Annotated in this window: 109 protein-coding genes, 1 tRNA gene and 2 pseudogenes (2 of these 112 cut by a window edge); 32 read left to right on the top strand and 80 right to left on the bottom strand. The window is 71.3% G+C overall.

From position 1 onward, the window contains the following. From ACNKF0_RS06485 to ACNKF0_RS06465, 5 genes are all read right to left on the bottom strand, one after another. Positions 1-444 carry the 5' end (the start) of a 2Fe-2S iron-sulfur cluster-binding protein gene (locus ACNKF0_RS06485; RefSeq protein ID WP_416956757.1) on the bottom strand. It extends 687 nt beyond the left edge of the window, so only the first 444 of its 1,131 coding nucleotides appear in the window; it begins with the start codon at positions 442-444; its stop codon lies beyond the left edge, outside the window. 74 nt (positions 445-518) lie between these two features. Further along, positions 519-1,379 carry an FAD binding domain-containing protein gene (locus ACNKF0_RS06480; RefSeq protein ID WP_416956756.1) on the bottom strand — a complete coding sequence of 287 codons (861 nt, stop codon included), beginning with the start codon at positions 1,377-1,379 and terminating at the stop codon, positions 519-521. Between the two features lie 63 nt (positions 1,380-1,442). Further along, complete coding sequence (locus tag ACNKF0_RS06475; RefSeq protein ID WP_416956754.1) at positions 1,443-2,222, bottom strand: enoyl-CoA hydratase/isomerase family protein; 780 nt, start codon at positions 2,220-2,222, stop codon at positions 1,443-1,445. A 4-nt stretch (positions 2,223-2,226) separates the two neighbouring features. Further along, positions 2,227-4,632: a xanthine dehydrogenase family protein molybdopterin-binding subunit gene (locus ACNKF0_RS06470; protein WP_416956752.1), complete on the bottom strand. Its 2,406-nt coding sequence runs from the start codon at positions 4,630-4,632 to the stop codon at positions 2,227-2,229. Next, a complete protein-coding gene (locus tag ACNKF0_RS06465; RefSeq protein ID WP_416956750.1) occupies positions 4,629-6,161 on the bottom strand; it encodes a class I adenylate-forming enzyme family protein in 1,533 nt (510 codons plus the stop codon). Before ACNKF0_RS06465 ends, ACNKF0_RS06470 begins: the two co-directional genes overlap by 4 nt. An 82-nt stretch (positions 6,162-6,243) precedes the next feature. Here ACNKF0_RS06465 and ACNKF0_RS06460 point away from each other — a divergent pair, with 82 nt between their 5' ends. Next, positions 6,244-6,792 (top strand): PadR family transcriptional regulator, encoded by a 549-nt coding sequence (locus ACNKF0_RS06460; protein ID WP_416956748.1) that lies wholly within the window; start codon positions 6,244-6,246, stop codon positions 6,790-6,792. 368 nt (positions 6,793-7,160) lie between these two features. On the opposite strand, the gene ACNKF0_RS06455 is transcribed toward ACNKF0_RS06460, so the two are convergent. The 5 genes from ACNKF0_RS06455 to ACNKF0_RS06435 are packed head-to-tail and all read right to left on the bottom strand — an operon-like array spanning position 7,161 to position 11,528. Continuing rightward, a complete protein-coding gene (locus tag ACNKF0_RS06455; RefSeq protein ID WP_416956746.1) occupies positions 7,161-7,964 on the bottom strand; it encodes a DUF6602 domain-containing protein in 804 nt (267 codons plus the stop codon). Further along, positions 7,961-8,533 carry a Mov34/MPN/PAD-1 family protein gene (locus ACNKF0_RS06450; RefSeq protein ID WP_416956744.1) on the bottom strand — a complete coding sequence of 191 codons (573 nt, stop codon included), beginning with the start codon at positions 8,531-8,533 and terminating at the stop codon, positions 7,961-7,963. Before ACNKF0_RS06450 ends, ACNKF0_RS06455 begins: the two co-directional genes overlap by 4 nt. A 45-nt stretch (positions 8,534-8,578) precedes the next feature. Continuing rightward, complete coding sequence (locus tag ACNKF0_RS06445; protein ID WP_416956742.1) at positions 8,579-9,886, bottom strand: HesA/MoeB/ThiF family protein; 1,308 nt, start codon at positions 9,884-9,886, stop codon at positions 8,579-8,581. Then, the gene (locus tag ACNKF0_RS06440) at positions 9,883-10,500 is read right to left on the bottom strand and encodes a hypothetical protein (RefSeq protein ID WP_416958437.1); all 618 of its coding nucleotides are present in this window, start codon (positions 10,498-10,500) and stop codon (positions 9,883-9,885) included. The genes ACNKF0_RS06445 and ACNKF0_RS06440 overlap by 4 nt, the downstream gene beginning before the upstream one ends. 5 nt (positions 10,501-10,505) lie before the next feature. Beyond that, on the bottom strand, positions 10,506-11,528 hold the full coding sequence (locus ACNKF0_RS06435) for a nucleotidyltransferase (protein ID WP_416956740.1): 1,023 nt from the start codon (positions 11,526-11,528) through the stop codon (positions 10,506-10,508). 628 nt (positions 11,529-12,156) lie between these two features. On the opposite strand from ACNKF0_RS06435, the gene ACNKF0_RS06430 reads away from it, so the two are divergent. The 3 genes from ACNKF0_RS06430 (at position 12,157) to ACNKF0_RS06420 (ending at position 13,286) form a co-directional block, all read left to right on the top strand. Next, on the top strand, positions 12,157-12,387 hold the full coding sequence (locus ACNKF0_RS06430; RefSeq protein ID WP_416956738.1) for a hypothetical protein: 231 nt from the start codon (positions 12,157-12,159) through the stop codon (positions 12,385-12,387). 73 nt (positions 12,388-12,460) lie between these two features. Then, positions 12,461-12,739, top strand: a complete 279-nt coding sequence (locus ACNKF0_RS06425; RefSeq protein WP_416956736.1) for a hypothetical protein — start codon at positions 12,461-12,463, stop codon at positions 12,737-12,739. Positions 12,740-12,809: 70 nt separating this feature from the next. Further along, positions 12,810-13,286, top strand: a complete 477-nt coding sequence (locus tag ACNKF0_RS06420; protein ID WP_416956734.1) for a hypothetical protein — start codon at positions 12,810-12,812, stop codon at positions 13,284-13,286. A gap of 63 nt (positions 13,287-13,349) precedes the next feature. Here the strand turns inward: ACNKF0_RS06420 and ACNKF0_RS06415 are convergent, their stop codons facing one another. Beyond that, on the bottom strand, positions 13,350-14,651 hold the full coding sequence (locus tag ACNKF0_RS06415) for a hypothetical protein (RefSeq protein WP_416956732.1): 1,302 nt from the start codon (positions 14,649-14,651) through the stop codon (positions 13,350-13,352). After that, the gene (locus tag ACNKF0_RS06410; RefSeq protein WP_416956730.1) at positions 14,648-15,010 is read right to left on the bottom strand and encodes a hypothetical protein; all 363 of its coding nucleotides are present in this window, start codon (positions 15,008-15,010) and stop codon (positions 14,648-14,650) included. The genes ACNKF0_RS06415 and ACNKF0_RS06410 overlap by 4 nt, the downstream gene beginning before the upstream one ends. A gap of 238 nt (positions 15,011-15,248) precedes the next feature. On the opposite strand from ACNKF0_RS06410, the gene ACNKF0_RS06405 reads away from it, so the two are divergent. From ACNKF0_RS06405 to ACNKF0_RS06395, 3 genes are all read left to right on the top strand, one after another. Further along, the gene (locus ACNKF0_RS06405; RefSeq protein ID WP_108343946.1) at positions 15,249-15,437 is read left to right on the top strand and encodes a ribbon-helix-helix domain-containing protein; all 189 of its coding nucleotides are present in this window, start codon (positions 15,249-15,251) and stop codon (positions 15,435-15,437) included. Further along, the gene (locus ACNKF0_RS06400) at positions 15,434-16,741 is read left to right on the top strand and encodes a DUF3987 domain-containing protein (RefSeq protein WP_416956728.1); all 1,308 of its coding nucleotides are present in this window, start codon (positions 15,434-15,436) and stop codon (positions 16,739-16,741) included. The genes ACNKF0_RS06405 and ACNKF0_RS06400 overlap by 4 nt, the downstream gene beginning before the upstream one ends. A 132-nt stretch (positions 16,742-16,873) precedes the next feature. Beyond that, positions 16,874-17,320 carry a DUF488 family protein gene (locus ACNKF0_RS06395; protein WP_172258575.1) on the top strand — a complete coding sequence of 149 codons (447 nt, stop codon included), beginning with the start codon at positions 16,874-16,876 and terminating at the stop codon, positions 17,318-17,320. Between the two features lie 30 nt (positions 17,321-17,350). On the opposite strand, the gene ACNKF0_RS06390 is transcribed toward ACNKF0_RS06395, so the two are convergent. Further along, a complete protein-coding gene (locus tag ACNKF0_RS06390; protein ID WP_416956726.1) occupies positions 17,351-18,187 on the bottom strand; it encodes a hypothetical protein in 837 nt (278 codons plus the stop codon). 429 nt (positions 18,188-18,616) lie between these two features. Here ACNKF0_RS06390 and ACNKF0_RS06385 point away from each other — a divergent pair, with 429 nt between their 5' ends. Together ACNKF0_RS06385 and ACNKF0_RS06380 are read left to right on the top strand one after the other, a co-directional pair. After that, positions 18,617-19,042 carry a hypothetical protein gene (locus ACNKF0_RS06385; protein WP_416956724.1) on the top strand — a complete coding sequence of 142 codons (426 nt, stop codon included), beginning with the start codon at positions 18,617-18,619 and terminating at the stop codon, positions 19,040-19,042. A gap of 142 nt (positions 19,043-19,184) precedes the next feature. Continuing rightward, a complete protein-coding gene (locus ACNKF0_RS06380; RefSeq protein ID WP_416956722.1) occupies positions 19,185-22,196 on the top strand; it encodes a hypothetical protein in 3,012 nt (1,003 codons plus the stop codon). Positions 22,197-22,245: 49 nt separating this feature from the next. On the opposite strand, the gene ACNKF0_RS06375 is transcribed toward ACNKF0_RS06380, so the two are convergent. The 3 genes from ACNKF0_RS06375 to merA all read right to left on the bottom strand — a co-directional run bounded on the left by ACNKF0_RS06375 (position 22,246) and on the right by merA (position 25,614). Then, on the bottom strand, positions 22,246-22,581 hold the full coding sequence (locus ACNKF0_RS06375) for a hypothetical protein (RefSeq protein ID WP_172258571.1): 336 nt from the start codon (positions 22,579-22,581) through the stop codon (positions 22,246-22,248). A gap of 871 nt (positions 22,582-23,452) precedes the next feature. Next, the gene (gene merB / locus ACNKF0_RS06370; protein WP_224745682.1) at positions 23,453-24,127 is read right to left on the bottom strand and encodes an organomercurial lyase MerB; all 675 of its coding nucleotides are present in this window, start codon (positions 24,125-24,127) and stop codon (positions 23,453-23,455) included. Between the two features lie 62 nt (positions 24,128-24,189). Next, positions 24,190-25,614 (bottom strand): mercury(II) reductase, encoded by a 1,425-nt coding sequence (merA, locus tag ACNKF0_RS06365; protein WP_129457154.1) that lies wholly within the window; start codon positions 25,612-25,614, stop codon positions 24,190-24,192. A gap of 103 nt (positions 25,615-25,717) precedes the next feature. Here merA and ACNKF0_RS06360 point away from each other — a divergent pair, with 103 nt between their 5' ends. Beyond that, positions 25,718-26,107, top strand: a complete 390-nt coding sequence (locus tag ACNKF0_RS06360) for a heavy metal-responsive transcriptional regulator (RefSeq protein WP_129457156.1) — start codon at positions 25,718-25,720, stop codon at positions 26,105-26,107. Between the two features lie 32 nt (positions 26,108-26,139). Here ACNKF0_RS06360 and ACNKF0_RS06355 read toward each other — a convergent pair whose 3' ends face one another. After that, positions 26,140-26,673, bottom strand: coding sequence for a DinB family protein (locus ACNKF0_RS06355; RefSeq protein ID WP_129457153.1), 534 nt, complete (start codon positions 26,671-26,673; stop codon positions 26,140-26,142). 146 nt (positions 26,674-26,819) lie between these two features. Here ACNKF0_RS06355 and ACNKF0_RS06350 point away from each other — a divergent pair, with 146 nt between their 5' ends. Then, entirely contained in the window at positions 26,820-27,119 is a 300-nt protein-coding gene (locus ACNKF0_RS06350) for a thioredoxin family protein (protein WP_129457152.1), read from the top strand. Between the two features lie 503 nt (positions 27,120-27,622). On the opposite strand, the gene ACNKF0_RS06345 is transcribed toward ACNKF0_RS06350, so the two are convergent. The 4 genes from ACNKF0_RS06345 to ACNKF0_RS06330 form a co-directional block, all read right to left on the bottom strand. Beyond that, the gene (locus ACNKF0_RS06345) at positions 27,623-27,958 is read right to left on the bottom strand and encodes a YnfA family protein (protein WP_129457151.1); all 336 of its coding nucleotides are present in this window, start codon (positions 27,956-27,958) and stop codon (positions 27,623-27,625) included. 90 nt (positions 27,959-28,048) lie between these two features. Further along, positions 28,049-28,363, bottom strand: coding sequence for a hypothetical protein (locus ACNKF0_RS06340; protein ID WP_172258219.1), 315 nt, complete (start codon positions 28,361-28,363; stop codon positions 28,049-28,051). A gap of 5 nt (positions 28,364-28,368) precedes the next feature. Further along, entirely contained in the window at positions 28,369-28,884 is a 516-nt protein-coding gene (locus ACNKF0_RS06335; RefSeq protein ID WP_224745681.1) for a MerR family transcriptional regulator, read from the bottom strand. After that, entirely contained in the window at positions 28,881-29,027 is a 147-nt protein-coding gene (locus ACNKF0_RS06330) for a hypothetical protein (protein WP_416956717.1), read from the bottom strand. Before ACNKF0_RS06330 ends, ACNKF0_RS06335 begins: the two co-directional genes overlap by 4 nt. Positions 29,028-29,427: 400 nt before the next feature. On the opposite strand from ACNKF0_RS06330, the gene ACNKF0_RS06325 reads away from it, so the two are divergent. Continuing rightward, positions 29,428-29,721, top strand: a complete 294-nt coding sequence (locus ACNKF0_RS06325; RefSeq protein WP_207206903.1) for an SHOCT domain-containing protein — start codon at positions 29,428-29,430, stop codon at positions 29,719-29,721. Between the two features lie 271 nt (positions 29,722-29,992). Here the strand turns inward: ACNKF0_RS06325 and ACNKF0_RS06320 are convergent, their stop codons facing one another. From ACNKF0_RS06320 to ACNKF0_RS06230, 19 genes are all read right to left on the bottom strand, one after another. Then, positions 29,993-30,805, bottom strand: coding sequence for a cation diffusion facilitator family transporter (locus ACNKF0_RS06320; protein WP_129456449.1), 813 nt, complete (start codon positions 30,803-30,805; stop codon positions 29,993-29,995). Continuing rightward, entirely contained in the window at positions 30,802-31,191 is a 390-nt protein-coding gene (locus tag ACNKF0_RS06315; protein ID WP_165356171.1) for an ArsR/SmtB family transcription factor, read from the bottom strand. Before ACNKF0_RS06315 ends, ACNKF0_RS06320 begins: the two co-directional genes overlap by 4 nt. A gap of 70 nt (positions 31,192-31,261) precedes the next feature. Further along, entirely contained in the window at positions 31,262-32,614 is a 1,353-nt protein-coding gene (locus ACNKF0_RS06310; protein WP_416956714.1) for an ABC transporter permease, read from the bottom strand. A 249-nt stretch (positions 32,615-32,863) separates the two neighbouring features. Next, positions 32,864-33,511 (bottom strand): ATP-binding cassette domain-containing protein, encoded by a 648-nt coding sequence (locus ACNKF0_RS06305; RefSeq protein ID WP_416956712.1) that lies wholly within the window; start codon positions 33,509-33,511, stop codon positions 32,864-32,866. 73 nt (positions 33,512-33,584) lie between these two features. Continuing rightward, positions 33,585-33,833, bottom strand: coding sequence for a DUF2933 domain-containing protein (locus ACNKF0_RS06300; RefSeq protein WP_207206902.1), 249 nt, complete (start codon positions 33,831-33,833; stop codon positions 33,585-33,587). Between the two features lie 62 nt (positions 33,834-33,895). Beyond that, on the bottom strand, positions 33,896-34,282 hold the full coding sequence (locus ACNKF0_RS06295; RefSeq protein WP_129456445.1) for a metal-sensitive transcriptional regulator: 387 nt from the start codon (positions 34,280-34,282) through the stop codon (positions 33,896-33,898). A gap of 149 nt (positions 34,283-34,431) precedes the next feature. Then, on the bottom strand, positions 34,432-35,208 hold the full coding sequence (locus ACNKF0_RS06290; protein ID WP_416956709.1) for a sulfite exporter TauE/SafE family protein: 777 nt from the start codon (positions 35,206-35,208) through the stop codon (positions 34,432-34,434). Between the two features lie 129 nt (positions 35,209-35,337). Beyond that, positions 35,338-35,925: a hypothetical protein gene (locus ACNKF0_RS06285; RefSeq protein WP_129456444.1), complete on the bottom strand. Its 588-nt coding sequence runs from the start codon at positions 35,923-35,925 to the stop codon at positions 35,338-35,340. A gap of 115 nt (positions 35,926-36,040) precedes the next feature. Further along, positions 36,041-36,679 (bottom strand): DUF305 domain-containing protein, encoded by a 639-nt coding sequence (locus ACNKF0_RS06280; RefSeq protein WP_129456443.1) that lies wholly within the window; start codon positions 36,677-36,679, stop codon positions 36,041-36,043. Positions 36,680-36,814: 135 nt separating this feature from the next. After that, positions 36,815-37,360 (bottom strand): hypothetical protein, encoded by a 546-nt coding sequence (locus ACNKF0_RS06275; protein WP_129456442.1) that lies wholly within the window; start codon positions 37,358-37,360, stop codon positions 36,815-36,817. Positions 37,361-37,388: 28 nt separating this feature from the next. Then, the gene (locus ACNKF0_RS06270; protein WP_416956706.1) at positions 37,389-39,833 is read right to left on the bottom strand and encodes a heavy metal translocating P-type ATPase; all 2,445 of its coding nucleotides are present in this window, start codon (positions 39,831-39,833) and stop codon (positions 37,389-37,391) included. A gap of 177 nt (positions 39,834-40,010) precedes the next feature. Beyond that, on the bottom strand, positions 40,011-42,371 hold the full coding sequence (locus ACNKF0_RS06265; RefSeq protein WP_129456440.1) for a hypothetical protein: 2,361 nt from the start codon (positions 42,369-42,371) through the stop codon (positions 40,011-40,013). Next, entirely contained in the window at positions 42,368-42,772 is a 405-nt protein-coding gene (locus tag ACNKF0_RS06260; RefSeq protein WP_416956704.1) for a hypothetical protein, read from the bottom strand. The genes ACNKF0_RS06265 and ACNKF0_RS06260 overlap by 4 nt, the downstream gene beginning before the upstream one ends. A 314-nt stretch (positions 42,773-43,086) precedes the next feature. Beyond that, positions 43,087-43,160: transfer RNA gene (locus tag ACNKF0_RS06255), tRNA-Met, on the bottom strand. A 167-nt stretch (positions 43,161-43,327) separates the two neighbouring features. After that, on the bottom strand, positions 43,328-46,336 hold the full coding sequence (locus ACNKF0_RS06250) for a UPF0182 family protein (RefSeq protein WP_416956702.1): 3,009 nt from the start codon (positions 46,334-46,336) through the stop codon (positions 43,328-43,330). Positions 46,337-46,340: 4 nt separating this feature from the next. After that, positions 46,341-46,988, bottom strand: a complete 648-nt coding sequence (locus ACNKF0_RS06245) for a PPA1309 family protein (RefSeq protein ID WP_416956700.1) — start codon at positions 46,986-46,988, stop codon at positions 46,341-46,343. Further along, positions 46,985-48,037, bottom strand: coding sequence for a PDZ domain-containing protein (locus ACNKF0_RS06240; protein ID WP_416956698.1), 1,053 nt, complete (start codon positions 48,035-48,037; stop codon positions 46,985-46,987). Before ACNKF0_RS06240 ends, ACNKF0_RS06245 begins: the two co-directional genes overlap by 4 nt. A 49-nt stretch (positions 48,038-48,086) precedes the next feature. Beyond that, entirely contained in the window at positions 48,087-48,347 is a 261-nt protein-coding gene (locus tag ACNKF0_RS06235) for a hypothetical protein (RefSeq protein WP_416956696.1), read from the bottom strand. Between the two features lie 42 nt (positions 48,348-48,389). Beyond that, the gene (locus ACNKF0_RS06230; RefSeq protein ID WP_299921866.1) at positions 48,390-48,827 is read right to left on the bottom strand and encodes a molybdenum cofactor biosynthesis protein MoaE; all 438 of its coding nucleotides are present in this window, start codon (positions 48,825-48,827) and stop codon (positions 48,390-48,392) included. A 52-nt stretch (positions 48,828-48,879) separates the two neighbouring features. On the opposite strand from ACNKF0_RS06230, the gene ACNKF0_RS06225 reads away from it, so the two are divergent. Further along, the gene (locus tag ACNKF0_RS06225) at positions 48,880-50,229 is read left to right on the top strand and encodes a zinc-dependent metalloprotease (RefSeq protein WP_416956694.1); all 1,350 of its coding nucleotides are present in this window, start codon (positions 48,880-48,882) and stop codon (positions 50,227-50,229) included. Continuing rightward, complete coding sequence (locus ACNKF0_RS06220; protein ID WP_416956693.1) at positions 50,226-50,876, top strand: NUDIX hydrolase; 651 nt, start codon at positions 50,226-50,228, stop codon at positions 50,874-50,876. The genes ACNKF0_RS06225 and ACNKF0_RS06220 overlap by 4 nt, the downstream gene beginning before the upstream one ends. Here ACNKF0_RS06220 and ACNKF0_RS06215 read toward each other — a convergent pair. The 3 genes from ACNKF0_RS06215 to ACNKF0_RS06205 all read right to left on the bottom strand — a co-directional run bounded on the left by ACNKF0_RS06215 (position 50,825) and on the right by ACNKF0_RS06205 (position 53,592). Beyond that, positions 50,825-51,364 (bottom strand): M48 family metallopeptidase, encoded by a 540-nt coding sequence (locus ACNKF0_RS06215; RefSeq protein ID WP_299921873.1) that lies wholly within the window; start codon positions 51,362-51,364, stop codon positions 50,825-50,827. The genes ACNKF0_RS06220 and ACNKF0_RS06215 overlap by 52 nt on opposite strands. A gap of 61 nt (positions 51,365-51,425) precedes the next feature. Beyond that, a complete protein-coding gene (locus ACNKF0_RS06210) occupies positions 51,426-52,475 on the bottom strand; it encodes a PHP domain-containing protein (protein ID WP_416956690.1) in 1,050 nt (349 codons plus the stop codon). Between the two features lie 310 nt (positions 52,476-52,785). Continuing rightward, entirely contained in the window at positions 52,786-53,592 is an 807-nt protein-coding gene (locus tag ACNKF0_RS06205) for an enoyl-CoA hydratase/isomerase family protein (protein ID WP_416956688.1), read from the bottom strand. A 192-nt stretch (positions 53,593-53,784) separates the two neighbouring features. Here ACNKF0_RS06205 and ACNKF0_RS06200 point away from each other — a divergent pair, with 192 nt between their 5' ends. Beyond that, complete coding sequence (locus ACNKF0_RS06200; protein ID WP_090969683.1) at positions 53,785-53,943, top strand: DUF5679 domain-containing protein; 159 nt, start codon at positions 53,785-53,787, stop codon at positions 53,941-53,943. Between the two features lie 137 nt (positions 53,944-54,080). After that, positions 54,081-54,608: a hypothetical protein gene (locus ACNKF0_RS06195; RefSeq protein ID WP_416956686.1), complete on the top strand. Its 528-nt coding sequence runs from the start codon at positions 54,081-54,083 to the stop codon at positions 54,606-54,608. A gap of 13 nt (positions 54,609-54,621) precedes the next feature. On the opposite strand, the gene ACNKF0_RS06190 is transcribed toward ACNKF0_RS06195, so the two are convergent. From ACNKF0_RS06190 to ACNKF0_RS06175, 4 genes are all read right to left on the bottom strand, one after another. Then, positions 54,622-54,789 carry a hypothetical protein gene (locus ACNKF0_RS06190; protein WP_268110325.1) on the bottom strand — a complete coding sequence of 56 codons (168 nt, stop codon included), beginning with the start codon at positions 54,787-54,789 and terminating at the stop codon, positions 54,622-54,624. A 152-nt stretch (positions 54,790-54,941) separates the two neighbouring features. Then, positions 54,942-55,136 carry a hypothetical protein gene (locus ACNKF0_RS06185; RefSeq protein WP_299921885.1) on the bottom strand — a complete coding sequence of 65 codons (195 nt, stop codon included), beginning with the start codon at positions 55,134-55,136 and terminating at the stop codon, positions 54,942-54,944. 47 nt (positions 55,137-55,183) lie between these two features. Further along, complete coding sequence (locus tag ACNKF0_RS06180; RefSeq protein ID WP_416956683.1) at positions 55,184-55,564, bottom strand: WhiB family transcriptional regulator; 381 nt, start codon at positions 55,562-55,564, stop codon at positions 55,184-55,186. Between the two features lie 491 nt (positions 55,565-56,055). Then, positions 56,056-58,095 (bottom strand): ATP-dependent DNA helicase UvrD2, encoded by a 2,040-nt coding sequence (locus ACNKF0_RS06175; RefSeq protein ID WP_416956681.1) that lies wholly within the window; start codon positions 58,093-58,095, stop codon positions 56,056-56,058. 95 nt (positions 58,096-58,190) lie between these two features. On the opposite strand from ACNKF0_RS06175, the gene ACNKF0_RS06170 reads away from it, so the two are divergent. Together ACNKF0_RS06170 and ACNKF0_RS06165 are read left to right on the top strand one after the other, a co-directional pair. Next, positions 58,191-58,433: a mycoredoxin gene (locus ACNKF0_RS06170; protein WP_416956679.1), complete on the top strand. Its 243-nt coding sequence runs from the start codon at positions 58,191-58,193 to the stop codon at positions 58,431-58,433. Positions 58,434-58,476: 43 nt separating this feature from the next. Next, positions 58,477-58,929: a hypothetical protein gene (locus tag ACNKF0_RS06165; protein ID WP_416956677.1), complete on the top strand. Its 453-nt coding sequence runs from the start codon at positions 58,477-58,479 to the stop codon at positions 58,927-58,929. Positions 58,930-58,941: 12 nt separating this feature from the next. On the opposite strand, the gene nudC is transcribed toward ACNKF0_RS06165, so the two are convergent. Then, on the bottom strand, positions 58,942-59,865 hold the full coding sequence (gene nudC / locus ACNKF0_RS06160) for an NAD(+) diphosphatase (RefSeq protein WP_416956675.1): 924 nt from the start codon (positions 59,863-59,865) through the stop codon (positions 58,942-58,944). 62 nt (positions 59,866-59,927) lie between these two features. Here nudC and aztD point away from each other — a divergent pair, with 62 nt between their 5' ends. Both aztD and deoD read left to right on the top strand, forming a co-directional pair. After that, on the top strand, positions 59,928-61,187 hold the full coding sequence (gene aztD / locus ACNKF0_RS06155; RefSeq protein ID WP_416956674.1) for a zinc metallochaperone AztD: 1,260 nt from the start codon (positions 59,928-59,930) through the stop codon (positions 61,185-61,187). Positions 61,188-61,216: 29 nt separating this feature from the next. Next, positions 61,217-61,927 (top strand): purine-nucleoside phosphorylase, encoded by a 711-nt coding sequence (gene deoD / locus ACNKF0_RS06150; protein ID WP_416956672.1) that lies wholly within the window; start codon positions 61,217-61,219, stop codon positions 61,925-61,927. A gap of 425 nt (positions 61,928-62,352) precedes the next feature. On the opposite strand, the pseudogene ACNKF0_RS06145 reads toward deoD, so the two are convergent. From ACNKF0_RS06145 to ACNKF0_RS06110, 8 genes and pseudogenes are all read right to left on the bottom strand, one after another. Beyond that, positions 62,353-65,424, bottom strand: a pseudogene (locus tag ACNKF0_RS06145) (UvrD-helicase domain-containing protein); the annotation flags it as partial. Between the two features lie 134 nt (positions 65,425-65,558). After that, the gene (locus ACNKF0_RS06140) at positions 65,559-66,329 is read right to left on the bottom strand and encodes a PD-(D/E)XK nuclease family protein (RefSeq protein WP_416958435.1); all 771 of its coding nucleotides are present in this window, start codon (positions 66,327-66,329) and stop codon (positions 65,559-65,561) included. Positions 66,330-66,714: 385 nt separating this feature from the next. Next, positions 66,715-68,679 (bottom strand): annotated as a pseudogene (locus tag ACNKF0_RS06135) (ATP-dependent helicase); the annotation flags it as partial. Positions 68,680-68,857: 178 nt separating this feature from the next. Further along, the gene (locus ACNKF0_RS06130) at positions 68,858-69,964 is read right to left on the bottom strand and encodes a ring-opening amidohydrolase (protein WP_416956670.1); all 1,107 of its coding nucleotides are present in this window, start codon (positions 69,962-69,964) and stop codon (positions 68,858-68,860) included. 22 nt (positions 69,965-69,986) lie between these two features. Continuing rightward, positions 69,987-70,922: a carbamate kinase gene (locus ACNKF0_RS06125; protein WP_416956668.1), complete on the bottom strand. Its 936-nt coding sequence runs from the start codon at positions 70,920-70,922 to the stop codon at positions 69,987-69,989. A gap of 94 nt (positions 70,923-71,016) precedes the next feature. Further along, positions 71,017-72,309, bottom strand: coding sequence for an ArsB/NhaD family transporter (locus ACNKF0_RS06120; RefSeq protein ID WP_416956666.1), 1,293 nt, complete (start codon positions 72,307-72,309; stop codon positions 71,017-71,019). Next, entirely contained in the window at positions 72,306-72,734 is a 429-nt protein-coding gene (locus ACNKF0_RS06115; protein WP_416956664.1) for a TrkA C-terminal domain-containing protein, read from the bottom strand. Before ACNKF0_RS06115 ends, ACNKF0_RS06120 begins: the two co-directional genes overlap by 4 nt. Continuing rightward, entirely contained in the window at positions 72,731-73,279 is a 549-nt protein-coding gene (locus ACNKF0_RS06110) for an SPFH domain-containing protein (protein WP_416956662.1), read from the bottom strand. The genes ACNKF0_RS06115 and ACNKF0_RS06110 overlap by 4 nt, the downstream gene beginning before the upstream one ends. 86 nt (positions 73,280-73,365) lie before the next feature. On the opposite strand from ACNKF0_RS06110, the gene ACNKF0_RS06105 reads away from it, so the two are divergent. Both ACNKF0_RS06105 and ACNKF0_RS06100 read left to right on the top strand, forming a co-directional pair. After that, positions 73,366-74,343 (top strand): sensor histidine kinase, encoded by a 978-nt coding sequence (locus ACNKF0_RS06105; protein ID WP_416956660.1) that lies wholly within the window; start codon positions 73,366-73,368, stop codon positions 74,341-74,343. Beyond that, positions 74,340-74,984: a response regulator gene (locus ACNKF0_RS06100; RefSeq protein WP_416956658.1), complete on the top strand. Its 645-nt coding sequence runs from the start codon at positions 74,340-74,342 to the stop codon at positions 74,982-74,984. The genes ACNKF0_RS06105 and ACNKF0_RS06100 overlap by 4 nt, the downstream gene beginning before the upstream one ends. Before the next feature lie 6 nt (positions 74,985-74,990). Here the strand turns inward: ACNKF0_RS06100 and ACNKF0_RS06095 are convergent, their stop codons facing one another. Genes ACNKF0_RS06095 through ACNKF0_RS06080 form a run of 4 tightly spaced genes read right to left on the bottom strand, consistent with a single transcriptional unit; the run spans position 74,991 to position 81,126 of the window. Beyond that, entirely contained in the window at positions 74,991-76,328 is a 1,338-nt protein-coding gene (locus ACNKF0_RS06095; RefSeq protein WP_416956656.1) for a lanthionine synthetase LanC family protein, read from the bottom strand. Between the two features lie 25 nt (positions 76,329-76,353). Beyond that, entirely contained in the window at positions 76,354-77,025 is a 672-nt protein-coding gene (locus tag ACNKF0_RS06090) for an SDR family oxidoreductase (protein ID WP_416956654.1), read from the bottom strand. Positions 77,026-77,038: 13 nt separating this feature from the next. After that, complete coding sequence (locus ACNKF0_RS06085; protein ID WP_416956652.1) at positions 77,039-79,039, bottom strand: hydantoinase B/oxoprolinase family protein; 2,001 nt, start codon at positions 79,037-79,039, stop codon at positions 77,039-77,041. Next, on the bottom strand, positions 79,036-81,126 hold the full coding sequence (locus ACNKF0_RS06080) for a hydantoinase/oxoprolinase family protein (protein ID WP_416956651.1): 2,091 nt from the start codon (positions 81,124-81,126) through the stop codon (positions 79,036-79,038). The genes ACNKF0_RS06085 and ACNKF0_RS06080 overlap by 4 nt, the downstream gene beginning before the upstream one ends. Before the next feature lie 437 nt (positions 81,127-81,563). On the opposite strand from ACNKF0_RS06080, the gene ACNKF0_RS06075 reads away from it, so the two are divergent. Next, the gene (locus ACNKF0_RS06075; protein ID WP_416956648.1) at positions 81,564-82,202 is read left to right on the top strand and encodes a TolB family protein; all 639 of its coding nucleotides are present in this window, start codon (positions 81,564-81,566) and stop codon (positions 82,200-82,202) included. A 5-nt stretch (positions 82,203-82,207) separates the two neighbouring features. Next, complete coding sequence (locus ACNKF0_RS06070; protein WP_416956647.1) at positions 82,208-83,509, top strand: hypothetical protein; 1,302 nt, start codon at positions 82,208-82,210, stop codon at positions 83,507-83,509. Between the two features lie 14 nt (positions 83,510-83,523). Here the strand turns inward: ACNKF0_RS06070 and ACNKF0_RS06065 are convergent, their stop codons facing one another. The 5 genes from ACNKF0_RS06065 to ACNKF0_RS06045 all read right to left on the bottom strand — a co-directional run bounded on the left by ACNKF0_RS06065 (position 83,524) and on the right by ACNKF0_RS06045 (position 89,954). Beyond that, positions 83,524-86,307 (bottom strand): ATP-binding protein, encoded by a 2,784-nt coding sequence (locus ACNKF0_RS06065; protein WP_416956646.1) that lies wholly within the window; start codon positions 86,305-86,307, stop codon positions 83,524-83,526. 93 nt (positions 86,308-86,400) lie between these two features. Continuing rightward, positions 86,401-87,567, bottom strand: a complete 1,167-nt coding sequence (locus ACNKF0_RS06060) for an NAD(P)/FAD-dependent oxidoreductase (RefSeq protein ID WP_416956645.1) — start codon at positions 87,565-87,567, stop codon at positions 86,401-86,403. Beyond that, positions 87,564-88,874, bottom strand: a complete 1,311-nt coding sequence (locus ACNKF0_RS06055; RefSeq protein WP_416956643.1) for a flavin-containing monooxygenase — start codon at positions 88,872-88,874, stop codon at positions 87,564-87,566. The genes ACNKF0_RS06060 and ACNKF0_RS06055 overlap by 4 nt, the downstream gene beginning before the upstream one ends. Before the next feature lie 64 nt (positions 88,875-88,938). Further along, positions 88,939-89,511, bottom strand: a complete 573-nt coding sequence (locus ACNKF0_RS06050) for an OsmC family protein (protein ID WP_416956641.1) — start codon at positions 89,509-89,511, stop codon at positions 88,939-88,941. Continuing rightward, positions 89,508-89,954 (bottom strand): MaoC family dehydratase, encoded by a 447-nt coding sequence (locus ACNKF0_RS06045; protein ID WP_416956639.1) that lies wholly within the window; start codon positions 89,952-89,954, stop codon positions 89,508-89,510. Before ACNKF0_RS06045 ends, ACNKF0_RS06050 begins: the two co-directional genes overlap by 4 nt. A 137-nt stretch (positions 89,955-90,091) precedes the next feature. Between ACNKF0_RS06045 and ACNKF0_RS06040 the strand changes: the two genes are divergently transcribed. Next, complete coding sequence (locus ACNKF0_RS06040) at positions 90,092-90,253, top strand: hypothetical protein (protein ID WP_416956637.1); 162 nt, start codon at positions 90,092-90,094, stop codon at positions 90,251-90,253. A gap of 12 nt (positions 90,254-90,265) precedes the next feature. Beyond that, entirely contained in the window at positions 90,266-90,925 is a 660-nt protein-coding gene (locus tag ACNKF0_RS06035) for a GNAT family N-acetyltransferase (RefSeq protein ID WP_416956635.1), read from the top strand. Here ACNKF0_RS06035 and ACNKF0_RS06030 read toward each other — a convergent pair. From ACNKF0_RS06030 to ACNKF0_RS06005, 6 genes are read right to left on the bottom strand one after another with little or no spacing between them, the layout of a single operon-like run. Next, the gene (locus tag ACNKF0_RS06030; protein ID WP_416956633.1) at positions 90,877-92,271 is read right to left on the bottom strand and encodes an amidase; all 1,395 of its coding nucleotides are present in this window, start codon (positions 92,269-92,271) and stop codon (positions 90,877-90,879) included. The two genes, ACNKF0_RS06035 and ACNKF0_RS06030, sit on opposite strands and share 49 nt — an antisense overlap. Then, positions 92,268-92,906 (bottom strand): SRPBCC family protein, encoded by a 639-nt coding sequence (locus tag ACNKF0_RS06025; RefSeq protein ID WP_299921924.1) that lies wholly within the window; start codon positions 92,904-92,906, stop codon positions 92,268-92,270. The genes ACNKF0_RS06030 and ACNKF0_RS06025 overlap by 4 nt, the downstream gene beginning before the upstream one ends. Further along, entirely contained in the window at positions 92,903-95,314 is a 2,412-nt protein-coding gene (cutA, locus tag ACNKF0_RS06020) for an aerobic carbon-monoxide dehydrogenase large subunit (protein WP_416956631.1), read from the bottom strand. Before cutA ends, ACNKF0_RS06025 begins: the two co-directional genes overlap by 4 nt. After that, positions 95,311-95,820 carry a (2Fe-2S)-binding protein gene (locus tag ACNKF0_RS06015; RefSeq protein WP_416956629.1) on the bottom strand — a complete coding sequence of 170 codons (510 nt, stop codon included), beginning with the start codon at positions 95,818-95,820 and terminating at the stop codon, positions 95,311-95,313. The genes cutA and ACNKF0_RS06015 overlap by 4 nt, the downstream gene beginning before the upstream one ends. Continuing rightward, complete coding sequence (locus ACNKF0_RS06010; protein ID WP_416956627.1) at positions 95,817-96,671, bottom strand: FAD binding domain-containing protein; 855 nt, start codon at positions 96,669-96,671, stop codon at positions 95,817-95,819. Before ACNKF0_RS06010 ends, ACNKF0_RS06015 begins: the two co-directional genes overlap by 4 nt. After that, entirely contained in the window at positions 96,668-98,092 is a 1,425-nt protein-coding gene (locus tag ACNKF0_RS06005) for a uracil-xanthine permease family protein (protein ID WP_416956625.1), read from the bottom strand. The genes ACNKF0_RS06010 and ACNKF0_RS06005 overlap by 4 nt, the downstream gene beginning before the upstream one ends. Positions 98,093-98,244: 152 nt before the next feature. On the opposite strand from ACNKF0_RS06005, the gene ACNKF0_RS06000 reads away from it, so the two are divergent. The 3 genes from ACNKF0_RS06000 to ACNKF0_RS05990 all read left to right on the top strand — a co-directional run bounded on the left by ACNKF0_RS06000 (position 98,245) and on the right by ACNKF0_RS05990 (position 99,651). After that, a complete protein-coding gene (locus tag ACNKF0_RS06000) occupies positions 98,245-98,814 on the top strand; it encodes a GNAT family N-acetyltransferase (protein ID WP_416956623.1) in 570 nt (189 codons plus the stop codon). A gap of 85 nt (positions 98,815-98,899) precedes the next feature. Then, positions 98,900-99,196 carry a hypothetical protein gene (locus ACNKF0_RS05995; RefSeq protein ID WP_416956621.1) on the top strand — a complete coding sequence of 99 codons (297 nt, stop codon included), beginning with the start codon at positions 98,900-98,902 and terminating at the stop codon, positions 99,194-99,196. A 29-nt stretch (positions 99,197-99,225) separates the two neighbouring features. Further along, positions 99,226-99,651, top strand: a complete 426-nt coding sequence (locus tag ACNKF0_RS05990) for a GNAT family N-acetyltransferase (RefSeq protein WP_416956619.1) — start codon at positions 99,226-99,228, stop codon at positions 99,649-99,651. A 177-nt stretch (positions 99,652-99,828) separates the two neighbouring features. On the opposite strand, the gene ACNKF0_RS05985 is transcribed toward ACNKF0_RS05990, so the two are convergent. Continuing rightward, positions 99,829-101,088, bottom strand: coding sequence for a PucR family transcriptional regulator (locus tag ACNKF0_RS05985; RefSeq protein ID WP_416956616.1), 1,260 nt, complete (start codon positions 101,086-101,088; stop codon positions 99,829-99,831). Positions 101,089-101,169: 81 nt separating this feature from the next. Here ACNKF0_RS05985 and ACNKF0_RS05980 point away from each other — a divergent pair, with 81 nt between their 5' ends. From ACNKF0_RS05980 to ACNKF0_RS05970, 3 genes are read left to right on the top strand one after another with little or no spacing between them, the layout of a single operon-like run. Beyond that, entirely contained in the window at positions 101,170-101,904 is a 735-nt protein-coding gene (locus tag ACNKF0_RS05980) for a DUF2877 domain-containing protein (protein ID WP_416956614.1), read from the top strand. Beyond that, complete coding sequence (locus tag ACNKF0_RS05975; protein ID WP_416956612.1) at positions 101,901-103,385, top strand: FdrA family protein; 1,485 nt, start codon at positions 101,901-101,903, stop codon at positions 103,383-103,385. The genes ACNKF0_RS05980 and ACNKF0_RS05975 overlap by 4 nt, the downstream gene beginning before the upstream one ends. Then, positions 103,382-104,788 carry a DUF1116 domain-containing protein gene (locus ACNKF0_RS05970; protein WP_416956610.1) on the top strand — a complete coding sequence of 469 codons (1,407 nt, stop codon included), beginning with the start codon at positions 103,382-103,384 and terminating at the stop codon, positions 104,786-104,788. The genes ACNKF0_RS05975 and ACNKF0_RS05970 overlap by 4 nt, the downstream gene beginning before the upstream one ends. 150 nt (positions 104,789-104,938) lie before the next feature. Here the strand turns inward: ACNKF0_RS05970 and ACNKF0_RS05965 are convergent, their stop codons facing one another. The 8 genes from ACNKF0_RS05965 to moeZ all read right to left on the bottom strand — a co-directional run. Next, positions 104,939-105,613: a lysophospholipid acyltransferase family protein gene (locus ACNKF0_RS05965; protein ID WP_416956608.1), complete on the bottom strand. Its 675-nt coding sequence runs from the start codon at positions 105,611-105,613 to the stop codon at positions 104,939-104,941. A 5-nt stretch (positions 105,614-105,618) separates the two neighbouring features. Continuing rightward, positions 105,619-105,951: an MGMT family protein gene (locus ACNKF0_RS05960; protein ID WP_416956606.1), complete on the bottom strand. Its 333-nt coding sequence runs from the start codon at positions 105,949-105,951 to the stop codon at positions 105,619-105,621. After that, positions 105,948-106,454 (bottom strand): hypothetical protein, encoded by a 507-nt coding sequence (locus tag ACNKF0_RS05955; protein ID WP_416956604.1) that lies wholly within the window; start codon positions 106,452-106,454, stop codon positions 105,948-105,950. Before ACNKF0_RS05955 ends, ACNKF0_RS05960 begins: the two co-directional genes overlap by 4 nt. Next, positions 106,454-107,734 carry a DUF58 domain-containing protein gene (locus ACNKF0_RS05950; RefSeq protein ID WP_416956602.1) on the bottom strand — a complete coding sequence of 427 codons (1,281 nt, stop codon included), beginning with the start codon at positions 107,732-107,734 and terminating at the stop codon, positions 106,454-106,456. Before ACNKF0_RS05950 ends, ACNKF0_RS05955 begins: the two co-directional genes overlap by 1 nt. Continuing rightward, positions 107,731-108,714, bottom strand: a complete 984-nt coding sequence (locus ACNKF0_RS05945) for an AAA family ATPase (protein ID WP_416956600.1) — start codon at positions 108,712-108,714, stop codon at positions 107,731-107,733. The genes ACNKF0_RS05950 and ACNKF0_RS05945 overlap by 4 nt, the downstream gene beginning before the upstream one ends. After that, on the bottom strand, positions 108,701-109,138 hold the full coding sequence (locus ACNKF0_RS05940; protein ID WP_416956598.1) for a hypothetical protein: 438 nt from the start codon (positions 109,136-109,138) through the stop codon (positions 108,701-108,703). Before ACNKF0_RS05940 ends, ACNKF0_RS05945 begins: the two co-directional genes overlap by 14 nt. Beyond that, entirely contained in the window at positions 109,135-109,926 is a 792-nt protein-coding gene (locus tag ACNKF0_RS05935) for a DUF4129 domain-containing protein (RefSeq protein ID WP_416956596.1), read from the bottom strand. The genes ACNKF0_RS05940 and ACNKF0_RS05935 overlap by 4 nt, the downstream gene beginning before the upstream one ends. A gap of 66 nt (positions 109,927-109,992) precedes the next feature. Further along, positions 109,993-110,473 carry the 3' portion of an adenylyltransferase/sulfurtransferase MoeZ gene (moeZ, locus tag ACNKF0_RS05930; RefSeq protein ID WP_416956594.1) on the bottom strand. It continues 770 nt past the right edge of the window, so only the last 481 of its 1,251 coding nucleotides appear in the window; the start codon falls outside the window, past its right edge; its stop codon occupies positions 109,993-109,995.

Raw genomic sequence — 110,473 nt, 5'->3', positions numbered from 1 at the left:
CGGCTGCGGCAGACCGTCGCGGTGACTGGTGGCCACGTCGTCGACGGCGTCGATGATATTGCGGTAGCCCGTGCACCTGCAGATCACGCCCGACAGTTCCTCAGGAAGGTCCTTGCGGTCGACGTTCGGCTCGTGGCTGAGCAGGTCGTAGGAACTCATGAGGAAACCTGGCGTGCAGAAGCCGCACTGCAGGCCGTGGTGCCGGCCAAAGGACTCCTGCAGCGGGTGCAGGTCGTCGGGCCGGCCGAGTCCTTCGACAGTCGTGAGGTGCGAGCCGTCGATCTGGACGGCGAACAGCAGGCAGGCTCGAGCGGCGTCGCCGTCCACGAGAATCGTGCACATGCCGCAGACGCCGTGCTCGCATCCGAGGTGCGTGCCAGTGAGGCCGAGTCTTTCGCGCAGGGCGTCGGCGAGAGTCATCCGAGCCGGCACGTGCAGCGACACGGGGGTGCCGTTGACAGTGAACGTGACCGGGATCTCGCCCTCGGCCGGGGTGTGCTCGACTGTGCGCAACGTGCTCATGCGGGCCCCTCTACGGTGTTGGGAGCGGTCGCCCGGATGTAGGCACGCGCGATCTCACGACCGGTCAGCGCGGCGATGAGCTGGCGGCGATAGGCGGTGCTGCCGTGCGCGTCGCCGCCGGTGTCGACGACGTCTTCAGCGAGCGCTGCGGCACCGTCGACGAGCGCGGCGCGGAGAGCGGCCTCCGGCGTCTGTGAGCCATCAGTAGCGACGGCCTCGCGCAGCAGGGTGGAGACGTCGCGCACGATGGGTCTGTCGGAGATGCCAAAGGCAGTCACCCGGGCGGTCGGGCGGGCGGGGTCACCGGCGCCGACTCGGACCGCGACGCCCGCGAGGGCGAAGTCGCCGTGCCGGCGGCCGATCTCGGCGAAGCCGAAGCCCTCGTGTGGCTTCGCATGCGGGAAATGCACCGAGGTGACGAGCTCCTCGGGCTGGGTCGCCGTCGTCATGGCGGCGGTGAAGAAGTCCGAGGCAGCCACGGTCCGTTCGCCGTCGCGGTGGCGGATGGTGAGGGTGGCGTCAAGGCACGCGGCGACGGCGGGCAGTTCTGCGGCGGGGTCGGCGTGGGCCAGGCTGCCACACACTGTGCCGCGGCTACGCAGCTCGCGGTGTCCGACCCAGGGCAGCGCGAGCCGCAGCAGGGGGACGGCGGCCCCTTTCGCGTCGCGCTGGATTGTGCGCTGTCGGACGCAGGCGCCGACGCGGAGTGTGTCACCGTCGGTGTCAAGGACGTAGAGCTCGTCGATGGCATTGATGTCGACCAGGGTGGTGGGCCGGGCGAGTCGCATGGCCAGGACGGGCACCAGTGACTGGCCACCGGCGATGACCTTGGCGCCGTCGCGGCCCAGCTCGGTCAACGCGTCGTCGACCGTGCCGGGGCGCACGTAGGCGAAGGGAGCTGCCTTCATGGATCTGCTACCTCAACGTCCGGTGAACTTGGGAGCTCGCTTCTCGCCGAACGCGGCGACACCCTCGGCGAAGTCGGAGCTGGCGCGCAGCATCGAGTACGCCTTGCGCTCGAGCTCAATGCCGGAGTAGAGGGGCGCGTCGATGCCCTTGTCGAGAACCTCCTTGGCTGTGCGCATCGCCAGCGGGGAGTAGCCGAGCATCTTGTCAACTAGCGCCAGCGTCTCCTGCTCCAGTGCCTCCCCGTCGGGGGCAAGCACCGAGACCATGCCCCAGTCGAGGGCCTGGTCGCCGGTGATCCGCTCGCCGGTGAGCACGTGGTACTTCGCCCGGGAAAGGCCGATCAGGCGGGCGAGGCGCTGGGTGCCGCCGCTGCCGGGGATCATCCCCAGCTTCATCTCCGGCAGGGCGAAGCGGCTGCGCGGCGTGGCGAGCCGGATGTCAGTAGCGAGCACGAGCTCGAGGCCTACCCCGAAGCAGTAGCCGTCGATGGCCGCGATGACCGGCTTGGGACTGCGGGCCGCAGCTGTGACGTTGTGGCCGAGGTCGGTCAGGTCGATCGGATCGACCTCCATGAAGCCGGCGATGTCGCCGCCGGAGGAGAAGTGCTCGCCCTCCGCGCGGATGACGACGAGCTTGACGTCGGGGTCCCGGTCGATCTCGGCGAACCGGTCGGCCATCACCTGGCGGGTCTCCCACGTGATGATGTTGTACCGCCCGTGATTGAGCGTGAGGTTCGCGACGCGGCCGTCGTGGCTGCGCTCCAGGCGGATCTCGCCTCCGGTCAGTGCCATTGGGTTAGTTCCTTTCGGTGGGGTTGCTCGCGGCGAGCAGCTTGTGGAGAACATTGGGATGGAGAGGCAGCGAGGCGATTCGTACTCCGTGCGGCGACAGCGCGTCGGCGACGGCGTTGGCGATGGCGACCGGGAAGCTCATCGAGCTGCCCTCGCCACATCCCTTGGCCCCGAGCGTGGTCAGCGGAGAAGGCGTCTCGAGGTGGTTGCTGGTCAAGGGGAACGATGACTCTGCCGATGTGGGGCAGAGGTAGTCCATGAACGTGGTCGCTGTGGGCTGGCCCGAGTCGGAATAGGCGATCTCCTCGTACAGGGCGCCTCCGAGGGACTGCACCATCGCCCCGTGGATCTGGCCGTCCATCAAGGTCTGGTTGAGGATTGTGCCCGCGTCGTGGACGGTCGAGATCGTCTCGAAACTGATCTGCAGCGTCTCAGGGTCAATTCGGCAAGCGACCACATCGGCTACGAAGCCGTAGCAGAGGCTGGAGTTGACCTGGTCTGTCTTCGACGGTGCCTTTGATTGGGGAGGCGTGAAGGCCGCCTCCTCGTAGGTACGCGCCTCGACGCCGTCGGGCAGCGAGCCCGGGTCCCAGTGCAGCAGGCCGGCCGCGTGCCGAAAGGCCACGGCGCGCTCGGGCTCGCCGGCAACACGGACCTGCCCGTCGGCCAGCTCCAACTCGTCGGGGTCAGCCTGCAGCAGCACCGAGGCGGCGGTGCGGACGGTGGCGGCGATCCGGTCGGCGGCCTCGATCAGCGCGCTGGTGAGCAGAGGGGCGAACCGGGAGGAGTAGCTGCCGGAGCTGATCGTCCACGGCGTCGATGTCGTGTCCATCTCGACCCGGGGCCGGACCTGCTCCAGCGGTAGGCCCAGTCGCTGGGCGACCAGCTGGCGTGCGACCGTGGCGTGGCCCTGCCCCTGAGGGACGGTGCCGAGCAGGACGGTCACGATGCCCTGTGGGTCGATGCTCACGCGTACGTGCTCGGTCGACCCCGACTTGCCGCGCCCGCGGTTGTGGACGGGGGTGGCCAGGCCGACGTAACCGATGTTGGTGGCCGACGGGTCGACGATTGTTGCGAGGCCGATGCCAAACAGCTCGCCGCGCTCACGTGCTGTGCGCTGCTCTTCCCGCAGCTTGTCGTAGCCGGCGGCGTCGAGCGCCAACTCGAAGGCCTTCTCGTAGTCCCCGGAGTCGTAGATGCCCCCGCTTGGGGTTGCATACGGGAACGAGTCGCTGCGGATCAGGTTGCGTCGGCGCACGTCGGCAGGGTCGAGGCCACGCGCCGCGGCGATGTCGTCCACAAGCCGCTCAAGACCGAAGTAGAGCTGCTGACCGCCGAAGCCACGATTGAGGCCGGTGGGCGCCTTGTTCGTCACCACCGCACGGGCGCGGATCTGCACGTGCTCGACCTGGTAGGCGCCGGTGATGTTGCCGAAGCAGCGGTACAGCGTGCTGGGCTCGGGCGGACGGAGATAGGCGCCGACGTTGTCGATCAGGTCGACCTTGAGCGCGGAGATCACGCCGTCGTCGTCGACGGCTGCCTCGAACGTCATCTCGCGGTCTGAGCCCGACGAGCTCGCGAGCATGTGCTCGAGCCGGTCCTCGGTCCATCGCACCGGTGTGCCGGCGTACTTGCTGGCCAGCGCCATCAGCGCCACGTACGGGTAGACGGCAGCCTTGATGCCGAAGCTGCCGCCGATGTCGGCGGGCACGATCAAGCGCACCCGCGAGGTGGGGAGGCCCAGAGCGCCAGCCAGCACCTGCACCATTGAGAAGGGGCCGTGGAAGTTGGCCCACGTGGTCACCTCGGGACCGTCGTCGGTGTCCCGCCAGTCCGCGATGACGCTGAAGCACTCCATCGGTGTGGAGGAGTAGCGAGGGAAGGAGTATCGGCCGGTGATCGTATGCGGAGCGGCGGCGAACGCCCCGTCGACCTCACCGAACGTGAACGTCCGGTCAGTGGCGACGTTGTGGTCCGCGGTGTCGTGGACACGGGGAGCCTCGGGCTCGAGGGCAGCGTACGTCCCGACGACCGCGTCAAGCGGTTCATAGTCGATGTCGACCAGGTCGGCGGCGTCCTCGGCGGCGTAACGGTCACTGGCCACGACCACGGCGACGGGCTCGCCGACGAAACGCACCTTGTCGGTCCCAGTGGGGTAGTAGGGCATCGGCGTCTTCACCGAGAGCGGGAACGGTTTGAGGGTTGCCAGCACCTCCTCGGGGCCGATGACGGCGGCCACGCCGGGGTGCCGGCGCGCCCTTTCAAGGTCCACCCCGCGGATACGAGCATGCGGGTGAGGGCTGCGCACGACGGCAGCAACGAGCGTGCCGGGAAGCGGGTCCATGTCGTCAAGGAAGCGGCCCTGCCCGGTCAGCAGTGCGGAGTCCTCGATGCGAGCCAAGCCGGTCATCGGGTCATCGCCTCGGTGTCGGCAAGGACCTCGTAGTCGCCTTCGACGAGCCGCCGCCGCAAGATCTTGCCGACTGCGGACGTGGGGATCTTGTCGACGACGACCACCCGCTTCGGCCGCTTGAGCGAGGGCAGGCCGGACTCGGCTCGGATCCAGTTGTGGATGTCGTCGAGTGCGCGCCGAGGGTCGTGACCCGGCCGCGCCACCACGAAAGCGGTGACGGCGGAGCCCCACTTGTCGTGCGGGGTCCCGGCCACGATGACCTGGTCCAGGTGCGGACAGCGCGCGAGGGCGTTCTCGATCTCCTCGGGGTAGAGGTTCTCTCCGCCGGAGTTGATCATGTCGTCGACCCGGCCGGAGATCCACAGGTCTCCGTCCTCGTCCGCGGTGGCAAGGTCGCCGGGGAAGTACCAGCCGTCGCGGATCGACTTGGCGTCGGCGTCAGGGCGGTTCCAGTAGCCGGCGAAGGCTTCGGGACTCTCCAAGCTGGCCGCGATCTGACCCTGCTCGCCCGGTTCGACGATGTCATCGGGCGAGGCTTGCGGGTCCGGGTCGACGAGCCGGATCCGGGTGAAGACGCCGGCCCGCCCGGCGCAGCCGGGCTTGCGTGCGCCGTCGGGGCCGATCGTGAAGGTGTAGATCTCGGTGCTGCCGAAGTGGTTGACAAACTGATCCGGCTGAACCGCGGCGACCAACTGTTCGGCGAGCGTAGGCGTCATCGGCGCACCCGCGTAGGCAAGGCGTCGCACCGACCGCGCCTGGTCGAGCCGGCCGGTCTGCAGCAGCGACCAGAAGATGGTCGGGACCAAGTACAGCGTGTCGATGTGGTTGTCGAGGATCAGCTCCATCGATTCGTCTGCGTTGAACTTCGCCTGCGGTACCCAGGTGCCGGCACACACGATGCTGGCCAGCAGGCTACGGATGCCCATCGTGTGGAAGAGCGGCATCGCGCCGAGACTGACCGCGCCCGTGGCTTGACCGGTCTGGATCAAGTGGGCGACTGCGGCGCTGTGCTCGGCTCGGTGACTGCGCGGGACGCCCTTGGGGGTACCGGTCGTGCCGGAGGTGTAGAGCATGAGCCCGATGTCGTCCTCCTTCGGGGCCCTCGGCAACCACCCCATGGGGTCGTCTCCTCCGACGAGGTCGTCGACGTGGACGACAGGCGGGGCCCCCGGGGCTGTCGCCACGGCGTCCGAGACGCCGGTCGCCGTGGTGTCGTCGACGACCACCAGAGCGGGCGAGCAGTCGGCAATGCAATACGCGAGCTCCTCTGGGCCGAACCGGGTCGACAGCGGGACAGAAGTCACGGCGGCCTTCTGCGCGGCCAGGTGCAGCGACGCGAGCGGCTCGCCGCCCTGCAGCATCAGCACGACGCGTGAACCCGGCGTGGCACCGCGGGCGATGAGTGCCCGGGCCAAGGCATCGGTCTGGAAGTCCCACTCTGCATAGGTGAGCGGGGCGGAACCACCCACGGCTCGACGGTCCGGATAGCGCTCCGCGGTCCACCTCATGGCAGTGGCGATGTCCATTCGAACCTCCAGTAGCGTGCGGGACAGACCGTACGGAACGGACTATTGATTGCGACGCTACGGTACGCTTCGGACCATGTCAATGGCTGCCAAACTGACACCGACGTCGTACGTGGTGCTCGGAATGGTCGCGATGCGGGGCGCTACGACCTCCTACGACCTCAAGCGCGCGATCGGTCACTCGGTCGGCTATTTCTGGCCGTTTCCCCATGCGCAGCTGTACTCCGAGCCCAAACGGCTCGTCGAGCTGGGGCTGCTGAGCGTCTCGTCGGAACAGGACGGCCGGCGACGGCAGACCTACACAGTCACCGACGTAGGTATGAAGGAGCTCAGGAGCTGGCTCGCCGAGCCGACCAACGAACAGATGCAGGTCCGCGACGTCGCGGAAATGAAGCTGTTCTTCGGTGAGTTCGCCGAGCCGGACGACCTGCTCGCGCTCGCGCGTGCACAGATCGGTCAGCACCGAGAAAGGATCGCAACCTACGAGGACATTCAGCAGCGCTTCGCTGACCGCGAGGACGTCGCGGTCCGAATGGTGCCGCTGCGGCTCGGGCTTGAGATGGAGCTTGCGGCCCTGCGGTTCTGGGAGGAGTACGAACGTGAGCAAACGGACACTCGGTCCCGACACTGAGGAGTCGATCCACCGTCGACCTGCGAGTAGGGAGTCCTCCTGGACCCACCCCGCGAGACGCGTCTGCGACTGAAGATGCACGCTTCGGCCGCAGGGGCCGAGATGGATGCGGACATGCGAGAGGCCCTCACAGTCAGACTGTGAGGGCCTCTCGGATTTGTAGCGGGGGCATTGTTTGATCCCGCGCACCCTGGCTTCTTAGGTCTGGTCATCCACGCTCACTTCCCTGGTTGCGCACCTGGTCGTCCACCTGGTCCTGGGTTCAGCTTCGGTCGCCTCTACATAATCGATCAGCACAATCAGCGTGCCGCGGGTTCACAGCGAGACAATGGCCTCGCTGTTGCTGGCCCGCCGCAGCGTGCCCGCCGTCACTGTCTCTGACCCAACGCGCGCTCGTACTCCCGCATGTCGAGCGCGAGTACGGTGCCGAGTCGCTGGAGCTGGTCGAACAATCGGATGGCGAAGTGGATGAGCTGGCGTTCATGGTCGCTGAAAGTCAGCATTGTCTCTGGTTCGTCCGTCTGTCCATCGACGGGGGCCGGCGTGTAGTCGAACGCAATCTGGTCAAGGGCAACGCCGATGTCGAGGGAGTCTTCCTCCCCCGGCGCGGGGAGATGCTCGGCGAGCTTCGCCATTGCGCCTTCGTGCGAGGTCCACGAGGAGTGAGCCGCCAAGATCCCTCCGATGATGTGCTTCTCGCTCGGGTCGGTCGCGCGGTAGGTCCCGCCCGCGTGCTTGATCGCAGCTGAGCTTCGGTGCAGGCTGCGGACGGAGGCGACCTTCTCTCGTGCGTAGGTGAGGTAGGTCGAGTTCATCGTGGGCTTGGCCTCGAAGACGGCGTAGACGCTCTCCACCGGCACGAACTTCGTTCCGCCGCTGGCACCGAACCACATCGGTGAGTACTGCTTGTCGTAGATGGCGACGTCGATCTGCTGGCTGGAGGCGCCCAGCGAGTCGACGGCGAAGATCGGCCCGACCGAGTAGCGAGCTGGCAGGAAGTCGTTCAACATCGTGACCCAGTCGGCCTCAGACTGTTCTCCGAGGGTGCCCGGGTGACCGGTGACGGTCCGGATGCCTGCGTGAGTGAGCAGCAGACGGTCCTGGAGGTGCTGGAACGCTTCGTCGAGCTTGAACACTGACTTCGTCTCGTCGGACGATCCGGGCAAGGTCATGGCAAGGCTCCTAGTCGGAGGGGTACGGCGGTTGCGGATTGACCTTTGATGATCCACGTCACGAGGGTGGGCGGATGGTCGCGTACGTGCGGGAGATCGCGTGAGGTCGAGGGGTCATCTGTGTCCAGGCGAGCTGGCGGGTCAGAGACTCCGACAGGCCCGATGATGATGCTGATGAACCGGTCGAACCCGAGATCGGCGTCGTCGAGATGTCGGAGGTAGGACGACAGATCGGTCTCGCTAGGCACCGGAGGAACGTCTACATGCGTGTGCCACTCCCCCAGCCAAACGGCCCGTTGCTGCTGCCATGCCTCCTCAGCGAGTTCTTCGGCATGGTCGAGGTCCCTGTTGAAGGACGTCGGCGTGCGCACGGCCCGAGGGCCAGGGCCCCCTGCGACTGATACATGAGGGCCCGTGGGCGTCTCGTGTCCGAGGAGGATGCCGCCGGTTTCCAACTCGACACCTCCAGCCCGTACGTGCTGCTCGATCGAAGCGAGGGCTTCCTTGGTGATCAGGACGTTGGTCGTCCCCCGACCTAACGTCTGCCTCACTGCCGACTCATCGGCCATCGGGATCCCGTGTGCGATGGGCTCGTGGCGCTGACCCGGGCGGGGTCAGCGGGGGTCGCATGTTGGGCAGCCTTCTCTGGGTGGTGGGAGCTCCGACCAGCGGACATCCATGGTCGTCGTGACGTCGAAAGGCGCGTGGAGCGTGTCGGCTGACGGTCGGAGGCCGACGACGGCGTGTTCACCTGGAAGGCGGTGCGCCAGGTCGCCGTACTGCTGCTCGAGGACTGTGGCGACCGCGGCCTTGGCAGCGAGGTGGCCGATGAACCACAGGTCCGGTCCGACCGCAGTCATCGGACGGTGCGGGTCACCCGTGCCGTAGCCGACCTCCTGATGTGCCTCGAGGTCCAATCCGCCGCCAGCCATTAGTGCGGCGCGCTGGCAGAGCAAGCACCCGTAGCGGCCGCCGGGGCGAAGGCGGATGACCTCACCGACGGCGCCGTCGTCAAGCACGCACGCAAGCACTGCAGGGACCTGCGCTCGTCGAGCGAGGTGACTTACAACTCGCCTCGCCGCGATGCCGTCCGCCGCGCACACGACAACGTCGTAGCGCGGGAACAGGGCGCGCATGTGGTGGGCGGAGCTCACGACGTTGACCGGGTACGGGCGCACCTGTGTATCCGGCCACGTGTGGGTGATCCGGTCGGCAAGTGCGTCAACCTTGAGCAGCCCGACGGACTCAGGGCCGAGGACGTGGCGGACCTGGTTGTGCCACAGGAAGCGGTCTGGGTCGATGAGGTCCATGGTGCCGACGCCGTACGCGGCCAAGGCGTCTGCGACAACCCCGCCAATGCTCCCCACCCCGACGACACCCACGTGCATTTGCTGCAGCGCAGCGACGGGCCACTGTGGGTCGAGCTGGCCGATTCCGACCTCGTCGGGCTCGAACGCCACGGAGAGAGGGGTGACCTCATCCTCCGAGAGGTGCCAGCCCGCGTACTCGGGCACGCCGGCGTCTCGCCAGTCCTCCGGCATGTCGCGCTCGTGAGTGATGAGCAACAGCGCGCGCCCACGCGGAGCGCGCACGTTCGGCACCATGGCGGTGAAGCCGTCGTAGGTGATCGCTGTTCCGGGCCGGTGCATCAGCTGCCAGTGCGACAGGTGGGTGCCGGCCGGGACGTTGGTCAGCCACTGACCGGCGACCTCGCCGACTGCGACGTCTGAAAGGGCTCGGTAGTCCCGCGAGAGTCGCGGTCGTGCTCGGTAGTTGGCGGCGGTCTCCATCATCGTGACTACCAGCAGGTCGTCGTCCTTGTTGGAGAACTGCGCGGCGAGCTCCCCACCGGCGAAGTTCGTGTGGTCGATGTACTCCCGCACGGCCGCGGGGACGAGGATCTGGGTCACTTGCGCGCTCACGGGCGCACCTCGCCGTCTTGTAGTTGCCCTTGCTGGTCGGACCAGGTCGCCGGTGTGGCGGGGGCTGCAACTCGGCCCTTAGCGCGGCCGATCAGTCCATCGAGCGAGGCGTCCGACACGATGCCGGACAGGGTCATGGTCTCGATGGCCCCCGCCTTCATGAGCGCGTACTCGATCCGCCACGCGCACGCCTTCTCGAGCAGCTCGACGACGCTGGTCGCCGGATCCCAGTCGCCCACCGTCTGCATGAGGCACAGGCTCCCGTCCGGAGCGACGTGCCACGTGTGCTGGCTGCGCTCGATGATCCCTGGTTCCGGAGCGATCGGGTAGACGCGCGGTGGCACCATAGGATGCGCGGCCGCGTAGTAGATCTCGCAGGTGAGGCCCTCGTCGACCAAGTCAGTCAGTCCGGGCGGCTCGGGGCGGTCGAACGGCCAGATCGGGAGCCGTCCGGACCACATGCCGTGGTGGACATCGTCGGGTGTCGCGCCTGGCCCTGCCGTGAAGGCCAAGTCGGGCGCGAACTTGGCGACATCCGCGAGGTCTCGTTCCAGACGGCCCGGTTCGGCGTCGTGCCAGTAGATCGGAGGTCCCAGCTCGTCGTGCCTCGTCATGCCGCTCACCCCTGCGGGGTGTCCTTGACCGGCCGGCGCTGCGGCTCGGTCGTCGGAGTGGGGTCGGCACCGGGCACGAGAGGCACGACTGCTGGCGACGGGTTGGGCGTGCCCGACTTCGACGGCGGGGGCGGCGGAGGCGGCGGGAACCCTTCGCCGAAGATCTCGTGCCACTTGGTGAGGGCCTTGTGGATGTCGTTGTTCGCCTGCGCCGTGATGGCCTCACTCGCGAGGATCGCCGAGCTCCGCAGACGCTCGCCGAGACCGATCATGTCCAGGTCGGCCTGAATCGCGCCGCACACCCCAGCGGGGTCCTCGATCGCGGTCAGGGACTCCACCCGGTAGGCGGCCTTGACGAAGAACTCCTTGAGGGCGGTCGGTCGGTTGTTGCCGGAGGGCATGTGATCGAGAGCGAGGATCTCCATGACCAGCGACTTGATGTCGAGGTCCTGCTTGTGGGCCCAGTCCTTGAGCATGCGAACCAGGCCGGCGAAGCGGTTCCACTCGGCGTGTTTCTTGGCGACCTGCTCGATGAGCTCCTCGGGATCGGTGTAGATCCACTTCTCGCTGAGCTTCTCGGGGACGAGGAACATCCCCTCGCGCCGCAGAGCGGGCATGGCGTCGACGGTGAAGGGGGCGTCAGCGTCGGGGTCGTCGAGGAAGCACTTCACTGCATGGTTGCGCGGACTGGCGAGCCGCACCTCCTGGGCGAACGTGCCGTTGGTCGCACCGAGCAGCTTGTTGACGAGGGCACGGGTGTGGTCGAGCGCCTCGCCAGCCGACTCGCCGGGCGTTCCCCATGTCGGGTGCTCGGCGCCGTCGAACACGATGATCGTGTCGACGTCGTGGATGGGATCGCGGTGCGTACCGCGACGCAGCGAGCCCGAGGACACCACCTCATCCACGTCGTCACACCCTCCGAGCGAGTCGGTGAACAGGTCGCGACGGCGCCTTGCCTCAACGACCTGGGGGTCATCGGCGTTGACGTGCTTCTGGTAGTCGTCGAACGCGTCGTTGATGCCGCTCATCGCGAGACCTCCAGCGAGGTAGCGCGCGTGCAAGCGCTGATGACGGGTGCAGGTGGCTGACCGGCCATCAGCCGGGTGGAATAAGGGGTCATCGGTCGGTTTCTCCTGTCGAAGAGGTTCGACGGAGGTCTGACCCGCGTGAGATCTGTCTCTCAAATTCCCGTGCCCGGGATCTACCCCGATGGGGGGCAGGTGTGTCTACACTGCAAGCGACCAAGCAAAACGGTGTAGGCCTTGAGATCAGACGCACGTCGACTCAAGGCCTACGTCCATTTGAGGTGTGAAGTTGTCGTGCCGGATACACGATACGTGGCGCTTTCAGCAATTCGCGACGTTGTGAGCGTCGAGAACTACAGCGCTGTAGTTATCCACAGGGTACGAGCTAGGGACCCCTTTGGCTACTACATGTTGTGGTCGGCGAACAGCAGGTCGCTAAATGGGTCGTTCGCCACCAGGTGCGCGAGCGGCTCCTGTGGACAACGCAAGGCCGTCCGAATCCCATCTGTCTCGTGAGCCACACCAGCCCCAGTTCCGCGCCTTCGTCCGTTATCAAATCGTTATTCACGACGGGCTATCCGTCCAGAACTTCGGTGCGCCCTGGCTCTTGCCGGTTGGTTAGATCGCGCTCATGAGCGCGCCGCTCACGACCTACGACATCGAGCTCTCTCCGGTAGCGCGTCAGCTCGGGGTGGCCTACCTGCACGACGTCGACCTCGTCGCCGGCCATGAACCTGCAGTGGGCGACCGGTTGGTCCTCCGCGACGAGGGCATGGCCGTCTGGGATGCCGAGGTCGTCGCGATCGAAGCGGTCCGGTTGGGACACAAGTACCGACTCCACATCAGCCCGCGCTTCGGGTAGCGGCGGCGGGAACGAGTCCACAGCCCGTCAGTGGATGCGCGCGGCTGTCGTATCGACCCGCGACCCTGACGGCATGAGCACCCCTGAACAGCGCGCCCACTGGCGCCGACGTGCGACCTGGCTGACGCAGCTGGGCCTGGCGTCCGACGAGCCCGCCCCAGCCGAGACGGTCGAGGAGGTCGGGCATGCGTTGCTCGACCTCCTGAGTGAGATCGAGCGCCTCGAGGCCCAGCTGCGCGAGTCGCGCCGGATCGGTGTCTGGCTGTACGACCACCTCACCCCGGGGACCCGCATCCTCCTCGGCGACGTGTCCGAGTGGCCGTGGCTCGTGACCAACCCCGAGGAGCGATGACCGCAGTGCCGCGATCCGTACGGCTCGAGGGGGCACTGTGCAGCCCCACCTTCGGGGCACGGTGGCGCACATGACCGACTTCTACGACCACGACCATCGGGCCGAGGCGGCGTTCCTCGACTACGTCGCTGCCCCAACGCCGGACAACGCTCACGCAGCCGAGCTAGCCCTTGCCCTCCTGCAACGCCGCTACGACGGACTCCTTCGACGGCTGGGCAGCGACGCAGCACCGCCCCTGACGCCCGCACACACCCACAACGCCTGGGACCTGCCGGAGGCCTGCCTCGAAGGCAGCCTGACAGACCTCGCGGAGGGGGCGCTGGAAAATCGGCCGGCCACCCTCGCCCATGGCCTCGAGGCCCTGCGCGCACTGGTACACGACGTCGACGAGGCGAGGCGCTACGCGCGGCTGCTGTACCAGCAGGTGACGTTCGGCATGATCGACTACGGCGCCCTCGGGGTGCCGATGGACCCGGATGAGTGGCCCGCTTGGCTGACCCACTACGACGGTGATGACCCTGCGCGGCAGGACCGCTCGCCGATGTAAAGGCCACGGCAGGGACGACGCAGAGTGAGGAGGAGCGCATGGATGCGCTCCTCCTCACTGGTTCTACGGGTGCATGAGGGCGATGCCCTCGGTCAGGCTGTCCCTAACCTTGATCTGCGTGTCTCGGCCGAGCACGATCAGCCTCTCGATCGAGGTCTTGGCGCTGTTGGCCAGGCGTCCGACCTCGTCGAACTGCTCGATGCTGGCGAGGGCGATGTTGAGCCGGGTCTCGATCTGGTCGAGGTCGATCTCGGAGCCGTCGTCGTGCCTGACCTTCAGCATCGCCACGTGCTCGCGGAGAAGCAGGTAGATCAGCTCGACGGTCTCGGCACGCTCGGTACTGACGACGTACGCGCAGGTGTCCACGCGGGCGAACGATCCACCCCCGGGCACCTCTTCGTTCTTCGGTACGAGCACCAGACCGCCGGCCGCGTCTCGGACGCGACACGCGTTGGCGACTTCGTCGCGGTGTTGCTTGGCCGACAAGGGCCTGGTTCTCGATTTCGCCTCCACGACGAGCCGGACCTGCCGGCCGTGGCCGGTGATGGCCTGGGACAACGTCACCACACCATCGCCCGAGCGACGCGTGCCCCCTGCGCCCGGCTGGCTGCCGGTGCGCTCGAAGAGGTCACCGGCGGCTGTGACGACGTCGTGGCAGAGCGCCATGGCGTCGTCCTCGTTGGCGGCTCCGATCGCGCGGCTGTTCTTGGCGCCAGCGGTCTTGGCCACCTGAGCGGCCTCGACCAGGCCCTTCACCAGAGCCAGCTGCTCGCCGAGCTCACGTCGCGTGCCGCCCAGCTCCTCGAGGAGGTCCTGCCGCAGCATGCGGACGGGTCCCTCCCGATCGAGGCTGAGTGCGTCACGCACCGACTCGGAGTGGCGCGCGAGCGCCGTGGTGATCTCCTGGACTCCGGCATCCTGGACGGCTCGAGCTGCCTCCATGACGCTGGCCCGGACGTTGCCGGCCTGGCCGGCCAGAGCGGCCTCGACCTGGGCTGGCAGCTTGTCGAGGACGGCACCTGCCGCTCGGGCCACAGCCTCCTCGCCCCCGCGGAGCCGGGTCAGCGTCTGGTCAAGGCTGGCCAGCGCCGCTCCGGACTTCTCGTCCACCCGCTCGGCGAACGCGTCGAGGGTGCGGGTGAGGCTGCCGGTGTCGATGCCGGCAGTGCCGAGCGAGAGCGCGACCAGACCGACGGGGATTGCCCGCCGGACAAGGTCCGCAGCCGCTTCGGGACCGTGCTCGGACATGTGGGACCGGACGAGCGCCGCCGCCTCACCGTGGGTGACCGAGAGGTCGTGGATGACGACCGTGTCGGTGTTCACGGCGACCGGAGCTGCTCCCTGTGGGATGTGGGCGACGGTCATCGGGCACCTCCCAGACCAGCCGGCAACGGCAGGTCAGCCGGGAGGCCGAGCCGTGCCTTGCGGCAGATCAGGCAGTCCTCGGGCGGGGTCTCCGCCGCGTGGAGCAGTGCTGCTTCCCAGCTCCAGAGCTCGTCGAGCAGCGGGTACGGGTCGTCCAGCCGATCGTTGAGGGCGTCCTCGACCTGCAGCTGCAGGTCCCGGAGCGGCGTCTCGTCGGGGCTGTGGTGCGCCGCCGCGGAGGCGGTGCGGTAGGCGAGCTGCACCCAGAGGTCGAGGAGACGCCGGGTCTCCCGGTCACGGGGTGGAGCAGGGGTGGCGGCCAGCGCGAGCGCGGGCTGCGGCTGGTTCGTTGGTGTCACGTGGACCCTCCAGCGGGTATCGACCGCAGCAGAGGGGGCCGGATGCCCCCCACCGTCTGCGGGGGCTCTGTTGTGTGGCCCACTGCCACAGGTCTGCGCGGAGGCGCCCGACACAAGCAAGTGGTCCAGATCACACAAGAAGGGGGGTGAGCCTGATTGCGGAGTGATCGACGACGGCGACTTTCAGTAGTCGTCGCGACAGCGGCAACCCATCTGCCCGATCACACCAAGGACCCACATGCCCACCTCCACGCAGTCCCCCATCACCGTCTCCCCCGCGCCCGCCAACGACGTCGCGATCGTCGTCCGCCTCCCTCAGGACCTCCGTGAGGCCCTCAAGGCACGCGCCGCAGCCGAGGACAGGTCCGTGGCCTCGGTCATGCGCCTGGCGGCACGGCAGTACGTTGAGAGCGAGGTGACCCTGTGACCGCCCAGACGCTGCAGCCGGCGGTCACCGACGGCACTGCGGCCCCCGACGCGTCGTACGAGCTCTTGGGCCGCCTGCGCCTGGCGAGCCGACTCGACAGCCGAAGCACGCCTCCTGAGCTCGGCCCGGACGCACTGCACGGGATCTCCGGACGGATCGTCCAGGCCCTCGCCCCCCTCACCGAGGCCTCGCCCCCGGCGATGCTCCTGACCCTGCTCGTCTCCTTCGCCGCCATGGTGGGCCGAAGCGCCTACGTCAGCGTCGGACACCAGAAGCACTACCCGATCCTCTTCGGCGTGGTGGTCGGATCATCAGCCCGCGCACGGAAGGGCACGTCGCCCGCCGCGGTACGGCCCGTCCTGGACGCCGCCGACGGAGACTTCATGGCCACGCGCCACCTGCGAGGTGGAATCCAGTCCGGAGAAGCCCTCATCCAGGCACTCGTGACGCTGTCAGAGGGTCCCGAGGGTCACGGGGATCAGCGCCTCCTCCTGGTCGAAGAGGAGTACGGGCGTCTGCTCACCGTCGCAGGACGTCAGGGCTCCATCATCTCCCACATCCTGCGGTCGGCATGGGACGGCGACGCGCTCAGCGCCCGGACGAGGGCGGCGACGCTCGTGGCCGAGCACCCCCACCTGTCCGTGCTCGGCCATGTGACGATCAACGAGCTCAAGGCGGTCCTGAAGCCGGTCGACATCGCCAACGGGTACGCGAACCGGTTCATCCACGTCCTGAGCCACCGTGGGGTGCTCCTTCCGGAGCCCGGGCGTCTGGCCCCGGCCGAGGTCGATGCGTTCGGGACGGAACTGCGCGCTGCGGTCACCTTCGCTCGCAGTGCCGGCGAGGTCGCCCGCAGCGAGGCGTTCAGCCAGCGGTGGGACTCGCTGTACAACATCGTCGAGTCACAGCCGTCCGGCGGCGACGTCTACGACTCGCTCACCGTCCGGGCGAGCCCCCAGATGCTGCGCCTCGCCACGATCTACGCGCTGCTCGACCAGTCGACGACGATGGAGCCGGTCCACCTCAGCGCCGCGGCGGCGCTCTGGGAGTACTCCGAGGCGTCCGTCGCCCACATCTGGGGAGCCACCCTCGGCAACCCCGACCTGGATCGCCTCTACTCCGCAGTGTCCGCGGCCGGCGCCGCGGGCCTCAACCGGACCCAGGTCAGCGAGGTCTTCTCCAAGAACAAGGCCAGGTACGACCTCGACGCGCTCGTCCTGAAGCTCGTCGACCTGGGCATGGCGACAGTGTCGGCCCGAGCGTCCGGAGGGAGGCCCAGCTCCATCCTGACGGCCGTGCGCTGACGAAACAGACGAAAGAACGAAGAAGTCTCTCGAGGCTCCTTCGTTCTTTCGTCTGTTTCGTCATCTGGGACCTGCCGATGTCGCGTCGACGAAACGCCGGCCACGGGGCCACGGTCTGGCACAGTACGCAGCATGTCTTCCCCGCGGCTGGTCTCCATCGGATACGAGGGTCGCACGGCCGAAGACCTGGTTGATGAGCTGACCGAGCAGGGCGTCCGCGTCCTCGTCGATGTACGCCTGACACCGCTGTCACGCAAGCCGGGGTTGTCGAAGCGCCGTCTTGCAGAACGTCTCGCTGCAGCTGGCATCGACTACCTGCACCTGAAGGCGCTGGGGAACCCGAAGGAGAACCGTCAGCCGTTCTGGGACGGCCGGGTCAAGGACGGCTGCGAGGCCTTCAACGACCTGCTCGACTCCGACGAGCCGCAGGCAGCCTTGCAAGCCATCGCAGACCTGACGGCCACTTCTACGGTCGCCATCTTGTGCTTCGAGCGCGATCACGACCGGTGCCACCGACAGGTCGTCACGGAACGTGTCGCGGACCGCATTCCCGCCGGACGCAGCGTGGTCTACGCGTGACGTCGCACCAGCGCCGCGGCTCTGGTAGCCCTAGTCGAGCAGAGTGAGCTGAGGTTCGAGCCTGCCGGGATCGTGCGGAGGCCAGAAGACACCGAGGATGAGGTAGCTCTGCTGATGCAGGTGCTGGTTGCCCACGAAGAAGTAGGTGTCGCGCTGGGGGCCGCACAACTCCCCCAGCCACTTGTCCCTCAGCATGCGCCGCACAGTCTCGTGGTCGTGCTCGCGTAGCCACCTGCGGGCGGCACCACCCACCTCCCAGTCGACGCACGTCTGCCTGTGGTTGCCTGCGCAGTCGTCGTCAAGGCACTGCCACCGGTATCGGACCGTGAACGGCGGCGCCTCGAGCGGCTCGCGCGCCTCCCCGAACAGGTCAGCTTCGGCAGCCATGAGCGCCATCGCCTTCTGGGCTTCGGAGAAGTCCGGAGTGTCGTCGACCTCGACGTCGAGCACCTTCGCCGGCCGCACCATCGCGAGGGACGGCATCGGCCGGCCTTCCCGCTGCCCTCGGTTGAGCTCGCACATCGTGTGCAGGTCGGCCAGGCCGCTCAGGATGTCCCAGCGCCGCCGCCACGAACCGCCCGGTCGGGTGTCGACGACTTCGCCCAGCGTGGCGGAGTCCATGTTGGGAGTGTGGCTCTCCGGCCGGGCGTCGCTGCGAGGCCGAACGATGTCGACTTCCATGACCTGGTACTTCTTGAACTTCACGACCTTCTCGAGGTCGCGGAACGGCACCGGGAACAGCCGTATCCACTCGGGGCGGTCCCCGTCGAGCCGAATGCCGGCGACGCAGACAACCTCGCCGTGCTTCTGGCTCAGCGCCGGCTGCGCCTTCACCGTCACCAGGACTCGAGCGCGTTCGCGCATCACCAGATCCCCCTACCTGCAGATGCTCAAGCCGTCCACGCCCCCGCGCCGACCCCAATGCGCTGCACAGTAGACGACGAGAGTCTTCGGTGGGGATGTTCAGTGAGAGGGCGCGCGATCTTGTCCCCAGGACGTGCGCGCTCACGGGTTGAAGGCATGGCCAACACTCGTGACCTTGTGCTCCAGGCGTACACCGCCGAGCTGAGCCGCCTTCGTGCCCTGTCTCCTCCCCTGCTTGCCAGCGAGCTCGAGGAGACCTCGCCGCTGTGGGCACCGGTGACGGTGAGCACCTCAACGGCCTGGCCGTTCGGTTCGACGCCACAACCCTGACTGCCCCCTCGCCGTGCCGCTGCCACTGCCACGTCCAATGCAGTGCGCACCCTGCCTTGCTGACGGGGTCGACCGACCCTGCCGTACAGACAGGAGGGCAGCGTGCGGACCCATGAAGCCGAGGCGGCTGCCGTGGCGCTGATGACCGCTGCAAGCACAGCAGATGACGAATGCCCTCGGCTCGCCACCCGACTCGCGTTCACCCCAGCCGATGACCGGGTGCTCATCGCGTTCTGCCTCGTGGAGGCCTGCTGGTCATGGGCGCCGCGAACCGCCTTGAGTGACCACCCCGTCCTCGGCCCGGCGCTCTTCTCACTACGAGCCGACGATGCCCTGGCCGTTCGGTCCGCGTTGGTCTCGGCAATGACCGGCAGGACCCCCGGCAGCTACGCCGCGCTCCTCGTCCAGCTCGCGTACGCGGCCGTACACCTCGTCCCTGACATCAGCGACCGGTTGCGGGCCCGAGGCCTTGCCGTTGCAACCGACCCGGACGCCGCATCGATCAGACCGGCCGGGAACGGACGGTGAGCCCCCGAGGCCGCCAACTTCAAGTTCTTCCCCAAGGTGGAGAAGTGCTCGCCCATCTCGGTGGGTCGGAACTTCTCCATCGATCCATTGCGTCGGGCGACCTCGCCGGCACGGTGCACCGCACCTACCCGAGGAGGACCCCTTGACCCAGTACACCGACCGCAAGGTCTACAACCCGCTCGCCACCAAGCTTGGCGCCGGCCGACCGACTAGCGGTCACCTGATCCGCTTCTCCCTCGTTCGCGACGCGGGCGGCAGCGCCGGTCAGCGCGATTCCCACTTCAGCATCTACTGCAACGACCCGGACATCGCCAAGATCAGTCAGTTCCCCGAGGAGGCCTGGGACCCGGCACAACCCGACGTCGGAGCGAAGCACGGCATCACGTGGATCACCATGGCTGACCTTCATCACGACGCGACCGGTCACGAGCCGGTCGCAGCAGTCGTCTCTGTCGGCGACGTGGTGTTCCTCAACATCACGCTGTCCTCGACGATCAAGCACATCGTCCGCCTCGACGGCGAGGACCTGAACGGCGTCACGGTGCTGGTCATGTCGCTGCTCAACCACTTCCCCACCCTCCGGGAGGTCTGCTGGGCCGACGACGTCACCCGCGCCGGACGCGATCGCGCTGACTGGTCCACGATCACGAACAAGTGCAAGATCCGCGACGTCACGATGGTCTTCGGCGGCCAGCGCTACGACCAGTCCATCCCCGGCGATGAGCTCGCCCTCGGCGCCCTCGGCCTCGTCGGCGGAAGCGACGACCCCAACCGTCGCCGACGCATGACGGGCAAGCGACTGATGAAGTACAAGGCCGGAGGTGCGGCTCTTGCCGAACGGCAGATGCCGTACGGCTGGTGCCACAAGAAGGACAAGCACGGCCGTTCCGTCGAAGAGGGCAACCGCGGGCTGGTCCCGGAGGCCCAACCCGAGATGGCACCCGTGATCGAGGCGATCTACCGTGCCCATGCCGCCGGCGAGACCTACCAGGACCTCACTGCCCGGCTCGCGGCCTTCGAGGCGGAGGGCATGATCACACGCCGCGACCACACAGACCTCGACAACACGTTCGCTCGAGCACTCGGTGACGACAACGCGTCCTACGGAGCCGCGAAGAGCTTCTTCTGCCGCAGCGGCTCCAACCCGCGCGCGCTCCCCAGCGACCTCGACGTCGCTCGCTACCTGGACGGCGAGGACCCCGCCGACGTCTTCGACGCCGACGTGCGGTTCTACATCGCCAAGGTCGAGCTCATCAGGACGGGTAGGTACTTCCGGCGCCTCAGCAACGACATCCGAGGCCGCAACATCGTCCTCGACGGCATCCCGGCCACCTACCGCGACGACCTCGACGAGTACGGGTACTTCGACGTCCTCTCCGCACCGTGGGGGTGGCCCACCGACGACCAGGGCAACGAGATCGCCCGCTTCGGAGTCCCCGACCGCGTCTGCCGCCAAGTGGCCGCGCGACTCCTGCGCGAGCTCCGAGCCCCCAAGGCGCCCTCCGGCGGACAGGCCCACCACACCCCGACCCGCCGGGCGCTCCAGTGCTTCCCGAACTGGGTCGTCGCGCCGGGCCACCTCGGGTCGAAGTACGACGACGAACCCACCCAGTGGGGCGTCCAGGCCCGCGTCAACAACAGCGGTCGGGCCAACGCGATCCTGCTCTTCCGACGTGAGTCCGCCGGCGCGGGAACTCGCGGCGGGCGCGGGTGGAGCTACTTCGGCCCCGGCGAGACCAAGCCCGACCACACCGCCGCCACCTTCTCCTTGACCGAGCTCGCGGCATCCGTCGCCGCCCGCCTCGACCACGGCGTGAGAAGCCTTCTGGACCCCACCACGATCGCCCAGCTCACAGAGACGCAGCGACGCAGCGACGATGCCGACCCGACCACGACCTGGCGCCACCAGATCGCATTGAAGACAGCCGCCAGGACGTCGCTGGAGGAAGAGATCAAGGGTCACCGCACGATGGCAGCACTCAGTGCGGCGGCCGGCGACGAGGATGAAGCAAAGGCCTACGCAGCAAACATCCCCGGCGTGAAGACGAAGGTCGCCGCGCTCGACGCAGAGATCGCACGGCTCGAGGCGAAGACCCGCAAGCACCACGCCGGATCCGCCACCACGCGACCCGACCATGCCAACATCTCGGTAGCCGCCCACCTCGTCGCCGGACTCGAGGCCGCAGCACGAAACAACGGAGAAAGTCCGTCCAGGTTCGGCACGCTGTGCGACGAGACGTTCATCGACTGGCGCTTCGACGTCGATGGCGAGGACGTCGTCTGGGCGTGCACCGCGTTGCTCCCTCTCGCCACGCGCGGACACGCCCAGCTCCCGCTGACCAGCCGGATCCGCAACGTCCGCACCCGGACCGGCAAGAACCTCGCCAACACCGACACCGTCGTGCGCTACCTCTTCGAGGAGGGCCGGGACCTGACGGCCACCGCGGACCTGCTCCAGGTCACCCGCGAGACGCTCCTCAAGAAGCGAGTCATGCCGTGGCTGGTGGCTAACGGCGTCACGGCTCGGGGCGCCAAGTGCGCGCTCGTCGACCACCCAATCTCCGAGGTTCGTCAGGAGCTCCACCGATGGGTGACGCGACAGCCAGGCACCCCCAACTCCCCCACCAGCGCCTACACAGAGCGACTGCGTTCGACCTACACCGATCCGAGCCTCTCGTGGGGGGACGCCGCGGTCCCGGACGACACCGCCTGGATCACCGCCGCCCTCGCCCTGCTCACCGTCGACACGGCCACGCGCCGGCACGGACTCCCGATCCTCGACGTCGCGCTCGCCCTGGGCAAGACCGAAGACGAGATCCGCGAGCTGGTGAAGCCACAGAGGCGATCCGGGGGCTTCACACGGCCCGTCTACCTCGCCTACGCCAACCAGTCCAAGACGCACGTGAAGGCGATCCCCTGCCCGCATGGCAAGTGCCGCCGCCGTCGCCACGCCGACCACGTCGTCCTACTGCCTGAGGTCGCCGCGAGCGGCTACGGCGTCATCTGCTCGCACTGCCGTCGCGCACCGGCGCAGGATGGAGCCTGGCCGGTGACGCAGTACCCCACCACCTACCTCGGACGCTGGACCAGCGCCGGCGCTGGCGCTGGCGGAAGCCTCCGGGAGGGTCCTCGCACCATCCGAAGCCCCCGATGAACAGTGAGCCGAGAAGAGGGCTGGAGCAGTGATGCGCAGTAGCTGGCGTTCAGCGCATCTCGCCCTTCTCCCAAGCGGGATAGGGACGGCTGCTGAGGATGACCGGACCGGCCGAGAAGCCCGCCTCGTCGAAGAGGAGCGTGGTGGCATGGCCGAGCTGCCCTTCGCAGGCTCGGAGAATCAGGGCGTCCGACATGCTCTCCGTCCACATCATCATGCCGTCGCGGAAGACGGGCAGGTGCGGATCCGGCAGCTCCAGGGAGTCGTAGGTCCAGAAGCGGTCGGGCTGGTCGGAGATGAAGTTGGGAGCGGCGTTAGACCACAGGTGCGTCGTGAGCGGCGCAGGGATGGAGAGGGTCAGGGTGAGGGCCTTGTTCTCGGTCATGGCACTGAACGTGAGCATCCTCAGAGGCCGCGCAATCAACTCCACCCTTGAACTGGCGAGTCCCGGGCGTGTGTCCGTGGGTGTCACTCTGTTGACCAGGTGCTCCCGGTCGGGACACTGCGGCGGTTCGCCCGAAGGAGCGGTCGATCATCGAGGACCAGAGGGCCCTGAGGACGCGTGAGGTCGATGTCGTGGACATCGGCGGCGGACAGGCGGGGCTAGCCACCGGCTTCTACTTGAAGCGGGCTGGACTCGCGCCGGGCCGCAAGCTCGTCATCGTGAATGCGGCAGACCGACCGGGCGGGGCGTGGCCCCCCACGTGGGACGGGTTGCGGCTGTTCTCCCCACGGCCACCTTCTCCTCCTGCCGGGCTGGATGATGCCGCCCTGGGATGACGCGACCCGAGGCTTTCCGCCTCGGGACCACGTGGTGGAGTACCTGAGGCGCTACGAGGACAAGTACGACCTGCAGGTGTTGCGGCCGCATCGGGTCGGGTCAGTACGTCGCGCCGACGACGACCCTGGCGGCCGGCTCTTCGTCTCCACAGAGGCGCTGACCTTGTCGGCTCGCGCGGTCGTGTCCGCGACGGGAACGTGGGACAGTCCGTTCTGGCCGACGTAGGACATCACACCTAGTGGTCGCCCCGGCTGCGAGAACCAACAGTGTGAGTCCCGCTCCGAGAGCCCAGGGGTTGCCGAGGAACCCGCCGAGGCCAGCAAGCGCGCCACCGGAGATGAGGAGTGGCAGGGCGCAGCCGAAGGCCATGAGAAGCGAGGCGCCGGCGGCCAGGATCAGGCCACCGCTTCCAGGCTGGTTGTCGCGGCCGGATGTCATCTCGATGCTCGTCTCGTGCTGGTGCTGAGTGGCGGTGTCAGCAGCAGCCGTGGTTGTCGCCCGCGCTGGACGGGTCGACCTGGAGTCGGCTGAGCCGTCCGGCGCTGATGGCGGCGCCGATCTGGTACGCGTCGGCGACGGGGATGACCTCGCCGTCGGGGTGCTGCTCGAGCCAGGGTTGGGCGTCCTCGAGCGAGGCGAAGTAGTGCACCTGGTTGCAGAACGAGGTGCGGATCGAGGGGTCCTGACCGACGTTGACTAGGGAGACCACGGCGGTGGCTGGCTCCACCGTGAGAACACCGGCGGCGGGGTCGACGGTAGCGCGGATCGTCTCGCCGCTGACCGGTGAGACCGACTCCACCTCCGCGGCGTGTTCGAGGAGCGCCGGGTAGATGAGGGTGTCGAGCGCACACCAGGTGTAGAGCTCCTCGCCGGCCACGGTGAACCGATGCGGGGTGGGGCGCAGGGTCAGGCCCTGGCCGATGATGCGACCTTGGTCGTCGTACTCGGTGTCCGGGGCGGCGGCGAGGCCACGGCGAACGTCGTCGACGGTGCCGCCGGAGGCCTCGGCGAGCTGCTCGAGGGTCACGGGGTCACCGTCGAGCAGCAGCCGAAGCAACGGAATGTGGAGGGCGGCGTCGAGGCCGGTTTCCTCGGTGTTGGCGAGCCGGCTGGTTAGGTCGGTGCTGAGGTTCGACATGTGGTTCGACATGGGGGTGCCTCCGTCGCGGTGAGATCTGGGGGTGGTGCTGGGCGTGGTAGTGCCTGCTGCGGTCAGGCGCAGCAGGACAGCTTCGAGACGTCGGTGGTGAAGGACTTGGCGGCTAGTCGGATGCCTTCGGCCATGGTCAGGTAGGGCGCCCACGCGTCGGCGACCTCGGTGATGGTCTTGCCGAGGACGTGCACACCGGCGGCGGCCAGTTCGCCGGCGTCCTTGGTGACCGCGGTCAGGCCGAGGATCTCGCCGGTGTCGGCGTTGATGGCCATTTTGATGAAGCCGCGGGTGTCGCGGTTGACCCGAGCCCGGGTCAGGTAGGTCAGCGGCAGCACCCGGCAGTCGCAGCGGATCCCGGCGGCAACGATTTCCTTCTCGGTCATCCCGACCGCGCCGATGGCGGGGCTGGTGAACGTCACGCGTGGCAGCCGGGTGTAGTCGACTGCCCGGTCTGCGTCGGCGAAGGCGTTCTCGGCGACCGTCGTGCCATGGTAGGCCGCGACGTACACAAACTCGGGGTGGCCGGTCACATCGCCGGCGGACCAGATCCTGGGGTTGGAGGTCTGCAGCCGATCGGTCACGACGATTTCGCCGAGCTCGCCGACCGTCACTCCTACCGCGCCCAGGTTGAGGCCGTCGGTGACCGGTCGCCGGCCGAGGGCGATCAGGACGTGGTCGGCGCGGAACTCCTGCTCGCCTCCGGACACGTCGGCAGTGGCGACTACCTGCCCGGTCGCCTCGTCGCGGGCCAACCGGGACACGGTCGCACGCCGGACCACTCGGATGCCTTCGTCGGCGAAGACCTCCTGCAGCGTCCGGGAGACCTCGGGTTCCTCTTTCGATGCCAGCCGCGAACGCACCAACACGGTCACCCTCGAGCCGAGCCGGGCGAACAGCTGGGCCTGCTCGAGGGCCACGTAGCCGCCGCCGAGGACCAGCAGCGAGTCGGGCACGTCGGTGAGTTCCATCGCGGTGGTGGAGGTCAGGTGGTCCACGGTATCCAGGCCCTCGATAGGCGGTGCCCAGGCGTGGGAGCCGGTGGCGGCCAGGTACTGGTCAGCCTCGATCACCTCAACGGTCCCGTCGGCCGCGGTGACCTCCAGGACTGGGGAGTCCGCGGTGCCGGCGAAGGCTGCCTGGCCCTTGGCGACACGCCAGCCGTAGGCCTCGGCGACGTCGATGTACTTCTCGCCCCGGAGGTCCTCGACCAGGTCCTGCTTGCCGGCAACGAGCGCCGGCATGTCCACGCCGGCCGCGGAGGTTGAGATTCCGGGGAACCGGGTGGATGCGTCCGCTGCGACGTGGCGGGCCTCGGCGGCCGCGATGAGCGCCTTGGATGGCACGCAGCCAGTGTTCAGGCAGGTGCCTCCGAAAGCACCACGCTCGACCATCACCACCGACTTGCCCAGCCCGGTCGCCTTGATCGCCGCGGCGAACGCCGCGCCACCCGACCCGACGACGGCAAGGTCGTACGTCGTCCCCATGAGGGGTACCTCCTGATGGTTGAGGACTCATCCGACCGCGCCATACTGGACCTTCCAGTGCAGGGGAAGGTCAAGCCCGGGCCGGAGAACAGTGGAGGTCGACATGCGGATCGGGGAACTGGCCGAGACGGCCGCCACGACGACGAAGACGCTGCGCTTCTACGAGTCACAAGGGCTCTTGCCGCCCGCCGAACGCACCCCGGCCGGCTACCGCGACTACAACCCGGACACCGTCGCCCGGATCGACTTCATCCACCGCGGCCAGGCCGCCGGGCTCACGCTCGCCCAGATCCGACAGGTCCTCGACATCCGCGACCGCGGCCGAGCTCCTTGTGACCATGTCCGTGACCTGCTGGATGCTCGGCTGGTCGCCATCGAGCGCCAGATCGCCCACCTGACCGCGCTACGTGACAACATCAGCGAGCTACGCGACCACGCCGCAGAGCCGGAGCCCGCCACCTGCAGTCCCGACCAGATCTGCCGATACCTCTAGCACGCAAGTGGTCCTGGACTCCACCTGGACGTCTACTCGAGCGTGAGCTGAGCCCGGTGGAAGTCGTAGTGCTGGGTCGCGTACCGGTAGACCTGCTCAAGCGTCATCGTCTCCTGGAAGAACGGGTCCCAGTCGACGGGGAAGTGCATCCGACGGGCCAGCGCCGCATCGGACTCCGCATCCAGACGTCGATGAAGCAGGCCGATGGTGCGGTCGAACTGCCGGGTCAGATGGGGCCCGTGGAAGACGAGCGCACCGCCGACAGCACCCGCGTAGTTGACGTGGTGGAAGGGCCGCGTGCCCGCGTTCAAGACGGCGGCGAAGGCGCGGCTGAACGGCTCGGGCAACCGGCCGAAGAGGCGCACCAGCAGAAGCAAGCGGCGGACGAGCAGGTAGCCGAACGCCATGTGCCACAGCATCTGGCCGTTGGTCCATCGCGTCCCGTTCGTGCGTCGGCGAAGGTCGTCTGCGGTCGCGCGCGAGACGAGCTGATGCAGGTCGGTGCGCACCCGCTCCAGCTCGGCATGGATGCTCGCCCGGTCAGCCGGCTGCTCCTCCAACGCCATGAGGCAGTGTCTCGCGTGAAGGGTTCGTTGAGAACAGGACTACGCACGCCTGCGGAGAGTGCCACCTCGACCACGAAGTGGGACAATGGGAGCTCCAGAGACGCACCCCACGAGTCGTCTCCACCGAGTCATGCGAGGAGCGCTACGTGCAGGTCGAGCTGCTGTACTTCGACGGATGCCCGAGCTGGCAGGTCGCCGACCAGCGCCTGCACGATGCGCTCGCCCTGACGGGCCGGGGTGACGCAACCGTGCACCGGCGGCGCGTCGAGACTCCCGAGCAGGCCGACGACCTGGAGTTCATCGGCTCGCCGAGCATCCGCATCGACGGACGGGACCCGTTCGTCACTGGTGGCGAACAGGTCGGACTGGCATGCCGCATGTACCCCACGCCAGCTGGCCTGAGGGGCTCACCGGAGGTAGAGCAGCTGGTGGAGGCGTTGCGGTGAAGAAGGGCCTTCTTGTCGTGGCTGGGGCATACGTCGCGGTGGCCGCTGGCACCCGCGTTGCGGAAGCCCTTGGTGCGAGGTGCTGCGGCTGCCCGGACGGCTGCTGGTGCCGTCGCCCCGGCGCGAGCCTGTTCCGGTGGGTGTTCCCGTGGCGTCACAAGCTCGCACAGCCCGCGGACCCGGAGCCGGACGAGTCCGACGCCGCATAGCGCGCCTGGGCCCAGGACGAGTCCTCGGTCGGCCTTGCGCCGCTCGAGGAGCACGATGTCGCGCCACACGCCGTCGAGCCGAGCGATGCGGGAGCGAACCGCGGGAGTGCCATAGCCGGCCGTGTGTCCGCAGGGCGATGGAGGCACGGTTCTCGGGGAAGACGGCCGACTGCAACGTCCACAGGCCGCCGGTACCGGGCCGCCATGTCCTTGCTGGTGCTGCAGCGGACTCGACGCGACCGGCCCGAGGACCGCCGACTGCTTCGACGTGCTGGCGGGCGTTCGGCGAGCGGGTCAGGCGGGTCGGGGTGCATACATGATGACCGCGACCCCGACCAGGCACACGAGCGCTCCGACGACGTCGTAACGGTCGGGCCGGAAGCCGTCCACGGCCATGCCCCACGCGAGGGAGCCGGCGACGAACACCCCGCCGTAGGCGGCGAGGATGCGGCCGAAGTTCGCGTCGGGCTGGAGCGTTGCGACGAACCCGTAGAGACCGAGTGCGATGACGCCCGCGCCAACCCACAGCCAACCGCGGTGTTCGCGTACCCCCTGCCACACGAGCCAGGCGCCACCGATTTCGGCGACGGCCGCAAGGGCGAACAGGAGCAGGGACTTCGCGACGGTCATGAGCGCAGTCTCCCAAGGCGTGCGGCCCTCACGACGACGGCCAGGCACCGGTGTGGCGGGGGTGCTCAACTGACGGCGCGAAGCGTGCGCTCAGCTGTCGTCGGCGGTGCGCGTGGGTAGGAGCGCCACCGGCATGGTTCCGCCGACGGTGGCGTCGGCGCGCGGTGTGCACGACGTCTGTCGTGAACGTGCCCGACGGGTGAGCAGGGCCGCGACCGCGAGCAGGCCGACGACGAGGGCGAACACGACACCGGCGAACACGAGCGTGACCGCTGTGGCGGCGAGGCCGGCCACACCGAGGAACCCGACGACGGGAGCTGCGCAGCACACGGCACACGCGGCTGCCGCGCCGCCGATCAGGTGTCGGTTGCCGGGCCGGTCGGCCGCGGTGTCAGGTCCGGGCATGTCCGTCATCGTTGCGCCCGGATGTTCGCTGCCGGTGCGGGCTGGCTGTCGGGGTGGAGGGTGATGGCCTCGAACGGGATGGGGCAGCACGGCGACGACGCGCACGCCAGGAGGTCGTCGCAGCCGGCATCGAGTGCGGCGGTGAGGTTGTCGCGGATGGCGGTCAGGTCGGAGATGCGTACCTCCACCTCGACGAGCTTGGTGTGCGCGCGTTGTTGGAGTCCGGCGTCGATGCGCTTGCCGTGGCGGTGGCGGCCGAGCTCGAGCAGGTCGGAGACTTCGTCGAGCGTGAACCCGAGGCGTTGGGCAGCCTTGATGACCCGGAGCACGGTGACGGTCTCGGGTGGGTAGAGCCGGTGTCCCCCGGGGCTGCGGTCGGGGGCGGCGAGGAGGCCGCGGCGTTCGTAGTAGCGCAGAGTCTCGATGTTGAGGCCGGCGGCGGCTGCGACCCGGCCGCGACGCATCCCTACCGTGTCGGCGACCGCTCCCCCGGCCTGCTGGGCGGCGTTGAGGGCGCTCATGATGCTGCCGCCAGCACGGCGCGGGCGTGGTCGAGGAGTCCCGTGAGGACGCCGGCGTGTGCGGGCAGGACGTCGATGTCGAGGCTCACGTTGCCGGGTTGGGGCTCGCTGATGGTGAAGGTGAAGAACGAGCAGCAGGCCATCTCGGCTTCGACGAGCCGGCGGGCGCGGTGCGCGACTCGATGTCGCCGGTCAACACCAAGTGCGCGTACGTGTCGCTGGGCTGGTCGATCGAGCGCAGCGACGTGGTGAACAGGTCGTCGAACTCCGCGACGCGTAGGGGTCGATCGGCGGTTGGGAGGGTGCATGCCTCGACGTCGGCCCATGCCAGCCCGGTGCCGGGGGCGTCGCCGCTGGCGCTTTGGTCCATGAGCCCACGGTAAGCCTGTACCCGGGTACAAGATGCAAGGCCTTGGCTGAGGGTCGCTCAGCGTGTGCCGGTTCGCTGCCGAACTGGGGCCTTTCGACCCCATGAACGGGACCCGTCCGACACATGCGCCAGAGTCCCCACGCCTGATGAAGTGGTGGTGAAGCGGACGGGCCATGAGTGAGGTGAGTGTGATGTGGGGCGACTACGACAGGATGCACGAGGGGTACGGCTTTGGGTGGTTTGCGCTGATCGTGTTGCTCTTGGTGCTCGTCGGTCTTGCAGTTGCGCTGCTCGTGGTGATGTTGCGCAGTCCTGGACGCGGCGGGTCTGGCTCAGCGACCGGCTCGACCACCGGGCCGAACATGGGCTCATCTGAGGCGGCCCTCATCCTGCGGCGACGGTTCGCAGCCGGAGAAATTGACGAGGACGAGTTCCGGCGTCGCCTATCCGCCTTGTCCGACTCGTGATCGTCTCAGCGGACGAGGGTGCTCAGTTGTGTTCCAGAACCGTTCGAGGATGAGCGCGACCACGGCTAGGTAGGCCGCGGTGAGGATGACGGCGTGGTTGCGGCCAGCGCCCGCGTGATGGCGCTGTTGTTCGCCCGTGCACCGAGGGCCCCGTGGTGAGATTGGAGGGTGACGTGAACCCGCCGTTACCGGTGCGGCACCACTGCGGCCAAGGTGCGTGCCACGAAACCGAGCAGCAGGTACACGCCGAACAGGCCCAGCGCGGTGACGCTCACTGGTCCTCACCAGGCGGGCTGATCTGGAACACCTCGAGGTTCCGTGCGGACTCGCTGCCCGCGTCAGCGGCAGGGGCGCAGCATCCGTCGCTGCATCCACCGTCAGAGCTGCAACCGCATGCGTCGCCTTCATGGTCCGTGTCGTGGTGGCTGGAGCCAACGGCGCCGCAGCAGCCTTCACCGCGCCACGCCTCCCGGCCTTCCTTGACCGCGACCGCGGCGATGATGAGGCCGGCAATGGGGTCGGCCCACGACCAGCCGAGGGTGGCGTTCAGCACCAGGCCGACGAGGAGCACGGCCGAGAGGTAGGTGCACAGCAGGGTCTGGGTGGAATCGGCGACGACGGCGTTCGAGCCGAGCGCCTTCCCGGTGCGGCGTTGCGCCCATGACAGGAACGGCATGATGGCCAGCGACGCGATGGCGAGACCGATGCCGACCGGGGAGGCGTCGGGGTCGTGGTCGCCCAGCAGGGCGCGGACCGACTCGAACGACACGTACGCGGCGAGCGCGAAGAACGAGAATGCCATCAGCCGCAGCGCCTGCCGCTCGCGGCTCTCGGGCATCTTGTGGCGGAACTGCCACAGGATGATGAGGCCGCTGGAGACTTCAACGATGGAGTCGAGGCCGAACCCGACGAGCGCGACGGAGCCCGCGACGATGCCGGCGGTGATGGCGATGACCGCCTCGATGACGTTGTACGTCACCGACGCCGCGGCGAGCAGCTGGGCCCGGCGGCCGAGCCTGGCTCGCTCGGAGGCCGTCAACGGCGCGTGCTCGTGCGTCGTGACCGTGTGGTCGTGGGACGTCATGCGGTCTCCTCACTCGCAGGATCGGATGGGTGGAGCGTCGTGGCGCCGTAGTTCTCGCACAGCGCGACGGCCTCACCCGTGGCGTCGAGCAGCTCGTCGGCGCCGGCGAACAGTCGCAGCAGCAGGTCGGGGTGGGTCAGCGAGTACACCGACGCCCGGCCCTGCGCGCGGGAGGTGACGAGTCCGCAGTCCTTGAGGCAGGCCAGGTGCTTGGAGCACGAACTCTGCGGGAGGCCCAGGTGGTTGACGAGGTCGACGACGCGTTGTTCGCCTTCGCTGAGTCGCTGCAAGATGGCCAGCCGTGCAGGGTCGGAGAACCCGTGGAACAGGCACGCGGCCGCGGTGAAGCCCGCGTACGTGCGAGGCGAGCTCATCGTCTCAGTCATCACAAAACGTGATGTTAGCCCAATGCGCGTTGCTTGGAGCCCCGGGCTAGCTCACCTGCCTGGATGCACGTCACGGGCGAGCCCGGGAAGTCCGCAGAATCGCGACCGCTGCTCGAGGGCGACGGCCCCGTCGAGGTCGGCGGCGAGCAGGACGAACGACCCGGCCGAGTAGGCCAGCGACGAGAGCAGCAAGCATCGCGAGCCAGCCCAGCGCGATGAGGAGCGAGGCGGTCTCGTCGAAGCTGCTGGTCAGTGCGGCGTCGTAAAGGACCCTGCTGGCTCCGTACCCCGGTAGCAGGTGCGCGAGGGTGGAGAGGTCGGGGTTCAACATGGGACTCTGCTCGATCGCGAGGTCGAGGAACGGGAGGAGGAACGCGACCAGCACGCCGCCGACGCGGCCGAAGAGCCAGCCGACCAGGACGCCGACGAGGGCGTAGGTGGACGCGATGAGCAGGTTGGCCAGCACGTACGGGCCCCACTGGCCGGGTTCGAAGAACAGCGCGGTGACCGTTAGTGAGGCGGCGGTGACGACGAGGGCCAGCACGGCCACGACAAGGAGTCGCGACGTGAGCAGGCTGACCGGATGGAACCCCGCCAGGGCGAGCCGTCGATCGGCGGCGCGTGCACCGAGCGCGGTGAACAGCCCCACGACGGCAGCCAGCGCTCCGACCGAGATGGGCGCCATCAGGCCGGGGTGGGTGTCAGGGAACCAGAACGTCGCGGCCACGGTCCGGCCGGCTTCGCGGACCATCATCGTTTCGTAGCCCTCGGGCGTGGTGAAGGCGGACAGGGCGACGAAGAGGCCCGGGACAGCGACCATGAGCGCCCACAGCACCCGGTTTCGGCTGATTTCACGCAGGCCCATCTGGGTGCCCACGGCGAGCTGGCCGCGGGCCGAGCTCGAGCTGGTGCGGGCGTGGGTCCGCGCGGTGCGGCTGGTGGCCGCGACGACCATCCAGCTGAGTGCGACGGCGACGAGGGTCCAGATGAGCGCCCAGCCCAGATCGCCGGGCCGGCCCGCGTGACCGGACGGCTCGTCCATCATCCACAGGCTCAGGTAGTGGGTCGGGAAGACCTTGGACACGAGGGTGTCGGCGGGCCGGAACGCAGGCCCGAAGACGACGTCGACGAGCCAGACGAACAAGACGAGCACCGTGCCGTTGACCGGGTTGGCCACCAGGGCGCCGATGAGGGCGCCGAGGGCCAGGTAGATGACCGCGAACATCACGGTGGCCGCGGCGACTCGGGCGGGGTGGTCGAGGCCACCGACGCGGACCACGAGCGTCAGGTAGGACGCGGTGGCGGCCACCACCGCGAGCGCGGCTCCGGTCGTCATGCGTGCCAGGACCAGGCGTGCCGCGGGTAGTCCCGCCAGGACGAGGCGCTGGTCGGCGGCGCGGGCGGAGCGGACCTGGAAGTACATCGCGACCGCGGCAACGAACCCGGCCGTCCAGCCGGCCGTGGTCGTCTCGGCCTGAGGTCCACCCTGGCCGCCCAGGAGCTCGCCGGCATCGGTGATGACACCCCCACGATGGCGACGAACACGACCGGGACGACGACGAGCAGGCCGAGGGTCACCCGGTTGCGGGCTGCCTCGACGAGGAAGCGGCGCACCAGCAGTCCGCCGCCGATGGGGACGCGAACGGAGGTGTCGACGGTGCTCATCGGGTGCTCACTCAGACGGACGGTCGTGCGGTGGTCGGTCGTGGGTGGTGCCGTCGTGCAGCTGGACGATGCGGTCGAAGCGGTGCTCGTCGACGACGAAGTGGCTGATGATGAGCACGCTTCGGCCTGCGGCCCGGCGTTCGGCAACCAGGTCCCAGAACCGCAGGTAGGTGTCGAAGTTGAACCCGGCGTACGGCTCGTCGAGGAGCAGCACTTCGGGGTCGGCGAGCAGCGCCAGCCCCAGGTTGAGCTTCGACAAGGTGCCGCCGGAGAGCTGGTCCGCGCGCGTGCCAGCGTAGCGGGTGAACCCGAGGGTCTCGTAGAGCCGGCGACGCGACGTGTGCTCGTCGGCCGGGTTCATCCGGTAGGCGTGCCCGAACAGCTCGAAGTGCTCATCGCACGTCAGGCGCTCGTACACGACCGGCTCCTGGGGGCAGTAGCCGAGCCGTCCGACGTGCTCCACGGTGCCGGCGTCCGGGGCGAGCTCGCCGAAGAGGACCTTCATCAGTGTGGACTTCCCCGACCCGTTCTCCCCAACCAGGCCGACCACCTCACCTGGCAGCAGCTCGAGGTTCGCGCCTTTGAGGACCGCCTGGGCGTGACGGGCCGGCCAGATGCCGCGCCGGTACGACTTCTCGACACCGGACGCGGTCATCAGCGGCCGGCCAGCCGCCGCAGATGCGGTGTGGCCGGCGGGGTGAGGTGTGGCGTGGGCGGTCATGACGACCTCAGCGGTCCTGAGGGTGCTGGTCGTCGGAGCGGTCGTGGGACGGCGTGCTGCTGTCGTTGCTGCCGCCGTGGTGCATCCCCATCATTCCGCCCATCATCACCATCATCATCAGCGGGCAGATGAGGGCGATGCCGACGACGGCGAGGGTGCCGGCGGGGACGCCGACCCACAGTGCGCCGACGACGGCGATGGCGGCTGCGACCGCGAACAGCCCGAGGTTCGGGCTCCGGGTCATGTTGGTGTTCATCGTTCTGCTCCTTCTCGTGGGTGGGTGAACGGGTGGCTCGTGGGTGAGCGCGTGGGGTGGGTTCAGAGGCGGATGACCTGGCGGATGGCGGCGGCGACCTCGTCCATGCGGGCCTGTCCGGCGTCACCGGACTGGCGGGCGGCTTCGAGGACGCAGTGGCGCACGTGGTCGTCGAGCAGCCCGGCGGCGACCTCTTCGGTCGCTCGGGTCACGGCGGCGAGCTGGTTGACCACGTCCGGGCACCAGCGGTCGTCGGCGACCATCTTCTGCACGCCGCGGACCTGGCCCTCGATGCGACGCAGCCGCACCAGGTAGTCCTCACGCCTGCCGGCGTAGCCGCGGGTAGCAGGTAGGGGCGTACCGGCGGACGCGTCGGATGGCAGGTGGCACTCGTGCGCTGCCGCGCTAGTCGGGCGGGTCGCGTCTCGGGTGCTTTCTGTTGCGGCCATGGCGGGCTCCTCACGGGTTCAGCTCTTGCTCCCATGGTCGCCCCGCATACCCCCCGGGGGTAGGGTCTTTCGTCCCGCCTTGACGCCGGTTCAGCTTCTCGCGGGTGCTGCCGACCGTGGACGACGACAACTGGCCCACGCCGCCTGGGTCAGCCGAGTACGACCTGCACCAGGTAGAGCACCGCCAGCGCCAGCGCCATCACCCCGAGCAGCGTTCTCAACGCCCGTTCGGGGATGTGGGGCTGGAGCGAGGCTCCGACCCACCCGCCGGCCAGCCCACCGAGACCCGTCGCCACGCCCAACGACCAGTCCGGCGCCACCGGGCCGGTCGCATCCAAAGCGATGACCGCGTACGTCACCACCCCGACCAAGGACGTCACCCAGGTTGAGAGCAACGCCACCGGTGCCACGGTGGCCACCGCCATGCCGGTGCCGACCAGGATGGGGCCGAGGACGGAGCCGCCGCCGATGCCGTAGATGCCGCCCACGACCCCGATGACGAACGCCAGCACACGTACCGTCCTCGGGGACAGCCGCCGCTCGATCGAGCCTGGTGCGGGCTTGCGCAAGATGAACAGCCCGACCGGGGCGAGCACCGCCGCCGCCAGCGCCCGGAACACGTCCGGGTCCGCGACCACGTACACGCGGATGAGCGCCCCGAGCACCACCCCGGGCACCGAGCCGGCCAGCAGTTGGCGCGTGAGCGCGCGGTCGAACTGCCCGCGCCGGCGGTAGCGCGCCAATCCGCCGGGTCCGGAGATGACGTTGAAGAGCAGGTTCGTCGGGGTCACCCGCGGGTTCGGCACGTGAAGCACCGAGAGCTGCACCGGGAGCAGGAACACTGCGCCGGACACACCCACTGGCGTGGTCACCGTGGCGAGCACGAAGCCGGCCACCAGCCCCACCAGGTCCCGCTGCCAGTCCACATCGTCTCCCCTCGCCAGCAGGCGCATCCTGTCAGCGCGCCCGACAGCAGGACCGGCTGGTCCACAACACGCCGGCCAGAGGTCGAACCGGTGGGCCGCTACCCCAGACGCTTCATCGTGCCGGCGAACTCACCCGAGAGTGAGCTCGATCTGCTGGTCGGGCTCGAGCCGCAGGTCGGCCGGGTCTCCGGCGACCGGGGTGCCGTTGCTGGTGACGGTCACCTTCGCGTCACCCTTTGCCTTCACGCCGCCGACCTGGGTGGGTGTGAGGGTCACGCCCCACTGGGTGAACAGCTGGCCGAGGGTGAACTTCTCACCGACCGTGTGGGCCTCGATGTGGATGGTGCCGTCACCCTCGTGAGTGTGGACCGCGGACATGGCGCCGGTGTTCGGGTCGACGCCGATGTTGGGCGGCACGGGTACCGGCTGGCCGTCAATGGTGACGGCCAGGTGGGGGTGGTAGTGCTCGGCGGTCCCCATCGGGCCGAGGTCGAGGCCGGCGGCGGCGACGCGGGCGGGCACGTCGGCCGGGGCGGGCCACGGCGGGAGAGAGGTGTCGTCGGGCGCCGCCGCGGCGGTACTGGACGAGGTCGAACCGCTCGCGCCGGTCGGACTGGTGTCGCTGGTGGTGGCTGGCTCGTTGTTGCATCCGGCGAGGGTCAACGTGAGGGCCGTCGTGACGACGGCCGCAAGCACGATGGGGGTGGGGGTCTTCACGACGCTCTACTTTCCAAGAGAGGGGGACGCGTCCGGTCTCGGCCGGTATGCGGGACGGGGGAGGCGCGCGGGCGGACGTCACCGAGGAGCCGATGGCGTCCGCCTGCGCTCGAGCTCAGGAGCTGAGGAGCTCCTTCATGGTGTCGATCTGGGCCGTCTGCGTCTCGATGACCTGACCGGCGAGGTCGACGGCGTCCTTGAACTTGCCCTCGGCCTGCTCGGTCTGCGCCATCTCGACCGCGCCCTCGTGGTGCTCGATCATCATCTCGAGCCACATGTCCTGGAACTCGCCGTCGGCGGAGTTCTCCAGGTCGTCGATGTCGTCCGCGGTCATCATCCCGGGCATGTCGTCGTGGCCCATGTCGTCCATGTTGTCGGACATGTCGTCCATGTCGTGGCCACCGTTGACGTGGTCGCGCATCGTCTCCGGCACGTCCTCGCCCCACTCGGTGAGCCAGTCGGCCATCGTCTCGATCTCGGGGCCCTGCGCTTCTCGGATGTCCTCGGCCAGCCCCTGAACCTCCGGGTCGAGGGGGCGGTTGAGGGTCAGGTCGACCATCGAGAGCGCTTGCGCGTGGTGGGTCATCATGTCGCTGGCGAAAGTGACGTCGGCGTCGTTGTGCTCGGTCGTGCTGACCTCGGCCTGGCCGGCCGCGTCCGAGGTGTCGTCGCCGCAGGCGGTGAGGCCGGCGCCGAGGACAAGGGTGAGCGCGAGCGCGGTGAGCGCACGCGTGCGGGTCTTGGTCTTGTGCATGGGAAGTTCTCCTGGTCTCAGGTAGTCAGTGGGGTGTTGGAGGCAGGCGGAGGCGTCACCCGGCCGGAACGCTGCTGTCGAACGCGCGAGGCAGTCGCGGTCGAGCTCAGCGGTGGCGGGCGGTCGCAGGACCTGTCAGCACCTGATGACGGAGAACTGCCACTCGTAGGGCGGGCCGGTGCCACGCACCCACTGCAACGCCCGCTCACGCACAGCGGCGGGCATGAACGCGGCCGGCAGCAGCGGTCGGAAGAGTCGCGCGGCGAGCACCACCAGCAGCGTGAGCGCCGCCGCGGCGAGCATGACGACGCACAGCATGACCATGCCGGCCATCCCGTGTCCTGAGCCGTGTCCCGAGCCGAAGTCACCGTTCACACTGGTGCCGGCGGCCGCCATCGCGGTGTGTGCGGCAGCGGCGGCGTGGTGGTGACTGGCGTCGGATGTCCCTGCTGCCATCGCCGCGTCGTGGCCTGCCGGCGTGCTCATCGCGGCCATCGTGCTTGCAGGAGCCGCGGCGGCGGACGGGGCGCCGTGGCTGGCCAGGGCGTGCATGCCGAGGATGCCGACGACCAGGGCCGCCACGAGGGCGGGCAGCCAGGGGCGGCGGGCGCCGCGCCCAGCAGTCAGCGCCCGTAGGACTCGCCTACGGGTGCTGACGGCGGTGGAAGGCACTGGCTTCATCGTTCTCGATGGTACGGAGCCGCTGGTCTCACGCCAGTTTCTGGGTCCGCAGCCGGAGCGCGTTGATGATGACGCTGACCGACGACAACGCCATCGCGGCCGCGGCGATGACCGGCGACAGCAGCCACCCGAACACCGGGTAGAGCACACCGGCGGCGATGGGGATGCCGACGGTGTTGTAGCCGAAGGCGGCGAGAATTCCGATACGAACGTTCCCCATGACGGCGTGGGAGAGCTGGCGGGCGTGGGCGATGCCGTTGAGGTCGCCGCGCAGCAGCGTGACGCCGGCAGACTCCATCGCGACGTCCGTGCCGGTGCCCATCGCCAGGCCCACATCCGCAGCGGCCAACGCCGGAGCGTCGTTGACGCCATCGCCGGCGAACGCGACCACGCGGCCCTCAGCACGGAGCTTGTTGACGACGTCGGCCTTGTGGTCGGGCAGCACCTCGGCTTCGACTCGGTCGATGCCGAGCTCGGCGGCGACAGCCTGAGCGGTGACCTGGTTGTCGCCGGTGAGCATGATGACCTCGATGCCCTCCTTGCGCAGCGCCGCCAGAGCAGCCGGGGTCGTCTCCTTGACCTGGTCGGCGATGCCGATGACACCCGCGGGGGTGCCGTCGACGGCGACGAGAACCGCGGTCGCCCCCGTACGGCGCAGCCGGTCCGCCGTCTCGGCCAGTCCTGCGGGGTCGATGCCCTGACTGGTGAGGAACCCCGCGGTGCCGATGAGTACCTTGCGGCCCTCGACGGTCCCGAGGACGCCCTTGCCGGCCGGGGCGTCGAAGTCAGCCACCTCGGGCAGCCGCGCCCCGCTCGCCCTCGAGCCGCCGGCACTGTCGGCCTGGGCCTTGTCGACGATGGCACGCGCGAGCGGGTGCTCAGAGGCGTTCTCCACCGCGGCTGCGAGCCGCAGCAGCTCCGCGGCGCTCAGGTTGCTGAACCCGTCTGCGAGTTCGACCGCGACGACCGCCGGCTTGCCCTCGGTAAGCGTCCCGGTCTTGTCGACGACGACTGTGTCGACCTTCTCCATCCGCTCGAGAGCCTCGGCGTTCTTGATGAGGACACCCATCTGGGCGCCCCGGCCGACCCCGACCATGATGGACATGGGCGTGGCCAGGCCGAGCGCACACGGGCAGGCGATGATGAGGACGCTGACCGCGACGACCAGCGCGTGGGCGAGCTTCGGGTCGGGGCCCACGAGGGCCCAGATGATGAACGCGAGCACGGCGATGCCGATGACGGCCGGCACGAACACCGCGGACACCTTGTCGACGGTGCGCTGGATGGGCGCACGGGAGCGCTGCGCTTCAGCGACCATCTGCACGATGCGGGCGAGCATGGTGTCTCGACCGACCGCGCTGGCGCGCACGAGGAGCGCCCCGGTGGAGTTGAGGGTGCCGCCGATCGCGTTGTCGCCCGGCTCCTTCGTCACGGGCATGGACTCGCCAGTGACCAGCGACTCGTCGACCGCGGACTTCCCTTCCTCGACGACGCCGTCGACGGGAACTTTCTCGCCGGGGCGGACGCGGAGCAGGTCGCCGAGCTGAACCTGGTCGAGAGTGACCTCCTCCTCTGTGCCGTCGTCACGCACCCGCCTGGCGGTCTTCGGGGACAGGTCGAGAAGCGCCTTGATGGCACCAGAGGTCGCCTCACGGGCGCGAAGCTCCAGCACCTGACCCAGGAGGACGAGGGTGGTGATGACGGCGGCCGCCTCGAAGTACACGTCGACTGCGCCGTCTTCGCGGAACGCCGCGGGGAAGATGCCCGGGGCCAACGTTGCGACGACGGAGAACAGCCAGGCGACGCCGGTGCCCATCGCGATGAGCGTGAACATGTTCAGCCTCATGGTGCGTACCGACGCCCAGCCGCGGGTGAAGAACGGCCACCCGGCCCACAGGACCACCGGTGTGGCCAGGACGAGTTGGATCCACGCGGACGTCGTGGCGGACACGGCGTCGTGCAGCGGTTCGACGAGGTCGCGGCCCATGCCGAGGATGACGACGGGGATGGAGAGCGCGACGCCGAACCAGAAGCGGCGGGTCATGTCGCGCAGCTCCGGCGACGGGCCGGAGTCGACCGTGACCACGACCGGCTCGAGCGCCATGCCGCAGATGGGGCACGCCCCGGGGCCGGGTCGACGGATCTCGGGGTGCATCGGGCACGTGTACTCCACAGCCTCCCCGTCGCCGGGCGTGGGTGGGGCAGTGCCGCTGGCCGTCGCAGCGTGTCCGCCGCGATCGTGAGCGTTCCCGGCGTGGTCGTGCTGGTCGTGCTGGTCGTGCTGGTCGTGGCTTGCGTACCGGTCGGGCGTGGCCTGGAACTTGTCCTTGCAGCTCGCCGAGCAGAAGTAGAACTCCCGTCCGTCGTGCGTGAGCGTGTGCTCTGTCGCGGTCGGGTCGACGCTCATTCCGCACACCGGGTCCGTGATCTGGTGCGTCGTAGCGGTGTCCGGTTCGTGCACGTGCGCGTTCATGTCCTCAACCATACCCCTAGGGGGTATGTAGTCAAGGGTCGTAGGCACCTTGTTCCGGGTGCCGTTGGCCACGCCCTGCGCAGCAAAGAGTCACGCTGACGGCGGCACCCACGACCTCCACGCGAGCCGGACCGCCTCATCGGTCGCGTGGAGGGAGGGGTATCGAGCTTGGACCCGTCAGACGGCCAGCGCGAGGCGTGACGGGTCGTGCTCGGCGAGATACCTCAGCACGCTGACCCGAGTCACGTGGCGTCGCCGCTGGTGCTGCACGCGCACCAGCATTCCGTCAGCAACGAGTGCGTCGATGTCCGCGCTCGCCAGTCCGGTTGCGGCCGACACCTCGGCCCACGTCATCAGGTCGTCGCGGACCGTCGGAGTGGGACGGCGAACCGGCTGCTGGGTGGCCCCGGCGAGGCTCTCGCGGGTGACCATGCGACGACCGTCGTAGGCGCGCTCGTCCTTGTCCAACGTCCCGTCCTCCACGAGGTGCTCGACCGCAGCCACCGTCGTACCGAGCTCCTTCGCTGCCTTGGAGTAGGGCACGGCGCGGCGGTGCAGTTCTGCCTGGTGTGCGTAGTGCTCGCGCAGGAGGGCGGCAGTTGCGGGCGGGACGATGAAGTCGCGCTCGCCCCAGGCCTCGAGCTCGAGCCCCTTCGCGCGGACGAACTGGTACACGGTGTGGTAGGTCGTCTGGACCTCATCGGCGAGCCGGACGAGCGTGATCTGGGTGCTGAGCCGCTGGCGCAGTGCCATGGCGTCGCAGAGACGCACCCGCCGCTCCTGCCCCTTGCCACGACCGCCGCACGGGACTGACGGCACTCGACCCTCGGCCATCCAGAGACGCGCCGTCTTGGGCGTGACGTCCCAGAGATCGGCAGCCTCGACGGTCCCGAGGAGCGGCTCCCCGCCCTCGTCCGTCGTGAGGACGAGGGAGCCACGCTCGGCGAGCTCGGCGTCGATGCGCGGACCGTCCAACGCGAGGAACTTCTGGTTGCCGGTGGTGCAGCGGACGGTGGTGGGGATGACGAGTCCGACCGGGAGGTTGGTGGTGAGCTCCTTCTGGATGAGGACGGCGATCTTCCGCGCGGGGCGGAGCTTCGGGTCGTCGAGGAGGTAGCTGCGGTGGAGGACGGCGGTGCCGGCGAGGTGGCCGGCGAATCGCCGCGTGTGGGTGCCCTTCACCTTGAGGCGATCGAGGTCGGACAGGATGGTCCGTCGCATGTCGTGGGGCGTGCAGGAGAAGACCTCGTCGATCACCTCCTCCTCAGGCGTGCAGTCGACGCGGGCGGCCTCGGCAGCATCCGCCAGGGCGGTGCGGAAGGCAGCCTGGCCGCCGGCGTCTCGGCGGTTGAGGCCGGGGATGAGGCGAGCGTCCTGGCGGATCACGCCGTCGGCGTCGGTGTGGAAGACAGCGACGACGAGGCGGATGAAGTCCATGAGGGCGGGCGGGACGACGAGCGCGCGCTTGGAGTTCTTGGTCTTGAGCTCGTCCTTGTCGTCGCTGGTGACCTTGGTGCCGTCCGGGGCGATCTGGGTGAACTTCTTGCCGCCCTGCGTCTTGACCGCGACGGCGCCGTACTGGCCCGGCCCCTGGTCGAGCACGTCGTAGACGCGGATGCCGTAGGCCTCGCTGATGCGCAGCCCGAGGATGCGCATGACCCACAGGGCGAGCTGGTGCACGACGTGCAACCGCGAGGCGATGTCGGCGCAGCGCGTGAGACTGACGGGCTGGCGCTCAGCGCTGGGCGCCTTGTCGGTGATGTGCATGGCGAGGCTGCTGCGGTCCTGCGGGACGTCGACGCCGTGGTCCAGGGCGTACTTGCAGATTTCCTCGAAGGCCCACATGACGTCCTTGGCGACGTCCTGGGAGAGGCTGCCGTTGGTGCGCGGTCCTCGGCGGAGCTCGCCGCCGGGGCCGAGGATGTCCTCGTTGTAGAGATCGGAGACGAGGAAGCGGTGCACCGCGGAAGACGGGTCGACGGGAACGAGCTTGCCTTCGGCCTTGCGGCGCTTCAGCGTCGACTTGGATGCCATCTTGGGGAGCTCGAGGGCCTCGGCCATGGTGACCAGCTGGGTCGGGTCGACGCCGTCCGGGACGCGGACCGTGATGTCGGTGTTCGACCGGGTGAGGGTCGCCTGCAACGCCTTCACCTCGTCACGCACCATGGTCTCGAGCACGAGGCCGCGCTCGTTCATGAAGGCGGCGATGCGCTTGATGTGGCCGAGGGTCGAGGTGGCGCGGTCGTGCTTGCCGCGCCGCAGCTCCTCGTAGCGCTCGGCGTGCCACCGGTCGGCCATGGCGCGGAAGTCGGTCCCGGTCTTCTGGGTGCGCTTGTTCGCGACGCGTCCCTCGGCCCCGGGGGTGGGGAGGTCGGTGTCGCTCTCGATGGCGGCGATGCCGGCGGCGATCCAGCGGTCGACGGCCTCTTCGGTGGTGAAGGTGTAGGTCCGGCGCTTGGTGGCGCCGCGGCGAATCGGGAGGCTGGCGGTCCAGCCGCCGTCGGTCTGCTTCTTGGAACCGGTCAGCTTGCGGCTCATGCTGCACCGCCCTTGGGGACCAGGCTCTTGAGGAGGGCGATGGTGTTGGCGCGCTCATCGGCGAGGGCCGCCGCGGCGGTGAGCTTCTCCTCGAGGCGGATGACCTGCTCGCGGAGGGCCTTGGTCTCCTTGGACTCGCGCCGGGCGGCGAGCTCGTTCGCGACCTGCTCGATCTGGGAGGCGTCGAGGACGTCGGTGGCGACGAGGTCGCGGACCGGGACGCGCCAGGTCTTGCGGCCGGTTTCGTCCTGGGTGGCGTTGGGCCAGCGGCCCTTGCCGGAGTCGTTCCAGGTCTTGATGGTCTTGAGGTCGCGGCCGGTGAGGTCGGCGATCTCGCTGAGGGTGAGGGTGGTGTCGGGGCTGTAGGTGGCCGGCGTGTCGCCGGGCGTCATGGGGGTCATGTCGCAGGACCGTCCGAGGCGATCAGGGTCCGGCAATCCCCGCCACCAGCCGGGCTCAACTTTCTTCAGGAGTCGTCCCTCGACGCCCCCGGATGCCCCCGATCGCCCTCGATCGGGGACGCAAGGCGGTGCAGTACACGCGTGGATCGAACGGGGGATGCACCTGGTGCGACCAGGGTCACCTAGGTCATTCGAGAAACAATCAAGCCGACAATCGACCCCGGATAGGCGCATCGGGCCACTAGATGTGGGCTGAAATGCGCTTGGCCCCCACAAGATGTGGGGGCCAAGGTGCGAATCTTTTGATTCTTGAGTAGCGGGGGCAGGATTTGAACCTGCGACCTCTGGGTTATGAGCCCAGCGAGCTACCGAGCTGCTCCACCCCGCGTCGGTGAACAGAACATTACATCGGTGCTGGGCCGGGCCCAAATCGGGGGGTGCCCGACGGCCGCCTGCAGACAGCAAGAACTGCGGCCGTACGACGCATCCGGACGGATCCGGGCGTCGTACGGCCGCAGTTCTTGAACCAGGTGAGGGGTCGCTGGCGGAGCCCGATCAGCCCAGCTGGCGCACGGCCTGGTCGACGAGTCGGCGTCCCTGCTCCATCAGCCGGGCCCACCGCACCGTGTCGCCCTCGCGCTGCGCCTCGTCGGCCTCGGCGAACTTCTCCTTCGCCTGCTGCAGCAGCTCGGAGACGTTGGCCTCTCCCCCGGGTTCCTGGGTCGGCTGCGAGCCGGGCGACTGCGACGGCTCGGTGGTCGGCCCGTCGGTCGGGCTGGGCTCGTCCGTGGGCTCCGGGGACTGGTCCTGGTTCTGGTTCCGGCCGCCGTCGTCGGCGAGGATCAACGCGTCGGCGATCGCCCCGCGCAGGGTCTCCCCGATGCCGACGTTGCCTTCGTACGAGACCAGGACGAAGCGCAGGATCGGGAAGTTCGACTCGCCGTCGCGGCGGGTGTAGACCGGCTGGACGTACATGAACTCGTTGCCGATCGGCACCGTCAGCAGGTTGCCCGGCACCCGGTCGGCGTCACCGGTCGTGTAGGGCAGCAGCGACTCGCTGACGTCCTCGTTGGTGGCGAAGGTGTTGGCGATCTGCAGCGGTCCGCCCGTGGGCTCGTTGGGCAGCTGCAGCACCGAGACCTTGCCGTAGTCGTCAGTCGTCGCGTCGCTGTTGACCGCCATGTAGGCCGCGAGGTTGTTCTCCTTGTCGCGCGGCACGTAGACCGAGGTCAGCGACCACGTCTCGCCCTCGCCGGTGTCGGTGAACAGGCGGTAGGGCGGCTGCAGGCGCGTGGTGCGCTGCGGGTCGCTGGGCACCTCCCAGCGGCTCGACCCCTCGAACCACGCCGACGCCGAGGTCTCGTGGTAGCGCTGGAACTGGAAGCGCTGGGCCTTGAAGAGGTCCTCGGGGTAGCGCAGGTGCTCCTCGAGCGCCTCCGGGATGTCTTCCTTGGGCTGCACCGAGTCGGGGAAGACCTCCGTCCAGGCCTGGAGGATCGGGTCCTCCTCGTCCCACTCGTAGAGCGTCACCGTGCCGTCGTAGGCGTCGACGGTGGCCTTGACCGAGTTGCGGAGGTAGTTGATCTCGTCGGTCGGCAGGGTCTGGAAGCCGGTGTTCTCCTGCAGGGAGTCGTCGGTCATCTCCTCCAGCGACTCGCGCTGCGAGAGCGGGTACTTGTCGGTGACGGTGTAGCCGTCGAGGATCCACTGGATCCGCCCGTCCACCACGGCCGGGTAGGGGTCGGAGTCGACGGTCAGCCACGGGGCGACCTTCTCGACCATCTGGCGCGGGTTGCGGTCGTAGAGGATCTTGGAGTTCTCGTGCACGCGGCTCGACAGGATCAGGTTGGGCTCGCTGAACCGAACGGCGTAGAGCAGCTGGCTGAAGATGTTGCCGATCGGGACGCCCGCCTCACCGTCGTACGTCGTCGCGACGTCATCCTCGCTGCGGTCCCCACGCGGCAGGTCGAACTCCACCGGCGCGCCGCCCGGGCGCTGGCCGACGATGCTGTAGGTCGGGCTCTGCTCGCCGAAGTAGACCCGCGTCTCGTAGCCGTCCTCGCCGCCGACCCTCGACAGGGTGTCCTCGTCCTCCTCCGCACCCTCGGCCCACTGGATGCCGGTCTGCTGGGTGGAGTCGTCCTCGGGCCGCTGGTTGGCGAAGGCCGCGATCACGCCGTTGCCGTGCGTGTAGGCGGTGTGGAGGTTGGACCAGTTCTGGTCGTTCTCCGCGAGCCCGCTCTGGTCGAGCTCGCGCACGCCGAGCACCACGGCCCGGTCGGTGCCGTCGATCTCGTAGCGGTCGACGTCGAGCACGTTGGGCACCGAGTAGTAAGCACGGACCTGCTGCTGCTGCTCGAAGATCTCGCTGACGATCTGCGGGTCGACCAGCGGGATCCCGTCGGTGAGGCCGTCGAGAGCCTCGAGCTCACCGTCGTCGGCGACGGCCGTGCCGCTCACGTTGCGTACGTCGATCTGGTCGAGCTGGTAGGCCGCGCGCGTCGCGTCGATGTTGGCCTTGATGTAGGGGCCCTCACGGTCCGGCACGTTGGGGTTGACCCGGATCGCCTGGACGAGGGTCGGGACGATCAGGCCGAGGATGATCGCGGAGAGCGCGAACAGGGCGACTCCCACCGACGGCAGCAGCCAGGTCCGCCGCCAGATGTTGGCGAGGAAGAGCAGCGCGCAGACGATGGCGATGCCGGCGAGGATCTCCTTGGCGGGCAGCACCGCCTTGTCGTCGGTGTAGCCCATGCCGGTGAAGATCGAGCCCGAGTTGGTCACCAGGTCGAAGCGGTCGAGCCAGTAGTCGACCGCCTTGGCCAGCACGAAGAGCGCGAGCAGGGCTGAGACCTGGATCTGCGCGGCGCTGGTGAGCCGCTCGCCGGGGCGGGCCGAGAGCCGGATGCCGCCGAAGAGGTAGTTGATCAGCAGCGAGGCGATGAGGCCCACGACGGCCAGGGCCATCACGAAGTCGACGATGTAGTGCCAGAACGGCAGGTCGAAGACGTAGAAGCCGACGTCCTTGTTGAAGTAGGGGTCGGTCGTCCCGAAGTCCTGGCTGTGCCGCCACAGGGAGTAGCTGCGCCACTGCCCCGACGCCGAGGCGCCGGCGAAGAGGCCCATCACCGCGGCCGCACCGCCGATGACCCAGCCCATGCGGGGAGCCAGCACCTGGCGGTAGCGGTCCATCCCGTCGTCGGGCATCCCCGGCATCCCGGGCCACAGGACGGGTCGGTAGCGGTAGGCCATCGCCATCGTCACCGCGACGACGGCGGCCATCAGCCCGGCGAAGACGAAGAACAGGCCGACCCGGGTGAGGAGGAGGGTGGTGAAGACCTCCTGGTAGCCGACCGAGCCGAACCACAGCCGCTCGGTCCAGAAGGACGCGAAGGCGCTCAGCAGCATGAAGGCCAGGACGAGGACGATCGCGGTGATGACCAGCGCGCCCGGTCGGCGGGACGTGGTCGTGGGGCGCGCCCCGCCCGGGCCGCCGGGTCCGCCCGGCCGCTGGGGGCCGTCGGGTCCGGTGGGTCCGTTGGGTCGGTCGAAGGGATTGCTCATGGCCTCAGGGGTTCTCGTGGGGGTGGGGCTGGGTGTCGTGCGCGAGGTCGTGGAGGGGGTCGTGCAGCGTCGCGTGGAGGAGGTCGAGGAGCCCCGGGACGAGCTCGGTGCCGTTGACCACGGACTGCTCGTCGTCGTGGGCACGCAGCCGCAGGGCGCAGTACGACGCACCGGCGCGCGTCACGCCGGCGACCATCCGCACCTCCTGGCGCTCGGGGTGCTCACGCGCGAACAGCTCGGCCGCCGTGGGGTCGTCGGGGATCTCGTCGTCGACCTCGGGCGGCAGCACCAGCCGCTCGATGACGGCGGCGCACCCGGTGACGCTGTCGGGCCACGCGATGGTCTGCAGCGCGTCCTCGAGGACCTGCCCGGGCGGCAGGCCATCCTGCTCGATGGGGGTGAACGACCCGTCGTCGCCGGGACCGTCGATCGCCATCGCGGCCGCGAGCGCCGGCTCCTGGGCGACGAGCGTGGCGGTGTCGACGAGGGCGTAGAGCCGGGCCGGCTGGTCCCACCCGTCCTGGGCGACGTGCGCCTCGATCTCGAGGACGGCCGCGGCGAGGGCCGGGTCCTCGGGGAGCGCGTCGGGGGCACCCGGGTCGGGCACGGCGTCGGGGGTCGGGTCGGGGGTCGGGTCGGTGGGGCTGGTCATGAGGCGGTCTCCTCGCAGCTGGGGAGGTCGGCGTCGGGGTCGGCGACCCAGTCGTCGAGGGTCGTCACGGCACCGTCCATCGTCGTGGCCTTGGCCAGGCGCATGTCACCGGGGTCCACTCCCCCGATGCCGTCGCAGTTGTCGGCCGGGACGAGGAACAGCTCCGCGCCGGCGTCGCGGGCGGCGGCGATCTTCTGCTGGATCCCTCCGATCGGGCCGACCTTCCCGGCCGGCGTGATCGTGCCCGTGCCGGCGATGTCGGCCCCGCCCGTCAGGGAGCCCGGGGTGAGCGTGTCGTAGATGGCCAGCGACATCATCAGCCCGGCGCTCGGTCCGCCGATGTTGTCGGCGATGTCGACGCTGACCTCGAACGGGAAGTCGAAGCCGATGCCGGGGGTGATGCCGATGCGCGGGTCGCCGTCGACGTCCTCGGGGGTCACGTCCACGGTGACCTCCTCCTTCCCACGGCGTACGACGAACGCGACCGGCTCGCCGGGGGACGCGGCGTCGACGGCGTCGACGACGTCCTGGGCGTCGGTGACGGGCGTCCCGCCGACCCGGAGGAGCACGTCGCGCACCTCGAGCCTGCCGTCGGCGGGCAGCCCGGGGGTCACGTCGAGGACCTCCACGATCGGGTCGACCTCCTCACCGAGCTGGGTGAGCGCGGCGGCGACCGCGGTGTCCTGGGAGGAGACCATGGCGGCATCCGACTGGCGATCACTGGACTCGTCGGTCTCGTCGGGCGCGTAGATCGAGGAGCGCGGCCAGACGGCGGCGTCGGGGTCGAAGTAGGCGCGCAGCAGCTCGGGAAGGCTGACGTCCTCCTGCGGGGTGCTGACGTAGACGGTCGTCATCCGCAGCTCGCCATCGTCGTAGAAGGCCTCGTGACCGTTCACCCGGACGATCTCGTCGCCGTCGCTCTCGGCGAGTATGTCGACGGTCGGACCGGGGTAGTAGGTGACGTAGGGAAGCGGCACGAACGCGGCCGTCGCCCACAGCACGGCCAGGAGGCACAGTGCGAGCAGTCCCGCCCTGGTCCGCTGAGTCATGGGCGCAACTCTCTCAAACGACGGCAACTGCGCGGTGGGAAGCCGTCGATCAGGAGGCGCGGCGGGTGGTGCCGTCACCCGGTCCGGCGCCGTGGCTGGGCCGGACGGCGATGCCGGTGCTGCGGTCGCGCGTCGGTGCCGACGTACGGCGCGTGCCCGCCGGCAGCTCCTTGGTGATCGCCCGGCCGAGACGCTCGACGGCGACCTCACGGTCGACCTCGCCGCGGCCGTCGCGGCCGGCCCACGACACCCACGCCATCGCTGCGAACGCCACGACGGCCGAGGGCACGAGCCACAGCAGGATCTCCACGCGACGAGCCTAGGGGCCGGCGCGGTCCGCGACGGGGAGGCCCTACGGCGTGCCGACCCACTCCTCGGTCCGGTCGTCGAAGACCTGGTGCTTCCAGATCGGCACCTCGGCCTTGAGCGTGTCGATGAGGGCCCGCGAGGCGGCGAAGGCGTCACCGCGGTGCGCTGCCGTGGTCGCGACGACGACCGCCAGGTCGCCGATGCGCAGCTCGCCCACCCGGTGCACCGCAGCCACTCCCCTGACGTCGTGGTCCTGCGCCACCTGGCGGCAGACGTCGCGGAGCCGGGCGAGGGCGGTCGGGTGCGCGGAGTAGTCGAGCGCCGTGACGCCCTTCCCGGAGTCGTGGTCGCGCACCTGGCCCACGAAGAGGGTGAGGCCTCCGGCGCCGTCGTCACCGAGCGCGTCGAGGACCTCCGTGACGTCCAGCGGGGTGTCGCGGATGTCGACGAGGCGCACGGGGTCGGACGTGGGGTCGCTCACGCAGCCGAGTCTAGGGGTGCCGCTGCTGGGCGCGGTGAGTAACGTGGAGGCCATGAGTGACACCCCCGGAGGTCCCGGATCGTCCGGTCAGGGGCCCGATGACAACAACCCCTTCAAGGGCACGCCGTTCGAGCAGATCTTCTCGCAGATGGGCGGCTTCGGCCCCGGCGGCGGGATGCCCGACCTCAACGCGCTGATGGCCCAGATGCAGTCGTTGTTCGCGCCGCACGACGGCCCGGTCAACTGGGAGACGGTCACCGACCTCGCCCGTCGCGCCGCTGCGCAGGAGCCCGACCCGACGGTCAGCCCCGCCCAGTCGGGCGCCGTCGCCGACGCCGTACGCCTGGCCGACCACTGGCTCGACACCACGACCGGGTTCCCGTCGGGCGTCACCACCACCGCCGCGTGGTCGCGGGCGGAGTGGATCGTCGAGACGATCCCGGTGTGGAAGGTGCTGGTCGAGCCGATTGCCGGCTCCGCCACCCAGGCCCTGGGCCAGGCGATGCCCGAGGAGATGAAGCAGCTCGCCGGCCCCCTGATGGCCATGCTCGGCAAGGCCAGCGGCGCCATGGTGGCCTCCCAGGTCGGCAGCGGCCTCGGCGCGCTCGCCGGTGACGTGCTCAGCGCCTCCGACATCGGCCTGCCCCTGGGCCCGATCGGCAAGGCGGCCCTGCTCCCCACCAACGTCGCGGCCTTCGCCGAGGAGCTGCCCGACGTCTCCGCCGACGACGTCCTGCTCTACCTCGCGCTGCGCGAGGCCGCCCACCAGCGCCTCTTCGCCGGCGTGCCGTGGCTGCGCGACCACCTCATCGGGGCGGTCTCGGAGTACGGCGCCGGCATGGACTTCGACACCTCCGGGATGGAGTCCAAGCTGCGCGAGGTCGACATGACCAACCCCGAGGCGATGCAGGACGCCCTGGCGGGCGGGCTCTTCGACCCCGAGCCGTCGGCGGCCCAGAAGGCGGCGCTCGAGAAGCTCGAGGTGACCCTCGCGCTCGTGGAGGGCTGGGTCGACGAGGTCGTCAGCCAGGCCACCGCCGAGCGAATGCCGGCGGCCGCCAAGCTGCAGGAGACCGTACGCCGTCGGCGCGCCGCCGGCGGCCCGGCCGAGCAGACCTTCGCCACCCTCGTCGGGCTCGAGCTGCGGCCCCGCCGGCTGCGCGACGCCTCCACCCTGTGGGGCTCGCTGCGCACCCGTCAGGGCACCGAGGCCCGCGACGGCGTCTGGATGTCGCCGCACCTGCTGCCCACCGCGAGCGACCTCGACGACCCGCTGGGCTTCCGCGAGGACTCCGTGACGCCCGGCGAGCTCTCCGAGGAGGAGTTCGACGCCGGCCTGCGCGACCTGCTCGACGGTGGCACCGACGGTGGCTCCGACGGCGGCACCCGCCCGGCCGAGTGACCCTTCGAGACGGGCGCGGGGCGCCCTCCTCAGGACAGGCCCTCCACGCGAGCGCGGTCGCGACGCTGTCGGACTGGGTCGCGCCGACGCCCGGGCAGGAGCAGCTGCGCGAGCGCTACCTCGCCCACCTGGCGGCGCACCCCGACGGGCTGACCAAGGCGTGCTTCCCCGACCACCTCACCGCGGGCGCGATCGTCGTGTCGCCCGACGGCGGCGCGGTGCTGCTCAACCACCACCGCAAGGCCGACGCGTGGCTGGCCTTCGGCGGGCACCTGGAGCCGGATGACGCGTCGCTCGCCGACGGCGCCCGGCGCGAGCTGGTCGAGGAGTCGGGCCTGACGTCGTTCGCCTTCGACGAGGAGCCGCTGTCCCTCGACGCGCACGCGGTCGAGTTCTGCTCCGACCGCGGCACCGTCCACCACCTCGACGTACGGTTCCTCGCCACGGCCGAGCCCGACGCGGCGCACGCGACGAGCGAGGAGTCGCTCGACGTGCGCTGGTGGCCCGTCGACGCGCTGCCGGTCACCTTCGACGACATGTACGCCCTCATCGACGCCGCCGTGGCGCGGGTGCGGGCGGCTCAGTCGTCGTCGAGTCAGTCGTCGTCGAGGCCGGGCGGCGGCTCCAGCCGCGCGGCCGCGGAGTAGCCCTCGAGGTAGCCCTTGGCCTTCTCCGCGCGGGGGTAGCGGTCGACCCAGGCCCAGAACGCGGGCGTGTGGCCCGCCTCGAGCAGGTGGGCCAGCTCGTGGACCAGGACGTAGTCGACGACCCAGCCGGGCACCTTCTGCAGCCGGTCGCTGAGCCGGATGGTGCCCTCGCCCGGGGTGCAAGAGCCCCAGCGGGAGTTCTGGTTGGTCACCCAGCGCACCGAGGCCGGGATCGCCAGGCCCCCGAAGTAGAGGTCGTTGAGCTTGGCGGCACGGGCGACGAGGTCGTCGTCGGAGCGCAGCCGGCGCCGCTCCTGCCGCTCGATGCGGGCCACCATGTCGGCGACCCACGTCGCCTCGTCACGCTTGCTCATCGTGGCCGGGATCAGCACGACGATGCGGTCGCCGTCACGGTAGGCCGAGACCGTGCGACGTCGGCGGCGCGAGCGGCGCACCTCGACGTCGGGCGGGCTGGCCGGGCTGCTCATGTGCCGAACCTAACGCCCGCCACCCACACCGAGGCGTGGGGCGCGCTGGCCGGAGCCGCACTCAGAGCCGGGCGGAGGCCCACTCGAGCAACCGGTCGCGCCCCCAGGTCGTGACGATCCGGTCGGGGTCGATCCCGGCCTCGGTGGCCCGGGCGGCGCCGTGGTCGAGCATGTCGAGCTGGCCGGGGGCGTGGGCGTCGGAGTCGATCGAGAACAGGCAGCCGAGGTCGCGCGCGAGCTTGAGCAGCTTGGTGGGCGGGTCGCGGCGCTCGGGCCGGGAGTTGATCTCGACCGCCACCCCCTCCTCCGCGCACGCGGTGAAGACCGCCCGCGCGTCGAACTGGCTCTGCGGGCGCACGCCCCGGTTGCCGGTCACCAGGCGGCCGGTGCAGTGGCCGAGGACGTTGGTGTGCGGGTTGCGGACCGCGGCGACCATCCGCTTCGTCATGGGGGCCGCGTCCATCTTGAGCTTGGAGTGGACGGACGCGACGCGGACGTCGAGGCGGCCGAGCATCTCCGGTGTCTGGTCGAGCGACCCGTCGTCGAGGATGTCCACCTCGATCCCCTTCAGCAGGGTGAACGACCCGTCGAGGTGCTCGTTGACGGCGTCCACGACGCCGAGCTGTCGCGCCAGGCGCTCGGCGCTGAGCCCGTTGGCGACCCGCAGGCGCGGGCTGTGGTCGGTGAGCACGAGGTAGTCGTGCCCGAGCTCCATGGCCGTCATCGCCATCTCCTCGAGCGGCGAGCCGCCGTCGGACCAGTCGGAGTGCGAGTGCAGGTCACCGCGGAGGCGGGCCCGCAGCTCCTCCCCGCCGTGCGCCAGGGGACCGGCCGTGTCCTCGAGCCTCACCAGGCGCTCGGGCACCACGCCGTTGCACGCGTCGGTGATGACGGCAGCCGTGCTGGGGCCGATGCCGGGCAGCTCGGTGAGGGTGCCGTCGGCGGCGCGGCGGCGTACCTCCTCCTCGGGCAGCGGCAGGATCGTGCGCGCCGCCTTGCGGAAGGCCTCGATCCGGCGGGTCTCCTCGCGCTGGCGCTCCATCAGGAACGCGATGCGCCGCAGCGTCGCCACGGGACCGCGGGCGGCGCCCGCCGTCGACTCCTCGCCCACTTCTTCTCCTCCACAGCCCCGATGCAGGTGAAACCGCTGGTCACCCGCACAGTACGGCGCGCGCGCCGGGCGTGTCGCGCACAGGGTCCTCCCCATCCCCGGGACCGCCCTCCACGGTCATCGGTCCGCGGTGCACACCGTCTCCACAGGTCTGTCCACAGGCGTGGACACGGAGCCGTTGACCCCGCACGCGGCCGGCCCTAGGTTTGCGCCCAGAAGGGCCCCACGGCTCCTCGACGCACGCTGGGGAAGGCAGGCGTCGGGGGCTGCGGGGCCCCTTCTTCGTCCCCGAGCTCCCCACCCGTGCCGCTCAGTGGCCGCGGAACTGCGGCGCCCGCTTGTCCTTCGCGGCCGCGATGCCCTCCTGCAGGTCGGCGGTCGCGAGCGTCATCGGCTGGGCGAGGGCCTCCCACTGGAGCGCGGACTCGAAGTCGGCGTGGCCACCGTCGGCGAGCGCCACCTTGGTCAGCCGCGCCGCGATCGGCGCGGTGGCGGCGATGCCCGCTGCCGTCTCGAGCACCTCGTCGAGGAACACCTCGGGGTCGATGACACGGGAGACGAGGCCGAGCCGCAGCGCCTCCTCGGCCTCCACGACGCGGCCGGTGAGCAGCAGGTCGCGCGCGTGGGCGGGGCCGACCACGTCGGGCAGCAGCCACGTGCCGGCCATCCCGGCGTGCATGCCGAGCTTGTTGAAGGGCACGCCCATCTTCGCGCCGGCCGCGGCGTAGCGGATGTCGCAGGCGAGCGCGAGGCACAGGCCGGCCCCGATGGCGGCGCCGTTGACGGCCGCGATGGTCGGCACCTCGAGGCGCCGGATCGACAACCACGCGCGGTAGAAGGGCAGCATCCGCGACCGCAGGTGGTCGACGGTGGCATCGGGCTCGCTGGCGATCCACGAGGTGTTGCCGCCGGAGCAGAAGGCGCTGCCCTCCCCCGTCACGACGACCGCGCGCACGGACCGGTCGGCGGCGAGCTCGTCGATGGTCGCGACCCACGACGAGGTCATCTCGTCGCTCATCGCGTTGCGCATCGCGGGGTTGTCGAGGGTCAGCAGGACGACCCCCTCGGAGGGGCGCTCGAGGCGCAGGTGGGAACGGTCCGCAGAGGTGTCTGGCATGACCCGAGGGTACTGAGCCGGCTGAGCGTGGAAGGACCCGGTTTCACGCTCAGCGCGTGTGGTGCGTGAGCGTGGCCCACGCGTGGCGTAGGGTCGCTGACGGAGCGCTGGCAACCGCCAGCTCACCCCGGCGGGCTTCCCCGAGAGACTTCCCCGCCGCGACGACCAAGGAAAACAAGCAAGGAGGCCGTCATGGCGGAGACCTGGAGCGGTGAGTTCTACTGCGTCAAGTGCAAGGAGAAGCGCGAGGCGGAGGGCGAGATCAAGGTCAACGACAAGGGCACCAAGATGGCCAAGGGCGTCTGCCCGGTCTGCGGCACCAACCTGAACCGCATCCTCGGCAAGGCCTGAGCCTCAGCTCTTGAGCTCATTGCAGCGGCGCCGCCCCTCGGGCGGCGCCGCTGCTGCATGTCCGGGGGCACGTCCGACGACGGGGATGGCCTGTGGACGACGGCCCGCACCGCACTGGGCCGTGGCACGGTCGTGGGGTGCCTGCCCGCCCCGCCCCGTCGCCGTACGCCGCCGGCGTCCGCGCACAGCTCGACTGCCCTGACGCGTGGGCCGGCGCCGTCCTCGCAGCGCTGGCCGCCGCCGGTGTCGTCGTCGACCCGACCGCTCCGGTCGGCATCGCCGTGGCGCCCGGGCGACTGGTCTCGCCGGTCGTCGACGGCTGGTGCGTCGACTCGCTGCCCCACGTGCTGGTGGGCGTCCAGCCCTACGCCGTCGAGGTCGGTCCGTGGATCGCCCCCGGTGTCGGGCCCTGCGCGCGGTGCGTGGCCGCCGGCGTGCTCGACGAGGGCGGCCCGGCCCCCGCGGGCGCGGTGCCGCGCCCGCTGCTGGCGCTGGCCGCCGGTGCGGTCGCCCGGGACCTCGGCGCGTGGTCGCGGGGCGAGCTGCCGCACACGTGGCTCACGTCGTGGCGCGTCGACCACGATCCGCTGCCCGCCGCCCGGCGCTGGGAGCGTCATCCCTACTGCGGGTGCGCCTGGTTCGAGACCGCGACCGACACGGGCTGAGCCCGGCCGGCCCTCACCACCACTCGCTGTCGAGCTTGCTCTCCATCGCGCGCAGGTGGGTGCGGGAGCAGGTGTCGCAGAAGGCGCGCCGACGGCCGTTCTCGACCGCGGTCGTCCACGTGAGGGTCTCCCCCTCCGGAGCCTGGGTGCCGCAGAAGTCGCACGTCACGAGGTCGCTCACGCCTCGAGGTTACCCCGGTCCGCGCCGCGCGAGCTGGGCAGAAATGCAGTGAGCCGGTACGTCGTCACGGTGACGACGTACCGGCTCACTGGGTGTGCTCACCCGCGATCAGGGCGAGATCCTCTCCTCGGCCAGGTCGGCCTCGGACCACGTCAGATCGCGCGAGCGAGGGCGAGACGCGCCTGCTGCGCGGCCTGCTCGGCCTTGCGGCTCATACGACGGGCCCGGGCCAGCTGGTGGCCGCGCCGCAGTTCTTGCGCCTCTCCCAGGCGCGCGGTCATTTGCGCGCGTGCGAGTTCTTCATGCATGAGATTCATGTCGTTGCGTCCATTTCGGTAGGTCTTCATCAGTGGTGGTTCCTTGTGGTTCCTCGGAGGTGGTGGAGCGGTGGCGCCTACGCGGCGGCCCCGTCCTTCTGGTTCTGGCCGGCCTGAGCGGCGACCTGTTCGGACTTGCGGGGCCGGCCTCGCGGCCGCTTGCGCGGGATCACCACGCCCTGGAGGAAGAGCTCGCCTCCCCAGACGCCCCACGGCTCACGCCGTTCGAGGGCTCCGTCGAGGCACAGCGCCTGCACGGGGCAGTCGATGCAGAGGGCCTTGGCCTGCTCCACGTCCGCGGGGGACTCGGCAAACCACAGCTCTGCGTCGTTGACGCGGCAGGGCAGCAACTCCTCATCCACTCCGGCAGCTGCGTCGTGCAGGGCTCCGAGCGGGGCCTGGGGCTCCGCCTGGGTCATGTCGGCAGCTCGGTTGCGGTCGAGAACGCTGATGGTCATGTGTTCACCTCCTTCTCGTTGACCTGATCGCGGTGGGTGACTCATGGGGACGTCACTGGGACAAACAGAAAGGCCGCGGATCCCGGGTGTCGGGTTCCGCGGCCTGGAGGCTGCCGATGCGAGTTCTCTCAACTCGTCGGTGGACTCCAGGCTGGAAGACCCGGGAAGACGCCCTTGACGCGCTCGATGGACACAGCGGTCCCCTGGAGCGCAGCTGCACCATCGACACCGAGGACGCGCACATCAGTGGCGCAGCGGTGGCCGGCAGCGGGCATGCCGAAGGACGGCGTCCAAGCCGTCATCGTCATCGTGTAGTTCTCCATGGGGGCCACCTCCTTCGGGGCGTCGGGCGCGGATCGTTGTCAGCGATCCCATGCGCGGGTTGTTGTGCAGGGAACGTTAGACCCCTCACATCGTCAGGGGCAAACCATTTAATGGGTATTACCGAGATTTCTTTTCCGGCGTCCGTCCGGACGCCTCGCCGGGCCCGGTCAGGGGCTTTCCCCGGCCACCAGCGCGAGCACCTCGTCGCCGTACTTGGCGATCTTGCTCGGGCCGACGCCGCTGATCGCGCGCAGTCCCTTCTCATCGGTGGGGACGTGCTCGGCGATGAGCTGCAGGGTCGCGTCGGTGAAGATGACGAACGCCGGCACGCTGTCCTCCGCGGAGCGAGCGAGGCGCCACTCGCGCAGCCGCTCGAAGAGCGCCTCGTCGTAGGAGGCGGGGCAGTCGGCGCAGCGACCGGTCTTCTTCTCCACCGACGTCGACAACGCCTTGCCACACTCGCGGCAGTGCATCGCGGCGCGGTTGCGCCGGGTGCGCTCGCGGCGCTGCCCGGACACGCCGGGCACGCCGTCGAGCAGCGGCGCGAGGAACGGCGAGCTGCCACGGGTGGATCGGCCGCCTGGCTCCCGCGCAGTCGCCCACGACACGCTCAGCTCGTCGCGGGCACGGGTCATCGCGACGTAGAGGAGGCGGCGCTCCTCCTCGATCTCGGCGGGTGACTGCGCCTGTGAGATCGGCATCATCTTGTCGTGCATGCCGGCCACGAAGACGGCGTCCCACTCCAGACCCTTGGCCGAGTGGATGGTCGCCAGGGTGACGGCGTCGGCCACCGGCGCGTGCTGCTCGCTGGCCCGACGGTCGAGGTCGTCGACGAAGTCGCCGACACCCGCCTCGGGGCGCTCGCGGCCGAAGTCGGCAGCGAGGTCGACCAGCGCCTGCAGGGACTCCCACCGGTTGCGGACCTCTCCCCTGCCCTCGGGGGGCTCGGTGGAGTGGCCCATCTGCGACAGCACGGCCACGACGGCGTCCGACACCGGGCCCGACGCCTCCCCCGAGCGCGCGGCGCCCCGGACGAGGGTGATCGCCTGCCGCACCTCGGGCCGGTCGAAGAACCGCGCCGCACCGCGTACGACGTAGGGGAGGCCCCGAGCCGCCAGGGCCTCCTCGAAGCGCTCGGACTGCGCATTGATGCGCAGCAGGACGGCCATCCGGCTGGCGGGGGTGCCGGAGGCCCGCAGGGCCGCGACGCGGTCGGCGACCGCCTCGGCCTCGGCGACCTCGTCGGTGGCCTCGCGCCAGGTGATGCGGGCGCCGGACGGCCGCTGGGCGACGAGGTCGACGCCCTTGCTGGGGGTGCCCTCGAGCAGCCGGTTGGCCGCGGAGACGACCTCCGGGGTGGAGCGGTAGTTGCGGACCAGGTCGACGCTCGTGGCCGACGGGAAGCGCTGGGTGAACTCGCGGAGGTAGCGGGCGTCGGCGCCGGCGAACGAGTAGATCGTCTGGGCCGGGTCACCCACGACGCACAGCTCGTCGCGCCCGCCGAGCCACAGGTCGAGGAGGGCGTGCTGGAGCGGCGAGACGTCCTGGAACTCGTCGACGACGAACCACTTGTACTGCCGGCGGACCTGGGCGGCCACCGCCTCGTTGTCGGCGAGGAGACCGGCACCGAACAGGAGCACGTCCTCCATGTCCATCCGGCCCTGGCCGCGCTTGACCTCCTCGTAGGCGTCGAACGCGCGCGCGACCACCTCGGGATCGAGGCCCGACACGGTGCGGCCGCGGGTGCGGGCGATCGCGGCATAGGTGTCGGGGCTGACGTTGGAGACCTTGGACCACTCGATCTCGCTGGCGAGGTCACGCAGCGTGGCCTGGTCGACGCCGAGCCGCTGGCGCCGCGCCGCGAGGGCGAGCATGCCGAGCTTGGACTCGACGAGCTCGGGGAGCTCGCGCTGGTGCACGCGTGGCCAGAAGAAGCGCAGCTGGCGCAGCGCGGCGGAGTGGAACGTGCGCGCCTGCACCCCGGGCGCCCCGAGGGCCCGCAGGCGCTCGCGCATCTCGCCGGCCGCACGGGTCGTGAAGGACAGGGCCAGCACCTCCGTCGGCGCGTAGACCCCCTGGGCCACGCCGTGCGCGATGCGGTGGGTGACCGCGCGCGTCTTGCCGGTGCCGGCGCCGGCGAGGACCCGCACCGGTCCACGCAGCGCCTCGGCGACCTGTCGCTGCTCGGGATCGAGCGCTTCGAGCAACGGAACAACTCCTGCGACGTCGTGGTTGGGACCAGTCGAGGGTGAGGACCACCCTCGTCCTTGAACCCTAGACGCCGGAGGGGACACTCCATCCCATGACCTTCACCATGTTCAGCACCCCGTGGTGCGGCTACTGCCACCGCCTCAAGAGCCAGCTCGACCGCGAGGGCATCGAGTTCTCGATCGTCGACATCGAGCGGGAGCCGGAGGCCGCGTTCACCGTCGAGCAGGCCAACGGTGGCAACCAGACCGTCCCGACCCTGCTCTTCTCCGACGGCAGCACGCTGACGAACCCGTCGGTGGTGCAGGTCAAGGAGAAGCTGGCCGCGCTGTCGTGACGCTGGCGTGGAGCCGGGGCCGCCCCGGGGTTAGCCTGACGTCGTGTCACTGCTGAACTCGATCGACCGCGACCACGTCCTCACCGCGATGGAGACCTGGGACGCAGCGGGTGGGGCCAACTACATGCTGGTGCGCGGCGGCGTCTCGACGCACGTCCTGAGGCACCACGGCAAGGAGTACGACGCCGCGGCCATCGCCGGCATCGCCCACGGCCTCGCGACCGGGCGCACCCTCACCCCCGCCGACATCCCGGGCGGCTCGGCCGGGGCGAGCAAGCACCTCGTCCGGCTGGGCTTCGACGTCCGCGACGACTCGCCGCCGGCTCCGCAGCGGGTGCCGGGCACGCGCTCGACCACGCCTCGTACGCCGCGGGCGACCACCCCGCGTGCGACGACGTCCCGCCCGCGGGTCGCCGCCAGCGACCGGGTCGACAAGCTGTGCCCGACCTGCTTCCTCGCACTGCCCGCCACGGGCATCTGCGACAACTGCGCCTGACCGGCGTCGGCGTCAGTCCCAGCCGGGGCCGTCGAGCGGGCGTCCGAACCAGGTCTCGATGAGCGACGACGAGATCGAGATGCCGCGGGGCACGACGAGCTCCCCCGAGCGGCCGGCGGCCTCGAAGTCGCTGCGCGTCCACCACCGTGCCTCCTCGATCTCCGCCCCGTCGACGTCGATGTCGGTCGTCGAGGCGCGCCCGGTGAACCCCAGCATCAGGCTGGCCGGGAGCGGCCAGGGCTGGCTGCCGAAGTAGGACACCTCGCCCACCCGCACGCCGACCTCCTCGTGCACCTCACGGCGTACGGCGTCCTCGAGGGTCTCCCCCGGCTCGCAGAAGCCGGCGAGGGTGGACCAGCGTCCCGCGGGCCAGGCGGTGTTGCGGCCGAGCAGGATCGCCTCGTCGTCGCCCTCGCCGTGGGTGATCGCCATGATCACCGCCGGGTCGGTGCGCGGGAACTGCGCGCGGTCGCACTGCGTGCAGCGCAACTCGTGACCGGCGGCGCGGCTGGCCAGGGAGCCGCCGCAGCGCGGGCAGAAGCGGGTGGCGTGGTGCCACTCCGCGAGGCCGACGGCGTGCATCACCAGCGGCGCCTGCTGGGCCGTGCCGTCGGCGAGGAGGGTCAGCACCGAGCGCAGCGGCACCCACTCCTCCGCCTCGCCCGGCGCAAGGTCGGGCGGCACGATGACGGCCACGTGGACCACGCCGTCGCGGTCGCCCAGCAGGACGAGCGTGCCCTCGGGCGCCTCGTCGGGGCCGACCCAGTGCACGGCTCCGTCGACCGGGCGGAGCCGGTTGCCGGCCACCACCAGGACGCGCGTCGCTGGGTCGGACATCTGCTCGGCGAGCCACGCCTCGTCGGTGCGCCGCAGGCCCATCCGGTTGTGCGCGTGGAGGGAGAGGGCGACGTGCGGCAGGAGGCGTTCGGGACTCACGACGTCAGGCTAGCGCCGTATCTCTTTGACAATCATTCTCAACTGCGATGAGAATGATTCTCATGAGAACCAACCGTGACCGTGCCCGTGTCCGTGTCCTGCTCGCCACCCTCGTCGTGCTGGCGGCCTCCGCCTGCGGCACCGCGACCGACAGCACCGACGCCCCCGAATCCACCGACGCCTCCGACCCGGCCGAGGCTGCCACCGACGGGGGTGGCACCGAGGCCGCGTCGGCGACGCCGCGCCTCGCGGTGACCCACGACGGCGGCGTGATGGTCGTCGACGTGACCAGCGGCGAGGTGGTCGCCGACGAGCCGATGGAGGGCTTCGTCCGCATCTCCCCCGCCGGCGACGGCCGACACGCCCTCGTCAGCGGCAACCTCGGCTGGCACGCCCTCGACCTCGGGTCGTGGGGCGACGAGCACGGCGACCACGCCCACCACTACACCGGCGACCCCGGCCTGACCGGCGTACTCATCGAGGCCGCGGAGGCGGGGCACGTCGTGGCGCACGACGGCATCACCACGCTCTTCGACGACGGCACCGGCACGATCACCGTGCTGGACCCCGACGACCTGGCCGACGGCCCGCCGGAGGTCACCACCGACGCCGCCGACGAGGCGCACCACGGCGTGGCCGTGCAGCTCGTCGACCGCAACCTGCTGATGACCGTCGGGGACGAGGAGTCGCGCTCGGGCGTCCGCCTCGTGAGCCCGTCGGGCGCGGTCCTCGCCGAGACCGACGAGTGCCCCGGCGTGCACGGCGAGGCCTTCGCCGAGGACGCCGCCGTCTTCGGCTGCGAGGACGGGGCCGTCGTCGTGGACGGCCGCGACATCGCCAAGGTCAACAGCCCCGACGCCTACGGACAGATCGGCAACCAGGCCGGCTCGGACGTCTCCCCCGTGCTGCTCGGCGACTACAAGACCGACCCCGAGGCCGAGCTCGAGCGCCCGACCCGGGTCTCGCTGATCGACACCCGCGACGCGTCCCTGCGCCTGGTCGAGCTCGGCACCAGCTACAGCTTCCGCTCGCTCGGTCGCGGCCCGGAGGGCGAGGCGCTCGTGCTCGGGACCGACGGCGCGATCCACGTCCTCGACCCCGGCACCGGCAAGCGCGTCGACACGATCGACGTCGTCGACCGCTGGCGCGAGCCGCTCGACTGGCAGCAGCCCCGACCCGCCCTCCACGTCGTCGACTCGACGGCGTACGTCACCGACCCGCGCCGCGACCGCGTGCACGTCGTCGACCTCGACCGCGGCCGCGTGACGAAGGCGCTCGACCTGCCGCACACCCCCAACGAGATCGTCGCCAACGCGGGCTGAGGCCAGCCCGTGTCCCTAGGCTGGGCGCCGTGAGCACCCACATCGGCGCCCAGCCCGGCGACATCGCCCCCACCGTCCTGCTGCCCGGCGACCCCCTGCGGGCCAGGTGGATCGCCGAGACGTTCCTCGACGACGCGCGCTGCTACAGCGAGGTGCGCGGGATGTACGGCTTCACCGGCACGTGGAACGGCCACCCGGTCTCCGTGCAGGGCTCCGGGATGGGCCAGCCGTCGATGTCGATCTACGTCCACGAGCTCTTCACCGAGTACGACGTGCAGTCCATCGTCCGCGTCGGCTCGTGCGGCGCCGTCACCGACCGCGTCGGGGTGCGTGACGTCGTCATCGCCTCCGGTGCGTGCACCGACTCGTCGATGAACCGCATCGCCTTCCACGGCATCGACTACGCGCCGGTCGCCGACTTCGGCCTGCTGCGCGGCGCGGTCGAGGCCGCCGAGGCCCGCGAGGGTGGCTCGCCCTTCCACGTGGGCCTCATCTTCTCCAGCGACTCGTTCTACGCGGCCCGCCCCGAGCTGCTCGGCGAGATGGTGAAGTACGGCGTCCTGGCCGTCGAGATGGAGGCCAGCGCGCTCTACACCCTCGCCGCCAAGCACGGCCGCCGCGCGCTCGCGATCTGCACGGTCTCCGACCACATCGTCACCGGCGAGGAGACCACCTCCCAGGAGCGCGAGCAGACCTTCGGCGAGATGGTCGAGATCGCGCTGACCGCCGCCCTCCGCTGACGCCCGTCTGGGCGGTGGTCCACCCACACTTCGCTCGCTAGGAACGTGGGTGGGCGACCGCCGGCCCGCGCGGTGAGCCACGCAGGTTCCGCGGCGCCAAAACCTGCCCCACGCACCGCTCACCCCGCTGACGGCGGACGACGCTCCCGCGGGCGGTGGTCCACCCACCCTTCGCTCGCTAGGAACGTGGGTGGACCACCGCTGCCCGACTGGCGGTGAGCCACGCAGGTTCCCGGGCGCCAGAACCTGCCTCACGCACCGCTCGCCCGCGGGACGGCGTACGACGCGCCCGCGAGCGGTGGTCCACCCACACTTCGCTCGTCCGGAACGTGGGTGGGCCACCGCCGGCGCGGCTGGCGGTGAGCCACGCAGGTTCCCGGGCGCCAGAACCTGCCTCACGCACCGCTCGCCCGCGGGACGGCGGGTCAGACGTCGAGCAGCTTCTCGAGCTCGGCGCGGGCGGGGAGGTCGTCGAGGGGGACGGTGCGCCCGGAGCGGACGTAGTGGAAGGCGGCGCGGACCAGGTCGAGGGGCGTACCGGTGAGCTCGGACCAGGCGAGGCGGTAGAGCGCGAGCTGGAGGGGGTCGGACGTCTCGTGACGGCTGGTCTTCCAGTCGACGACGAGGAACCCGCCGTCCGGTTCGGCGTAGACGGCGTCGATCCGGCCCCGGACGACCTGCCCGCCGAGGACGAGCGCGAAGGGTGCCTCGACGGCGTACGGCGCCCGATCGCCGAAGGGGCCGTCCTCGAAGCGCTTCACGACCTCGCCGAGGTCGGCCTCGTCGTCGATGCCGGCGTCGGCCCGGCCGGGCAGCTCGTCGGGCTCGATCAGGGCCTGCTGGCCGAACCGGTGCTCGATCCAGGCGTGGAACGCGGTGCCGAAACGGGCCGCGGGCGCAGGCGGCCGCGGCATGGGTCGGGCCAGGTCCCGGGCGAACGCGTCCGGGTCCTCGCGCAGCCGCGCCAGCGCGGTGACGGACAGGCTGCTGGGCAGCGGGAGGTCGACGGTCGTGGCGCGCTCGGCGCGAGCCTCGACCAGCAGCTGGGCCAGGTCGTCGTCCCACTCGGCGACCCGGGCGGCCTCGAGCATGTCGAGGCCCTCGTCGGGCGCGGTGGGGTCGACGGAGCGTACGAGCTCGGCGGCGGCGAGCCGCCGACGGGCCTCCTCACCGGTGCCGGGCACCGGCCACGGACGCGAGGTGTCGACGTCGTCGTTGGGGTTGGGCGACTTCGGCGGCGGCTTGTCGAGCCAGCGCTCGACCGGCTGACACCACTCCTCGAGCTGGTCGCGCACCACCCGCTGGTAGTCCGACGGCCCGAACGGCGTCGAGCGCTGCCCCCACACGTAGGACGTCACGGCCAGGTGGTGGGCGGCGCGGGTGTAGGCGACGTAGCCCAGCCGGAGCTCCTCCTCCGCGTCGTGGGCCTTGGTGGCGGCGCGGTAGGCGTCGAGGGCAGCCTTGTCGTGGCCGGCGAGCTGGGGCTGGTCGGCCCGGTCGCCGCGCAGCGGGGCGGGCAGCACGGCCGGGGACGAGGTCCACAGCGTGCGCGAGCGGTTGCTCGGGAAGCGGGTCTCCCCCACGCCGACGCAGAACACCGACGACCACTCGAGACCCTTCGCCCGGTGGACCGTCAGCAGCTTGACGGAGTCGGCGGCGGTCGGGGTGGCGACGTCGAGGCCGTTGCCCTGGTCGTCCTCGGCGGTCAGGTAGGCCAGCAGTGCCGGCAGGGTCACGTCGCCGTCGACGGACTGGAACTCCGCGACGGCCTTGACGAACAGGTCGAGGTTGTCGCGGCGTGCGGCGGCTGCCTGAGACGTCGCGGAGGCGAGCTCCACGTCGACACCGGTCGTGTCGATGATGCGGCGTACGACGTCGAGGAGCGGGTCGCCGACGTGGGCGCGCAGGCGGCGCAGCTCGACGTCCAGCAGGCCGAAGCGGTCGAGCGCCTCGTCCGAGTAGGCGGCCTCGCCCGGTGACTCCACGGCGTCACTGAGCGCGGGGAGCTCCGAAGGATCGACGCCGTCGGCGATCTGGAGCAGCTGGTCGGCGATCGACGCCGTCTCCTTGCGGCCCCGCACGCCCGCGATTTCCGCCGCACGCTCGGCCAGCAGCCGCAGGTCGCGCGGACCGATCGCCCAACGCGGACCGGTCAGCAGCGTGAGCATCGAGGAGTTGGCCGTGACGTCGTGCATGAGCGTCAGCGTGGCGACCACCTCGGCCACCTCGGGCAGCCGCACCAGGCCCGACAGTCCGACGATCTCGACCGGGATCCCTGCGGCCGTGAGGGCGTCGTAGACCTCCTCGCCCTGGGCGTTGTCGCGGCTGAGCACCCCGATCTCGGCCCAGGCGGTGCCGGCCTCGTGGACCTGCTGCACCTCGGTCACGAGCCACGCCAGCTCGTCGGCCGAGCGCTCGAACACGTGTGCCTCGACGTGGCCGTCCTGGGCGTTGTCGGCCGCCCGCAGCCGGGCGACCTTGTCGCCGTAGGCGGCGAGCAGTGGCTCGGCGAGCCGGTTGGCGACGTCGAGGATGCGGCGGTCGGAGCGCCGGTTGACGGTCAGGGGCAACCGGCCCGGTGCGCCGTCGGCGGCCGGAAAGGTGTCGGCGAAGTTGAGGATGTTGGACACCGACGCACCGCGCCAGCCGTAGATCGCCTGGTTGGGGTCGCCCACCGCCATGACCGGGTGGCCGAGCCCGTGGTCGGGATCGGGCCCTGAGAAGAGCCGGGCGAGCATCGTGGCCTGGGCGACCGAGGTGTCCTGGTACTCGTCGAGCAGGACCACCTTGAAGCGCGCCCGCTCGAGCTCACCCACCTCGGGCTGCTCCTCCACCAGCCGGGCAGCGAGCGCGATCTGGTCGCCGAAGTCCATCAGCCCGAGGTCGGCCTTGAGCCGGCGGTAGCCGGTGACGAGCTGCAGCAGCTCGCCACGACGGTCGATCGCGTTGATGGCCTTGGCCGGCGGATCGAGGTAGGTCTTGCGGGCCTTGCCGGCCTGCTCCTCAGCGAGGGCGCGCTCGAACCCGCGCCGGGCCTCGGCGTCGACACGGCGTACGTCGTCGGGGTCGACGAGGTGCTCGCTCATCGCGCCGTCGAGGGCGAGGAGGTTCTGGATGGCGGTCGCCGGGTGGTCGGTCAGCAGCTCGATGTGGCCGGTGAAGCGCTCGATGACCCGGGCGCCGAGCTGGTAGCGCGAGGCGTCGGAGACGACGCGGGTGTCGGGCTCGTGGCCGATCCGGAGCCCGTGGTCGGTCAGCAGGTTGGCGGCGTAGGCGTGGTAGGTCGCGACCGTCGGCTCGAGGACGTCCTCCCCCTCGACCACGACGGACCGGTCGAGCAGCCCCGCGGCGCCCAGGGCGGCGGTGACCCGCTGGCGCAGCTCGGCCGCGGCCTTGGTGGTGAAGGTGAGGCCGAGGACCTCCTCGGGACGGACCTTGCCGGTCGCGACCAGCCACACCACGCGCTGCGCCATCAGCGTGGTCTTGCCGCTGCCGGCGCCCGCGACCACGACCGTGGGCCGCAGCGGCGAGGTGATCGCGGCCCACTGCTCGTCGCTGGCGGCGTGGGTGGCGCCCATGAGGGCGCGGAGGTCCTCGGGCGAGTCGAGCCGGACAGGTGCGGGGAGCTGGCTCACTGGACGGTCACGCTCCCCGCGCCCCGGGCCGGGCAGATGGCCGTGAACGGGCAGTCGCGGCAGTGCGGACCGGTCGTGGCGGGGAAGGTCTCGGCGCGGACGAGGTCGGCCGCCCGGGCGAGGCCGGTGCGGAGCGTGAGGCGCTCGGGCCCGGCCTCGGCGTGGGGTGGCTGGGGTTGCACCTTGGCGCCCGCGGAGTCGTCGTCGATGCCGAGCTGCACCAGCTCGGCACCGCCGGAGGCGACGGGCCGACCGGCGGACTCGTCGAGGGCCCCGGTGTCGACGGCGTACTGGTAGAGGGCGAGCTGCAGGTTGCCCGCGACGGACGGCCCGGTGGGAGCGCTGCGGGCGCTCTTGAAGTCGACGACGACCACCCTGCCGGCGTCGTCGATCTCGAGGCGGTCGGCGAAGCCGGTCAGCAGGACCGGACGGCCGTCCACGTCGACGACGCTCTGGAAGCGCTGCTCGGCACCGAGGAACTCGCGCGGGTTGTCGAGGTGCCAGCGGACGAAGCGCGCGACGGCCTTGCGGATCCGGGCGAGCTCGCGCTGCCGCGACCACGGCGTGCGGAAGGCGAGCCGGTCCCACACGGCCTCGACCTCGGCCATCAGCGGCTCGACCTCGGCGGGCAGGTCGCCGGTGGCGACCCGCTCGGCGAGGGCGTGGAGGACCTGGCCGAGGTTGGCGGACTGGTGGACCGCGGAGACCCCGCCGGCTTCGCGCTCGAAGAACCACTGCGCGGGGCAGACGAGGATCGACTCGAGCATGCTGGCCGAGATCGGCACGGGCCGGTCGGGGTCGCGGATCGGCCGGACGGACCGGGTGGCGCTGCGGGTGCCCCACCACGTCGACGGGTCGGCGCTCGGCACGAGCGGGCGGCCGCCGACCTCCTCGGCGGCCAGCGCGGCGAGGCGTCGGGCGGCTGCCTCGCGCAACGCCGGTGTGACGTCGGGGTCGGCAGCCGTGCGCCGCAGGCTCGGCCACGAGGCCGCCCAACGACAGGGGTCGCGGCGGCCGGCCGTCCTGGTGGTCGATCGTGACGCCGAGCTCCTCGAGGAACCGGGAGGGCTGCTCGCCGTCGTCGTCCGGGGACCGCACCGCGCTCACCACGAGACGACGGCGGGCGCGGGTGCAGGCGACGTAGAACAGGCGGCGCTCCTCCATCAGCAGCGCGCGGGTGGTCACGGGCGGGACGAGGTCGGGGTGCCCGGCGCCGTCGACCCCGATGCGGTCGGCGCCGAGCAGGGTCGTACGACGGCGCAGGTCGGGCCAGCCCTCCTGCTGCACGTGGGCGACCACGACCAGGTCCCACTCGAGACCCTTGGAGCGGTGGGCGGTGAGGAGTCGGACCGCCGCGCCGCGCACGCCCTGCTCGGCGAGGGTGTCGGCGGGCAGCTGCTGGGCGACGACGCTGGCGAAGAAGGCGCCCACACCGACGTGGTCGCGCTGGTCGACCGCACGCGAGGCGAGGTCGAAGAGCGCGACGATCGCGTCGAGGTCGCGGTGGGCCCGTCGGGTGCTCGCGCCTCCGACGTCGACCTGCCGGCGCAGCCGCTGGGGCCAGCCGGTGCCGGACCACAGGTGCCAGAGCACGTCCTCGACGCCTGCCCGCTCCTCCAGCATCCCCGCTGCTCCGCGCAGCAGCTCGGCGAGGGCGCCGGCCCGTTGGACGTCGGGGCCCTCGAGCCCGTCGAGGAACCCGGGCTCGACGACCGCGAGCCGCAGCAGCTCGCGCGACGTGCGCCGCACCGACGGGTCGGCGACCTCCTTCTCGCGCGTGCGGAGGCGGCGCACGAGGGCACGCAGGTCGGACGCGTCGAGCCCGCCGAGCGGCGACAGCAGCAGCGACTCGATGCGGCCCGGGTCGAGGAAGTCGGGAGAGTCGGGATCGTCGTTGTCGAGGTTGACCACGGCGCGCAACCCGTCGAGGAGCGGCACGACCGCCGGGTCGCGGACCAGGGGCAGGTCGTCGGAGGCGACCTCGACGGGGACCCCGGCCGCGGCGAGGGCGCGGCGCAGCGGCGGGATGCTCGTGCGGCCGGAGCGGACCAGGACCGCCATCCGGTCCCAGGCGATGCCGTCCTCGAGGTGGGCGCGCCGCAGCAGGTCGGCGAGCCGCTCGGCCTCGGCACGCTCGGTGTCGTAGGTGACGACCTCGACCCGGCCGTCGCCCTGCGGGCCGGGGACGGCCTCCGGCGAGAGGAACGCCTCGCGCGCTTCCGGGGAGATGCTGCCGGTCAGCGTCAGCCGGTGGGCCACCCTGCCGGCGGCCAGCAGGATCCGGGGGCCGAACCGGCGGGTGCGCTGCAGCACCACCACCGGGGCCGGGGCGCCGGTGGTGGTCGGGAAGGCCGCCGGGAAGTCGAGGATGCCGCGCACGTCGGCGCCGCGGAAGCCGTAGATGGACTGGTGCGGGTCGCCCACCACGGTGAGGTCACGCCCGTCGCCGGCCAGCGCGCGGAGCAGGGCGACCTGGCCGGGGTCGGTGTCCTGGTACTCATCCACGAAGACGTGCTGCCAGCGCGCCCGCAGCTCGTCGCGGTGGGTCTCGGCCTCGATCACGGCCCGGCGGATGAGGTCGGAGTAGTCGGTGGCGCCGAGGTTGTCGAGGACGGTGAGGTACTGCTCGAGGAAGAGGCCGGCGGCCACCAGCTCCGGGAGGTCGTGCTCGATGCCGAGGGCACGCAGTCCGGACGGGTCGAGGCCTTTCTCCCGGGCTCGCGCCAGGACGGCCTGCACCTCCCGGACGAAGCCCCGTGTGCCGGCGGCCCGGCGCAGCGGCTCGGGCCAGACGACCGACTCGGGGTTGTCGCGCAGCAGCTCGCGCAGGACCACGTCGGCCTCGGGAGCCGAGAGGAGCCGGATGGCTCCCTCGTAGAGCTCGGCCGGTGCGTACTTCCTCACCAGGGCGTAGGCGAAGGAGTGGAACGTCGAGCACGACGCCGCCGCGGTCGTGCGGGCGACGCGGGCGGTGACCCGGTCGCGCAGCTGCTCGGCGGCCTTGCGGGAGAAGGTGAGCGCGAGCACCGCGTCGGGCGAGGCGCCGCGCTGCTCGATGCGGTCGACGATGGCCTCGACCAGGGTCGTCGTCTTGCCGGTGCCGGGCCCGGCGAGCACGAGGAGGGGGCCGCCCGGGTGGTCCACGACGCGCTGCTGGTGCTCGTCGAGCTCGGGCACCACGACCGAGCGGTCGGGGGCCACCAGCCGGTAGCGGGTCGTCGTACTCACAGCACACACCCCATCACGCGGGACCGACAGTCGCCTGCCGGCCCCGCGCGAGGATGTGGAAGAGACCTCAGCCGAGGTCGACGATCGCGGCGACAGGGCCGCCGCCCTCGGGGCCCTGGTGGGCCGCGGAGACCGAGACGAAGACCGCCGGGTCGCCGGTGACGGCGGCCGTGACGCCACCGACGCACGACTTGATCTGGCGGTGCCAGTGCACGTCGGAGTCGTCGAGCATCGCGTTGCGACGGCCGCGGACCATGCCGTCCTGGCTGGCCTCGCACTTGAGGAAGACGTTGACCAGCTTGCCGTCGAGGTCGCTGGTGCGCGGGCGCTCGGGCAGGTCGAGGCCGGCGGAGCGGATCGCCTCCCAGATGCCGTCGGAGTCGAGCGCGTCCTCCATCACCGAGTGGCCGATGCGGTAGCGGCCGCCGACACCCTTCGCGTTGCCGACGACGACGATCTGGGCCTGGTCGAGCTCGACGCCCGAGGAGCACGAGGCCACCGAGGAGTAGAGCTCGCGGTTGTGCATGACGTCGGCGTCGGTCGGCATCTCGATCTCGCCGAGCGCGACGGCGATGCCGAGGCCGGTGACGCCGTTGGAGAGGTCCATCGACTCGTGGGTGTGCTCGGTCCACACCTTCTTGCCGCGCGACTTGGCGTCGCGGATGGTGTGGATGGTCAGCAGCGGCGTCTTGGTCTGCACGTAGTGCACGTCGGCGGGGTCGGTGATCCCGGCGCGCTCCATCGCGACCTTCACGCCGGCGGCGACCTTCTCGATCATCGCCGTGTAGCCGATCTCCTCGGGCAGGATCGCCTCGCTCATTGCGAAGCCCGCGGTCAGGCGCATCTCGTCGCGCGACGGGTCGTCCTCGGGGACGTCGGTGGTCGCGAAGATCGTGGCGTGGGGGCTGATCACGCCGTCGGTGCCGCCCGACCACACGATCGGGATGCCCTTGACCTGCTCCGGGTCGGCGCCCTTGGCGACCAGCGCCTCGCGGAAGGCACGGTCGGCGATGATCCGGGTGTAGTCGTTGACGCCGCCGTTGCCCTCGGTCTTGCCGATGATCGCGAAGACGCGGTCGGCCGCGATGACGCCGTCGTCGACGAGCTTGGTCAGCTCGGAGGCGTCGGCCACGGAGTGGATGGGAACCTTGCGGACCTCGATGGCGGAGGGCATGCGGTGCTTCCTTTCGTTGCGGTCAGGTGGGTACGACGACGGTGCCGGCGTCTCCGGCAACCGCGGCGGTGATCTGGTCGAGGCTGGTGATGACACCCGTGCCCCCGGTGGTCTCGACGAAGCGGCAGACCGCGTCGACCTTGGGCCCCATCGAGCCGGTCGCGAAGTGGCCGTCGGCGGCGTGGGCGCGCAGGTCCGCGACGGTGACCCGGCCGAGCGGCTCGGCGTCGGGCTCGCCCCAGCGGATCACCGCGTTGGGCACGTCGGTGGCGATGACCAGCACGTCGGCCCTGGTCGTGCGGGCGAGCAGGGCGGCGCCGAGGTCCTTGTCGATGACGGCCTCGACGCCGACGAGCGACCCGTCGGGACGGCGTACGTGCGGGATGCCCCCACCGCCGTTGGCGACGACGACGAAACCGGCCTCGATGAGGGCGAGCGCGGCGGGGGCGTCGAGGATCTCCCGCGGCTCGGGAGAGGCGACGACGCGGCGCCACCCCTTCTCACCGCGGTCCTCCCACGTCTCGCCGTGGTCGACGAGCACCCGGGCCTCCGCCTCCGGCAGGTGGCGGCCGATCGGCTTGGTGGGGTGGGTGAAGCCGTCGTCGTCGGCGTCGACGAGCGTGCGGGTCACGAGCGCGGCGCTGCGCCGGTCGATCCCCCGGTCGGCGAGCTCGCGGTCGAGGGCATCCATCAGGACGAAGCCGAGCGTGGCCTGCGTCTGGGCACCGCACCAGTCGAGCGGAACCGGGGGTACGACGCTCGCCGCGAGCTCGTTCTTGACCAGCAGGTTGCCGACCTGGGGCCCGTTGCCGTGGGTGATGACGACGTCGTGGTCGTGCTCTAGAAGACCGGCGACCGCAGCCATCGCCACCTGCGCCGCCTCGATCTGGTCCTCGGGGCGCGCCCGGCCGTCGGCGTTGGTCATGGCGTTGCCACCAAGTGCGAGCAGGACCCTCATGGCGCAAACCTAGTGTCGCCGCTCACACGGACCCCACGGCAGATTCGGCCAACGACTCGGCGATTCGCTGGCAAGTGTTGGTGCGCGCGCGACCTCAGGCCCAGGCGAAGTAGCGCAGGTAGACGTACGCCCAGGCGACCAGCAGCGTCATCACGGTCACCACGACGCCGTACCTGGTGAAGCCCCAGAAACTGATCGGCTCCCCCGCCTTGGCCGCGATGCCGAGCACGACCACGTTGGCCCCTGCCGCGACAGCAGTGGCGTTGCCGCCGAGGTCGGCCCCGAACACGAAGGCCCACCACAGCGGGCTGTCGGCGCCCGAGGCCCCGGTGCCGGCAACCATCTCCTCGACGACGGGGACCGTGGCGGTCGTGTAGGGGATGTTGTCGACGAAGGCGCCGACGATCCCCGAGCCGAAGAGCAGGGCGGTCGCACCGAGCAGCTGGCGCTCCCCCATGGCCTCGGCGGCCCACTCGCTGATCGCGCCGATGACACCGACCTGCACGAGGGCACCGACGAGCACGAAGAGCGCCATGAAGAAGGCGAGGGTCGCCCACTCCACCTCCTCGAGGAACTCCTCGGGCTCGGTGCGCGAGACCAGCACCATCGCGCCGGCGCCCATCATCGCGACCACCGAGGGGTCGAGGTGCATGACGGAGTGGAGGCTGAAGGCGACCATCACGAGCAACAGCACCACGAGCGAGCGGCGCAGCATCCGCACGTTGGTGATCGCGTCGACGGGGCGGAGGTCGTCGAGGCCGTGGACGTTGCCCATCACGGTCATGTCCTTGCGGAACAGCCAGCGCGCCATCACCACGAAGAGGACCAGCAGGACGATCGTCAGCGGGAGCGAGTGGACGAGGAAGTCGGTGAAGGTCAGCCCGGCCCGGCTGGCGATGATGATGTTGGGCGGGTCGCCGATCAGCGTCGACATCCCGCCGATGTTGGAGGCCAGGATGAGGGAGATCAGGTACGGCGCCGAGGGCAGCTGGAGCCGCCGGCAGACCGACAGCGTGACCGGGGCGACCAACAGCACGCACGTCACGTTGTCGAGGATCGGCGCGACCGCGGCGCCCACCAGGACCAGCAGCACGAGCAGCTTGTAGGGGTGCCCACCCGACTTCTTGGCCGCCCACAGCGCGAGGAACTCGAAGAGCCCGGTCTGCTTGAGCACGCCGACGATGATCATCATCCCGAAGAGCAGGAAGATCACGTTCCAGTCGACGCCGGTGTGCTCGTCGAAGAACGCCGTCCCGGCGTCGACGAGGCCGATGACGACCATGCCGGCCACGCCGCCGAGCGCGGCGGCCACGCGGTGGACGCGCTCGGTCGCGATGAGGGCGTAGGCGACGATGAAGACCGCCAGGGCCGCGGAGGTGAGGATCATGCGGCCCAGCTCGCGAGGCGGCCGTGGCGGCTGACCGACCGCAGCCGGTCCTCCACCTCGGTGACCTGGCCGAGGGCCGCGACGACGAGGACCTGGTCGCCGGTGCGCAGCACGGTGCGGGCGTCGGGGACGATGACCTCCTTCCCGCGCGCGAGGATGGCGACGGCCGACCCGGTCGGCAGCCGCAGCTCGGCGACCTCGACGCCGGCCAGCCGGGAGGCGGGCTCGACCTCGAACCGGAGCAGGACCGCGTCGAGCCGGTCGAGGGTCGCGAACCCGATCGAGACCTTGTGGACGAGGCTGCCCTTCTCCTGCCAGCGGGGCTGGCGCCCGCGCCCGATCGCGAGCCCGACGGCGAAACCGATCGCCGTCGCGATGAGTGCTACCGACACCGCGACCTCGAGCAGGTAGGGAGTGTCGTTCATGCTGCGCCCCCGGTCAGCCGCGCCTCGACCTGGGTGACCGACAGTGCGGTGGCCTCGGTGCCGAACGGGAGCAAGCGGGTGAGCCGGCCGGGCCACCGGGTCTCGAGGGCCTCGAGGTCGTCGACCAGCGACTCCACCTCGAGCTGCTCGACGGCACGGGCGACGGTGTCCTCGGCCAGTCGGGCGGCCTGCGTCGCCGGGACGTACGCCGAACCCGGCTCGACGTCGCGCACCACCACCGTCAGGTCGGCGAGGGCGACGACGTCGACGCCGTCGCTCGTGCGTGAGCGCACCACCAGCGGCAGGACGCACGGCTCGGTCGACACGCGCTCGAACCGCTCCAGCCCGGGCCAGCGGGTGACGAACCCGTTGCGGCGCACGCGCGCGACCTCGCCCCGTCGCAGCACGAGGACGATCTCCCCGGGTGCCACGCGACGTACGCACGTCAGCGTGACGAACAGCAGCCCCGGCCCGACCACCACCAGCCACACCACCCACGCCGCGCCGGTCGGGTCGACGGCGGTGTTCTCGTCCGGCGGCGGCATGCCCCGAGTCTTCGCGGACCGGGCGGTCGCGACCATGGGTGCCCGACCCCATCTGGGACTGGGCGGGAGGTGGGAAGGTGGTGCGCATGCGTCTGCCCAGCCACCTCCCGCTGTTCTGGACGATCTGCCTGATCAACGGCGTCGTGCTGGTGGTCGCGGCGCTGCTGCTGCTCCTCTCCCCCGCCCGGGTCTCCGCAGACGCGGTGTCCTCGGAGTTCCTCGTCGTCGGCGTCGGGCTGGTGGTGATGATCCTGACCAACGCCCTCCTCATCCGCTGGGCGCTGGCGCCGCTGCACCGCCTGATCGCGCGGCTCGAGAACATCGAGCACCTCGAGCCGACCGAGCTCCCGGAGGAGGGAGCGGGCCCAGTGCTCGGCATCGCGCGCAGCGTCAACCGGCTGCTCGCCCGCCTCGCCGAGGAGCGGCGCACCGGTGACGCGCGCGCCCTGGCCGCGCAGGAGGCCGAGCGCCACCGCATCGCCCAGGAGCTGCACGACGAGGTGGGGCAGAGCCTGACGGTCGTCCTGCTCGGCCTCAAGCAGCTCGAGTCACAGGCCCCGGCGGCGCTGGTGCCCGAGCTGGCGGCCGTGCGGGAGAGTGCCCGCGCCGGCCTCGACGACGTACGCCGGGTGGCGCGGCGGCTGCGTCCCGGCGTGCTGGAGGACCTCGGCCTGGCGAGCGCGTTGGCCGCCCTGGCGACGGAGTTCGCCGACCGCAGCTCGGCGTCAGTGCGGCGCTCGTTCGCCCCCGGCCTGCCGGCCCTGAGCCCGGAGGCCGAGGTGGTCGTCTACCGCGTGGCACAGGAGGCGCTCACCAACGCCGCCCGGCACGCGGACGCGCATGCCGTCGAGCTGTCGCTGCAGCGGCTCGGCGCCCACGTCGTGCTCGAGGTCCGCGACGACGGTCGCGGCTTCACCGGCCTCTCCGAGGGCTCGGGCCTGATGGGCATGCGCGAGCGCGCCGCCCTCGTCCAGGCCGAGCTGTCGGTGATCAGCCAGCCGCGCCACGGCACCACCGTGCGGCTCAAGGTGCCCGTCGGCACGGCCGCGGAGGTGGTCGCATGATCCGGATCCTCCTCGCCGACGACCACACGCTGGTGCGCCGCGGCGTACGTCTCATCCTCGAGCAGGAGCCCGACCTGACCGTCGTCGCGGAGGCGGCCGACGGGGTCGAGGCCGTCGAGCGGGTGCGCGACACCGACGTCGACCTCGTCGTGCTCGACATCGCCATGCCGCGGATGACCGGCCTGCAGGCGGCGGCCGAGATCGGCCGGCGGCGCAACCCGCCGAAGATCCTGATGCTCTCGATGCACGACAACGAGCAGTACTTCTTCGGTGCGCTCAAGGCAGGGGCGAGCGGGTACGTCCTCAAGTCCGTCGCCGACGAGGACCTCGTCGGCGCCTGCCGCGCGGCGATGCGCGGGGAGACCTTCCTCTACCCCGGCGCGGAGAGCACGCTCGTGCGCGACTACCTCGACCGGCTGCGTCGCGGTGAGCGGGTGCCGTCGTCGGTGCTCACCGCCCGCGAGGACCAGGTGATCAAGCTGATCGCCGAGGGCCGCTCGTCCCGCGAGATCGCCAAGGAGCTGCACATCGCGCTCAAGACCGTCGAGGGCCACCGGGCCAACATCCTCGGCAAGCTCGGGATGCGCGACCGGGTCGAGCTGACGCGCTACGCGATCCGGGCCGGGCTGATCGAGCCCTGAGGCCGCTCAGGGCAGGTTCCACCACGTGTCGAGCCGCGCGACGGGAGGCGTCGTACGTCCCTCGCGGAGGACCCGGCCGAGCCGCATCAGGTACGCCGCGATGCCGGCCGCGCCCTGCATCCAGCCGACGCCGGGCGGGAGGAGCGGGTCGTCGTTGCGGTGCTCGGTGAAGCGCCAGCACGCGCGGCCGGAGTCCACGACAGCCCGCTCGACCAATGCGTCGCCGAGGACCTGCGCGAAGACCAGGTCGTCCTCGACCCCGAGCCGCTGCCAGGCGTCGAGGAACACCTCGCCCACGCCGGCGGTACCGCAGCAGCGGCCGTCGTTGTCCCAGAAGCCCGGCCGCAGTCGCGCCGGGACGCCCGACGTGCGGATGCTGCGCAGGCAGCGGCGGTGCCACTGCGCAGGCGTCTCCCCAGCGACTGCCCCGACGCCGGCGTGCTCGAGCGCGGTGAAGAGCAGGGAGGTGCCGGTCGGGCCGTGGCACCACGACCAGGTCACCTCGTCCATGTCGGCCTGGCTCGGGATCACGTGCGGCACGACGAACCCGCCGTCGCTCGTGTCGCCCAGCGTGACGAGGTGCTCGGCCCCGCTGCGCGCGGCCTCGACGAGGTCGGGCCTGCCCAGCTCGGAGCCGGCGACCGCCAGCGAGGCGGCGATGCCGGCGAGGCCGTGGGACCAGTTGGGCATCTGCCGGTCGCGACGTTCGGGAGGCACGTCGTCTGCGAAGCGGCGCGGGAAGAACCGCCAGTTCGTGCCCGCCTCCGTCGGCTCCGCCTCTGCCAGCAGGATGCCCGCGGTCCTGGTCGCCAGCGCATCGGCGCCCGGGACGCCCTGCCGGTGCGCCCAGACCGCCCCGAGCAGGTTGCCGGCCGTGCCGAGCGTGACGTCGTTGATCCGCGTGTGCGGTGCGAACGGCGGCGACTCCAGCCACGGCTGCTCCCAGCCGTCGTCGGTGGCGAGCCCGGCAAGGCGGGCGATCGCCTCCTCGACCCCGTCCGCCTCGAGCGCCGACAACACACCGATGTCGCTGACCAGGCCGTCGAAGTAGGAGTACACCTCGGTCGTCGGGAGGCCACGCCGGACCCGCTCGACGATGCCGTCGGCGAGCGCCCGCTCCTCGGCGGTCCACTCACGCGTCCCGCGGACCTCCGCGAGCACGTGCGCGAGGCCGCCGATCCCGCTGTGCATGCCGTCGCGGTCCTCGGGCGGCCCGCCGTCGTGGGCCCGACCATCGAAGCCCAGCGACACCGGGATCCACGGCCCGTCGTCCCACCGCACCTGGTCGAGGACCCAGCGCCACGCGGCCTCGCCCAGGTCGGCGTACGTCTCCGCGGTGGTCATCCGCCGATCATCGCACCGGCGGTCGTCACCGACCGAGCAGTGCGTCGAGCACGCGCGTGCCGACCGGCAGCCCGTGGTCGTCGTAGTAGGCGAACATCGCCGACAGCCAGGGATGGGTGCCCGGGTCGTCCACCCGCCGCACCTCGACCCCCGCCTCCGCAGCAAGCTCACGCACGGTCGCGACGCGGGTGGCGAGCTCGTACGTCGCCCCCACGTGACCGTCCTCGGTGAGGACGACAGCCGCGGCCCGGCCGAGGTCGGCGAGGTCGAGGAAGCCGAACGGCACGTCGGGCGAGTAGGGCAGGTCGAGCGGGCCGGCGAGGTCGAGGTTCTGCAGGTAGGCGCCGGGCTGGAGGATCGTCCACCCCAGGCCGCTGCGCCGCACCAGGTCCTCGCTCACGGCCTTGCCGACGTGGTGCGGCATCGCGGGCGCGTAGGGCGAGGCGACGGAGTGGTGGACCACGCGGCCCACCCCCGCAGCGGTCATGGCACGCAGCACCGTGGCGACGTACGCCGGCTCGTCGGGGTGCAGGTTCGGCGCGATGACGTACGCCGCCTCGCAGCCGGCCACGGCCGACGCGAGGTCCGCCCAGTCCGCGCGACCCAGCGGGCGCGCCTCGGCACCCCGCTCGGCGAGCGCGGAGCAGACCGCCCGCCCCGTCTTGCCGTGACCGCCGAGGACCGCGACCCGCCTCATCGACACGACCCGCTCAGACCCGGTCCACCTCGGCGAAGGCCGCACCGTCGGCCAGCGACGAGTAGCCCGGACCGCGGTCGAAGAACGCGTCGTCGTCCTTGCTCCAGGCCGCGCGGCCGGCGCGCTCGGTCGAGGTCGCCGCCGCGTCGAAGCCCAGGTCACCGGCGTCGGCCGAGCCGGTCAGCACCACGCCGTAGTCGCGCAGCGCGGCCTCGGCCGAGACCTTGCGCCACACGACGTCGCGCACGACGAGCTCGGGGTCGCGGGCCAGCGGGTCGCCCCAGCCGCCGCCACCCGTCGTCCGGATCCGGACGACCTGTCCGGCCCGGATCACCTCGGCGTCGGCGAGGGCGTCGACCTCGCGCTCGTCGGGGCCGTCCGGGTCGATGACGACCTGGAAGGGTGCACCGGCCTTGCCGCCGCGCACGCCCCAGCAGGCCAGGATCGAGCGGTCGGCGATGGACATGAAGTGGGCGTCCTTGAGCATCCGGATCTGCTTCTCGTAGCCGAGGCCGCCGCGGTACTCGCCCGCGCCGCCGGAGTCGACCGCGAGGCCGAGGCGCTCGACGATGAACGGGAAGCGCGACTCGGTGAACTCGGTCGGCAGGTTGCGGGAGTCCGGCACCACGTGGATGGTGTCCTCGCCGTCGGCGTAGTAGCGCCCGCCCGAGCCGCCGCCGAGCACCTCGCGCATGAGGTAGTCGTTGCCCTCGAGGTCCTTGCCGTAGACGCCGGTGTAGCGGATCGTCTCCTGGTCGGCCGGCATCTTGCCGTCGACGGCCTTGGCCACCACACCGGCGAGGACGCCGAGCAGCCGCAGGATCACGAAGGTCCGGGCGTTGGTCGGGCCGGGGTGGATCGGCGTGAGCAGCGTGCCCTTCTCGGGGAACCGCATCTCGATCAGCGGCACGATGCCCTCGTTGACGTCGAGCTCGGCCATCCGCTCGGGGGTGTCGGCGAGGTTGCGCAGGATCGGCGCGAGCCACTTCTTGAGGAAGTTGCCGCCGACGTAGTCGCCGCAGTGGTTGATCGGGCCCTTGGCCTGCGCGCTGGTGCCGGTGAAGTCGATGATCAGACGCGGTCCGGCGGGGCGACCGTTCTCGGGGTCGGCCGGGGCGTCGCTGACCTTGGTGAGGGTGATCCGCTGGGTGTGCAGCTGCGGCTCGTCGACGCCGTCGTGCTCGGCGTAGTCCTCCCAGACGTAGGTGCCGTCGGGGATCTTGGAGAGGATCTCGCGCCGGTAGGTCTCGGTGGTCGCGTCGAGGATCGCGTCGAAGGAGGTCTCGATCGCCTCGCGGCCGTAGCGCTCGAACAGCTCGCTGAGGCGGCGCGCGCCCATCAGGCAGGCCGAGCACTCGGCGTCGAGGTCGGCGGCGAGGCTGTCGGGCATCCGCGAGTTGCGCGTCATGATCCGCAGCGCGGCCTTGTTGGGCACGCCCGCGTCCCACAGCTTGATCGGCGGGACGGCGAGGCCCTCCTCGTAGACGCTCGTCGCGCCGCTCGGCATCGAGCCGGGGCATGCACCGCCGATGTCGTCGTGGTGGCCGAAGGCCTGCACGAACGCGACGACCTCGCCCTCGTGGAAGACCGGCACGGTGACGCACAGGTCGGGCAGGTGGCCGATGCCGCCCTCGGACTCGTAGACGTCGTTGTGGAAGAACACGTCGCCCTCGCGCATCTCCTCCAGCGGGAAGTCGCGCACGATCGGGTGCACGAGCGCGCTGTAGGACCGGCCGGTGAGCTTGCGCAGCTGGCGGTCGTGGATGCCCGCGCGGAAGTCGTGGGCGTCGCGGATCATCGGCGAGCGGCTGGTGCGACCGATCGCGGTCTCGACCTCCATCTCGACGCTGGCCAGGGTGCCCTGGACGATCTCGACGAGGATCGGGTCGACGCTCGAGCCCTCGGGCGTGAGGCGCCCGCCGTGGTCGTACGCCGTGGGCAGGCCGGCCGGGTTGACCGGCTTCGCGGTGACGTAGGCCGGGTCCACGGGGCGGGTGCTGACGTCGGCGCTCATCGGCCCGACTCCTTCCGGATCACGAGGTTGGCCCAGTCGTCGACCACGACCTCGAAGCCGGGGTGGACGGGGATGGTCGAGCCGAACTCCTCCACGATGGCCGGGCCGGTGAAGGTGTCGCCGGCGCCGAGGTCGGTGCGCCAGATGACGGGGGTGTCGACGTAGCCCTGCTCGGGGTCGAAGCACACCGGACGCCGTCCGCGCACCGCGCGGTCCTCGACGGCGCCCTCGGCCTTGTCGAGGGTCTGGATCTCCGGACGCGTGATCGGTCCGATGCCGGTGACGCGCAGGTTGACCCACTCGACCTGCTGGGTGGCGTCGCCGCGGAAGTCGTAGCCGTAGAGCTGGCGGTGCTCGGCGTGGAAGGTGTCGGCGACCTGCGCGACGTACGCGTCGTCGACGACGCCCTCGGGTGCGACGACGCGCACCTCGTAGGCCTGGCCGACGTAGCGCACGTCGATGGTGCGGTGGAACTGGTGCTGGTCCTCGGTGAAGCCCTCCTTGCCGAGCGCCTCGCGGGCCCGGTCGGTGAGGGTGTCGAGGATCGTCTGGACGGCCCCGTGGTCGAGCGCGGACTCCTTGGCCACGTGGGTCTGCACGTAGTCGTTCTTCACGTCCACGGTCAGCAGGCCGAAGGCGCTCACGTTGCCCGGGTTGGGGGGTACGACGACGCCCGCGAGGTCGAGGATGTCGACGAGCCGGCAGGCCAGCAGCGAGCCGGAGCCGCCGAAGGTCGTCAGCATGAAGTCGCGCACGTCGAGCCCGCGCTTGACGCTGACCTGGCGCAGCGCGTTGGCCTGGTTCCAGGCCGAGATCTCCAGGATGCCGGTGGCGCAGCGCTCGAAGTCGAGGCCGAGCTGGTCGGCGAGGTCGGCGATGCCCGCCCTGGCCGCCTCCACGTCGAGGGGGATCTCGCCGCCGAGGAGGTGGGGTGGGATGCGGCCGAGGGTGACGTGGGCGTCGGTGATGGTGGGCTGGGTGCCGCCCTTGGCGTAGCAGAGGGGGCCCGGGTCGGCGCCGGCCGAGTGCGGGCCGACCTTGAGCGTGCCCTCGGGCGAGAGCCAGGCGATCGAGCCGCCGCCCGCGCCGACGGTGACCACGTCGATCATCGGGATCTTGCTCGGGTAGGCGCCGACGGTGCCCTCGGTGGTGAGGGTCGGCTCGCCGTCGAGGACGACGGACACGTCGGTCGACGTACCGCCGCCGTCGCAGGTGAGGATCTTGGGGAAGCCGGCGACCTTCGCGATCAGCGCGGCTCCCAGGGCACCGGCGGCCGGGCCGGAGAGCACCGTGGTGATCGGCTGGTGCACGACCTCGTCGGCCGACAGCACGCCGCCGTTCGACTTCATCACGTAGAACGGGATCGTCGCCCCGCCCGTGAAGCCGTGGAGCCGGTCGGAGATGTTGGTGACGTAGCGCGAGACGTTGGGCTTCACCGCCGCGTCGACGAGGGTGGTCATCGAGCGCTCGTACTCGCGGTACTCGCGGAGCACCTCGCTCGAGATGGAGACGACGGCGTCGGGGTGCTCGCGGCGCAGGATCTCGCGCAGCCGCAGCTCGTGCTCGTCGTTGGCGTAGGCGTGCAGCAGGCAGACGCCGATCGTGGTGATCCCCTGGTCCTTGAACCAGCGGGCCGCGGCGACGGCCTGGTCCTCGTCGAAGGGCCGGATCTCGGCACCGGTGAAGTCGAGGCGACCACCCACGGTGCGGACACGGTCGGCCGGCACGATGCGGTCGGGCTTGACCCAGAAGTAGGAGTTGCCGTAGCCGTCCGGCACCGACTGGCGGGCGATCTCGAGCATGAACTCGTAGCCCTCGGTCGTGATGAAGCCGAGCGCCTCGACCTTGCCCTCGAGCAGCTTGTTGGTCGCCACGGTGGTGCCGTGCGAGACGGCGGTGATGTCGCCTCCGTCGGCGCCGACGATGCCGAGGATCTTCTCGATGCCGGCGATGAAGCCGTCGGCCGGGTTGCCGGGCGTGCTGGGTGTCTTGGTGGTGAGCAGCTCACCCGAGTCCTCGTCGAAGGCGACGACGTCGGTGAACGTGCCTCCTGTGTCGATGCCGATCCTGATCCGCCGTGCGCTCATGGGGATGATTCAACCGATGGGGCCGTGGCGGTGACCACGGCAGAGTTTGCCGACGGATCGCTGATTCCTCGGCAAGACCTGTCGCGCGGACGTTGGCGAAGGACAGGCGGAGGACAGGCGAAGGGCCCTCGACGGTATGAGCGTCAAGGGCCCTTCTGATGAGGATCAGGTTGCCGAAACGTCCAGGTCCTCGGAGGTGACCGGTCGTGTGATGCTTCCGGTCGATCGCTCCTCCTCCGTCGTCCCAGCCACCCCATCACCTGGTGCCTGCGACGTTCCCCGGCGCACCGGTTCGCGTCGTACGGACTCGTCCCCTTTCGACCCCCGATCCCACCTACCGGCGAGGACAGGTCGCTCCTCCACCCCCCGCCCGGGCCAACCCGTTTTGGTCATGACCGTGGACGCGGACGCGGCCTACCGTGCACCAGGAGGCAGACATGGCGAACCGGACGGGACTCCTCGCCGCCTCCACCGTCGGCGCCCTCGTCCTCACCTCCCTGGTCGCCTCCTTGGCGGCGTCCCCCGGCACGGCGGCCTGGCCGGGCCCGAACGGGATGATCAGCTTCGTCGCAGGGGTCGGCGGGAACGTCCCTGACCACCAGGTCTACGTCGTCAACCCGGACGGAAGCGGGCGCCACCGGCTGACGGACGCCGGCGGCAACGGCATCTTCCATCCCGAGTGGTCGCCGGACGGCAACCGGCTGCTCGCGTGGGAGCAGGAGGTCTTCGGGCAGCCGGGCCGGACGGTCGTGCTCGACGCCGACGGCACGGGCCGCGCCCTCGTCTCCACCGAGGCCGTGAAGGCCTCGTGGTCACGTGACGGCTCGAGGCTGGTCTACGTCACCCCGGTCGGCCCGGTCGGGCCCAACAGCGGCTTCGAGCAGGTCGTGACGATCGCCCCGAACGGGACCGGCCGCACACAGGTGACGGACATCCCGATCTACAAGTGGATCGCGCGGTGGTCGCCCACGGCTGACCGGATCGCGTTCGGCCAGTCCTTCGCACGTCGTCGCCGACCCCGGCCGACACCCAGGGCGGGATCTCCGTCATCGACACCGACGGCGCCGACCGCGTGAAGGTCGTGACCGTCAACGGTTACGTCGACCAGCTGGACTGGTCCCCGGACGGCACGAGGATCGCCTTCATCGCCGAGCCGTGCAGCCTCGTCCCGCTCGTACCGGCGACGCCGACGCTTGACTGCGAGGGCGGCTTCGGCGGTCCCGGCCCGGAGTACCACCCCAACCTCTACGTGGTCACCCCGTCCACGGGCACCGTCCGCGCACTCACCCAGGACCGGCGTACCTGGACCAGCGTCGCCTGGTCCCCCGACGGCACGATGCTGGCCGCCACCGTCAACGAGGGCGCGGGTGGCGATCCCGCCATCGTGAGGCTCCCAGCCGGAGGGGGCGCACCGACGACCGTGGTCGAGCCCGGCACCCGGGACGTCTGCAACGACGACGGGGCGTGCGCCGAGGTCCCCCAAGCCGTCTCGTCCGTGGACTGGCAACCCTGCACCACCGCCACGACGGCCTCCTGCAGGGCAGTCACGAGCGTCGACGTGTCCACGGCCATCGAAGGTCCGGCGGCGGCGGTGCCGCTGGAGGATCTGACCTACGAGGCACGACTGACCAACACCGGCCCCGACCCGGCGCCGGGCGCCTCGGTGACGTTCACCTGGTCGGGCGGCACCTTCGTGTCAGTGGACGCTGCTCTGCCGTGCAGGCTGGGCACCGGCTCCCTGGTCTGCTCGGCGGACGTGCTCGGCCGCGCGGTCACGCGCTCGGTTACGCTGCGTCTCCTCGCGCCGGCGGGCCCGGGGCCGGTGCGCGTGACCGCGACGGGTGACAGCTCGGCCACCGACGCGGTTCCCGGCAACGACGCCAGCAGCGTCGACACGCTGGTCAGCGAGGAGACGGTCCCGGTGCCGCCCTCGACCCAGGCCCCACTCCAGGCCCCGACCACCGCGTCGCCCCTCGCGGACGCGGACCGCGACACGGTCCCGGACACCCAGGACAACTGCCCCACACAGGGCAATCCGGACCAGGCCGACGACGACGGCGACGGTCACCGGGACGTGTGCGACCCAGTGCACGGTCGGGTCCTGCGGCTGCGCCTCCGCAAGCACCTCGTCGCCACGGGTGTCCTGACGGCGAGCAGCGAGCGATCGTGCGCGAGCGGTCAACGCGTCGAGGTACAACGACGAGCAGGCTCGTCGTGGCGACGCGTCGCGAGGATCAGCACGAAGACCGACGGCTCGTTCCGCGTCTCCCTCGCAGACCGGGTGGGGCGATACCGTGCGACCCTGTCCCCCGTGGTGCTGGCGGACAGGTGGACCTCGTGCGCCCGCGCGAGGTCAGCAACCGTCCGCCACGGACACGGGTGATCGCTGCAGGGCCGTCACTCGCCTGCCTGCAGCACCCCCCGCTGCGAGACCTCCTCCACACCGCCCACGACGCCGTCGCCGTCGAGTGCCCGGGAGAGCACCTGGTCGAGGGTGACCCGGGCGCCCTCGGAGCGCAGCTCCTCGAACCGCTCGTCACCCAGGCCGTCCCGGAGCGCCGCGACCACCCGGTCGTGCTCGGGCACGTCGCCGGGGTGGCGTCGGGCGCCCAGGACGCGTAGGGCCTCGTCCCCGGCCCCGATGAGCCCCGCGGCGAGCTCGGAGCGGCCGAGCGCGTGCTCGGGTCCGGCCAGCTGCGAGATCGTCCAGGCCGCCATCAGCCGGCGACCCTGCGACCAGCAGATCCGGAGGGCCTGACGGGTGAGCCGGCGGGCCTCCTCATGGTCCCCTCGGTGGTCGGCGAGATAGCTGAGGTTGGACAGAAACACGCTGACGTACATCTCGTCGCCGAGGTCGCCGGAGATCTGCAGGCCCTCCTCGTAGGCCTCCCGCGCCAGCTCGTCGCGGCCGGCCACCCGCGTCAGCTCGCCGCGGATGTTGAGCACCTGCGCGACGAGGGCCGGGCTCCCGACCCCGCGGCCGAGCGCCAGCGCCTCGTCGTTGAGCCGCATGGCCAGCTCGACGTGCTCGGCCTCGTCGATGTAGGTCGCCGAGATGACCGCCAGGCCGTAGGCCACGAGCCGAGTCTCCTCCAGGCTGCGGAACAGCTCCGTCGCCCGCTCCCAGTGGACGCGCGCCTCTGGACGGTTCGACGGGAACGCCATGAAGCCGGCCGCCAGGTGGATCCGGGCCGAGACGTAGGGGTCCAGCTCGTCCTCGACCGCCAGCATCTCGTCGATCCAGCGCAACCCCTCGGCGTGGTTGCCCTCGAGGAACCAGTAGGCGCCGAGCGCCGCGGTGATGCGGGCCGTGAGGGGTACGTCGCCGGTGCGCGCCGCCCAGGCGTGCGCTGCGCGGATCTCCTGCAGCATCTCGCTGATGTCGTCGAGCCACCGGTCGGTCGCGTCGGTCCACCGCCGTTCGTAGAGGTCGTCGAGGCGGGACGCGAAGTACGCCGCGTGCGCGGCCCGAGCCGCGTCGCGCTGACCGTCGGCCAGCCGGGCGGCGTGCTCCCGCACGAGCGAGAGCATCCCGAAGCGCGGCTCGTTGCGATAGCCGGTCGTGCGGCGGACCAGGCTGTGGTCCACCAGGACGCTGAGCGGGTCGACCACGTCGCCGTCGGCCCAGACCGCCTCGACGGCCTCCAACGGGACGGCGCCGTGGAAGACCGAGAAGAGCGCGAACAAGCGCTGCTCCGCCGGGCCCAGCAGCTGCAGGCTCCAGTCGATCGTCGCCGGGATCGTCTGCTGGCGGTCCGGGAGGTGGCGACCTGCGGCGGCCGCCGAGCCCAGGCGGCTGGTCAGGCGCTCGCGCAGGAGAGAGGGAGACAGGGTGCGCAGATGGCCGCCGGCGATCTCGATCGCCAGGGGCAGCCCGTCCACCGCACGGCAGATCGCGGCGACGTCGTCGACGTGGTCGACCAGCTCGAAGTGGGGGTCGACCGCGGTCGCGACCTGGTCGAACAGGACGATGGCGTCGGCGAGGCCGTCGGTCCCGTGCCCGCCCTCGAGGGTCAGGGGGTGCACCTCGTGGACGTGCTCCCCCGCGACGCGCAGCCGCGCCCGGCTGGTCACCAGCACCCGGAGGTCGGTGGACCACTGAAGCATGTCCCCCACGAGGTCAGCGGCCTCCACGACGTGCTCGAAGTTGTCGAGGACCAGCAGCAGGCTCTGGCGCTGCAGCGCCTCCTCGAGCATCTGGACCACGTTGGAGTTGTCCCCGGACCGGATGCCGAGCTCGCTCACGGTCAGCTCCGCGACGAGCCCGGCGTCGGAGACCTTGGTGAGGTCGACGTAGCAGGTCCGTTGCGAGGTCGACCCGGCGTATCCGTGCGCCACCTCGGCGGCGAGCCTCGTCTTGCCGACCCCGCCGATGCCCAGGAGGGTCACCAGGCGGTGGTCCTCCAGCAGTGAGAGGACCTCGGCGACGTCACGCTCACGCCCCACGGTGCGGGTCGCGGGACGCGGCACGCGACTCACGCCCGCGCCGGGGGCGAGGGTCGACGGCTCCACCGGCGGCATGGCCTGCGCGCGGGCGTGCAGGGCCCGGGCAGCCGGACCGGGCTCGATGCCGAGCTCGTCGCGCCAGAGGCGAGCCATCGCGTCGAGCTGCCTCAGCGCCTGGCTGCGGTTGCCGGACTCGACGTGCTGCTGGACCAGGCGCAGGTGTGCCTCCTCGTCGAGCGGTTCGACCGACACAAGGTCGGCCCACCGCCCGGCCGAGCGGAGCAGGTCGAGGTAGGAGACCCGCAGGCGCTCGCGCTCGGTGTCGGCCCACGGCTCGTAGAGGTCCTCGGGGAGCAGGTCGCCGCGGTAGAGGTCGATCGCCTCCTGGACCGACGCGGGGTCGCCCGACACCCGGTCGAACCGCTCGACGTCGACCACCACGTCGGCGTCGGGCAGCAGCGCCACGACGTCGCCCGCGAGGACGACCGCGGACGGGACGCCGACGGCATGGCGGGCGTAGTGCGCCGCCTTGTGCAGCCTCGGTGCCGCCTGCTCCAGCAGGAGGTCGGGCCACATCAGGTCCACCACCCGCTCCCGGGGCAGCTGACGCCCCGGACGGAGGGCCAGCAGCTTGACCAGGGTGGCCGCGCTGCGGCGGGTCCAGGCGTGCGCGGCGACGGCGCGGCCGTCGACGACGACCACGAATCCTCCGAGGAGGTTGATGTCGACGTGCATCGCACCCTCCCAGCCACCAGCGATGCGACTCTACGCCGGGAGGAGCGACCTGCTCGACGCCAATTCCGGGGTCGTCCCTCCCCGCCACCTCTCTCAGGTCGCGATCCCGAGGAGGTCGAGCGACTCGAGGTGCTCGACCTCCTCGCCCATCGCAGAGCTCAGCCGGCGGAGCAGCGACCGGATGCCCGGGGTGTCCCAGTCGTACGCCGCGACGCGCTCCGTGGTCTCGGCGAGCTGCCGGGAGAGCCGCTCCCGGGTCTCCTCGTAGCGCGCCATCGCCACGTCCTCCGGGACGCCACCGTGGGCGGCGAGCACCTCGGTCGCGAGCAGCTCCGCGTCCCGCAGTGCGTCGGTCATGCCGTGGGAGGTGATGGGGTCCTTGAAGTAGCCGGCGTCCCCCACCAGCGCCCACCCGGGTCCTGACGACCGGCGGGCGAACCCGGGGACGCCGGCCCAGCCGCGGACCGGCGAGAGCGGCCGGACGGCGCGCACACGCTCCACCGCGGCAGGGCCCGCGGCTGCCAGCAGCTCGGCGAACGCCGGCTCCACGCCCAACCGGCGCAGGCGCCGCATCCGGACCGGCGTGGTGGACACGAACAGGCAGGATGCCCAGCCGTTGGTGGGGATGACCCCGGCGGCGGCGCCGGTGCCGTACGTCCACTCGTAGGCGTCCGGGCCCGGGTCCTCGACGTAGCGGTAGAGCACCGCGCTTGCGGTCCGGCCCTGCCAGGTGGTCGCGGCTCCGACCTCCTCGGCGACGCGGGACCGGATCCCGTCGGCACCGACGACGAGCCCGGCCGCGACGTCGATGGTCGTGCCGCTGCTCGTCCGTCCGACGACGCCGGTAACGCGGCCGGTCGGGTCCCGGCGCAGCGACGTGACGGTCGCCTCGTGCAGCACGTGCACGCCGGCGTCCTCGGCGGCCTCGACGAGGAGCCGGTCGAGCAGGTGGCGTCGGGGCGCGTAGAGCGCGTCCACGCCGGCACGAGGCCGGATGGAGACGGAGACGTCCTCGCCGTCGTTGTGGTGGAAGACCGTGCGCCGGACCGCCGGGGTCCCGGCCGCCACGACGTCGGCGAGCACACCCCAGCGGGACAGTTGCAGCACTCCGGCGCGCATCAGCGCGTGCGTCGAGAGGGTGTCGCTTCCCCGCCGACCCCGGTCGAGCAGGGCGACCGAGAGGCCCGCACGCGCCAGGAGCATCGCGGTCGAGGCGCCGGCGACACGGCCACCCACCACGACGACGTCGACCCGGCTCATGCTGCCGGTTCCTGCCGCCCGGCGCCGGAGCCGATGGTGGCCGAAGCCGGCGACCCGCTCGCGGCGAGCAGGTGGGCCACCACCGACCGGGCGTCGTGCCGTGCCCCGTCGATCTGGCCGGAGTCGCGCCGGTGCTGGAAGCGCTGTCCGACGACGTACACCCCCTCGGCAGGGGTCACGCCCCGGTACTGGCGGATGGTCCCGCCGGGGTCGGTGATCGGCAGTCGCAGCCACGGGTGGTGGGGGCGGTAGCCGGATGCCACCAGCACCGTGCCGATGCCGTCGGCACGCAGGTCGATCCGGCGGCGCGCCGTCCCGATCGCGACGGGACGGGGCCGCGGGCTGTCCCACAGCTGGCCGGCCAGGCCGATCCGCTCGACGAAGTGGTCGAGGCTCTCGAGGAGCTGCTCCAGGGTCGCGTCCGCGGCGCTGACGGTGGCGGCGAGGTCGTCGCGGAAACGAGCCGTCCGCCCGTCGACCGTCTCGAGCCGTCCGACGAGGCGCACGCCGTGCTCCTGGAGTCGGCCGAGGTCGAGGTCCTCGGTTGCCCGCTCGGGGTCGTCGCGGCCCACGAGCTGCAACGAGGTCTCCCCGCGCGCGGCCACCGGGTCGGCCATCTCGTCGATGGTCCGGGCCAGGCGGCCGGTGTTCTCGAGCCACCAGAAGATGTCCAGGCCGCGGTGCCGCCTGGGCATCCTGGTGTGTCGGCCGACCGCGAGGGTGACCTCGCGGCCGGCACGGTTGAGCTCGTCGGCGATCTGCGTGCCGGACGCCGACGCGCCCACGACGAGGACACCGCCCGCCCGGAGCCGGCCGGGACTGCGGTAGCTGTTCGAGGTCACCAGGTCGACTCGGGACGTGTCGAGGCCGGCCAGGCCGGCGGGCACGTGCGGCGTCCCGTGCGGCCCGGTCGCGATGACGACGTGCCGCGCGTGCCAGGTGCCGCGGCTCGTGACGACGCGGTAGCGACGTGCCGGGCGGCCGCCGGGCTCGGCGGCGACCTCGTGCACGGTGGCTCCGTCGACGACGGGCGCGCCGAACGAGGCGGCATACGACTCGAGGTAGCCGATGAAGGAGCCGACGCTGAGGTAGCCGTCCGGGTGGGGCCCGCGGTAGCTCCAGCCGGGGAGCCGGGTCATCCAGCTCGGTGTGAGCAGGTGCAGGGAGTCCCAGCGCTCGGTGCGCCAGCGGTGGCCGATCCGGCCGCGGTCGAGCACGACGTGCTCGCGACCGGCGTCCGTGAGCAGCTTGCTCACGGCCAGGCCGGCGTGGCCGGCGCCGATCACGACGGTGTCGATGGTGGTCATTCACGGTTCCTTTCGGCGAGCGGCCGGCCAGTGGTCCGGCCGGCCGCTCGTACGGGTGACGGGCTCATCTCGTCACGACTTCGATGTGGACGGGCGTCGGGTTGGTGAGGGCGTCGTAGACGGCCGAGCGGCGGCGGGACTGCTCGACGATGTCGCGCAGGGTGGCCTCGTCGGCGTCGCCCTCGACACGGAAGGTGACCTTGACCTGCTCGTAGCCGTTGCGGACGGCGCCGCCCGACAGCCCGAGGATCCCGAGCAGGTCGATGTCGCCCGTGACGGACGACGACACGTGGGTGAGCCGGACCCCGCGGGCGGCCGCGATGTTGGCGATGCCGGAGGTCAGACAGGCGGCGATGGCGTGCAGCAGGTACTCGACCGGCGTCGGACCGGCGTCCGTGCCGACGAGCACGGCCGGGTGGTCGGACTCGACCACGGTGTCCTGCGCGTGCCGCATCTCCTGCATGGCGCCGCGGAAGTCGGCGAACGTCGAGCGGCTGTGGGTGCCCGACACCCAGGTGTTGGTGGCCCGGAACTGGAACCGGGCGATCTCGTTCGTCTGCTTGACGGCGTCAAGCGTGCCGAAGAGCGTGGGGACGTCAACGCCGTTGAGGGGAGCCTTCTCGGTGGTGGTGCTCATGCGATCTTCTCCTGAGTGGTGGGTGAGGTGGCGGCGCTGACCACGGGGTCGCGCCAGACGACGGCGGCGCCGTCGAGGACGAGCACGTCGTCCTGGTTCGTGATGCTCGTCGCGAGCGTGGTGACCGGCTTGTCGTCGCGGACCGCGGTGACGACCGCCGTCGCCGTGAGGAGGTCCCCGGGGCGAACGGGCGCGAGGAAGCGCCACGAGACCTCGAGGAACACGCTCCCCGGACCGGGTAGCTGCTCGGCGACGAGCGCGTTGAGCAGCCCGGAGGTCACCCCGCCCTGCACGACGATCCCGCCGAAGCGGGAGCGCGCGGCGAGGTCCTCGTCGTAGTGGACGGGGTTGCGGTCACCGCTGATCGCGGTGAAGAGCTCGATGTCACGACGGGTGACGGCCCTGGTGCGTCGGGCTGATGCGCCGACCTGGTTGCTGGTCATGGCACCGAGGTTGGTCGGCGGACCTTCCCCCGGCCTTCCGGATCTCTTCCCCCGGCCGGCACGGGCCGCGGAAGGGCGCAGGAAGGACGTCGGACCAACCTCGGACCACTCAGTCCAGACCGACCCAGGAGCCGCTCATGCACCACTCGCTCACCACTGTCCTCGCCACCTCACGCGAACGGGAGCTGCGCACCGTTGTACGCCGCCCCGATCGCCTGATGGCACACGTGCTCGAGCTGGAGGCGGACGCCCCGCCCCGCCGGCGCGCGACCCACCGGCTCCACGCCACCCGTTCCTGAAGGAGACTTCCGATGACCTGCAGCAGCACCATGGCCGCGCCGCGCACGACAGACGCCCGCGCAGCAGGGCCGTTCCACTCGCTCCACGCCCACGTCCACGTGCGGCTCCGCGACGGCGGGTCCCTCCTGCTCCGTCCCCTCGTGGCCGGCGAGGTCGCCGTACTCGAGACGGTCTTCGCCGGGTTGTCGAGCCGGTCGCGCCGGCAGCGGTTCCTCGTCCCGATGCCGCGTCTGCCCAGCGGCCACCGACGTGCGCTGACCGACGTCGACGGCGACCGGCACGTTGCGTGGGTCGCGCTCGTCGACGGGGTGCCCGTGGGCATCTGCCGCTACGTGATGACCGCCCCCGACGCCGCGGAGCTGGCCTTCGAGGTGGTCGACGCCCAGCAGGGCCGGGGCATCGCCTCCGCGCTGGTCGACGCCGTCACGACCGTCGCCCGCGCCCGCGGCATCACGTGGATGGAGGCGACCGTCGAGTCCGGCAACCTCGCCTCAGAGGCGGTGCTGGCTCGCGTCGGCATCGAGCTCTTCCTGTCCGACGGCCTGCTCGAGGGCCGCGGCGAGCTGCGTCCCGCCTCGCCACCGTCGGTCGTCAACCGGCGCGCCGTGCTGGACCTCGCGGGTCAGGGCGCGAGCAGCTCCTCGATGGACGCCGCGACCTCGAGCAACTGACGGTCGGCGCCGTGCCGGGCGACGAGCTGCACACCGACGGGCAGGCCGTCGGCGGTGCGACCGGCCGGGACGGAGATCGCGGGACACCCGGTGACGGTGATGAAGTAGGCCGAGCGCATCCAGGCGAGGTAGTCGGGCATCTCCTGCCCGTTGATCGTCTCGGGGAACTCCTGCTCCACCGGGAACGGCGGCACCTGCGAGGTCGGGAGCAGCAGCACGTCGTGGTCGCCGAAGAACAGCCGCATCGTCTCCGAGAGCGACGTGCGCTGGGTGTAGGCGCGGGCCACGTCGGCGCCGGTCAGTGGCTCGCCGGCACGGATGTTGGCCTCCAGCGAGGCCTTGAACGACGTCGGGTGCTCGGCGAGCAGCCGTCCGAGCTTGGCCTGGAAGTGCCAGGCCCGCAGCGTGCGGAAGGTGTCGTCGGCCAGGGCGAGGTCGGGGTGGGCCTCGGCCACCGACGCACCCGCGTCGGAGAGCCGCGCCGCGGTCGCGCGTACGACGTCCGCGACCTCGTGGTCGACGACCAGCGCGCCGCCGAGGTCGACCGAGCTCGCCACCCGCAGCCCGGCGAGCGGGGCCGGGGTCAGCGGCGGCGCGAAGGACGAGCCCGGGTCGCCCAGCGCCTGGGGCGCCCGCGGGTCGGGACCGGCGATCACCGAGAGCAGCAGCGCCAGGTCACCGACGTTGCGAGCCATCGGGCCGCCCACGGACGTGCTCTCCCACTGGTTGTAGAGCGGCCACTCCGGCACCCGGCCGAGCGAGGGCCGCATGCCGACGACACCGCAGAACGACGCGGGGTTGCGCAGCGAGCCGCCCATGTCGGAGCCGTCGGCCAGCGGCACCATGCCCGAGGCCAGCGCGCACGCCGCTCCCCCGCTGGACCCGCCCGCCGAGCGCGACGGGTCGACGGGGTTGCGGGTGACGCCGAAGACCGTGTTGAAGGTGTGGGAGCCGGCCGCGAACTCCGGCACGTTGGTCTTGCCGACGAAGACCGCGCCGGCCGCGCGGACGCGCTCGACGAGGAGCACGTCGTGGTCGGCCACGGCGTCGGCGAAGATCGGCGAGCCGTAGGTGGTGCGCCACCCCTTGAGCGCGTGGGTGTCCTTCACCGCGAAGGGCAGCCCGTGCAACGGGCCCACCTCCTCGCCCGAGGCCTGCGCCTGGTCGGCGACGGCCGCCCAGGCCCGGGCGCGCTCGGCGTCGAGGGAGACGATCGCGTTGAGCTCGGGGTTGCGCTCCTCGATCCGGTCCAGGTGCAGCTCGAGGAGCTCGGTCGCCGAGATCTCACCGGCGCGTACGGCGGCAGCCTGGGCGCGCGCGGTGGAGTCGACCGTCAGGTCGCTCACCGGCGGCGTCCGAAGATCCCGCCGACCACGACGCCCAGGACGACGAGGCCGGCGCCGACGGCGACGCCCGTGAGGAAGTCCTGACGCGAGGCGACCGCGGGCGCAGCGGCCGGGGCGGTGAAGACCTGACCCGCGGCGGGAGCGCCGGCGGGGACGGCCTCCCCGGGCGCGGCGGCGGTCGGGGCCACGGCCACCGGGCCGCCCGCGATGGCAGCGTCGACGTTGCCGAAGAACTCGCCGGCCATCCGGCGCGACACGCTAGTGAGCATCCGCTGGCCGACGCCGCCGATCATCCCGCCGACGGTCGCGTCGGCGTCGTACGACACCTTCGTGGTCGCACCCTCGGGCACGAAGCGGACGTTGACCGTGGCGCCGATGGTGCCGGGAGCGCCGGCGCCGTCGAGCTTCATCACCAGGGACTCGTGCTCGACCAGGTCGGTCAGCTCGCACGATCCGGCGTAGGTGCCCTTGATCGAGGCGACGCCCGCGGTGACGGTCATCGCGTAGGCGTTGTCACCGGTCGCCTCCAGCCGCTCGCAGCCCGGGATGGTGCGCACGAGCACCGCCGGGTCGAGCAGTGCGTCCCACGCCTGCTCGACGGGCGCGGCCAGCGTGTTCTCTCCGGTGAACTTCATGGGGTCTCCTCAAGCAGGGGTCGGGGTTCGTCGGCGTGCTCGAGGCGCAGGGCGAAGAGCTCGGACGGGGAGATCGGCATCGACGTGATCGGGATGCCCTCGGCGTCCTCGATGGCCGCGGCGAAGACGGCGGCGGACGGGATGACGCCCGCCTCGCCGGCGCCCTTGATGCCGAGGGGGTTGAGCGGGGACGGCGTCTCGAGGTGGTCGATGTCGATCGACGTCGGGACCTCGGTGGCGTAGGGCATGAGGAAGTCCATGAACGACGCGTTGAGCAGCTGGCCCGACTCGTCGTAGGCCATCCGCTCGTAGAGCGCACCGCCCACGCCCTGCGCGACGCCGCCGTGGATCTGGCCCTCGACGATCATCGGGTTGATCAGGTGACCGCAGTCGTGGACGACGGCGTACTTGAGGATCGTGATCTCCGCGGTGTCGGGGTCGGTCTCGACGATGACGGCGTGCATGCCGTTGGCGAAGGTCGACCGCGGCGGGGAGTAGAAGTCCTTGCCCTCCAGGCCCGGCTCGTCGCCCTCGGCGACCGGCGGCTTGCCGGGGTCGCCGACGGAGAACTGAGTGGCGGCCTTGGACGCCTCGTCGAAGGCGTAGCGCAGCGGGTTGGAGAGGACGGCGACGGTGCCGAGGTCGATGCTCGTGTCGGTGCCGCGCACGGACACGACGCCGTCCGCGATCTCGAGGTCGTCCTCGGACGCCTCGAGCGCCTCGGCGGCGATCCGCAGCGCCTTCTCCTTCGCCCGCAGCGCGGCGAGGTGGACGGCCGAGCCGCTCATGACCGCTGCGCGGGAGGCGAAGGTACCGACCGAGTAGGGCATCTTGCGGGTGTCACCGGTGACCACCTCGACGTCCTCGAAACGCACGCCGAGGGTGTCGGCGACGATCTGCGCGAACGCGGTCTGGTGGCCCTGGCCCTGCGTGGTCAGACCGATCGAGGCCTTGACCTTGCCGGAGGTCTCGATGTGCACATGGGCGCCCTCGTAGGGACCCACTCCGGTGCCCTCGACGTAGCAGGCCAGGCCGATGCCGACCCTGCGGCCCTGCGCCGCCATCTCGGCGCGGAAGTCCTCGAACTCGTCCCAGCCGACGAGCTCCTTGAGCTTGGTCAGCGAGGCCGGGTAGTCGCCGGAGTCGTAGGTGAGCTCGCGCCCGTCCTGGAAGACCAGCCCGTGCTCGTAGGGGAACTCGTCGGGCTGGATGAAGTTGGCCGAGCGGACCTCGGTGCGGTCCTTGCCGAGGTAGGCCGCGATCGCGTCCATGGTCCGCTCCATGACGAAGCAGCCCTGGGGTCGGCCCGCGCCGCGGTAGGGCGTGACGATCACCGTGTTGGTGTAGAGCGACTCGAAGGCGACGCGGTAGTTCTGCGGCTTGTAGGGCCCGAGCAGCTGCGTCGAGGTGATGATCGGGACGATCAGTCCGTAGGGCGTGTAGGCGCCGTGGTCGTGCCAGAACTCGACGTTGAGCCCGAGCACGCGGCCCTCGTCGTCGAAGCCGACCTCGACCTGGTGCTGCTGGGCGCGCTCGTGGGCCGACGAGATGAAGTGCTCACGGCGGTCCTCGGTGAACTTCACCGGACGGCCGAGCGTCTTCGCGGCGAGCGGGACGAGCAGCTCCTCGGGCCACGGGTGGACGACCTTGACGCCGAAGCCGCCGCCGACGTCGGGGGTGATCACGTCGACCTTGGCGAGGTCGAGGCCGAGCTTGGCGGCGACGCAGCCGCGCACACCGGTCGACGTCTGGGTCGAGGACCACACCGTGAGGCGGGACGTGTCGGGGTCCCACCGGGCCACCGTGCCGCGCCCCTCCATCGGCGTACAGGCGGAGCGCTCGACGTCGAGCTCGAGGGCCAGGGTGTGGGGCGCCTTCGCGATGGCCGCGCGGGCGTCGCCGTTCTCCTGCACCATCCGTGCGGCGACGTTGTCGGGTACGTCGTCGTGGACGGTGCGCTCGGCCGCGCGGGCGGCGGCGATGCCGACCACGGGCAGGAGGTGGTCGTAGTCGACGCGGATCCGTGCGACGGCGTCCTCGGCGACGTAGCGGTCGACGGCGACGACGAAGGCGATCGCCTCGCCGACGTAGTTGACCTCGTCCCTGGCCAGCGCGTACTGCGTACGACCGTGCGTGAGGGTCGGGTGCGGGATGAGCAGCGGGAGCGGCTCGGCCATCGCGTCGGTCAGGTCGTCGTAGGTCCACACGGCCACGACGCCCTCGACGTCGAGCACGCCGGAGACGTCGATGTCGACGATGCGGGCGTGGGCGTGGGGCGAGCGCAGCACCGCGGCGTGCAGCAGCCGCGGGTCGTCGGTCAGCAGGTCGTCGACGTAGCGCCCCTGGCCGCGAAGGAAGCGCTGGTCCTCCACGCGCGGCACCTTGGCACCGAACATCTTGGTGGTCATGCGTCACCCCGCTCACGCTGGATCTCGCTGGCCCGCAGCACCGACTTCACGATGTTCTGGTAGCCCGTGCAGCGGCAGAGGTTGCCGGCGATCATCTCCCGCGCCTCGTCCTCGGTCGGGTCGGGCATCTCGCGCAGGCCGGCGGTGATCGTGGTCAGGAAGCCCGGCGTGCAGAAGCCGCACTGCAGGCCGTGGCAGTCCGAGAACGCCTGCTGCACCGGGCTCAACCGCCCCTGCGCGGACCCGTCGTCCTCGGTGAGTCCCTCGACGGTGGTGATCTCGGCGTCGACGGCCGAGACGGCGAGCATCAGGCACGAGCGCATCGGCGTGCCGTCGACCAGCACCGTGCAGGCGCCGCACACGCCGTGCTCGCAGCCGACGTGCGTGCCGGTGAGCCCGCAGTCGTGGCGCAGGGCGTCGGACAGCAGCCGCCGCGCCGGCACCTGCACCTCGTGGACGGAGCCGTTCACGTGCAGGCGTACGTCGTGGAGCTGTTCGGTGGTCACGAGTGGGTCGCCTCTCCTGCCCGCGAGCGGGCGTGGTCGGTCGCGGCCGCCAGGACGCGGGGCGCCAGCACCTTCACGAGGTGGGCGCGGTAGGCGGCGGTGGCATGGATGTCCTCGGCCGGGTCGAGCTCGGCGAGGGCCTTCGCGGCGGGGTTGTCGAGCGCGTCGGTGACGTCGACGACGACGGGGACGTCGCTCACCGACACGAATCCGACCCGGGCGCGGGTGACGGTGTCGCCGTCGGTCTCGACGTGCGCGGCCACGCCGACGAGGGCGTAGTCGCCGTGCCGGCGGGCGATCTCCTGGAAGGCGACGCCGGCGCCGGGTGCGAGACCCGGGAAGAACGCCTCGACCGCGACCTCGTCGTGGGCGAGGGTCGACTCGAGCGGGCCGATGAACAGCTCCGCTGCCGGGATCGTACGACGACCGCGCACCGACGCGACGTCGACCGATCCCTCCAGCAGCCGGAGCACCATCGGCATCTCGGCCGCGGCGTCGGCGTGCACGATCGAGCCGACGGTGGTGCCGCGGTTGCGGATCGTCGGGTGCGCGACGTGGCGCAGCGCCATGCCGAGCAGCGGCTGGGACGTCTCCGCCTCGGTCGAGGCGAGCACCTCGGCGTGCCGGGCGAGGGCCCCCACCCGGACCCCGTCCTCGGCCACGCGGACGTGGCCGAGGTCGGGCAGGGCGTTGATGTCGACGAGCATCGAGGGTGCGGCGAGCCGCATGGACAGCAGCGGGACGAGCGACTGGCCACCGGCCAGCACCTTCGCCCCCTGCTCCCCCGCGAGCGCCGCGAGGGCTTCGTCGAGGGTGGACGGTCGCAGGTAGGCGAAGGGTGCGGGCTTCATCGCTTGTGCGTGCCTCCGGAGGCTGCGTCGTCGACGCCCTCGTCGTAATCGGGGTGGCTGAGGTTGCGGGTGACGGTGCCGGAGCTGTCCGCGCCGCGGCCCTTGACCATGTGGAAGAAGACGATGACCAGGATCGTGCCGAGCGCGATGCCGCCGAGCTCGAAGTTGTCACCGAAGGTGAGCGTCACGCCGCCGATGCCGGCGATGATGCCGGCCGACAGGCCCACCATGTTGACGGGGTTGCCGAAGTCGATGTTGTTCTCGACCCAGATCTTGGCTCCCACCAGACCGATCATTCCGTAGAGCACAACCGTGATGCCGCCGAGGACGCCGCCCGGGGTCGCGTTGACCACCGCGCCGAACTTCGGGCACAGGCCGAGCAGGATCGCCACCAGGGCGGCGACGTAGTAGGCGGCAGACGAGTAGACCCGCGTCGCGCCCATGACGCCGATGTTCTCGGCGTACGTCGTGGTCGGCGAGCCGCCGAACGCGCTGGCGAAGGCGGTCGCGAGGCCGTCGGCGCCGATCGCGCGGCCCATGTAGGGGTCGAGGTCCTCGCCGGTCATCTCGGCGACGGCCTTGACGTGGCCGGTGTTCTCCGCGACGAGCGCGATGACGCCGGGCAGGACGAGCAGGATCGCGGTGAGTGAGAACGACGGGCCGTGGACGACCGAGACACCGTCGGCGAGGGTGCCGCTCGGCAGGCCGATCCAGCTGGCCGCCTCGACACCGGCCCACGACACGCGGTCGTGCTCGGTGGCCTCGGTGGCGCCGCCCAGCACGGACGTGATGGGCCCGAAGACGAGGTCGGCGAACCACGACAGCAGGTAGCCGAAGACGAGGGCGAGGAAGACCGCGATGCGCGACCAGAAGCCGGGGAGCACCACGGCCGCGAACACCATGAAGGCCGCGGTGGCCAGCGCGATCCACTGGTCCTGGGGCCAGTAGATGCCGGCGACGACGGGGGCGAGGTTGAAGCCGATGAGCATGACGACCGCACCGGTGACGGCGGGCGGCAGGATGCGGTGGATCAGCTGGGCGCCGGCGAAGTGCACGAGCACGCCGACCGCGGCGAGCACGAGGCCGCCGACGAGGATCGCGCCGGTGACGTAGGACGAGTCGTTGCCCTCGTCGAGCGCTCGGATCGCCGCAACCGAGGCCACGAACGACGCGCTGGTCCCGAGGTAGCTGGGCACCCGGTTCTGCACGATCAGCAGGAACAGGATGGTGCAGAAGCCCGAGAACATGATGGCGAGGTTGGCGTCGAGCCCCATCACCAGGGGGAAGACGAAGGTGGCGCCGAACATGGCGACCACGTGCTGGGCACCGAGCCCGATCGTCTTGCCCCACGGCAGGCGCTGCATCGGCAGCACCGCTTGCCCGGGAGCGGGATCGACCACTTCCCACTTGAACATCGACATGTGCAGGCCTCCAGATTTCGACGGGGTGGTTACCCGAGAAGCCACAAACTAGTGCGGTCCATCTCACACCCTCACTGGCGACATCTGCCGAAGGAACGCCGAGTTCGCTGACAAGTTCTCGGGCGGGTCGACTCGCTGTCTACCCTGCGGGCATGGGTCTCCCCCTCACCGCCGACGCCTGGCCGGCCGGATCCGTGCCCACCGAGCGGCTGCTGCTGCGCGCTCCCGAGGCCCGCGATCGCGAGGAGTTCCTCGACCTCGGCTCGGACCCGGTGGTCAACCACCACCTCGGCGGCGGGCAGGACCGCGCCACGCTCGACGACACCCTCCCCGAGGTGCCGGCGGACCGGCCGGCGCAGTACGTGCTGGAGCGCGACGGACGATTCCTGGGCTGGGTCGGGCTGAGCCGTCGGGAGGCGGAACGGCCCGGCCGGGCGGTCGGCGAGCACCCCCTCGAGCTCAGCTACGTGCTCCCCGTGCACGCCTGGGGGCGCGGGTACGCCGCCGAGGCGTGCGCGGCGCTGCTCGCACTGGCGGACCGTCGGCTCGGCGAGCCCGTCGTGCTGTGCACGCAGGTGGCCAACACCCGCTCGCGGGCGCTGGCCGAGCGCCTGGGCTTCGGCGAGGCCGAGCGGTTCGAGGAGTTCGGCGCCGTCCAGTGGTTCGGCGTACGCCATCCGGGGCAGGTCCCCTCACCACTATCGGTCATCTCGACGATCTGACCTCGCCGCCGCGAGCCCGCGGGCCTAGCGTCGCGGCCGCGTCGTCTCGGGCCTCCTGACGCACGACCCCCCAAGGAGATGAGCGATGAAGAGGATCCTGGCAACGATCGTCGTGGCCCTTGCCACCGTGGGAGCGACCGGCACGGCCGCGTCCGCAGGCGAGATCACGGGCACCGGCAACCCGACGCCGATCAACGGCTACAACGCGAACTCGATCTGCGCCTTCTCGGGCCTGGACGACATGGACTTCGAGGCACCCGTGCAGCCCGGCGTGGTGCAGAACTGGGGCTCGATCCCCAAGGAGATCCGCGACTTCCTGGCCACCATCGGCGAGCACCCCGGCACTGCGTGCAACGGCAGCAAGAACGGCACCAAGGGCTGAGCGAGCTCCGTCGGGCCCACGCCGCCGACGTGCCTGCGCTGCAGCGCATCGCGTCGGCGGCGTACTCGCCCTACCTGTCCCGGATGGGCGGCCAGCGCCCCTGGCCCCTGGACACTGACTACGCGGCGGCTGTCGAGTCCAGCGAGACCTGGGTCGCCTGCGTCGACGGCTCGCCCGTCGGCTTCCTGGTGCTGGCCGGTGATCCGTCGGACGACGCGGTGCTGGTGCTCGAGAACGTCGCCGTCCTCCCCTCCCACCACGGCCGCGGCATCGGCCGCGCCCTGCTCGAGCTCGCCGAGGACCGCGCGATCACCCGTGGCTGCCGCCGCATCCGGCTCTTCACCCACGTCACGATGGTGGAGAACCAAGCGCTCTACGAGCGCATCGGGTACGTCGAGACGCACCGCGGCGGCGAGGACGGGCGCGTCCGGGTGTTCTACGAGAAGGCGCTCTGACTGGGCGCGTCCCTCGGAACGACAAGGAACGGGGAGCGCCGGCCTGCCCTGGGCGAGCCGGCGCTCCCCGATCCCGGCTGATCCCGTACGGGGAGGATCGTCGTGAAATGTCGAGCACGATCCTCCCCGCTGTCGACCCGACGCCCCGTCGACCTCCCGGCCCGGTGGGCTCGACCCTCAGCCCACGATCTCCAGCGCCCGGAGGGCGACGGCAACGTCGAGGCGCAGGTGCGGGTCGGTGGCCACGGGGCCGAGGATCCGCTGCAGCTTGCCGACGCGGTAGCGCATCGTGTTGTAGTGGAAGAACTGGGCGCGCGCAGCCTCGGCGACGTTGAAGTTGGTGTCGAGGAGGACCTGCAGCGTCTCGCGGAGGTCGGCAGCCTCGGGGGTGCGCTCGGCGAGCGGGCCGAGCACGTCGGCGGCGAACGCCGTCAGCTCGGAGCCGTCCGGCACGAGGGCGAGCAGCCGGTGCAACCCGAGCTGGTCGAAGCGGGTCACCGAGCTCCCGCCGTGCACGCGCCTGCCGATCTCGACGGCACGCTGGGCCTGGCGGAAGGCCTCGGGCAGGTCGCCCAGCCCGTGCGAGACCCGGCTGACCCCGGCCGAGAACGCGATCCGGCCGCCGCCGCGGTCGCCGCGCACCGCGGCGATGATCCGGTCGACGGCGACGTGGGCGTCAGCGGGGTCGCCGGACGGGTCGACCGGCACCAGGGTCACCACCTCGCGGCTGAAGGCCACCGACGCGATCGTGGGGTCGACCGTCGACGACACCTGGCGCCACGCGTGGGCGAACCTGTCCTGCCAGGCCCGCCGGTCCTCCGGGTCGGGGGCGAGGGCGGCCATCGCGTCGGGGTCGAGCACCGCGACCACGACCATCACCGGGCGGCCGAGGTGCCAGCCGAACGCCTGGGCGTGCTCGGCGACGTACTCCTCCTCGCCGGCCCGGCCGAGGAACACGTCGCGCAGGAAGTCGCCGCGGTACTTGTTCTCCACCGCGGTGATCGCCTCCACGCGCGTCACGAGCAGCGCCGCCACGATCGCGGCGCGCTCCAGCGCCTGCACGTCGGAGGAGTGGATCCTGCCGTCGGGGCGCAGCGCCACCAGCCGCGCGAGGTCGACGCCCGCGGCGACCACGCGGCGCAGCAGCGCCTCGCCCGGACCCACCGCGGTGCCCTCGGGGTCGATGCGCTCGACGCGCAGGCGTCCGGTCGGGTCGAGCAGCTCGGCACCCGCCAGGGCCTCGCGCTGCGCCTCGTCGAGGTGGGCCGCGCGCTCCCGGCCGTCGGTCGAGGTGAAGACCACGCCACAGCCGAGGGCGTCCCCGACGGCCTGGGCGATCGCGGCGAGGTCGCCTCCCTCCAGCACGATGTGGGTCAGGGCGGTGTGGAGGGCGTCTGCGCGCTCGAGCGCGGCGACGGCCTCCGGGTCACTTATCAAGTCTTGGCCCACATTCACCCCTTGGTCCGACAAGTTCTCACATTCGCGAGTGTCCCACGAGCCGTTAGCGTCTGGGGAGTGATGTCCGGACCGATACCCGTTGCGGCACCGCAACGGGTGCACGACCGGCTCCGCGAGGCGTCCGACGGCCCCCGTGAGGTCGTCCACGCGAGCAGCACCGCCGTGTACGTCGACCTCGACGGCTGGTGCCTCGGGCTGGTGTCGGCGACGGCGACCCGCGTGCCCTGCGCGCTCTGGTCGACGCTGCCCGACCTCGGAGTCCTCGACCCGGTGGTGCGGATGCACCGCGGGGAGCTGGTGGTGGGCGACCGCCCGGTGCGGGTCACCCGCCTCGTCGACCCCCGCGTGTCCCGCGTCGGACGCCACGACCAGGACGCGTCGAGGCGACCGCACCCCGTGACGGCCGGGCTCGACCTCCCGGACGACGGCCGGTTGGCGCCGGCCCACCTCGACCGGCTTCTGGGGCGCGGCCCCGGGCTCACCCCGCTCGGCGACGACGTGCTGGCCGGATGGCTCACGACCCGCGCCGCGCTCGGCCGGCCGGACGACGTGCTGTCCGCGGCCGTCCGCCGACGCCTGGGCGTCACCACCCTGCTGTCGGCCACGCTGCTCGACTGCGCGATCCGCGGCGAGGCACTGCCCCAGCTCGCCGCCTGGCTCGCCACACCCACTGACGCCACCGCCGACGCGCTCCTCGCCGTCGGCGCCACCTCTGGCGCCGGCCTCCTCGCCGGCGCCGGGCTCGCCCTGACATCGATCGAGCACCACACCACACCCCGGAGGGTTGTCGCATGAAGGACCACGTCGAGCTCAGGAGCGGCGCGTACGCCGACTCGGTCACGCTGCTGCAGGTGAGCCGGGCCGTCCAGGCGGCCCCCGGCGTCGTCGCCGCGCAGGTCGCGATGGCGACGGGCCTCAACCTCGAGGTGCTCGAGGGCATGGGCTTCGCCGTGCCCGCCTCCTCCCCCAACGACATGGTCGTCGCGCTCCGCCTCGACGACGACGCCGACGTCTCCTCCGCACTGGCCGCCGTCGACGCGGCACTGGCGCCCACCCGGCCGACGGCCGGTGACACGACGGTGGCCCCGCCGCGCACCACGGCGAGCGCGCTGCGTCGTACGGGTGCCGACGCGCTCGCCCTCGTCTCGGTGCCCGGTGCCAGCGCGACCGTCGAGGCGATGGACGCGCTGGAGGCCGGACGCGACGTCATGGTCTTCAGCGACAACGTGCCGGTGGCCGAGGAGGTCGCCCTGAAGCAGTACGCCGCCTCGCGCGGCGCGCTCGTCATGGGACCCGACTGCGGCACCGCGGTCGTCGACGGCGTCGGGCTGGGGTTCGCCAACGCGGTGCGTCCCGGCCGGATCGGCATCGTCGCCGCCTCCGGCACCGGCTGCCAGCAGCTCCTCGCCCTGCTCCACCACGCCGGCGCGACCTCTGAGGGCGTCGGTGTGCGCCACGCGCTCGGCGTGGGCGGCCGCGACCTGTCGGCAGCCGTCGGCGGCCTCGCGACCCGCGAGGCCCTGCGCCGACTCGACGCCGACCCCGACGTCGACCTGGTCGTCGTGGTGTCCAAGCCACCGGCTCCCGAGGTGGCCGAGGCGCTCGCTCGCGACACCGAGGCGCTCGGCACCCCCGTCAAGCTCGGCCTGCTGGGACGCGGCCAGCGCGACCTCACCGCGGTCGCGGAGGCCGTGCTGGAGCGGCTGGGTCACACCCCGCCGGAGTGGCCGGTCGACGGCGCGGACAACACGGGCCCCGCGACCGGGCCGCTGCTGCGCGGGCTGTTCGTCGGCGGCACGCTCTGCGACGAGTCAATGCTCCTGGCGACCGACGCCCTGGGGCCGATCCGCAGCAACATCCCGCTGTCCGACGACCTCGCCCTGGGTGACGACCTCCACGCCGACACCCACACGATGGTCGACTTCGGCGACGACGCCCTGACCCAGGGGCGGGCGCACCCGATGATCGACCCGACGCTGCGCAACGAGCAGCTCGCCCGCGCCGCCGCGGACCCCGCCACCGGCGTGATCCTGCTCGACCTCGTCCTCGGCCACGGGGCCGAGCCGGACCCCGCCGCACTCCTGGCGCCCGCCGTCGAGGCGGCGAGGAAGGACCGGCAGGTCCCGGTGATCGTCAGCCTCGTCGGCACCGACCTGGACCCGCAGGGCCGCGACGCCCAGCGCGATGCCCTCGTCGCCGCGGGCGCCGAGGTCCACCTCTCCAACGCGTCGGCCACCCGCCGCGCGGTCCAGCTGATCGAAGGAGCCTGCCAGTGAGCGCCACCACCCCCACGGTCGTCACCTGCGGCGCCGACATGTTCGCCGACGCCGTGGCCAGCCAGGCCGTCGACGTCGAGCGCGTCGACTGGCGCCCGCCGATGCCGGGCACGGAGGCCGACCTCGCGACGGTCGCCATCGACCCCCGCCGGGCCGACGCCAACCGCCGGGCGGTCGAGGCGATGCTCGGCGTCACGGCCCACCTCGTCGACGTCGCACCCGCCTCCGAGGTGCTCGGCCTCGAGAAGGGCCAGTTCCTGCACGCCGGTCCGCCGATCGAGTGGGCGCGGACCTCGGGCCCGCTGCGGGGCGCGCTCATGGGCGGCGCCGCGCTCGAGGGGCTGGTCGACGACCCCGAGGACGCCGCCGCCCTCTTCGAGTCGGGCAGCTCGGTCAGCCTCGAGCCGTGCCACCACCGCAGCGCGGTCGGCCCGATGGCCGGTGTCGTCACACCGTCGATGTGGATGTGGGTGCTCGAGGACCGCGCGACCGGTCGCCGGACGTACTGCTCCCTCAACGAGGGGCTCGGCAAGGTGCTGCGCTACGGCGCCTACTCCCCCGAGGTCCTCACCCGCCTGCGCTGGATGGGCGACGTGCTCGGCCCGCTGCTGCAGGCCGCCGTGCGCGGCACGCAGGAGGCCACCGACGTCACCGGCATCCTCACCCAGATGCTGCAGATGGGCGACGAGGCGCACAACCGCAACCGCGCCGGCACGCTCATGCTGCTGCGCGACCTCTCCCCCGCGATGGTCACGGCCGGGTTCGGGACCAAGGACGTCTCCGACGTGCTGCGCTTCGTCGGCAGCAACGACCACTTCTTCCTCAACCTGGCGATGCCTGCGTGCAAGCTGGCGCTGGACGCCGGCCGCGACGTCCCGGGTTCGACGATGGTCGTCGCCATGGCCCGCAACGGCACCGACTTCGGCATCCAGGTCTCCGGCACGGGCGACGAGTGGTTCACCGGTCCGGCCCAGGTCGCCGAGGGCCTCTTCCTCGGCGACTACGGCCCGGACGACGCCAACCCCGACATCGGCGACTCCGCGATCACCGAGACCGCCGGCATCGGTGGCTTCGCGATGGCGACCGCCCCTGCGATCGTCCGCCTGGTCGGCGGCTCGGTCCCCGACGCGCTCGCGACCACCCGCCGGATGCACGAGATCACGCTCGCGGAGAACCCCCGCTGGTCGGTGCCCGTGCTGGAGTTCCAGGGCACGCCCACCGGCATCGACGTCTCCAAGGTGTGCCGGACCGGGATCCTGCCGCAGATCAACACCGGCATGGCCGGCGCGGTCGCCGGCGTCGGGCAGGTCGGCGCCGGGCTCGTCACCCCGCCCGCGGAGATCTTCCCGAAGGCGCTCGCGGCCCTCGCGGCCCGGGCAGCGGTGGCCCAGCCACCTTCCTGACGCGGACATGCAGGTGGACCACCGCCGACCAGCGTGTCGTCGGGGACACGCCAGGGAGCGGTGACCCACCTGCATTCCTGTGCCCCGGAACGTCGGTGGGCCACCGCTCGGGGAGCGGGGCCGGCGCGACGGCCGTCGCCGAGGGCGGCGTCAGGCGGAGGCCGGCCGCTCGTTGTAGACGCCGGCCGGCTCCTGGCCGGTGAGCCCGGCGATGGCGCCCATGATCCGGTCAGTCAGCTCGCGGCGCGCGCGACCGCTGGGTACGCCGTCGTACTCCCCCGCGACCGTGATGGGCTCGCCGAAGCGCACGGTGACGTCGACCTTGCCGAGCCGAGGCCGGTTGGCGCCGACCGGCTGGATGTCCTCGGTGCCCAGCAGGCCGACCGGCACGACCGGGCAGCCGGCGGTCAGGGCGAGGTGGGCGACGCCGGTGCGGCCGCGGTAGATGCGACCGTCGCGCGAGCGGGTGCCCTCGGGGTAGATGCCGAACGCCTCGCCGCGCCGCAGCACCTCGAGCGCGGTGTCGAGGCTGGCGATCGCGGCCTTGGTGTCGTCGCGGTCGACGGGCAGCATGCCCAGGCCCTCGAACCACGCCCGCGTCAGCGTTCCCCTCACCCCGGTGCCGGTGAAGTAGTCGGACTTGGCGAGGAACACGACCTTGCGCGGCACGACGACCGGGATGACGACGCTGTCGAAGAAGGACAGGTGGTTGCTGGCCACGATGACGGGGCCGGTGGACGGCAGGTGGTGCAGCCCCTCGACCACCGGGCGCCACACGGCACGGGCGAGCGGGGGGATGACGCCGTGCGCGACCGTGTAGAGCATGGCGGTCATTGTGCCCCGAGGCGCGGCGACCAGAACGCCCGTGTCAGATCCACGGCCCCGCCGGGCCGCAGCGGGGTGCCCTCCTCGAGGTAGGCCTGCCGGGCCTCCTCCCCGTGCGAGGGCGGCAGGGAGCCGTCGGCGCGGACCACACGCCACCACGGCACACCGCCACCCTGGGCGGCGAGCACCGACCCGACCAGGCGTGGACCGCCCCGCCCGAGCCGCTCACCGACGACGTCCGCGATGGCGCCGTACGTCGTCGCCCGACCGCGCGGGACCGACTCGGCGCACTGCAGCACGAGCTCGGCGTAGAGCTCCCGCTCCTCCGCGGTCGTCATGACGGCTCCGGACGGACCAGGCGGGCGGTGACGAGGAGCAGGGCGACGGTGGTCGCGGCGGCCATGAGCCACAGCCACGACGGCGCCAGCCCCGGGTCCAAGGCGCGGACGGCAAGCCAGGCGACCGGCAGCGGGACGAGCGCCAGCACGCCGCGGGCGAGCCAGAGCCGCGCCAGGCGCGGGTCGACGGTGAGCGTCGACGGACCGTACGACGCCACGGTGGCGGCGAGGTGCGCGACGACGAGCAGCACGCCGACCACCAGCAGCCGCCAGTCGACGACGTCGCGCACCGCCCACCAGCCACCGACGAGCACGAGCGGGGCGACGCCCACGGGGTGGTCGGGGAGCCACGCCCACGCCGCTGCGGACACCACGACCCCGACGACCACCCACCCGTGCGGGACCTGCGGCAGCGCGAGCGCCAGCGCGGCGCAGGGCAGCACGAGCAGCAGCGCGCGCAGCGCGACGACGGGCACGGTGACCCCGGGGCGCAGGAGGCGCATCACGTGCGCACCTTCGGCACCCGCTCGCGGCGCGCCAGCTGGTGCAGCACCGTGTCGAGCGTGCCGGGTCCTCGCCACGGCACGACGGGCGTCCCGAGCGCGGCCAGGTGGGCCAGCCGGTCGTCGCGCTCGATCCGCCGCATCCGCGCGGCCAGGGTGGGCAGGGCGAGCCGGTCGGCCCCCTCGGGGGCGTCCAGCGCGTCGCCGAGCGTGTCGATGACCACCACCGAGGCTCCCCGGCGCTGGAGGCTCGCCGTCGCGGTGACGAGCGGCGTGAACAGCATGGGCGACAGGACATAGACAACGCTGCCGGCGCCGGCCCCGAGGTCGAGCCGCTCCGGAGCGGTGCTGCGCGCCCCCGCCCGCACCCGGGCGAGCGTGCCGTGCAGCCGCTGGAGGTGACGCGGACCGGACCCCAGCGGCACCCGCGCAGCGTCGCCGGCCACGACGAGCAGGCCGACCCGGTCCCCGGTGCGCACGTGGTGCTCGGCCAGCGCAGCGGCAGCACGGACCGTCAGGTCGAGGGTGCTCGCGGCGCCGTCGATGCCGCCGGAGACCCCGATGTCGCGCAGGCCGTCGACGACGAGCCACACGCCCGCGTCCTGCTCCGCGCGGGTGGTGATGACGTGGAGCTCGCCGGTGCGCAGCGACACCGGCCAGGTGATGCGCTTGAGGCGGTCGCCGGCAGCGAAGCGGCGGATGCCCTCGAGCTCGGTGCCGCTGCCCACCCGCCGGGACCGGTGCCGCCCGACCAGGCCGTCGGGCTGGGGCACCTCCGCGCGGGTGTCGTACGGCGCCCGCTGCGGCAGCACGACCAGGCCGCTCTCGGGGAGGTCGACCGGACCCCAGCGCCACCCGGCCCACGCGCTGGTCAGGGCGACCCGTTCGGCGCCGACCGCGCGCCGGCCCCACCGCCGCGGGCTGAACTCGAGGCCGGGCAGGCCGTCGGCGACGAGCGAGCCCGCCGCCCCGTAGGTCGGGGAAGTGGCGACGTGGGCGGTCCGCGCGCCGACCCGCGTGACGTGCTCGACCCCGGTGAGGTCGTCGACGTCGAGGCGCGAGGTCGTGCCCTGCCCCTCGTGGAGGCGGTGGTGGTCGATGCGGGCCACGATCCGCGGGGCCTGGCGCGGTCGCGACGCGAGCCCCACTGCGGCCAGGACGACGAAGGGGGCGGCCAGCACCACCAGCACCTCCTGGCCCAGCACGATCCCGCCGGCGATGCCACCGAGGGCGAGCAGGCAGGCCCGGACGAGCGCGGGGGTCGGCCGCCAGGAGGTCACCGGTGCGGCTCCAGGGTGCGCGGCGCCGCCACGGAGGACAGGACCGCGTCGACGACGCGCGTGCCGGACGCCTGCGTCATCCAGAGGTCGGGCTTGACCGTGATGCGGTGCGCCAGCACGGCGCGCGCGACCACCTTGACGTCCTCCGGCACGACGAAGTCGCGCCCGCGGATCGCCGCCCACGCGCGGGCGGTGAGCACCAGGCCGAGGCTGCCGCGCGGGGAGGCGCCGGTCAGCACGTCGGCGTGGTCGCGGGTCGCCGTCACGAGCGCGACGCAGTAGCGGGCGACCGACTCGTCCACGACGACCTGCTCGACGGCGGCCTGCACGGCGGCCAGGCCGCTCGCGTCGGAGACCTGCGCGACGTCGACCTCCTCGCGCTGCCGGTCGAGGCGGCGACGCAGCACGTCGTACTCCTCCGACGCGCTGGGGTAGCCGAAGCCGACGCGGAGCAGGAAGCGGTCGAGCTGGGCCTCGGGCAGCGGGTAGGTGCCCTCGTACTCCACCGGGTTGGCGGTGGCCAGGACGTGGAACGGGCTGGGCAGCGCGTGGGTCTGGCCCTCGACGGTCACCTGCCCCTCCTGCATCGCCTCGAGCAGCGCGGCCTGCGTCTTCGGCGGGGTGCGGTTGATCTCGTCGGCCAGCAGGAGGCCTGCGAAGACCGGCCCGGCGCGGAAGTCGAACTCGGCGCGCCGCTGGTCGTAGACGTAGGACCCGGTGAGGTCGGCCGGCAGCAGGTCGGGAGTGAACTGCGCGCGGGAGAACTCCAGCCCGAGCGCCCGCGCGAAGGACCGCGCCGCGAGGGTCTTGCCGAGGCCGGGGAAGTCCTCCAGCAGCACGTGGCCCTTGGCCAGGATGCCGGCGAGGACGAGGGCCAGCACCTCGCGCTTGCCCACCACCGCGCGGCCCACCTCGTCGAGGACCCGTTCGGCGAAGTCCGCCACCTGGGTCGGGTCGGTGCGGGGATCAGTGTGCGTCACGGACGTCCTCGATTCGGGTCAGGATGCGGTCGATGTCGGCCGGGGAGAGCCGGGAGGCGTCGGCGAGCTCGCGTTCGAGCGCGTCGGCGAGGTCGGGGTCGCGTTCGCGCGCGAGGGCCACGAGCCGGCGCGCCAGTGCGTCGGAGGGCTGGTCGGCCTGCTGGTGGCTTGAGAGCACGCGCAGGTCGGAGGTGGCCTCGTCGACGCGGTCCGGCGGCGCCGGCAGACCCTGCTGCCACTGCGCGGCGGGTACGTCGACGGTGTCGAGGACGAGGAACGCCAGCGTCAGCACGACGACCGACCACACGACGTACGGCAGAGGGCGCGGGTCCATGTCGAGCAGGACCGTGACGACGTAGCCGATGGCCGCCAGGGCGACGCCACCGGCCAGCCGGCCACGCCACCGCGCGGGGAGACGGCTCATGTCCGGACCCCCAGGCTCTGCCTGATGCCGGCCAGGGCGGCGAGCGCCTCGGAGCGGTGGTCCTCGGTGACCGCATGGTCGGAGAACCGGGCCTCGCGGTAGAGCTCGGCGAGCCGGTTCACCGGGCCGGCGTCCGCGTCGGCGAGGTCGAGGATGCGCAGCGCGTACTCCGACGACGTCTCCGAGGCGCGGCGCTCCACCCCTGCCCGCTCGCCCTGGACCTCGAATCGGTGCCAGGCGGCGACGATGGCGTTGCGGGGGTCGCCCTCGCGCAGCAGCGTGTCCTGCTCGACGGCGTCCGCGGCCACCTGCTCCGCGACCCGGACCGGCTCGTCGAGCACGGCGAAGCTGATGTCCTCGCGCTCCTCGGTGCGGATGCGGCGCGCCCGGACCTCCCGCAGGACGGCCGCGAGGAGCCACAGCAGGATCGCGGCGATCCCGGCGGCCATCGTCGCGAGCAGGACCCACATGAGGACCTTGGTCCACAGCGGCGGTGGCCGTTCGACGACCTCCTCCCCGCCCTCGGCGAACTCGAGGGGCGGGTCGCAGTAGGGCCGCTCGGCGACGTCGTCCGGGATCTCGACGGTGGTCGTGCCGTCGGCGTTCGTGGTCACCGGCAGCGGGATGCACGTCGGGGTGGTGGCGGTGGCCGGGCGCGGCCCCGGGCCGGTGAAGACCTCGTCGGGACCGAGCAGCGTCGCCCACGCGACCAGGACCACCAGCAGGCAGCTGCCGGCCACGGCGACGACGGCGCGCAGGCCGGGCGGCCAGTCCCCGAACGCACGCATGGCGCGACCCTAGGTGAAGGGGTCACGCCATGCGAGGACGCGTGCGGGGTGGGACCGGGGTGGGACTCAGTACGTCGGCTGGCTGGGGTCGACCTGGCTGACCCACGCGACCACGCCACCGCCGACGTGCACGGCGTCGGCGTAGCCGGCGCCCTTGACGATGGCGAGCACCTCGGCCGAGCGGACGCCCGACTTGCAGTGCAGCACGATCGGCTTGTCGCTGGGCAGGTCGCCGAGGGCGTTGCCGTTCAGGAACTCGCCCTTGGGGACGAGGCGCGCGCCCGGGATCCGGTTGATCTCGAACTCGTTGGGCTCGCGGACGTCGATGAGGTCGAAGTCGCGGGTGCCCTCCTCGCGCTCCTTGAGCATCGCCTCGAGCTGGGTGACCGAGATGGTCGACCCGGCGGCGGCCTCGGCGGCCTCGTCGGAGACGGCGCCGCAGAAGGCGTCGTAGTCGATGAGGCCGGTCACGGTCGGGTTCTCGCCGCAGAGCGCGCAGCTGGGGTCCTTGCGGACCTTGAGCTTGCGCCACTCCAGCTCGAGGGCG

The organism is Nocardioides sp. T5 (genome assembly GCF_048161455.1).
In the GTDB taxonomy this organism is placed as follows: Bacteria; Actinomycetota; Actinomycetes; order Propionibacteriales; family Nocardioidaceae; genus Nocardioides.
This window is presented reverse-complemented; position numbering and strand designations above follow the sequence as displayed.

Excerpts from the sequence above, each read along its gene's own strand:
- ACNKF0_RS06475 (WP_416956754.1), bottom strand. The coding sequence starts at position 2,222 with ATGGCACTGACCGGAGGCGAGATCCGCCTGGAGCGCAGCCACGACGGC.
- ACNKF0_RS06470 (WP_416956752.1), bottom strand. The coding sequence starts at position 4,632 with ATGACCGGCTTGGCTCGCATCGAGGACTCCGCACTGCTGACCGGGCAG.
- ACNKF0_RS06465 (WP_416956750.1), bottom strand. The coding sequence starts at position 6,161 with ATGGACATCGCCACTGCCATGAGGTGGACCGCGGAGCGCTATCCGGAC.
- ACNKF0_RS06460 (WP_416956748.1), top strand. The coding sequence starts at position 6,244 with ATGGCTGCCAAACTGACACCGACGTCGTACGTGGTGCTCGGAATGGTC.
- ACNKF0_RS06455 (WP_416956746.1), bottom strand. The coding sequence starts at position 7,964 with ATGACCTTGCCCGGATCGTCCGACGAGACGAAGTCAGTGTTCAAGCTC.
- ACNKF0_RS06450 (WP_416956744.1), bottom strand. The coding sequence starts at position 8,533 with ATGGCCGATGAGTCGGCAGTGAGGCAGACGTTAGGTCGGGGGACGACC.
- ACNKF0_RS06440 (WP_416958437.1), bottom strand. The coding sequence starts at position 10,500 with ATGACGAGGCACGACGAGCTGGGACCTCCGATCTACTGGCACGACGCC.
- ACNKF0_RS06435 (WP_416956740.1), bottom strand. The coding sequence starts at position 11,528 with ATGAGCGGCATCAACGACGCGTTCGACGACTACCAGAAGCACGTCAAC.
- ACNKF0_RS06430 (WP_416956738.1), top strand. The coding sequence starts at position 12,157 with ATGAGCGCGCCGCTCACGACCTACGACATCGAGCTCTCTCCGGTAGCG.
- ACNKF0_RS06425 (WP_416956736.1), top strand. The coding sequence starts at position 12,461 with ATGAGCACCCCTGAACAGCGCGCCCACTGGCGCCGACGTGCGACCTGG.
- ACNKF0_RS06420 (WP_416956734.1), top strand. The coding sequence starts at position 12,810 with ATGACCGACTTCTACGACCACGACCATCGGGCCGAGGCGGCGTTCCTC.
- ACNKF0_RS06415 (WP_416956732.1), bottom strand. The coding sequence starts at position 14,651 with ATGACCGTCGCCCACATCCCACAGGGAGCAGCTCCGGTCGCCGTGAAC.
- ACNKF0_RS06405 (WP_108343946.1), top strand. The coding sequence starts at position 15,249 with ATGCCCACCTCCACGCAGTCCCCCATCACCGTCTCCCCCGCGCCCGCC.
- ACNKF0_RS06395 (WP_172258575.1), top strand. The coding sequence starts at position 16,874 with ATGTCTTCCCCGCGGCTGGTCTCCATCGGATACGAGGGTCGCACGGCC.
- ACNKF0_RS06375 (WP_172258571.1), bottom strand. The coding sequence starts at position 22,581 with ATGACCGAGAACAAGGCCCTCACCCTGACCCTCTCCATCCCTGCGCCG.
- merB (WP_224745682.1), bottom strand. The coding sequence starts at position 24,127 with ATGTCGAACCACATGTCGAACCTCAGCACCGACCTAACCAGCCGGCTC.
- merA (WP_129457154.1), bottom strand. The coding sequence starts at position 25,614 with ATGGGGACGACGTACGACCTTGCCGTCGTCGGGTCGGGTGGCGCGGCG.
- ACNKF0_RS06360 (WP_129457156.1), top strand. The coding sequence starts at position 25,718 with ATGCGGATCGGGGAACTGGCCGAGACGGCCGCCACGACGACGAAGACG.
- ACNKF0_RS06355 (WP_129457153.1), bottom strand. The coding sequence starts at position 26,673 with ATGGCGTTGGAGGAGCAGCCGGCTGACCGGGCGAGCATCCATGCCGAG.
- ACNKF0_RS06345 (WP_129457151.1), bottom strand. The coding sequence starts at position 27,958 with ATGACCGTCGCGAAGTCCCTGCTCCTGTTCGCCCTTGCGGCCGTCGCC.
- ACNKF0_RS06340 (WP_172258219.1), bottom strand. The coding sequence starts at position 28,363 with ATGCCCGGACCTGACACCGCGGCCGACCGGCCCGGCAACCGACACCTG.
- ACNKF0_RS06335 (WP_224745681.1), bottom strand. The coding sequence starts at position 28,884 with ATGAGCGCCCTCAACGCCGCCCAGCAGGCCGGGGGAGCGGTCGCCGAC.
- ACNKF0_RS06330 (WP_416956717.1), bottom strand. The coding sequence starts at position 29,027 with ATGGCCTGCTGCTCGTTCTTCACCTTCACCATCAGCGAGCCCCAACCC.
- ACNKF0_RS06325 (WP_207206903.1), top strand. The coding sequence starts at position 29,428 with ATGAGTGAGGTGAGTGTGATGTGGGGCGACTACGACAGGATGCACGAG.
- ACNKF0_RS06320 (WP_129456449.1), bottom strand. The coding sequence starts at position 30,805 with ATGACGTCCCACGACCACACGGTCACGACGCACGAGCACGCGCCGTTG.
- ACNKF0_RS06315 (WP_165356171.1), bottom strand. The coding sequence starts at position 31,191 with ATGACTGAGACGATGAGCTCGCCTCGCACGTACGCGGGCTTCACCGCG.
- ACNKF0_RS06310 (WP_416956714.1), bottom strand. The coding sequence starts at position 32,614 with ATGTACTTCCAGGTCCGCTCCGCCCGCGCCGCCGACCAGCGCCTCGTC.
- ACNKF0_RS06305 (WP_416956712.1), bottom strand. The coding sequence starts at position 33,511 with ATGACCGCGTCCGGTGTCGAGAAGTCGTACCGGCGCGGCATCTGGCCG.
- ACNKF0_RS06300 (WP_207206902.1), bottom strand. The coding sequence starts at position 33,833 with ATGAACACCAACATGACCCGGAGCCCGAACCTCGGGCTGTTCGCGGTC.
- ACNKF0_RS06295 (WP_129456445.1), bottom strand. The coding sequence starts at position 34,282 with ATGGCCGCAACAGAAAGCACCCGAGACGCGACCCGCCCGACTAGCGCG.
- ACNKF0_RS06280 (WP_129456443.1), bottom strand. The coding sequence starts at position 36,679 with ATGCACAAGACCAAGACCCGCACGCGTGCGCTCACCGCGCTCGCGCTC.
- ACNKF0_RS06275 (WP_129456442.1), bottom strand. The coding sequence starts at position 37,360 with ATGAAGCCAGTGCCTTCCACCGCCGTCAGCACCCGTAGGCGAGTCCTA.
- ACNKF0_RS06270 (WP_416956706.1), bottom strand. The coding sequence starts at position 39,833 with ATGAACGCGCACGTGCACGAACCGGACACCGCTACGACGCACCAGATC.
- ACNKF0_RS06265 (WP_129456440.1), bottom strand. The coding sequence starts at position 42,371 with ATGAGCCGCAAGCTGACCGGTTCCAAGAAGCAGACCGACGGCGGCTGG.
- ACNKF0_RS06260 (WP_416956704.1), bottom strand. The coding sequence starts at position 42,772 with ATGACCCCCATGACGCCCGGCGACACGCCGGCCACCTACAGCCCCGAC.
- ACNKF0_RS06250 (WP_416956702.1), bottom strand. The coding sequence starts at position 46,336 with ATGAGCAATCCCTTCGACCGACCCAACGGACCCACCGGACCCGACGGC.
- ACNKF0_RS06245 (WP_416956700.1), bottom strand. The coding sequence starts at position 46,988 with ATGACCAGCCCCACCGACCCGACCCCCGACCCGACCCCCGACGCCGTG.
- ACNKF0_RS06240 (WP_416956698.1), bottom strand. The coding sequence starts at position 48,037 with ATGACTCAGCGGACCAGGGCGGGACTGCTCGCACTGTGCCTCCTGGCC.
- ACNKF0_RS06225 (WP_416956694.1), top strand. The coding sequence starts at position 48,880 with ATGAGTGACACCCCCGGAGGTCCCGGATCGTCCGGTCAGGGGCCCGAT.
- ACNKF0_RS06215 (WP_299921873.1), bottom strand. The coding sequence starts at position 51,364 with ATGAGCAGCCCGGCCAGCCCGCCCGACGTCGAGGTGCGCCGCTCGCGC.
- ACNKF0_RS06205 (WP_416956688.1), bottom strand. The coding sequence starts at position 53,592 with ATGCCAGACACCTCTGCGGACCGTTCCCACCTGCGCCTCGAGCGCCCC.
- ACNKF0_RS06200 (WP_090969683.1), top strand. The coding sequence starts at position 53,785 with ATGGCGGAGACCTGGAGCGGTGAGTTCTACTGCGTCAAGTGCAAGGAG.
- ACNKF0_RS06185 (WP_299921885.1), bottom strand. The coding sequence starts at position 55,136 with ATGAAGACCTACCGAAATGGACGCAACGACATGAATCTCATGCATGAA.
- ACNKF0_RS06180 (WP_416956683.1), bottom strand. The coding sequence starts at position 55,564 with ATGACCATCAGCGTTCTCGACCGCAACCGAGCTGCCGACATGACCCAG.
- ACNKF0_RS06170 (WP_416956679.1), top strand. The coding sequence starts at position 58,191 with ATGACCTTCACCATGTTCAGCACCCCGTGGTGCGGCTACTGCCACCGC.
- aztD (WP_416956674.1), top strand. The coding sequence starts at position 59,928 with ATGAGAACCAACCGTGACCGTGCCCGTGTCCGTGTCCTGCTCGCCACC.
- ACNKF0_RS06140 (WP_416958435.1), bottom strand. The coding sequence starts at position 66,329 with ATGCTCGAGTCGATCCTCGTCTGCCCCGCGCAGTGGTTCTTCGAGCGC.
- ACNKF0_RS06130 (WP_416956670.1), bottom strand. The coding sequence starts at position 69,964 with ATGCCCTCCGCCATCGAGGTCCGCAAGGTTCCCATCCACTCCGTGGCC.
- ACNKF0_RS06125 (WP_416956668.1), bottom strand. The coding sequence starts at position 70,922 with ATGAGGGTCCTGCTCGCACTTGGTGGCAACGCCATGACCAACGCCGAC.
- ACNKF0_RS06120 (WP_416956666.1), bottom strand. The coding sequence starts at position 72,309 with ATGATCCTCACCTCCGCGGCCCTGGCGGTCTTCATCGTCGCCTACGCC.
- ACNKF0_RS06115 (WP_416956664.1), bottom strand. The coding sequence starts at position 72,734 with ATGAACGACACTCCCTACCTGCTCGAGGTCGCGGTGTCGGTAGCACTC.
- ACNKF0_RS06110 (WP_416956662.1), bottom strand. The coding sequence starts at position 73,279 with ATGCCGCCGCCGGACGAGAACACCGCCGTCGACCCGACCGGCGCGGCG.
- ACNKF0_RS06105 (WP_416956660.1), top strand. The coding sequence starts at position 73,366 with ATGCGTCTGCCCAGCCACCTCCCGCTGTTCTGGACGATCTGCCTGATC.
- ACNKF0_RS06100 (WP_416956658.1), top strand. The coding sequence starts at position 74,340 with ATGATCCGGATCCTCCTCGCCGACGACCACACGCTGGTGCGCCGCGGC.
- ACNKF0_RS06095 (WP_416956656.1), bottom strand. The coding sequence starts at position 76,328 with ATGACCACCGCGGAGACGTACGCCGACCTGGGCGAGGCCGCGTGGCGC.
- ACNKF0_RS06090 (WP_416956654.1), bottom strand. The coding sequence starts at position 77,025 with ATGAGGCGGGTCGCGGTCCTCGGCGGTCACGGCAAGACGGGGCGGGCG.
- ACNKF0_RS06085 (WP_416956652.1), bottom strand. The coding sequence starts at position 79,039 with ATGAGCGCCGACGTCAGCACCCGCCCCGTGGACCCGGCCTACGTCACC.
- ACNKF0_RS06080 (WP_416956651.1), bottom strand. The coding sequence starts at position 81,126 with ATGAGCGCACGGCGGATCAGGATCGGCATCGACACAGGAGGCACGTTC.
- ACNKF0_RS06075 (WP_416956648.1), top strand. The coding sequence starts at position 81,564 with ATGGCGAACCGGACGGGACTCCTCGCCGCCTCCACCGTCGGCGCCCTC.
- ACNKF0_RS06065 (WP_416956646.1), bottom strand. The coding sequence starts at position 86,307 with ATGCACGTCGACATCAACCTCCTCGGAGGATTCGTGGTCGTCGTCGAC.
- ACNKF0_RS06060 (WP_416956645.1), bottom strand. The coding sequence starts at position 87,567 with ATGAGCCGGGTCGACGTCGTCGTGGTGGGTGGCCGTGTCGCCGGCGCC.
- ACNKF0_RS06055 (WP_416956643.1), bottom strand. The coding sequence starts at position 88,874 with ATGACCACCATCGACACCGTCGTGATCGGCGCCGGCCACGCCGGCCTG.
- ACNKF0_RS06050 (WP_416956641.1), bottom strand. The coding sequence starts at position 89,511 with ATGAGCACCACCACCGAGAAGGCTCCCCTCAACGGCGTTGACGTCCCC.
- ACNKF0_RS06045 (WP_416956639.1), bottom strand. The coding sequence starts at position 89,954 with ATGACCAGCAACCAGGTCGGCGCATCAGCCCGACGCACCAGGGCCGTC.
- ACNKF0_RS06040 (WP_416956637.1), top strand. The coding sequence starts at position 90,092 with ATGCACCACTCGCTCACCACTGTCCTCGCCACCTCACGCGAACGGGAG.
- ACNKF0_RS06035 (WP_416956635.1), top strand. The coding sequence starts at position 90,266 with ATGACCTGCAGCAGCACCATGGCCGCGCCGCGCACGACAGACGCCCGC.
- ACNKF0_RS06025 (WP_299921924.1), bottom strand. The coding sequence starts at position 92,906 with ATGAAGTTCACCGGAGAGAACACGCTGGCCGCGCCCGTCGAGCAGGCG.
- cutA (WP_416956631.1), bottom strand. The coding sequence starts at position 95,314 with ATGACCACCAAGATGTTCGGTGCCAAGGTGCCGCGCGTGGAGGACCAG.
- ACNKF0_RS06010 (WP_416956627.1), bottom strand. The coding sequence starts at position 96,671 with ATGAAGCCCGCACCCTTCGCCTACCTGCGACCGTCCACCCTCGACGAA.
- ACNKF0_RS06005 (WP_416956625.1), bottom strand. The coding sequence starts at position 98,092 with ATGTCGATGTTCAAGTGGGAAGTGGTCGATCCCGCTCCCGGGCAAGCG.
- ACNKF0_RS06000 (WP_416956623.1), top strand. The coding sequence starts at position 98,245 with ATGGGTCTCCCCCTCACCGCCGACGCCTGGCCGGCCGGATCCGTGCCC.
- ACNKF0_RS05995 (WP_416956621.1), top strand. The coding sequence starts at position 98,900 with ATGAAGAGGATCCTGGCAACGATCGTCGTGGCCCTTGCCACCGTGGGA.
- ACNKF0_RS05980 (WP_416956614.1), top strand. The coding sequence starts at position 101,170 with ATGTCCGGACCGATACCCGTTGCGGCACCGCAACGGGTGCACGACCGG.
- ACNKF0_RS05975 (WP_416956612.1), top strand. The coding sequence starts at position 101,901 with ATGAAGGACCACGTCGAGCTCAGGAGCGGCGCGTACGCCGACTCGGTC.
- ACNKF0_RS05965 (WP_416956608.1), bottom strand. The coding sequence starts at position 105,613 with ATGCTCTACACGGTCGCGCACGGCGTCATCCCCCCGCTCGCCCGTGCC.
- ACNKF0_RS05960 (WP_416956606.1), bottom strand. The coding sequence starts at position 105,951 with ATGACGACCGCGGAGGAGCGGGAGCTCTACGCCGAGCTCGTGCTGCAG.
- ACNKF0_RS05955 (WP_416956604.1), bottom strand. The coding sequence starts at position 106,454 with ATGCGCCTCCTGCGCCCCGGGGTCACCGTGCCCGTCGTCGCGCTGCGC.
- ACNKF0_RS05940 (WP_416956598.1), bottom strand. The coding sequence starts at position 109,138 with ATGAGCCGTCTCCCCGCGCGGTGGCGTGGCCGGCTGGCCGGTGGCGTC.
- ACNKF0_RS05935 (WP_416956596.1), bottom strand. The coding sequence starts at position 109,926 with ATGCGTGCGTTCGGGGACTGGCCGCCCGGCCTGCGCGCCGTCGTCGCC.